Here is an 83,004-nt window from a genome sequence, read left to right as displayed (position 1 = left end):
GAAGGCTCTCCGGACCGTCAGCTCCGCACCGGACACCCCGGCCCCCGCGACAGCGCCCCCGCCTCCCTGGGCCCCGGCCGAGGACCCGCCGCCGCCCGCACGGCCGGAGGCTCCTCGCGGAGAAGCCGCCCGGGAGATGCCTGAACCCCCACACGCGGACGCCGGCCCGGAGCACGCGGGGCCCGCAGAGTCCTCGGCCGCCGTCTCCGTACCGGAACACCGCGCCGCCTCCGCGCCCGACTTGGACCAGGGCACGGCTCCGCCAGCACCCCACTCCCCCGCCTACCTCGCCCTGGCCCGACTCGGCCGCCGGGACCACCGCCTGGCGTTGTCCGCCGACGACTGCGCCGCGCTGGAGGCTCAGGCGGCCGAATGGTTCGCCCGGGGCGTCGACGCCGAGTACCTGATCTCTGCCCTCACCGCGGGGCTCCCCGCCCGCGTCGACATCCCGGTCCGCTTCGTCGGCCGCCGCCTCGCCGACAAGATCCCGCCCCGGCTGCCAGCCGAGCGGACTTCACGCGTGGCCCCCGCCCGCCGCGTCCTGGTGGAGTGCACCGAGTGCGGCGCCCCCGGCCGCCCCGAGGCCCTCCCCGACGGGCTCTGCCGCCCCTGCCGCGCCGACCACCGGCCCGGGACCGGGGGGACGACCCCGCCCCGCCCCACCGAGGCACCGGCCGACGCCGCCCCCGGCATCGGGGCGTACGTCGCCGCCCTCCGCGACATGCTCAAGGCCCCTTAGGCAGGTACATCGATCGCGCCGCGTTGTGCCGGTGGCAGGGCTGAACCGCAGTGCCTGATCCGGCCGGACCCCACGACGGGGCTGTTCGTGGTCGCGGCGGGGCCGGGGTGGCCGGGGTGCCGGAGAGAGCGTCGGCTCCGGCCGGTGACCTGCGCACAGGTGATCAACGCGTGGCGACAGGTCGGCGCTGATACCGCACCCCGGCGCGCCCGTCGGGGCCCGCCTTCTCCGCGGCGGTGAACCGACCTGCCCCGCCCCCCTTCGAAGCAGGGGAGCTCCGCGGAGAACCGGTATGACGGTGCTCCGCGGCTGTGGACCTTGCCCGGGCCTTCGTCGTGAACGGGCCCGCCGACGAGGGGGGGTAGCCCTACCGTGCATGGGCCCGCTGCCCGGATCGATGGATCGATCTTGAGCCCGCAGGCTGGACGCATCGGGATTTCCGAAGCATCCAGCGGTTGCACCAGGAGGGTTCTCCATGACCGATCGTCCGCATCAGGTCCGGCGTGTTCGTGCCGTGTCGCCGTCAGCAGGCAGAGGACGGCGGCGAGGCATCGCGATGGCGGCCGTGATGGCTGCCGCCCTGGCCGTGGCCGGCACGCTGCCCGCGTCCGCGGCGCCTCAGGGCCGCGGCCCGGGTGGCGTCGTACAGCGGGGGCTGGACCGCCTGGTCCACGACGACAGGTACCCCGCCGCTCTGGCCGCCACCGTCGGCCGTGACGGCCGTACCCGGCACTACACGTCCGGCGTCGCGGACCTGAGGACCGGAGCGAAGGTACCGGTCGACGGGCAGGTACGGGCCGGGAGCAACACCAAGACCTTCGTCGCCACGGTCGTCCTCCAGCTGGTCGGTGAAGGCAAGGTCGCTCTCGACGACCCGGTGGAGGACTACCTGCCGAACCTGGTGCGGGGCGAGGGCATCGACGGCCGCCACATCACCGTGCGCCAGTTGCTGCAGCACACCAGCGGACTGCCCAACTACACCGACCACATGACCGACGAGAACCTCGCCGGGGAGGGCCGCCACACCTACGTCCAGCCCCGCGCCCTGCTCGACGTGGCGTTCGCGCACAAGGCGGACTTCGCTCCCGGGACCAGCTGGATGTACAGCAACACCAACTACATACTGGCCGGCCTGATCATCGAGAAGGTCACCCGCCGCCCGCTGGCCGAGCAGATCACCCACCGGGTCATCGACCGCATCGGACTGCGCCACACCTACTTCCCCGGCGTGGGCGAGGAGCGCATACGGAAAGCCCACCCCAAGGGCTACTTCGCGGCGAAGCCCGGGGCGCCGCTGGAGGACGTCACGGAGCTCGACCCCTCCTGGGGATGGGCCGCCGGACAGCTGGTCTCCACCCCCGGCGACCTGAACCGCTTCCTCAACGCCCTGCTCGGCGGCAAGCTCCTCGCACCCGCACAGCTCGCCCAGATGCGCACCACCGTCGAGATAGCCGACAGTGACTTCGCGGATTCCGGCGTCCGGTTCGGGCTGGGGCTGACCAGTACGCCGCTGAGCTGCGGCGGCCTGATGTGGGGGCACGGCGGCGACATCCCCGGCTACGCCACGCGCCCCGCAGCCACCGATGACGGCCGCGCCGCTGCGATCGCCGTCACCGCCAACCGGGCGCCCACCGAGCAGGGCCCCGGCCATGCCGACGCGCTCCTCGATACCGCCCTGTGCACGTGACGGCGAGGCGGGCGTGCCAGGTCCGGGTGCGGCTGATGTGAACGCCATGAAGTGCTCGGCCCGGCGTTCGTACCGGCGGTGGCCCACGCCGCTCCGGCGCGGTGGATCGCCCACGGAGGGCACCGGTTCGTCGCCGTCGACCGAGAGCGTCCACCCGGCGGATCGCCGGCCTGCGGGCGGACGGCGGACCGCAGGCCGACGGGGGTACGGTCCCGCGCTCTAAGGACGGTCGCGCACGGGTGACACGGGGCTGCCCTGCTGCGGCACCGCGCCTCGTGGCGTCCCCGCGTCATCCAGCGCCCCGGAGACTTCCGGTGCCCCCGCCGGTTCGGGCTGCGCCTCTTCCGTACGTCCGAGAGCCCGCCGGGCCAGCCTCCCGGCCGCGACCCAGAAGCGGTCGGGCAGGAACACCGCGTCGGCGATGATCATCGCGCCGGAGAACAGCGGCAGACCCATGAGCACCGCGATGCCGATGTGCATCCCGAGCAGCATCGTCAGGACCGGGTACTTGAGCCTGCCGAACAGCACGAACGGGAAGGCGACCTGGAGGAGCACGGTCAGGTAGCCGACGACCGCGATGGCGAGTACCTGCTCGTCCGCCCAGTGCGAGAGCGCGGGCCACGGCTGGAAGAGGTCGAGGTTGAGGACGTAGTGCAGCGCGGTTCCGGCTCCCCAGGTGCCGCCCTGGACCTTGTAGAGGCCGGCGGCCCCGTAGAGGAAGCAGACCTGGACGCCGATCAAGAGGAGCCCGCAGTTGTGCACTGTCGTGACCAAGGTGGCGCGTGCTTCGCCGAGTTGGGGCGGAAGCGCGGGCAGGCGTCGTCGGCCGGCGGGGGTGCGGCGGGCCCTCCTGGCGTCCAGGGACCAGCGGCGGCCGGACGCCGTGAGGACGAGGTAGAGCGCCATCAGCAGGACGAGGTTGTCGCCGCCGTCCGTCATGAAGATCGACCTTGCGTGGAACGAGGCCACCACGACGGCGAAGAGCACGGAGACCGCGCGGGTCCGCCAGCCCAGCAGGAACAGGACGCTGACGACGAGCGCGGCCCCGTAACAGAGTTCGAAGTAGAGGCGGCTGTCGGAGAGGGTCAGCACGCTGACCCACCCGGTCTGGTCGAAGAGCTGCCGGGCCAGGTCCGGTGTCCACGGGGAGCCGGGGCCCCAGATCGCGTCGCGGTGGGGGAACTCGCGCAGCAGGAAGACCAGATAGAGCAGGCCGTATCCGATGCGCAGGACCGATACGGCGTAGAGGGAGAGGGGGCGGTCTGTCAGCAGCGCCCACGCGTGGCGTGCCGCGCCTGTGACCCGTACCAGTGGGCGGGTCGGGGTGATGGCCGACTCGGGCGGGCGGGTCGGGCCGGTGGTCGGCTCAGGCATCGGAGGTCACCTTCCACCAGGGCAGGAGCCGTGTCTCGGCGTTCTTCGCGGCGGCGGCACGGCGGTCACGGTCCGTGCTGCCCGGAGCGGCCACGGGCAGGGTGACGACGCGGAGCTGGATGTTCTCGAACGGCTTGCCGTCCCGTTCGGCCATGCGGTCGGCGGCGATGTTGCGCAGGTAGCGCTGCATCATCACGGCCCGGTCCGAGCGCGGAACGTCGTCGCCGCCGTGGAGTTCGACGTATGACGTCCAGGACCGGCGCAACATGTTCTGCGAGGTGTGGCTCGGGAAGGCGTTGTGCTCGATGGCGGAGGAGTCCACGGCGGTCAGGTCGGTCCAGCGGCTGACCTGGACGGATCCGTCCGGGGCCGTGTGCGCTGTCCGCGCGGAGATCTGCCGGTTGACGGAGTCCGGGTCGGGGGCGAACAGCCGCCAGTTCTGCTCGAAGAGCGGGTAGATCCAGGCGTCCACCTGGGAGTTGAAGCGCTGCGACACCGCATTCGACGGGGCCACGTGCAGGAAGACCAGACCGATGTGGGTCAGGGCCGTGGTCAGGCAGAGCGCCACGGCGGTGTTGAGGACTCCTCTGCGTACCCGATTGCCTGCCCGACTGCGCACCCGAGTGCGCTCATGTTCCGTTGCGGCTCCACCCAGCACCGTGCCCCGCCCTCTTCTTCTCGTCGTCCGTCTCGTGGAAGCGTGCGGCGGGGCAGGAAGGACATGCCCCGCCGCACGCCGGTCATCCGGCAGCGCGCGTTCCGCGCCCCCGGTCAGCCCTCGTGGTGGCCGGGGCCCTCGGGCTTGTCGCCGTAGCCGCCGTGCTCCTCGCCGGGGCCGGGGCCGTGGTCGCCGGGACGCCCGTGGCCGTAGCCGTAGCCGCCGCTGTCGTGGCCGCCCGAGTGGCCGCCGGTGCCGCCGCCCTTGCCGCCGCTGTGGCCGCCGGTGCCGCCGCCCTTTCCGCCACCGATGACGCCGCCCTTGCCGCCGCCCGTGGTGTTGCCGGCGATGTTCCCGGAGGTGTTGCCGACGGTGTTCCCCGTGGTGGTCCCGGTGGTGGTCCCGGTGGTGGTCGAGCCGCCCGGAGTGCCACCCGTGGTGCCGCCGGTCACGACGCCGCCGAGCACGCCCCCCAGCACCCCGCCGGTCCCGCCGGTGGTGCCGCCGGTCACGACGCCGCCGAGTACCCCGCCCAGCACGCCGCCCGTCGTGCCGGTGGTGGTGCCCGTGGTGGTCCCGGTCGTCGTGCCCGTCGTGGTTCCGGTGGTCGTGCCCGTAGTGGTGCCGGACGTGGTTCCGCCGGAGCAGGTGGACCGGGTGATGCGGTTGTTGTCCAGGGTGACCGAGCCGTTACGGGCCAGCGCCCGGCCCTCGATGGTCGCGCCGGTGGTCACACTGATCGAGGTCAGGGCCAGGATGTTGCCGATGAAGGTCGAGTCCGTACCGAGCGTGGCCGAACTTCCGATCTGCCAGAAGACGTTGCACGGCTGGGCGCCGTTGATGAGGTTGACGCGACTGGCGGACGCCGTGGTCAGACCCGAGCCGACCTGGAAGACCCACACGGCGTTGGGGTCGCCCTCGGCGTCGAGGGTGAGCGTGCCGGTGAGACCCAGCGTCGAGGAGGCCGTGTAGACGCCGGGCACCAGCGTCAGGCCCCCGGCGTCCGGCGGCAGCGCGGAATCCGTGGCCTGGCCCGCCGCGTTGTTGTACGCCACGACCAGGTCGGACTTGGCCTGGAGAGCGACGGCGTCCGCCGAGTGCTGGACGCCGTTCACGAGCCCCGGCGGAAATCCGCTGATAGCCGTTCCCGGGCTGACACCGACGTCACCGTTGATCACGGTGGGTCCGGTGTTGGTGACCGACTCCCCTGCCAGCACCGCGAAGCTGTCCGCCGTTCCGAGCGGCACGGGCGTGGCGATGGCTACCGCCGGGGATGTCGTCGCGGCCACCATGGCTGCGGCGACCGTCGCGGTGAGAGCGGCGGAGAGCCAGGACGAGAAAATGCGCCGTACTCCGAGATCAGGAGTTCTGAGCTTCATCAGAAACCGATTTTCTGTGCGAGGCGGCGACTTCCGAGCCGTTCACGGTTTCCCGGAAGCCCTCGTGTTGTCGGCAGCACATTACGCACAGCGGTGGCTATTAAACCTGGATGAATGGTGGCGAGCCGGGCCTTTTTTCGAGTACTTATTCAAGACTGTAGGAAATTCCGACAAGTCATACACGGCTATGCGCCGGCCCTGTACGGCGAAAAACGCTTTGCTGCACTGAAGAAGTGCTTATTCGGAAATTCGTGCCCCACACTCAAGAACCGATCAAACAATATTGCGTCATATGTTCCCCGCCGAGACGGGCGCAGCACGGGCCGACCCGTGTCGCGATCGAACGATCAAGTCCCTGGAGCGGCGGCCGGCCCCCACCCACTCCCGGGGGCTGCACCAGTGTGCCCGGCCGCGCTCCTGAGTCCGCGCGGCTCCGAACGAGTGGACTTGTCGGGGCGCGGCCGGGATGCGGTGCGGAGCCCCGGGGGGCGGATGGTGTCGTTGCCGTCCGTTCCGCTCCCCCGCCCCAGCCCGGAAGAGGCACCCCCACATGCGGCGCTCCCCCGCCCGACGTCCGTTCGCCGCGATGCTGCTCGCGGCGTCCGTCCTGGCCCCGATGGCCATGGCTCCCGCCCCGGCGGTCCACGCCGCAACCCTTGACCAGCACGATCAGCGCGGTCAGGACGGCAGACACGATCGCCACGGCCGCGACCGCTGTCCGCCCGGCGGTCTCGATCCCGCGCTGACCGCCGAACTGGACAGGACCATCGAGGACGTCCGCGAGCAGGCCGGCATTCCCGGTGCCGTCGTCGGGCTGTGGATGCCGGGGAAGGGCTGCTACGTCCACGCGAGCGGCGTCGGCAACACGGTCACCGGTGAGCCGATGTCCGCCGACACCCGTATCCGGATCGGCAGTGAGACCAAGACGTTCACCGTCACCGCGCTGCTCCAACTCGTCGACGACAAGCGCGTCAAGCTGGACGACCCGATCTCCGCCTACGTCCCCGGCGTGCGCAACGGCGACCGGATCACGCTCCGTCGGCTCGCCGGGATGCGCAGCGGCCTGTTCCCGTACACCGCCGACGCGGACTTCGTGCACGACCTGCTGAGCGACCCGTACCGCTCGTTCACCCCGCGCGGTCTGCTCGCGTACGGCATGAAGCACAAGAACACCTTCAAGCCGGGAGCGCAGTTCCAGTACTCCAACTCCAACCTCGTCCTGCTCGGCCTGGTGATCGAGAAGGTCACCGGCCAGAGCCTCGACCGCGTCATCCACGAGCGGGTGCTGCGCCCCGCCCACCTGCACAACACGCTCTTCCCGACCGGGGCGGAGTTCCCCGAGCCGCACGCCCACGGCTACACCGACCAGACGCTGAGCGGCGAGACCGAGGACTCCACGGACTGGAACCCCAGCTGGGCGTGGGCCGCCGGGGCGATGATCTCCGATCTGCACGACCTGCGCCGCTGGGCCAGGATCGTCGCCACCGGGGAGCTGCTGAGCCCCGAGACCCAGGCGCAGCGACTCAAGACCCTGCCGACCGGGTTCCCGGGGCTCAGCTACGGTCTGGGCATCTTCGATGCCAACGGGTGGATCGGGCACAACGGTTCCCTGCCGGGGTACGAGACCGTGACCGTCTACCTGCCCGCGCAGAAGGCCACCATGGTCCTCATGATCAACACGGACTCCCTCAGCGGGGGCCAGGAGCCGTCCACGCTGCTCGCCCGCGCGGTGACTCGGATCGCCACCCCGGACCACGTCTACGACGGCAGCGCCTCCCAGGGGCGCAACACTCCCTGAGTTCAGGGCCCCGTCAGCGGCGGCGCGGCCGACGCGTGCAGACCCAGGTGGTCACGCGGGTCGGTGAGGGCGGCCGGGTGGGCGGCCAGGAGGCGGGTGGCCGTCGGCAGCGGCATGCGGACGACCACCGGGCGGGGCAGCGTCAGTTCGCGCTCCGCCACCGCCGTACGGGATGCGCGCACCCGGTCGGTCACCCGGGCCACCACCCTGACGTCCAGGGTGAACTGCACCAGCACCGACGAGAACTTCGGCTTGTGCAGGGGCATCGAGCCCGCGCCGTGCGCAGCCGCGCCGCTCGCCGAGGCCGCGCCGCCCGCGTTGCCCATCAGCTGGTTCAGCCGGAACTCGTCGGCGTTCAGGACGCCCGCTCCCAGCAGGCCGCGTGCCGCTCTGCCCTGTTCGGCCGAGCTCTGGCCGTCGCTCTGGGTGGGACGGGGCGCCCCGAGGTGGCTCTGGGCGACCGTCTCGAACGTCATCTTGTCCCCGGCGCCCAGGACCCTCCCCGCCCGCAGTCGCGCGTGCACCGAGGCCTGGAGGTCCTGGCCCGCCGCCCCGCTCGCGTGCACCGGCGGCAGCTCCGCCCCGGCGTTGGTGAGCAGCGGCAGGGCCGCGATCAGCCACTCGGTGGAGACCGCCTCGCCCAGGGTGTAGGCGGCGGCCTGTCCCTTCTGGCGGAACCGGTCGCCGCCGCCCGCCGCACGCACCGCCGCGTTCACCAGCTCCCGTACGCGCGGCGCTCCCTGGAAGCCGTTCACCTGCGCCTCCATCGGCAGCGGAACCCCGTCAGACCGCCAGGAGCCCAGCCCGGCCGGGTCGCCGGCCGGGCTGGGCGGCCCGCCGCGTGCGGGGGCGCGGCGCGGGGCGGTCACCCGGCGCAGGGCGGTGAGGTCGCTCTCCAGGATGCGGTGGACCAGTGACGTACGGCCGGTGGCGGCGAACGCCAGCCGACGGTCTCCGCGGTGGAGTTCGAGGGTGGCGACGACCGGCACCCGCACCTTCGCCGACCGGGCCGTCTTCGCCTCCGCGACCGTCTTCATCCCCAGCTGGCCGCGTGCGGCTTCCCCCCTGCGGCGTCCGGAACCGGAGGAGACGCCGAGCCCGCCCGCCCCGCCGGCGCTCTTGACCGGGCCCGCCCCGCCGTCCGGTTTGCCGGAGGCCGCGAGGATGCCCTCCACTCCGGTGGTCACACCCTCGTCGTGCGACGTGGCCTGCTGGGCGACCGCCGAGGTGATGTACTCCATGTCCCGGCCGTCGTCCGCCTCCCCCTCCCGGGCCGCCTCGCCGACGCGGTCGACCTTGAACACCGCCCAGTACGGCGTCCTGCGGCCGTCCAGCAGCTCCACGGTGACCCCGCCGTCCATGGCGCTCCCCAGCAGTCCGGCGGAACCGTCCCGGTCCAGGACCCGCAGCAGGCGCTGCACGTTGTCGTTGCGGTCCCGCAGCTGCCGGCGCGGCAGCAGGTCGTCGGCCACGTCCTGCTGCCCGGTGCGAGCGAGGGTGCCGCGCAGCCGCTCCAGCAGGGGCACGAAGTCCGGCAGGTCCTCGATCATGCCGAAGCCGAGCGGCAGATCGCGGGCGAGGCCCGGTCGCGACCGGGTCCGACCGCCGCTCGTGGCAGCCGCGGCCGGCGTCATCTCCGGTGCCCGTGCCGCGCCCGACGCCGATGACTCCGCCTGCTCCCCGCCCCTCGTTGCTCCCGTCCCCGTCGCTGTCCCTGTCCCCGCCGCCGTCCGCCTCTCCCCCGTCTTCAGTGCCTTTCGCGCCGACTCCGGCAGTTCCACCCCCGCCGCCCGCAGCTGCTCCGCCGTCAGCCACACCGCCGCCGCGCCGGGCAGGGTCCGTGCCGCGTTCGCCACGTACGGGCCGCCACCCGTGACCTTGACCTCCGCGACCATCGTGACGAGCAGATCGCACCGGACGAGATACAGCGGGGCCTTCTTCGGTGTGTGGGCGTTGCGCTCCACGGTCCCCGACACGGTGGCGGCCTCGCTGTCGCCCGTGCTCGTCGTCCTGAACCCCGACAGGCCCTCGCCGACCCGCCACTCCGCGCCGTTCTGCACGCCCGTCGCCCCGGCCTGCACCGTGCTCGCCGTGCCGCTGCCCTGTTGTCCGCCGGCCTGGTGGCCGCCCATGACGAACGTCTCGGTGCCGGGGCCGGCCGCCTCGTGCACCAACTGCGGGGCCGCCAGCGCCAGCCGGGTGCCCACCGCGCCGTTCAGCGCGGCCAGTCGGCGCGGGTGGCGCAGGTTCTTCACCACCCAGCCGGAGGACGCGGCCTGCCGCAGCGCGGCCGTGATCGCCTGCGGGCTGAAGCGCTCCTCGACCGCCAGCCGGGGCGCCAGACCCTCCGTGGCCAGCGCCGGATCCTGACGGCCCGCCTCGCCGCGGGCGGCGGCCCGGGACAGCAGGGTCAGGGCGAGGTCGCGGACCGGCTGCCCGTCGCCGACGGTCTCCACCAGCTGCCAGTCCCGTACGAGCTGCCCGGTGGCCGGGGCCGGGGCGAGCGCGGCCAGGTCGCCGATGCCCGCCGCCGCCACGGGCCGCTCCGGGCCGGGGGCCTGTCCGCCGCCCGCGTCCAGCAGCTCCTTCTCCTCCGTGCCCACGGTGAACTCGGACGGCGTCAGCAGCCGTACGTCCTGCTCCTCCAGGCGCAGCCCGGACAGCAGCCTGGCCTCCGGCGCGTCCCGGCCGGGGCCGCCCGGGGTCACGGCGCGGGCCAGCTTGCGCTGCCGGGAGGTCATGGTGACGTCCACGTTCAGGCGCAGCGCCGCCCCGAACGCGCTGGCCTTCTCGGATCCGTTGGTGAGGACGTCGGTACGGGTGGTGGGGCCGCCCTGGTTGCGGCGGGCGCCGGAGCTGTTCCGCTCGTAGCGGGCCGAGCCGGTGAGGACGCCCGGCACCAGCCGGGCCTGGGCCAGCACCATGCCGCCGATCGACCGTGAACTGCTGCGCCCGCTCTGTACGTTCGCGGCGACACCGGCGTGGCTGCGTACCAGCCAGTCGTCGATGTCGCCGAGGTGGGTCGCCTCGCCCAGGTCGCCGTGGACCCGTATCTGAACGTCGTGGGAGTGCATCGCGGTCTTGCGGCGCAGCCGCACCCGGATGCCGGTGGACAGCAACTGGTCCTTGTTCACCCGTAGGTTGGTCTCGGAGAGGGCGGCCATCAGCTCCCGGTGGTTGGCGCGCCGCGCCTCGGCCTCCTCCCGGCTGCCGCCCGCCGTGGGCGCGGTGGCGCCGAAGGCGGGCAGATAGCCGGCCAGGCGGGGGTCGGTGGCGAACAGCTCCTGTACGGCCTTCAGCATGGGCGCGGTGTCGAGCCGGCCGAGCGTGACGCTCGACCCCATCGCACCGAACGGAAGGTGACGTTCGTCCGACGTCTCCGCCCGCGCTCCCGGCTCCGGTCTCCTGATGAACTCGCCCGCCGTCACCCCCGGCGGCAGCGGCAGCCCCAACTCCTGTGCCTCGTCCGCCCGCAGTCCGACCCAGACCTGCATCGTGTGGGTGGCGACCCGGGTCTCCGGGCGCAGGATCATCCCCGCCGACCGGGGACCGGTGCCCTCCACGGTCAGCTGGACGGTCCCTCGGTACAGCACCTTCTCTCCCCGCACCTCCGCGCCCTGCCGGCTGGAGACGGTCTGCTCGTTCACGCTGAACCGGGCCTTGCGTGCGGCGGCGACCGGCATCGCGGTGGCCCGCACCACGGCCGCGTTGGCCGCGGCCCCGACCCCGATCGCCGGGCCGGCACCGCCCGCGACGGCGCGCCCCTTGCCCGCCGCCTCGGACGTGGTGTGCTGGGCCTGCTGGTGGGTACGGAGCTGGGTCCTGCCGGTGGCCCAGGCGGGGGACAGCCCGGTGACGGCGGCGCGCATGCGGTAACTGCCCGCGCTGCTGCCGTCCTTGGAGTACAGATCGTCCCCGGTGACGCCGCTGCCCAGCAGCCGGGGCAGGTCCTCCAGCACGGTCGGGGTGGCCGTCGCCTCGTACAGCCGGGAGCGTCCGGGTGCGCCGGGTGCGGTCAGCGAGGGGTGCAGGACGGAGGCGACCGCGTCGAACAGCCCGCCGCCGCCCTGGTGCGGCGCGGCCGGGTCAAAGACGGCGACCGGGGCCAGCGAGTCCGCCAGCGCGACCCGCCGGGCGAGGCCGTCGTCCACCGGCCCGGGGCGGGCCGGTGCGCCGGTCCCGGCCGGGATGAGATGTTCGGTGGGGACGCGCTGGGTGAGCGTTCCCGACCCCCGGTAGACCTGTTCGTCGCCGCCCGTCTGCCGCCGGACCCGTACGACGTACACCACCCGGCGCGGCACCTCCACCGAGCCCTGGTCGCTGCGCAGGACCCGGGGTTCGGCCACGCCGCGCTGGGTGCGGGAGTCCCGCGAGGACTGCCAGGGCTGGACGCTCCCCGTCACCGCGCCGCCCAGCCACAGTCCCGGCGCGACGGGGGCGAGCGCGAACGCCGTACCGCCCACGCCCGTGCTGCTGGAGTTGCCCGCCGTCGTGCTCGCGGTGGCACCGCTGTTGTGCTGGACGTCGACCTTGGTGTCCTTGCCCTCGGCGTCGTCCACCGCGGCGAGCGGCGCGCCGCCCGGGTCCGGCGCGGCCGTGGACAGGGCGGCGGCCGGGTGGAACGTGGGCGGCCGGTCGTCGGTGGCGGGCGCGATGCCGACCGTGACGTCGAAGCCGTCACCGGCCCCCGCGCCCGCCACCGCGAACGCGCGGCCCCGGCCGAAGAACGACTCGGGCCGCCCGGCCAGTTCGGCGGCGATGCCGGCCACCGTGCCGTCGCCGTGGCCCACGACGGCCGCGACCGCGTTGCGCACGAACTCCTGCCCGGTCAGCCCGTACGCCGTGGACAGCCCGCCCGCTTCCAGGTCCATCAGGTACGGCGGCAGCACGAGCCCCTGCTCGGCGCGCTCGTCGATGACCGGGGGCGGGGCGAGGGGCCGCTTCCCGCGCCGCAGCGCCCGCGTGGTGGCCTCGTTCCCCAGCGTCCGCTGCATGGTCAGCAGCCCGCCGGGGCCACCGCCGGAGACACCCGGAGCGGCCGGACGCTGCGCCCGGCGGGCCTGCTCGGCCACCTCGAACCCGCCCCGTGCGCCCGCTCCCGCGCCGTCGCTCCCTGACCGCTCCTGCCTCCGCACAGCGTCAACGTAGCCAGCGGAACGGCGGCCCACGCCCGATCGGACGGCCGGGCGGCCGTTCGCCGCCGACTCCTCATCCCCGGGCCAACTCCCGTACACCGGAAGGTCCGCGCGGGCCCCGCCAGGCACGCCCGCCGGAAGCCCCTGCCCTTCGGCCGGAATGGCCGCATGAGCGGACGGACAACGGACGTGAACGCGGAGGCAGGCGCGACGACCGCCGGTGCAGTGCAGCTGATGGACCCCACCGCGCGGGGTCACGAGAAGGTGTTCGCCGCCCCCTACCTGGAGGGCAGGTACAGGGAAAGCCCGCGTCACGAGCCCTCCAGCGTGACCGGAGCGGTGCTGGCGCCCGGGCTGGTGCACCTCACGTACGAGAGCCTTGTCGACGATCGACGGGCACGTACTGCTACCAGGCCACGCCCGTCCCCGGCCCGTGCGGCTCAGCAGAAGCGCGGAAGCACAGACGTGTCGGCGGTCGGTCGCGTCCGGCCGGCCCGAGCGGTTCGAGCCGTCCGCCAGGAGCCTGCGGCTGCGGCTGCGAAAGGGGCGGGAGCAGACGCACGTTGTGCCGACCAAATTGCAGATGTGATGATGTGCGCCATGTCTGACTACGAGGCCCAGGACGGCGCGCAGCCGCAAGGTGGCGTTCGGAGGCCGAGGCTGGCGGATTATGCCGATATGCCTGCGGGTGGCAGGCGAGCCGACGCTTCGGGGGGCCGGCCGGTCAGCCCTCCCGCCGACTCGTCCGGTCCGCGGCCGGGGACTCCGACGCCACCGCGTACGGCGACCACGGCGAGAGACACCCCGGGCGAGGATCCACTGGTCACCAGCAGACGGCTTGAGTTCATGGCGCTTCTGGAGAATTTCCGCACCACACCTGTCCTGGTGCCTTTGGGAAGAAGTCAGTCACCCGACGCCGAAGGCGGCTTTCTGACTGCCGACATGAACGGCATTCGCTTCATCCTCGCCTTCTCTGATCAACAGGCACTCGCCCGTTACGCGCAGGCCCGCGGGATGTTCCGCAGCGAGTGGAGCTACCAGACCGTCCTCGGCGCACGGTTGCTGGACGTGGCGGTTCCAGCGGCCGGCATGCCGTGCGGGGTGGCGCTGGACTGCGCGGACGGGGCGGAGGGTCTGGTGCTCCCGCCGGTCAAGGGAATCGTGCCCGATGAGGCCACGATCGACGCCTACACAGAAGGGTAGAGGGATCACGTGAACGGGGGAGGCGACGACCTCAGGACCCAGGGCCTGAACCTGATAGCCAAGGGACTGACGGACGCGCTCGGCGAGTTGAAAGAGCTGGGCATGGTCGGCCAAGCCGGAAGAGGGCGCGGATTCGGCGAAATCGAGCTCTCCGGACTGGAATTGGGCAATGAAGGACTCACGCAGGAGTTCTCATCGTTCTGCGAGCGATGGGAGTGGGGCGTCCGCTCCCTGATTAGCGAAGGCAACGGCATCGCGGCCGCCACGGGCCTGTCCGCCGGCTCGTTCTACGAGAACGAGCAGTACATCGAGGGCACCTTCAAGGTCGTCACGAACGCGGCCATCGGCAACCCGTACGCCTCGGAGGACGAGGTCACCCAGCAGGGTTGGAAGGACATCGCCACCTCGGGCGCCTACGGTGGGGTCGACTACAGCCGGGAGTCGTGGGAGCGGGCCGGGGAGAGCATCGAGCAGGGCTGGAAGGATGCCGGGCGGGACGTGATGACCTCCCGGACCATCGGACCGATGGGGCTCAACCCCGAGAACCTGCGGAATGGGCTGGGTATCTCAGACGCCGAGTACGACCGCATGCTGGACAACACGTTCGGCCCCTCTGCCGAGGAACGCGCCGAGGCCGCACAGCAGCAGCGGGGCGTGGGCTGATGGGCGTCCTCGACGATATCGGCGGCGACCTCAAGGACCTCGGCGGCGGTGTCAAGGACGGAATCAACGACGGCCTCGGCGCACTTGAGGACGGCTTCGACGCGGGAAAGAAGATCGTCGGAGAAGGCGTCGACTGGGGGACGAACAAGGTCGGCGACGGCCTGGACCACGTGGGTTTGCACGGCGCCGCCGATGCCGTCCAGGACTGGGGGGACGGCGTCGCGTCCGACCTCGGGGCCACCCCCGGTGAGCAGCAGCTCGGCCAGACCGAGGACGCCAATGAGCTCGTCCACGGCAATTCCGGCAAGATCTCCGAAAGCGCCAAGCACCTCAAGGACTTCCAGGCCGCCTTCGACAAGGTCGGTCAGGGCATGCGCAGTCTCGACTCCGCGCACTGGAGAGGCGCGGCAGGTGACGCCTTCCGCAAGAAGTTCGAGATGCAGCCCAAGAAGTGGCTCTATGCGTCGGACGCTTGCGAGACCGCTGGAAACGCTCTGGCCGCGTACGCCGACACCGTCAAGTGGGCTCAGGAACAGGCCAAAGAGGCTGTCGTCCTCTACAAGGAGGGCAAGCTCGCCTCCGAGCAGGCAGTGGAGGCGTACAACCTGCGCATCGACGCGTACAACGCGAAAATCAAAGCCGACCAGGATCCCGGTCCGGTGCCGGAGCCCTTCAAGGATCCCGGCAGAGCCGACATCGAGGCGGCGCGGGAGAAGCTGGCCGAGGCACGTCGGCAGCGGAACTCGGCTGCCGCGGAGGCCCGGAGCAAGGTCAAGGAAGCACTGGCGCACGCTCCTGCCGAGCCCCCGCCGCTGGACCGGCTCGGCGACAACCTCACCGACGGCTACCACGCGGTGAACACCGAGCTGACCCACGTCGCCGGTGGCGCCCTCAAGGGCGCCGCCGGAATCGTCAACTTCGCCCGTGGGCTCAACCCGCTCGACCCCTACAACCTCACCCACCCCGCCGCATACGCCCAGAACGTCAGCATGACGCTGTCCGGGCTGGTGTCCACCGCTGCGCACCCGGAACGGGTCGTCCAGGCCGCGGTGGACGGGTTCAAGAAGGATCCATCCGAGTTCGTCGGCCGCCTCCTCCCCGAGCTCGTCGGCACGAAGGGGGCAGGCCTCGTCCGCGGCGGAACCCGCCTCGGGCTGAAGTACGCAGACAACGTTCCGGGCCCCGCACCGTCCAAGTGGAGCGATTTGGCGCGCGGCACCGAATCTGTGAAAGAGAAGGCGATTCACTACGATTCGGTCGATCCGAAGCGTGCTCAGGAGTTCCTGGATTCCGAGTATCCCTGGCTCAAGGATGTGAACAACACCGGGCACCACGGATACACGATGAACTGCAGTCACAATACGGTCACCGTAGATCGCCGCATGGACGGCATCGAGGTCGGTGCGGCCCCCAAGCTGGGCGGCGACCACATCCCTCCGGAACAGCTTGGCCTGAAGGACAGGCCTAAGGGACACTACGACTTCGTCAATAGTTATGATGACATCATCCGCGATCTCCAAGCCCGCGGGGAAGGCTCAAGAAGCGCTGTCTACATCAGCCGCCCCAACAACACCGCCCATATTTTTAACGCCGTGAACACACCGCACGGCGTCGTCTTCCTCGATGGCCAGAGCGGAACTCTGGGAATTCTGGAGAAAAACGTCTCGTCCATCGGACACATCCCTTATCGCAATGGAGTTCCCTAAATGGTATCCAAAGACGAAGCCGTGCTCAGCGCCGCCGAGTTCCTGCAAAAGGTCGCTTACCCGGACCGTGCGGATTCCATCGTGATGCGCCCGGATACAGCCATCGAGTTCACCTACGGCTGGACGGTTTGCTTCGACTTCAAGGAGCACATCGAAACAGGGGATTTCACTCAGGCCCCGTTCTCCGCCGTGATCGTCGTTCCGCACGACCGGTCCGCTGCCCACTTCGCCCCCACGTTCCCGCCAACAGAGGAATACATGACCCTCCAAGCCTCCGGCAACTGGCCGCCGAAGAAAGGGCAGTAGCATGCTCCGCCCCGACCAGCAGGCCGCTGCCTGGCTCGCCTCTACCTACGGCGGGCTCGCGGAACTGGCGGCACCGCACCCGGTGGCCGAGTCGGCCTCGGCCTGGCTCATGGCGTGCCGGACCGTGCAGCAGCCCGGGTTTCCGCGAACCCCGATGCTGGCGTCCTCCCTCGTCGTGCTCAAGGACGGCAGCTCCCCCTTCCATCCCGCGCCGAGCGCGCCCCTCGCGGACCTGGAGCCCGCCGCGTCGTACGAGGCGGGCGTCGCCCGGGTCCAGAACCAGGGGCGCAGGATCAACGCCCGCGGCGCTGTCGTGGCACTGCACTCGGCGATCAGCAAGGGTCCTTCCACAGCGCTCGCCTGGCAGCCCTCGGACGAGGCACCCGGCTGGTGGAGCAGGCTGACCCGCCGCTACTTCCCGGAGTTCGAGCGCGTGAGCGTGAACAGCTGGGACGAGATCGTGAAGGCGGTCGCGGAGCACGGGCCCGACAGCCGTGGCCTGGTGTGGGTGCGCCGCGAGATCGGCGGGCCGGAAGCGACGGGCAATCTGGTCTACGCGCACAACCACCAGGGGCAGGTCGTCATCTTCGACAGCCTGACGTCGTCCCTCGCCCGGTTGGACACCGACGGTGTGCGCGAGTTGGTTCTCCTCAGGGCCCTGCCGGAGGCGTTGAGGGTTCCCCGCCCGCCCTGGGAGCAGGAGGCTCACGACTTCGAGGCGGCGGTCACCAAGGCACGGCTGTGGTTGGAGAACACGTACGGAGGTAAGGCAGAACTGGTCGGTCCGACCACAGGCGACGAAACCCGGCGGGGCTGGGTCTTCTCCTGCGACACGCGACGTCATCAGGAGAGCGGGCGCTGGCAGGACACCATGCTCGACGCGACGCTGGTCGTCCCCAAGGACGCCGCCGAACCGTTCGGTCTGCCGAATGCGGACCCCTGGAACTGGCTGGCCCACTGGGACGCCGGCGGACGCCCCGGCACCGGGACGTTCCCTCCGCCGCCCCCACCCGGCCGTGCCGACTGGTTCGAGTCGACCCTCGCCCAGCTCGGGCCCGTCCTGTCGACGTCGGACCACAAGGTCTGGTCCTCGGCAGTCGACGAACTGTCGTCCTTCCCGACCGGCTCACGGGCCCTGATCTGGATCCGCCGCACGGACGGCCGGGGACGTGAGGCCGTGGGGTGGCTCGTCAACGGGCTCACCACGGCGGACGGCGTGCTGCTCCTCGACGGCTCCTCCGAGGAGCCCGTGTCCTTCGATCCCGCCGGAGTCCACACGCTGCACGTGATCCGGTACCGCTGAGGCTCACCCCAGTCCCTCCTCCACCAGCGCCGCCCACTGCGACACCACCCGCGCCCGCCGGGCGGTGTCGTCGGTGAGGAGGTTGGCGAGGCCCAGGCCGCGGGCCATGTCGAGAAGGCCCTGGACCGTTTCGCGGGCCCCGGGGCGGGACTCGTCCGCGCCCAGGAGTCCGACCGCGATGCGGTGGGTCTCACGGCCCACCCGCGCCTCCAGCTCCGTGACGCGCGGGCGGAGCTGGGGCTCGTTGGAGGCGGCCACCCAGAGCTGGAGCGCGGCCCGGAACAGGGGGCCGGTGTAGAGGTCGACGAGGGCCGCGACCACCTCGGCGCGGCCCTGGACGGGGAGCGTGCGCAGGGCGGCGGAGCGTTCCTCGGCGACGTACTCCACCGCGCCCGTGAACAGGTCCTCGCGGGTCGGGAAGTGGTGCTGGGCCGCGCCGCGCGAGACGCCGGCGCGCTCGGCGACGACGGAGACGGTGGAGCCCGCCCAGCCGTGTTCGGCCAGGCAGGCCACCGCCGCCTCCAGGAGCCGCTGCCGGGTCGCCCGGCTGCGGTCCTGCTTCGGCGCGTGAGCGGCCTTGGAGGTGGAAGAGGAGGTCACCGCACCCATGCCGGGTCCCGTCGTTCGAGGAAGGCCGTCATCCCCTCCCTCGCCTCGTCGGAGGCGAACAACGCGGCGGATCGGGCGATGAGGTCTTCGGCGTACTGGTCGAAGCTCCTCAGCACCGTAGCCGTGACCAGCTCCTTCGATGCGGCCAGCCCCTGCGGCGAGGCCCGGCGCAGACCGTCCAGGACCGGTTCGAGCGCCTTGTCCACGTCCTCGGCGGCCTCCGTCACCAGCGAGATCCTGGCCGCCTCCGCGGCGTCGAACCGCTCCCCCGTGAGGTAGTAGCGGTTCGCCGCCGTGCGGTCCAGGCGCGGCAGCAGGGTGAGGGAGATGACCGCGGGAGCCAGGCCCAGGCGGGACTCCGTGAGGGCGAAGGACGACGCCTCGCCGGCCACCGCGATGTCGCACGCCGCCAGCAGGCCCAGACCCCCCGCCCGGACATGGCCCGTCACCCGGGCCACCACCGGTTTCGGCAGCTCCACGATCTCCCGCATCAGGCCCACGAACGCCTCCGGGTCCGGCGGCGCCGTCAGGTCCGCCCCCGCGCAGAACGTCGACCCCGTGTGGGCCAGCACCACCGCCCGCACGGTGTCGTCCGCCGCGCACTCCGCCAGGGCTTCCCGCAGTTCGCCGACGAGCGCCGCCGAGAGCGCGTTGCGGTTGGCCGGGGAGTCCAGGGTCAGCGTCGCCACGCCCCGGTCCGTCGTTCGTCCGATCAGGGTCACTTCTCCTCCGAACAATCCATCAATCCATGAATCCGTCAGTCCGTCTTCTCGCGGTCGCGCAGCTCGCGCCGGAGGATCTTGCCCGATGCCGCCCGGGGCACCGCGTCGACGAACTCGGCCTGCCGCACCTTCTTGTACGGGGAGACCCGCTCGGCGACGTACGCCATCACGTCGTCCGTGGTCAGGCCGTCCGCCGCCGGGCCCCGGACCAGGAACGCCTTCGGGACCTCGTTGCCCTCGGCGTCGTACACCCCGATCACCGCCGCGTCCGCCACCTGCTCGTGGGTCAGGAGCAGGGCCTCCAGCTCGGCGGGGGCCACCTGGTAGCCCTTGTACTTGATCAGCTCCTTGACCCGGTCGACGACGAACAGCCAGCCGTCCGCGTCCGCCCGGCCGACGTCGCCCGTGTGCACCCAGCCGTCCGCGTCGATCATGTCGGCGGTGGCGTCGGGGCGGCCCAGGTAGCCCTTCATCACCTGCGGGCCCCGGATGAGGATCTCGCCGTCCGCTCCCGGCTCCGCGTCCTTCGCCGGGTCCTCCAGGGAGACGATCCGCATCTCGGTGTTCGGCAGCAGCTTGCCGACCGTGCCGGCCGGCGGCTGCTCGACGGAGAGCGGCACCACGTGCGTACCGGGCGACAGCTCCGTCATCCCGTACGCCTGCCGCACCGCCGGCAGCCCCAGGCGGGCCGAACAGGCGGCGGCCAGGTCGGCGTCCAGCGGGGCGGCGGCGCTGACGATGTACCGGAGCGAGGAGAGGTCGTACTCCCCCACCAGCGGGTGCTTCGCCAGGGCCAGCACGATCGGCGGGGCCACGTACAGGCCGGTGATGCGGTGCGTCTGGACGGCTTCCAGGAACTGCGCCAGGTCGAAGCGGGGCAGGACGACCACCGTCGAGCCGCAGCGCAGCGGCGCGTTCATCAGCGCCGTCAGGCCGTAGATGTGGAAGAAGGGGAGGACCGCCAGGATCCGGTCGCCCTCGCCCATGGGGATGAACGGTCTCAGCTGCTCCAGGTTGGTCGCGATCGAGCGGTGCGTGAGCATCACGCCCTTGGGCGTGCCCGTCGTGCCGGAGCTGTACGGGAGCGCCGCGACGTCCTCGCCGGGGTCGATGTCGATCTCCGGTTCGGGGGCGGCGGAGGACAGCATGTCCAGGATGGAGGTGTGGCCCTCCGCCTGGTCGCAGACGTAGATCTCCCTGACGCCGCCGGTGAGTTCGGCCGCCCGGCGGGCGGTCGCCAGCAGCGGGGAGACCGTCACGATCCACTTCGCCCCGCTGTCGGCGAGCTGCTTGGCGAACTCCTCGGGCGTGGCCAGCGGGTGGACCGTGGTGACGGCGGCCCCGGCGCGGGTGGCCCCGTAGAAGACCGCCGGGTAGGCGATGGTGTTCGGGCTGTGCAGGGCGAGGACGTCGCCCTTCCTGAGCCCCGCCTCGGCGAGCGCGGCGGCGATGCGCCGGTGGAAGCCGTCGAGCTGGGCGTACGTGAGGGAGGTGCCGTCCGTCCCGTCGATCAGGGCGACGGTGTCGGAGAACCCGGCGGCCTCGCCGAGGACCGCGTCGTGGATGGGCGTGTCGAGGGCCGGTACATCTGCGTACTCGCTGCGGAACACCATGGCGGTCCCCTGTCGTCGCGGCTTCCCGCGCCGCCTGGACGGAGACGCGGGACGCCGTGCGGGTGTGAAGGGTCAGGATCACCCCTGTGGGGGAGGGATGGGGAGAGGCCGGACGGAAGTGGATCCGGAAAGGCTCCGAACGGTTTCGGCAGGCTCCGAACGGCTCGGCACGCTCAGTACGGCGCAGCCGGCTCCGAACGGTTTCGGCACGCTCCGGAACGGTTTCGGCGGGCTCCCGTACGACTCGGCACGCTCCGAACGGTTTCGGCGGGCTCCGTCCGTACGGCTCCTCCGGCTCAGTACGACTTCGGCAGGCCCAGCGACTGGTGCGAGACGTAGTTCAGGATCATCTCCCGGCTGACCGGGGCTATGCGGGCCACCCGGGACGCGGTGATCAGGGACGCGAGTCCGTACTCACGGGTCAGGCCGTTGCCGCCAAGGGTGTGCACGGCCTGGTCGACCGCCTTCACGCACGCCTCGCCCGCCGCGTACTTCGCCATGTTCGCCGCCTCGCCCGCCCCGATGTCGTCGCCGTCGTCGTAGAGCCGGGCCGCTTTCTGCATCATCAGGCGCGACAGCTCCAGGTCGATGTGCGCGGCGGCCAGCGGGTGGGCGATGGCCTGGTGGGAGCCGATGGGGGCCTTCCACACCTGCCGGGTACGGGCGTACTCCACGGCCTTGCCGAGCGCGAACCGGCCCATCCCGATGCCGAACGCGGCCGTCATGATCCGCTCGGGGTTGAGTCCCGCGAAGAGCTGGAGGAGGCCCGCGTCCTCGTCGCCGACCAGCGCGTCGGCCGGGAGCCGCACATCGTCCAGGACGAGTTCGAACTGCTTCTCGGGGGAGTGGAGTTCCATGTCGATCTGGTTCCGGCCGAACCCTTCGGCGTCGCGCGGGACGATGAAGAGGCAGGGCTTCAGCTGCCCCGAGCGGGCGTCCTCGGTGCGGCCGACGATCAGTGTCGCGTCGGCTATGTCGACGCCGGAGACGAAGACCTTCCGGCCGGTGAGCAGCCAGTCCGCGTCCCGCCCCGTGCCGTCGCGGCGGGCGGTGGTGGTGATGCGGTGGGAGTTGGATCCGGCGTCCGGTTCGGTGATACCGAAGGCCATGGTGAGGCTTCCGTCGGCGAGGCCCGGCAGCCACCTCCGCTTCTGCTCGTCCGTGCCGAAGCGGGCGATGACCGTGCCGCAGATAGCGGGCGACACGATCAGCATGAGGAGCGGGGAACCTGCCGCGCCCAGTTCTTCGAGGATGATGGAGAGTTCGGCCATGCCGCCGCCTCCGCCGCCGTACTCCTCGGGGAGGTTCACCCCGAGGTAGCCGAGCTTGGCGGCCTCCGCCCACAGCTCGTGGGTGTGGGAGCCCTCGCGGATGACGGAGGTCATGTAGTCGCGCCCGTACCGTTTCCCGAGGGCGGCCACGGCGGCGCGCAGCGCCTGGTGCTCTTCGGTTTCGAGGACGGTGCCGACGGTGCGGGCGGTGCTCATGCGGTCTCCTCCGGTACGGGGATGGCGCCCAGGTCCTCCTGGACCACGGCGAGCAGCGCGCCGACCTCGACCTGGTGGCCGGGGGCGGCGTGCAGGGCGGTGAGGGTGCCGGTGGCGGGGGCGAGGATGCGGTGCTCCATCTTCATCGCCTCCAACCAGATCAGCGGCTGCCCGGCCTCGACGACGGCCCCGGCGGCCAGGCCCTCCGCGAGGCGGACGACGGTCCCGGGCATCGGGGCGAGCAGGGAACCCGGCGCGGTGTGGGCGGCGGGGTCGGTGAAGCGGGGCAGCGTGGTGAAGGTGTACGAGGCGGCGGCGGTGTCCACGTACACCCGGTCGCCGTCGCGGTCGGCGGTGACCGCGAAGTGCCGCCTCACGCCGTCGACTTCGAGGGTGACGTGGTCGGGGGCGGCGGCCAGGACCCGGATGCCGGGGGCGGCGTACGGTTCCGGGGTGCCGGTGCGCGCCGCGCGGTGGGCGACCTCGTGCTCGGTCCCGTCGGGTTCGCTGCGGTAGCGCTTGAGCTGCGGCCCCGAGGGCACGTTGCGCCAGGCCCCGAAGCGGGTCGGGGCGGGGCCGCCGGCGGTGGTGGCGCGTACGCATTCCGCCAGGGCGGCGGCGAGGGCGGCCCGGGCCGGGTCCCGGCCGGCCTCTGGGGCGGTCAGGTCCGCCAGGTGCCGGTCGTAGAACCCGGTGTCCAGGCGCGCCGCCGCGAAGTCCGGGTGGCGCAGGGACCGTACGAGCAGCTCGCGGTTGGTGACCGGGCCGTGGATCCGGGCCCGCTCCAGCGCGCGGGCCAGCAGCCGGACGGCCCCGGCGCGGGTCGGGGCGTGGGCGATGACCTTGGCGAGCATCGGGTCGTAGTGCACGCCGATGGTGTCGCCGCCGGTGTACCCGGTGTCCAGGCGCAGGCCCGGTGCGTCCGGGACCTCCAGTGCGTGCAGGGCCCCGGTCTGCGGCTGCCAGTCGCGCGCGGGGTCCTCGGCGTAGAGCCGGGCCTCGACCGCGTGGCCGGACGGCCGTGGGGGTGCGGGGTCCAGCGGCTCGCCCTCCGCCACGCGCAGTTGCAGGGCGACCAGGTCGAGGCCGAACACGGCTTCCGTCACCGGGTGTTCGACCTGGAGGCGGGTGTTCATCTCCAGGAAGTACGGCCGGTCCTCGGCGGAGACCAGGAACTCCACGGTCCCCGCACCCCGGTAGCCCACGGCACGGGCCGCCGCCACCGCCGCCTCGTGGAGCCGGGTGCGCAGGGCCTCGTCCAGGCCGGGGGCGGGGGCCTCCTCGATGACCTTCTGGTGGCGGCGCTGGAGCGAGCAGTCGCGGGTCCCGAGCGCCCACACGGTGTCGTGCTCGTCCGCCATGACCTGGACCTCGACGTGCCGGCCGCGCTCCACGTACGGCTCGGCGAAGACCTCACCGTCCCCGAAGGCTGACGCGGCCTCGGCGGCGGCTGCCAGCAACTCGGCCGGAAGCGCCTTGAGTTCGCGGACGATCCGCATCCCGCGCCCGCCGCCGCCGGACGCCGCCTTCAGCAGCAGCGGCAGGTCGTCGGGGGTCGCTGCGGCCGGGTCCACGGGGGCCAGCAGCGGGACCCCCGCCCCGGCCATCAGCTCCTTGGCCCGGGTCTTGGACGCCATCAGCTCGATGGCCTTCACCGGCGGGCCCACCCACACCAGACCCGCGTCCTGCACGGCGGCGGCGAAGGCGGCGTTCTCGGAGAGGAAGCCGTACCCGGGGTGCACGGCGTCCGCCCCGGCGGCCAGCGCGGCGGCCACGACGAGGTCGCCGCGCAGATAGGTGTCGGCGGGGGCCGCGCCCGGCAGGCGTACGGCGAGGTCCGCCTCCCGTACGTGCAGGGCGTCGGCGTCCGCGTCGGAGTACACGGCGACCGTGGTGATGCCCAGGTCACGGCAGGTGCGGAAGATCCGGCAGGCGATCTCGCCCCGGTTGGCGACGAGCAGGGAGTGGATCACGTCTCTCCTCATGTGCGGGTCACATCCGGAAGGTTCCTCTTGGGCCTCACGTGCGGGTCACATCCGGAAGACGCCGAAGCCGCCACGGGCTCCCTCGACCGGTGCGGTGTGGATCGCGGACAGGCACATCCCGAGGACGGTCCGGGTGTCGCGCGGGTCGATGACCCCGTCGTCGTACAGCCGCCCGGACAGGAACATCGGCAGCGACTCCGACTCGATCTGCTGCTCCACCATGGCGCGCAGCCCGGCGTCCGCCTCGTCGTCGTACGGCTGCCCCTTCGCGGCGGCGGAGGCGCGGGCGACGATGGAGAGGACCCCGGCGAGCTGCTGCGGGCCCATGACGGCGGACTTGCTGCTCGGCCAGGCGAAGAGGAAGCGCGGGTCGTAGGCGCGTCCGCACATGCCGTAGTGGCCGGCCCCGTAGGACGCGCCCATCAGGACCGACAGATGCGGGACCTTCGAGTTGGCGACCGCGTTGATCATCATCGCGCCGTGCTTGATGATGCCGCCCTGCTCGTACTCCTTGCCGACCATGTAGCCGGTGGTGTTGTGGAGGAAGAGCAGCGGGATGTCCCGCTGGTTGGCGAGCTGGATGAACTGGGCCGCCTTCTGCGACTCCTCGCTGAACAGCACGCCCTGCGCGTTGGCGAGGATCCCGACCGGGTAGCCGTGCAGCCGCGCCCACCCCGTGACCAGGCTCGCCCCGTACAGCGGCTTGAACGCGTCGAAGTCCGAGCCGTCGACCAGCCGGGCGATGACCTCGCGCGGGTCGAAGGGGACCTTCAGGTCGCCCGGCACGATGCCGAGCAGCTCGTCCTCGTCGTACTTCGGCGGCTGGGCGGGTCCCGGATCGGCGTGCGCCTTCCGCCAGTTGAGGCGGGCGACGATGCGCCGGGCCTGGCGGACCGCGTCCTGCTCGTCGACGGCGAAGTGGTCGGCGAGCCCGGAGGTGCGGGCGTGCATCTCGGCCCCGCCGAGGGACTCGTCGTCGCTCTCCTCGCCGGTGGCCATCTTCACCAGGGGCGGGCCGCCGAGGAAGACCTTGGACCGCTCCTTGATCATCACGGTGTGGTCGGACATGCCCGGGACGTACGCGCCTCCGGCGGTGGAGTTGCCGAACACGACGGCCACGGTGGGGATTCCGGCGGCGGAGAGCCGCGTGATGTCCCGGAAGAGGGCCCCGCCCGGGATGAAGATCTCCTTCTGGGACGGCAGATCGGCCCCGCCCGACTCCACCAGGCTGATGCAGGGCAGCCGGTTGGCGAAGGCGATCTCGTTGGCGCGCAGGGCCTTCTTCAGCGTCCACGGGTTCGAGGCCCCGCCGCGTACGGTCGGGTCGTTGGCGGTGATCAGGCACTCGACGCCCTCCACCACCCCGATCCCGGTGACGAGCGAGGCCCCCACGGCGTAGTCGCTGCCCCAGGCGGCCAGCGGCGACAGCTCCAGGAACGGGGTGTCGGGGTCGACGAGCAGCTCGATCCGCTCCCGCGCCGGGAGCTTGCCCCGCCCCCGGTGCCGGGCCACGTACTTCTCGCCGCCGCCCGCGAGCGCCTTGGCGTGTTCGGCCTCCAGTTCGGCGAGCTTGGCCAGCATGGTGGCCCGGTTCGCCTCGTAGTCGGGGCTGTTGGTGTCGAGCCCGGTGGGCAGGACGGTCATGCGGTCACCTCCGGGAGGGGGACGCCTTCCAGCAGCGGTACGGGGATGGGCAGCCACCGGGACCGCAGCCACTCCCCCAGCGCCTTGGCCTGCGGGTCGAACCGGGCCTGGGCGGCGACGCCCTCGCCCAGGAGGCCGTGGACGGTGAAGTTCAGGGCGCGGAGGCGGGGCAGGACATGGCGCACGACGGTCAACGAGGCGGCTTCCGGCAGGAGTTCCTTCAGGCGTTCGACGGTCAGCTCGTGCGCCAGCCATCGCCAGGCGTCGTCGCCGCGCACCCAGACGCCGACGTTGGCGTCGCCGCCCTTGTCGCCGCTGCGAGCACCCGCGATGAGGCCGAGCGGGGCGCGTCGGGTGGCGGCGGAGGGGTAGGGAACCGGCAGCGGCGGTTGCTCGACCTCGGCCAACTCCTGGGTGAGGGACGGCGGTTCGATGAGGGCGCGGCTTCCGTCCGGCAGCACGGCGGTGTGCTCGACATCGCCCGCCGGTACGTGGATCGCCTCGAACACCCCGTAGGGCGCGCCCTTTCCGGGCGGGGCGGTGACGTGGAAGCCGGGGTAGCTGCCGAGGGCCAGTTCCACGGCGGCCCCGGAGACGGTCCGGCCGACCGCGTCGGCGTCCCTGTCGCGGACGACGAGCCGGAGCAGGGCGCTGGCCCGCTCCTCGGTGTCGGCGTCCGGGTGCTCGGTGCGGGCCAGCTCCCAGCGCACCTCGGCGGGCGGCCGCCCGCCGCCCCGCTCCAGGGCGTCGGCGAGCTGGTCCTTCACCAGGTCCGCCTTGGCCTCGATGTCGAGGCCGGTGAGGACGAACACGACCTCGTTGCGCCAGCCGCCGAGCCGGGTGAGCCCGGCCTTGAGGGTGGGCGGCGGGGCCTCGCCGCGCACACCGGCGATCCGGACCCGGTCCGGTCCGTCCGGGGTCAGCGTCACGGTGTCGAGGCGGGCGGTGACGTCGGGGCCCGCGTACCGGGCTCCGCCGGTCTCGTAGAGGAGTTGGGCGGTGACGGTGCCGAGGTCGACGACGCCCCCCGTACCGTCGTGCTTGGTGATGACACAGGACCCGTCGGCGTGGATCTCGGCGAGCGGGAAGCCGGGGCGGCGGAGGCGGTCGGCGGCGTACTCGCCGAAGAACGCGTAGTTCCCGCCGGTCGCCTGCGTACCGCATTCCAGTACGTGCCCGGCGACGACGGCCCCCGCGAGCGCGTCCAGGTCGTCCGGGCCCCAGCCGAAGTGGGCGGCGGCCGGTCCGGTGACCAGGGCCGCGTCGGTGACCCGGCCGGTGACGACGACATCGGCGCCGGCCCGCAGACAGGCGGCGATCCCGGAGCCGCCGAGGTAGGCGTTGGCGGTGAGGAACCCGTCCGGGACGGGCAGGCTGTCGCCCTCGACGTGCGCGACGCGGACCGGGACACCGGCCTTGGCCGCCAACATCTTCACGGCATCGGCGAGTCCGGCCGGGTTGAGGCCGCCCGCGTTGGCGACGATCTTCACACCACGCTCGTGGGCGAGGCCGAGCCCCTCCTCCAACTGGCGCAGGAACGTGGTGGCGTAGCCCTTCCGCGGGTCCTTGAGGCGGCTGCGGCCGAGGATGAGCATGGTCAGCTCGGCGAGGTAGTCGCCGGTGAGGACGTCGAGGGGGCCGCCGGTGAGCATCTCGCGCAGGGCGTCGAAGCGGTCGCCGTAGAAGCCGGAGGCGTTGCCGATGCGGAGGGGCGCGGGCCCGGGGGCGGGTGCGCTCATCGGTGGTCGCCCTGCTCCGCACGGGGCGGGCGGCCCGGTCCGGGAGGCCCGGCGAAGGCCTGGGCGATGGAGAGCCACTCGTCGGCGGCGCGCCCCTCGGCGGTGACCGCGAGGTCCGACCGGTGGGCGCGCCGGGTGACCAGGAGGCAGAAGTCGAGGAGCGGCCCGGTGATCCGCTGGGCGGCTTCCTCCGGGCCGTACGCGGTCATCTCGCCGTCCGGGGTGTGGAGTTCGACGCGGAACTCCTCCTCGGGCGGGGTGATCCCGCGCACCGCGTAGGCGTAGTCCCGGGCCCGTACCCCGATCCGCGCCACGTGCCGGAGGCGGGTGGTGGGGGCCCGGGTCACCCCGAGGGCGTCGGCGATGTCCTGGCCGTGCGCCCAGGTCTCCATGAGCCGGGCGGTCGCCATGGACGCGACGCTCATCGGCGGCCCGTACCAGGGGATCCGGGTGCCGGCGGGGGCGTCCCGCAGGACCTTGTCGAGCCGTTGCCGCCCCTCCCGCCACCGGGCGAGCAGGGCGTCCGGGGCATGGGCGGCGACCAGGGCGTCGGCCGCCTCGTCGACGAAGGAGTCGGGGGCGGCCAGGGCCTTGGCCACCTCGTCCCCGAACCGGTCCGGCTCGGTGGCGGCGAGCAGCGCGACCTCGTCGGTCCAGCTGAGGTGGGCGATCTGGTGGGCGACGGTCCACCGCTCGGCGGGGGTCGGGCCACGCCAGGCCGGTCCGCCCAACGGCCCGACCAGGGCGTCGAGTTCTTCGCTCTCTTCGCGCAGATCGTCGATCACGGCTACGACAGCGGACACGTGCGCTCCCCTCGGGACCGGGTGTGGTGCCCAGGAGCATGGCAGCGCTCCATGAAACAATCAAGCACGCTTGCATGATTTTCTGCCCGGCAGGCGGGGCCGGGTGGCGCTCACAACACCACCCCACCCCCGCCGGTCACGCGCCGCCCATGGTCACTCGCCGCCCGTGGCCGCCCGCGCCATCCGCTCCGTCGTGCTGGCCCCGTCGAGAACGCGCCCGGCGACCGTCAGGTCCGACGCGGACCAGCTGGTCCTGGAGCTCCGCCACGACGCCGAAGGCGCGTGCCACGCCTTCCCCGACGACCGCTCCGCGGCCGCCGACGCACCGCACGTCGCCCTGCCCCTGGCGGAGGCCGTGCATGCGCGCATCTGGCAGTCCCCTGATAGTCCGGGCCTCCGCAGCACCACCCTGCCCTACGTAGGGCAGGGTGGTAAACTGGGCAGCATGATAAAGACGACCGTGTACCTTCCGGAAGAACTGGAAGTGCGACTGGATGCCGAGTCCTCCGCGACCGGCGTCAGCAAGGCCGAGCTCATCCGGCGGAGCATCGCCCTACTGCTGGACAGCGCGGAGCGGCCGAAGCGCACCCGGGAACTGCCCGTCTTCGACAGCGGACGCTCCCTCACACCTGACGAGATGGACGACTCGGTGTACGAGCACATCAAGGAACGGACCGCACGTCGTTGATCATCGTCGCGGACACCTCAGCCCTCTACGCCGCTTTCGACGCCGCACAGGCGGAGCACTCGAAGGCGGCCAGGATCCTGGAGGACGAGAGGCTCGCCATCTCCCCTCTGGTCGTCACCGAACTGGACCACCTGGTCCATCGCGACCTGGGTTTCCCGGCGGCCATGCAGGTGATGGAGGCGCTGAACTCCCGCATGGACGACGGGCAGTACCGCCTCGCCGAACTCAGGCTCGCGGACCTGCGTACCGCCCAGGAAGTCCGTCAGAAGTACGAAGGCCTGCGGCTCGACCTGGCCGACGCGGTCGGAGTGGTCCTCGCCGACCGCTACCGGACGGACCGCATCTTCACCTTGGACCAGCGCGACTTCCGGGCAATGTCACCCCTGACTCCCGGACTGGACGCCTTCCGGATCCTGCCCGCCGACGGCTGAGGTCCGGCCGCGTCGCCCCGCCGCGTCCCCTCGCCTCGGCTCACGTCTCACGGCGGCCCGACCGGCTGCGCACCGCGCCGATGCTGGCCCCGATGACGAGCGCGATGGCGAGGGCGTCCGTCGTGGAGAGGGCCTGGTCCAGGATCAGGAAGCCCGCGCCGGCGGCGATGGCCGGCTCCAGGCTCATCATCACGGCGAACGTGGGCGCGGGCATCCGACGCAGGGCCATCAGCTCCAGGGTGTACGGGAGGACCGAGCTCAGGAGGGCCACGGCCGCGCCGAGCGCCATGACGGACGGGACCGTGAGCCTCCCCCCGGACTCGATGACGCCCAGGGGCAGCGAGAGGACAGCGGCGACCACCATCGCCAGCGCCAGCCCGTCCGCCTGCGGGAAGCGGCGGCCGGTGCGGGCGCTGAACACGATGTACGCCGCCCACATCGCCCCGGCCCCCAGGGCGTACGCCGCGCCGACCGGGTCGAGGCGGTCGAAGCCGCCGCCGCCCAGCAGGACGACGCCGACGAGGGCGAGGCCCGCCCACACCACGTTGATCAGACGGCGGGAGGCGAACACCGAGAGGGTGAGCGGGCCGAGCACCTCCAGGGTCACGGCGATGCCGAGCGGGATCCGGTCCAGCGCCTGGTAGAAGAGCGTGTTCATGCCACCCATCGCGACGCCGAAGGCGAGCACCGTGCCCCAGTCGGCCCGCGAGTGGCCGCGCAGCTTCGGCCGGCAGATCAGCAGCAGGACCAGCGCGGCGGCCGTCAGCCGCAGGGTGACGACGCCCAGCGCGCCCGCCTTCGGCATCAGGAGCGCCGCGACGGCCGAGCCGAACTGGACCGACAGGCCGCCGGCGACCACCAGCACGATCGGCGTCAGCGCCGCCCGGCGCCCGGCCCCGGTCCGCCCGGCGCCTTCGAGTGCCGTCACCGCTTCGGGTACGGCGACGGCTGCGGCGGCCGGTTCGGCGGCGCTGCGCTGGTCGTTCACGGGGGACCTTCCGGGGAAACAGAGGCGGGACGGCTCAGTACACTGTAATGGACTGGACAGTACGAGAAGCCGCACTATTCGGCCAACGGTTTCCCTTCACCGTAGGGACGCCCGCGCGTTCCGTGAAATGCCGATCAAGCTCTCGTTATGCTTCCCACGCATGAACGAGGGACCCTCCACCGGCCGCCCCGTGGAACTCCGGCATCTACGGGCCTTCCTCGCCGTCGCCGACGAGCTCAACATCACGCGCGCCGCCGCCCGGCTCCGGCTGACCCAGCCCGCCGTTTCCCGCACCCTCGCGGCGCTGGAGCAGCACCTGGGGGTCCGGCTCGTCGACCGTTCCACCCACCACCTGGCCCTGACCCCCGACGGCGTCGCCTTCCGCGACAAGGCGGCCGCCGCCGTCGCCGCCTTCGACGAGGCCCTCGACTCCGGGCGGCTGCGCACCTGGCCGCTGCGGCTCGGGCACGCCTGGTCCGCGTTCGGGCCGTACACCACGCCGCTGCTGCGGACCTGGCAGGAGCGCCACCCGGGGACCCCGCTGGAACTGCTCCGGATCGACGACCGCACCGCCGGCCTGACCCGGGGCGAGGTCGACGCGGCGCTGCTGCGGGGGCCCGTGGACGCGCCGGGGCTCGTCGCCGAGGTGCTGTACACCGAGGTCCGGGTGGCGGCGGTGACCGCGGACGGGCCGCTCGCGGGGCGGGCGTCGCTCGCCCTCGCCGATCTCACGGACGGCCCCGTCGTCCTGAACACCGTGTCCGGCACCACCACCGTCGACCTGTGGCCGGCGCACGCCCGCCCGGCCGCCACCCTCACCGTCGGGAACACCGACGACTGGCTCACCGCCATCGCCGCCGGACGCGGCAGCGGGGTGTCCACCGCATCGACCGCGACCCTGCACCCGCACGCGGGGGTCGCCTACGTCCCGCTCGACGACGCCCCGGGCGTCCCGGTCCTCCTCGCCCGCCGCGACGCCCCCGGCCACCCCGCACTCCCCCAGCTGGCGGCCCTGGCCCGCGAGATCATCGCGCGGGGTCCGGTCCACTGAGGCCGCGACCGGCCGGATCCGGGGGCGACGCCTCCAGCCCTTCCGCGATCACCTCGGCGAGGTGCCGGGCCCGGCGTCCGGCGAGCTGGTCGAGCTGGGTGCGGCAGGAGAAGCCGTCCGCGAGGAGTTCCGTCCCGGGTGCCGCTCCCCGTACGGCGGGGAGCAGCCGCTCCTCCGCACAGGCGACGGACACCTCCCAGTGGCCCCTCTCGAAACCGAAGTTCCCGGCGAGCCCGCAGCAGCCGCCGCTGAGTTCGCCGGTCAGGCCCATGCGTGCGCGCAGTCGCCGTTCCGCCGCGTCGCCGAGCACCGCGTGCTGGTGGCAGTGGGTCTGGCCGGCGGCCGGGCGGTCCAGGCGGGGCGGGGTCCAGTCGGGGGCGTACTCCTCCAGGTACTGGGCGAACGTCCGCACGGACGAGGCCAGCTCGGCGGCGCGCGGGTCGTCGGGGAGGAGTTCGGGCAGGTCGGTGCGGAGCGTCGCGGCGCAGCTCGGTTCGAGGACGACGAGCGGCCGGCCGGGGAAGAGGCGGAGGCGGTCCAGGGTGCGGCGCATCACGCGGCGGGCCGCGTCGAGCTGGCCCGTCGATACGTACGTGAGGCCGCAGCACACCCCGCGCGGGGCCGGCAGCACCGTACGACCCGTCGCCTCCTCCAGGACCCGGACCGCCGCCCGTCCCACCTGCGGGGAGAGGTGCTCGGTGAAGGTGTCCGCCCAGAGGGCCACCACCCGGTCGGTGGAGAGGATGTGCGTCCCGCCGCCCTGCCTCCGGCGCAGCCACCGGCTGTAGGTCTGAGTCGCCAGTGCCGGGATCGTCCGCTCGGGCGCGATGCCCGCCAGCCGTTTCACGAGGGCGGCGAGGGGGCGCAGCCGGGCCAGGGCGTTGAGGGGGCGGGCGAAGGGCGCGGCCAGGCGCAGCCACCGCGGGAGGCGGCCCATCGCGTAGTGGGCGGCGGGGCGGAGGCGGCCCCGGTAGTGGTGGTGCAGGAACTCCGCCTTGTACGTGGCCATGTCGACGCCGACCGGGCAGTCGCCGCGGCACCCCTTGCAGGAGAGGCAGAGGTCGAGCGCGTCCCGTACCTCCGTACTCCGCCAGCCGTCGGTGACGACCTCGCCCGCGAGCATCTCGTGCAGCAGCCGGGCCCGCCCCCGGGTCGAGTGGGCCTCCTCGCCGGTCGCCCGGAAGGACGGGCACATGACGCCCGCGCCGCTCACCTCCGTCGTGCGGCACTTGGCGACGCCGACGCAGCGCCGGACCGCGCCCGCGAAGTCCCCGCCGTCCCGCGGGTAGCCGAACTCCACGTCGACCGGGCGTTTCGGGAGGACGGCGAAGCGGAGGTTCGTGTCGAGGCGGGCGGGGCGGGCGAGGATGCCCGGGTTCAGGCCGCCGTCCGGGTCCCACAGGTCCTTGAACCGGCCGAAGAGGGCCACGAGTTCGTCCCCGTACATCCGGGGCAGCAGCTCCGCGCGCGCCTGGCCGTCGCCGTGCTCGCCGCTGAGGGAGCCGCCGTGCGCGACGACGAGGTCGGCGGTCTCCTCGGAGAACCGGCGGAAGCGGGCCACGCCGTCCGCGCCGACCAGGTCGAAGTCGATGCGGACGTGGATGCAGCCGTCGCCGAAGTGGCCGTACGGGGTGCCGCGCAGTCCGTGTCCGGCGAGCAGGGCCCGGAAGTCGCGGAGGTAGGCGCCGAGCCGGGCGGGCGGCACCGCGCAGTCCTCCCAGCCGGGCCAGGCCTCACTGCCGTCCCGCATCCGGGTCGCGGTCCCGGCGGCGTCCTCGCGGATCCGCCACAGGGCCCGCTGCCCGGCCGGGTCGGTGACGACGGTGCCGTCGGTGGCGTCGGCCGCCCGCAGGATGCGTTCGGCGTGCGCGCGTGCCTCGGCCGGGGTGTCGCCGCCGGTCTCGACGAACAGCCAGGCGGCCCCGCGCGGCAGCCCGGCGGACTCCCGTACGAGGTCGGCGGCCATGCCCTCGACGGTGAGCGGGCGGTACGGGAGGAGGCCCGGGGCGGCGTCGGCGGCGGCGGTCTCGTCGGCGTACCCGAGGACGGCCAGGGCGCGGGCGCGCGGGGCCTCGACCAGCCGCACGGTGGCCTCGGTGACGACGCCGAGGGTGCCCTCGCTGCCGCAGAACGCGCGGACCGGGTCGGGGCCGCCGGGGTGTTCGGGGAGCAGGGCGTCGAGCGCGTACCCGGAGATGCGGCGCGGGAGGTCCGGGTAGCCGGTGCGGAGGAGGGCGAGGTGAGAGGCGATCAGCGCCGGGACGCCCTCGGGGCCTTCGGCCCCTCCCTGCTCCAGACGCAGCGCCTCGCCCCCGTACCGCACCACCGACAGCTTCCGCACGTTGTCCGCCGTCGTGCCCCAGGCCACCGAGTGCGCGCCGCAGGAGTTGTTGCCGATCATCCCGCCGAGGGTGCAGCGGCTGTGGGTGGAGGGGTCGGGGCCGAAGGTCAGGCCGTGGGGTGCGGCGGCGGCTCGCAGGTCGTCCAGGATCACACCGGGCTGGACGACGGCGGTGCGGGCGGCGGGGTCCAGGTCGAGGATCGTGCGCAGATGGCGGGTGAGATCGAGGACGAGGCCGGTGCCGGTGGCCTGCCCGGCGATGGACGTGCCGCCGCCGCGCGCCACCACCGGGACCCCGTGCTCCCGGCAGACGGCCAGGGCGGCGGCGATGTCGTCGGCGTCGCGCGGGGCGAGCACACCAAGCGGGACGCGGCGGTAGTTGGAGGCGTCCATGGTGGTCAGCGCCCGGGCGGCGGCCCCGAAGTCGCTCGCGCCGCGTACGGCGGAGCGGAGCGCCGCGACGAAAGCCGGGGGAGCCGCCGGGGGAGTCGCCGACGGGGTTTCGCTATGCGGTCGATGCTGTTCGGCCATGGCTTCAGCATGCCGTCGACACAGGGGAACACTTGGGATGCGGGCGGACCAAAGCACGCAAGCCTCACAAAAAAGCCCACAAGATCTTCCCAAACAGACCGTCAAGTCTCCTATAGTGACCAAGACTTGCGCAGGAATTATCAGCTCCAGTTGTGCACGATCGCCCATACCCGTGACGAACTGTCCTGAATTCGACTGGTCAGCTTCGCCCGGGTCGTACGCCCCATACCGTCCCGCACCGTCCGCCACCGAGGACTCCGATTGCGCCCCTCACACCGGCCCACCGCACTCGCCCTGCTGATCTCGGCAGCCGCAACCGGCACGCTGACCCTGTGGGGCGTCGCCGCGGCCCCCGATGCGGTACGGACCCCGCTGGCCTGGGGCGCGGGCGCAGCCGCCGTGCTGCTGAGCGTCTGCGTGGCCGTCACCGTCCACACCCTGGGGACCGCGCGGACACTGCGCGCCCTGCGGGCCGCCGACGCCCAGCGGTTCACCTCCGAGACCTCGCGCCTGGTCTCCGCCTCCGCCGTCGAGGCTCAGCGCTTCACCGCGGAGACGGCCAGGATCAAGGGCGCCGCCTCCGCCGAGACCGCCCGGGTCGCCGCCGAGGCCCGCGCCGAGAACGAGCGGATCGCCGCGGAGGCCGCCGCCGAGCAGGCCCGCCTCGGCATCACCGTCGACCGGCTGACCGCCCGCGCCACCCGTGCCGAGACCGAGCGCTCCGCGGCCGTCGCCGCCTGCGCCAACGCGGCCGGGCGGATGCAGGCCCTGGCCACCAGCATGCTGGCCGACCTCCGCGAGATGGAGCACCGGCACTCCGACGAGTCCGTGCTCGGGGACCTGCTCCACCTGGACCACCGCACCGCCCAGGCGGGCCGCCTCGCCGACTCCATCGCCGTGCTGACCGGGGCCCGCTCCGGCCGGCGCTGGGCCAAGCCGATCGTCATGGAGTCGATCCTGCGCGGCGCGATGGGCCGGATCGGCAGCTACCAGCGGGTCCGCCTGCACTCCACCAGCGATGTCGCCATCGCCGGTCACGCGGCCGAGGGCGTCATGCACGCACTCGCCGAGCTCCTCGACAACGCGGCCAACTTCTCGCCGCCCACCGCCGAGGTCCATGTGTACGTGGAGGAGGTCCCGGCGGGCATCGTCATCACCGTCGAGGACAGCGGGCTCGTCATGAGCGAGGTGCAGTTGCGCCGCGCCGAGAAGGCGGTCTCCGCCGAGAACCAGGACCTCACCAACCTCTCCGGCACCCGCCTCGGGCTCGCCGTCGTCGGCCGGCTGGCCCGCAAGCACGGGCTGACCGTCTCCTTCCGGCCGTCCGCCCGCGGTGGCACCGGCGCGCTGATGATGCTCCCCCAGGACCTCATCTCCCGGGCGACCGCACCGAGCCCGGTGACCCCGACGGCGACGGTCCCGGCCCAGGCCCACGCGCCGGCCGCCCCCGCCGAGCCGGAGCCCTCGCACGCCTCGGCCGCCGGAGCGGACACCGCCGACGCCGCCCCCGCGGCCCGGTCCCTCACCGCGGACGACGCCTCCACGCCCCCGACTCCGGTGGCGGAGTCGGAGTCCTCGGGCGCTTTCGTGGATTCGGAGTCCGAGTCCACCGGCGCCGTGCCCGCGTTCGGCGAGAGCGGCCTGCCCAAGCGCCGCCGCGGCCGCACGCTGGCCGCCGCCGAGTCCCGTACCGGCAACGCCACCCCCGGCGGAGCCGAAACCCCCCGGGCCCGTACCACCGACCCGAAGGTCCAGGCAGCGCGCTTCAGCACCTTCAGCAAGGCGGTACGGGCCAACTCCACGCACCCGGAAGGCAACACCCGATGACCGCGACCACCGACGAGAAGCTCAACTGGCTGCTGGAGGGGCTGCTCGACCGCACCCCCGGTACCCGCCACGCCCTCGTCCTGTCCCGCGACGGCCTCAAGCTGTGCCGGACCCCCGAGCTCTCCGTCGACCAGGCCGACCAGCTGGCCGCGATCTCCGCCGGGATCCAGAGCCTGTCGCACGGCGCGTCCATCGAGTTCGGGGACGGCACCGGCGGCGTACGGTCCGCGATGGCCGAGTTCTACGGCGGCGTGCTGTTCATCGTCGAGGCGGGGGCCGGGGCCCACCTGGCCGTCGTCGCCGACGAGGACTCCGACGTGGGCCTCGTCGGGCACAACATGAGCGAGCTCGTCGAGCAGCTCGGTGAACACCTCGTCGCACCGCCGCGCACCCCCGCGGAGGTTCCGGCCGTATGACGACGGCGCCCCGCCCCCGACCGGGCCGCGACGACGATCCGGACCGGCTGTACACCCTCACCGGAGGACGCAGCCGTTCCGACTCCGCCGCCTTCGACCTGGTGACGCTCGTCGTCGCCGAGTGCGACCCGGCCCCCGGGATGCAGTCCGAGCACGTCGCGATCCTGCGGATGTGCCAGGGCCCCACCGCCGTCGTCGAGATCGCCGCGACCCTGAACCTGCCGGTCAGCATCGTCCGCATCATGCTGTGCGACCTGCTCGACACCAGCCGGATCAGCGCTCGCCACCCCCGTACAGCCCGTGTCGCGGACCGGCTCCCCGACCCCGACATCCTGGAACAGGTGCTCGTTGGACTCCGCAACCTCTGACCGCGCCGCCCTGAGCTCGACGGCCGACAACGGACTCAAGATCGTTGTCGTCGGCGGCTTCGGGGTCGGCAAGACCACCATGGTCCGATCCGTGAGCGAGATCCGTCCGCTCAACACGGAGGAGACCATGACCCGCGCGGGCGAGGCCGTCGACCACCTCGACGGCGTCCAGGCCAAGACGTCCACCACGGTGGCGTTCGACTTCGGCCGGATCACGCTCGACGAACGCTCCGTGCTGTACCTCTTCGGCGCCCCCGGACAGGAGCGCTTCTGGTTCCTGTGGGACCGGCTGTTCTCCGGCACGCTCGGCGCGGTCGTCCTCGTCGACACCCGGCGGCTCGCCGACTCCTGGTACGCCATCGACCGCCTGGAGCACCACGGCACGCCGTTCATCGTGGCGTGCAACGACTTCGGCGGCCCGCTCCACAGCGAGCAGCAGATCCGGGAGGCCCTGGACCTCTCGGAGGACGTGCCGCTGGTGGAGTGCGACGCCCGCGACCGCTCCTCCAGCAAGTACGTGCTCATCACGCTCGTCGAGCACCTCGCCGCGCTCTCCGCCGCCCGCCTCCGCGCCCCCGAGGCGGCCCTGGCGGCGGCCGGCCCGACCCCGGAGCCCGCCCCGTGACCACTGCCTCCGGCTGTCCCGTGACCGGCGGGTCCGTCCCCCTGTCCGGGCCCCGCTTCCAGAGCGACCCCGTCCAGCTCTACCGGGACATGCGGCGCGACCACGGGGCGATCGCCCCGGTCGTGCTGGACGGCGACGTGCCCGCCTGGCTCGTCCTCGGCTACCGCGAACTGCACCAGGTCACCGGCGACCCGGCCCTCTTCAGCCGGGACTCCGACCTGTGGAACCAGTGGGACCGCATCCCCGACGACTGGCCGCTGCTGCCGATGATCGGGCGCAAGCAGCCCTCGATCCTCTACACGGTCGGCGAGCGCCACAGCGTCCGCGCCATGATGATCAGCAACGCGCTGGAGGGCGTCGACCCGTTCTCCCTGAAGCGGTACGCGGAGGAGTTCGCGGACGAGCTGATCGACCGGTTCTGCACCAAGGGCTCGGTCGACATCATCGCGGAGTACGCCAAACTGCTCCCCGCCCTCGTGCTGGCCAGGATCTACGGCTTCTCCGACGAGAAGGCCCACCCGCTGGTCGACGCGATCAACGACATGATCGACGGCCGGGAGCGGGCGCTCGCCGGACAGCAGCACCTGGGGATGTCGATGTTCCAGCTGCTGGCCGACAAGCACCGGGAGCCGGGCGACGACGTCGCCAGCCGGATGCTCGCGGACACCGGCGGCTTCACCGACGAGGAGGTCGCCCAGGACCTCATGGTGATGATGGCGGCCGGTCACCAGCCGACCGCCGACTGGATGGGCAACTCGCTGCGCCTGATGCTCACCGACGACCGGTTCGCCGCCTCGCTCTCGGGCGGCCGGCACAGCGTCGCCGAGGCGATGAACGAGGTCCTCTGGGAGGACACCCCGTCGCAGAACGTGGCCGGCCGCTGGGCCACCCGCGACACCCACATCGGCGGCCGCCACATCCGCGCCGGGGACCTGCTGATCCTGGGGATCGCCGCCGCCAACGGCGACCCGCAGGTACGGACCCACGCCTCGGCGCTGACCGGCGGCAACAACGCCTTCCTCTCCTTCGGCCACGGCGAGCACCGCTGCCCGTTCCCGGCCCAGGAGACCGCCGAGGTCATCGCCCGTACCGGCATCGAGGTCCTGCTCGACCGGCTGCCCGACGTGGACCTCGCCGTCCCCGCCGAGCAGCTCACCCGCCGCCCGTCACCGTGGCTGCGCGGTCTCACGGACCTGCCGGTGACCTTCACGCCCACGCCCGCGGTCGGAAGACCCGGACACTTCGGAGGCCCCGCATGACCCGCATCGCGCTCGACCCGTTCGTCACCGACCTCGACGGCGAGAGCGCCGCGCTGCGGGCCGCCGGTCCGCTGGCGGAGGTGGAACTGCCGGGCGGGGTGCACGTCTACGCGGTCACCCGCCACGCCGAGGCCCGCGCGCTGCTCACCGACAGCCGGGTGGTCAAGGACATCAACGTCTGGGGCGCCTGGCAGCGCGGCGAGATACCGATGGACTGGCCGCTGATCGGCCTGGCCAACCCGGGCCGCTCGATGCTGACGGTCGACGGGGCGGACCACCGCCGTCTCCGAACGCTGGTGGCGCAGGCGCTCACGGTGAAGCGGGTGGAGCGGCTGCGCGCCGGGATCGAGGCGCTGACGAACGCGAGCCTGGAGAAGCTGGCGGCCCTCCCGGCCGGGCAGCCGGTGGACCTGAAGGCCGAGTTCGCCTATCCGCTGCCCATGAACGTCATCAGCGAGCTGATGGGCGTGGACGCGGCGGACCACCCCCGGCTGAAGGAACTGTTCGAGAAGTTCTTCTCGACGCAGACGCCGCCGGAGGAGGTCCCGCAGATGATGGCGGACCTCGCGGCCCTCTTCACGAAGATCGTCGACTCCAAGCGGGCGAACCCGGGCGACGACCTCACCAGCGCGCTGATCGCGGCCTCCGAGAACGGTGACCACCTCACCGACGAGGAGATCGTCAACACGCTGCAGCTGATCATCGCCGCCGGACATGAGACCACCATCAGTCTGATCGTCAACGTGGTCGAGGCGCTCCAGACCCACCCCGAGCAGCGCGAGAAGGTGCTGAACGGGGAGATCGGGTGGGACGGCGTGATCGAGGAGACGCTGCGCTGGAACACCCCGACCTCGCACGTCCTCATCCGCTTCGCGACGGAGGACATCGAGGTCGGCGACAGGATCCTCCCGAAGGGCGAGGGCCTGATCATCTCGTTCGGTGCGCTGGGCCGGGACGAGGAGAGTCACGGCCCGACGGCAGGCGAGTTCGACGCCTCCCGCACCCCGAACCGCCACATCGCCTTCGGCCACGGCCCGCACGTCTGCCCCGGTGCGGCACTGTCCCGCCTGGAGGCGGGCATCGCACTCCCCGCCCTCTACGAGCGGTTCCCGGAACTGGAGCTGGCGGTCCCCGCCGCCGAGCTGCGCAACAAGCCGATCGTGACGCAGAACGACCTGTACGAGCTGCCGGTGGAACTGGGCTGCCCGTCCGGCCACGGCGCGTAGGAGTTCCCTGTCGCGGGGGTCCACGGGCCGGATCGGGCGTCTCATCGGACGGACACGGTTGCTGAGCCGTGCCACCGAGGGACTACGCTCCGTCCCGTGGCCGACATCCAGATTCCCGCTGACATCAAGCCCGCAGACGGACGCTTCGGCGCCGGTCCTTCCAAGGTGCGGACGGAGGCGCTCGACGCGCTGGCCGCCACCGGCACCTCTCTCCTCGGTACGTCCCACCGCCAGGCCCCGGTCAAGAACCTGGTCGGCGAGGTACGGGACGGCGTGCGCAGTCTCTTGTCCCTCCCCGAGGGTTACGAGGTCATCCTGGGCAACGGCGGATCCACCGCCTTCTGGGACATCGCGACGCACGGTCTGATCGAGTCGAAGTCCCAGCACCTGAGCTTCGGCGAGTTCTCCTCGAAGTTCGCCAAGGCCGCGAAGCTCGCGCCCTGGCTGTCCGACCCCACCGTCATCGCCTCCGACCCGGGCACCCACCCGGACCCGGAGGCCGAGGCGGGCGTCGACGTCTACGCCTTCACCCACAACGAGACCTCCACCGGTGTCGCGGCCCCGGTCAAGCGCGTCGCGGGCGCCGACGAGGGCGCCCTCGTCCTGGTGGACGCCACCTCCGGTGCGGGCGGCCTGCCGGTCGGCATCACCGAGAGCGACGTCTACTACTTCGCCCCGCAGAAGTCCTTCGCCTCCGACGGCGGCCTGTGGATCGGCGTGTTCTCCCCGGCCGCCCTGGAGCGCGCCGCCCGGATCCACGCCTCGGGCCGGCACGTCCCGGAGTTCTTCTCGCTGCCGACGGCGATCGACAACTCGCTGAAGAACCAGACGTACAACACCCCGGCGCTGTCCACGCTCTTCCTGCTGAACGAGCAGCTGAAGTGGATGAACACCCAGGGTGGCCTGGACTTCACGACGGGCCGCACCGCCGCGTCCTCCGGCCACCTCTACGGCTGGGCCGACGAGTCCAAGTACGCGACCCCGTTCGTCACGGACCCGGCGAAGCGCTCGCAGGTCATCGGCACGATCGACTTCGCGGACGAGATCGACGCGGCGGCCGTCGCCAAGGTGCTGCGCGCCAACGGCATCGTGGACACCGAGCCGTACCGCAAGCTCGGCCGCAACCAGCTGCGCGTGGCGATGTTCCCGGCGATCGACCCGGCGGACGTGCAGGCGCTGACGGCGTGCATCGACTACGTGATCGAGAAGCTGTAGCTTCCCGGATCCCGACCGTACGGAGACGGCCCGGCACCCACGCGGTGTGCCGGGCCGTCTCTGCTTCGCTCGACCGGGTGGCATATGCCAGAAGCGCGGTACCGGGCTGTCCCGCCCTACGATGATGGCCTCGACACCAGCGCCCATGCCGGGAGGCCCGCAATGTCTGCAGCAGCAGTCGAGCACCCCTGTGACGATGAGCCGGAAACGCTGCTCGAAACGGCCAACCGTCTCATGGAGCAGCTTCCGGGGCATCGCGTCGAGATCATCGGAGGCGTCATCACCGTGGCACCACCCCCGGACGGCCCGCACGCCGACGCCCTGACCACACTCATGGTCCCCTTCCTCGCCGCCGGCCTGCACGGCGAGGAGTCGAGAGTCCTCCAGGCCGTCGGCCTCTGGCTACCCAGCGGCCCCCAGGACTTCGCGATCCCCGACCTGGCGATCGTCGACGCCGACTTCGACGAGCACGTGGCCGAGAACAACTCCTACGACCCCGCCTGCTTCCGGCTGGTCCTGGAGGTCACCTCCGGGAACTACCAGAACGACCTCCGCAACAAGGTCACCGCCTACGCCCAGGCCAAGATCCCGGTGTACGTGATCGTCGACCGCAAGCACGGCCGCGTCCACGTCCTGACCGATCCGCTGCCCGGCGGCTACGACCGCCACGAGGTCTACGCCCCCGGTCAGGAGGCCCCCCTGCCCGCCTCGATCGGCGCCGAAGTCTCCCTGGACGTCGAGGAGATCGTGCGCGCGGGCAGCCCGAAGCGCTGAGGACGCGACGCTACTCCCCCGACGCCGCCACCAGCACCGTGCGCAGGGCCGCTATACCCGCCAGCCACTCCTGGTCCGCACCGGCCTCCGCCCACAGGTCCAGCGGCTCGGCGTTCTTCGCGGTGAGGCGGTCCAGGGCGCGGACGGCCAGCGGGCGCAGGTCGGCGGGGAGCGGCGGCAGGGGCTCCTTCGGGCCGTACGCGGTGGTGACGGGCTCACCGCCGGGGCACTGGGCGGCGACCAATGCGGCTGCGGCCACCGCCTCCTCGCCGCCGTCCACGTAGTCCTCCGGCCCGGTGTCCGCGACGGCGGTCAGGACGTCCCGGAGCACGTCCGCCTTCTTCCCCGGCTCCGCGTCGTCGACCCGTCCGCCGAAGTCGGCCGCGGTGTCGTTGTCGAAGTGGCCGATGTCCCAGGCGCCCATGGGGTCCCCCTCAGTCTCCGCGGTGTTCCGCGTTGGTCTCCCCATCCTCACAGCCACCACTGACAACCGGCCCTGTCGGGCTCACAGCACGCGGGAACGCCCTGTTCCGGAACCGCCGCCGTCCGAGCCGTCCTCTTCCTCGTCGTCCTCGTCCGGGACGTGCACGTCGAAGACGTTGATGTTGATCTCGACGACCTCCAGTCCGGTCATCGTCTCCACGGCCTCGACGACGTTCGTACGGATCCGGTCGGCCAGCTCACGGATCGGAACGCCGTACTCCACCTCGACGTCGACGTCGATCGCCGTCTGCTTCTCGCCCACCTCGACCTTCACGGTCCGTCCGCTGCCCGAGGACCCGGGCATCCTGCCCGTCACGGCGCCCAGCGCCTTCGACGCGCCCTTGCCCACCGAATGAACGCCGCCGGTCTCGCGGATGGCGATGGCCGCGATGGTGGCCACGACACCGTCGGCAATGGTGGTCCTGCCGCGCACGCCGCTCTTCTGACTCCCGCCGCTCGTCGCCGGGCTTCCGTTCCGAGGTTCGATGTCGACCATGTCCGCCTCACAGAGAGTGGTTGGTTGCCACGGGTGCTCCTCCCAACCCGTGCGGGCCCCCTCATCCACTCTCCGCCCCCTCGCGGCCATCTGCCATTCGGGGTACCGGGCCTCAGTCGCGGGGCAGCAGCGTCCCCAGCGGTCCGAGGTCCAGATTGAGATCCTCGGGCCGCACACCGTGCTGGTCGCAGAGCTCCTTCATCCGCTGGTCGAGCAGCATGAGCGTGGTCCCGATCTCCTCGACCTGCTCGTCGCTGAGGTCACCCTGCTCGACCCGGCGGATGGCCTGACGCTCCATCAACTGCCTTAGCAGCTCCACCACGGTGAGGACCAGGGCCACCAGGTCCCGCCCCATCTGCTCGGAGTCCAGATCGACCCGTGTACCCGGGGTGGGAACCGATCCCGTCACAACGGCCCCCCGTCGGCCCAGGGCGCCGGAACCCGCTCGCTGACCGACGACAGCAGCGCGTGCAGCGACACCCGCACCAGAGGCACGTCGGCGATGGCGATCACCAGGTCCCCGCTGACGACGACACCGGTCGCCAGAACACGGTCCAGCAGGTCCACCAGCGGCACCCCGATGGGCCCGCTCAAGGGCTCCGCGCTGTCCCAGGGCACCACCGCGCGATCCGCCGCCACGGCTACACCTCCCCGACGAAGGAGTACGGCACCCAGGGGCCGGTCAGCTCGATCCGCGCGCCGGTCCGCTCGCCCAATCTCCTCACCAGCACGTCCAGTTCTTCCGACCGGTGCTCGGCCACGAGGTACGTCGCGTTGAGCACGTGCACCCGGCCGTCACCTCCCGGTACGGCTCCGTGCGTACGGAGGCGGCGCGACGCGGCAGCCAGCTCACGGAGTTCGGCGTCCACGGATTCCGCGACGGACAGGGCCCGTTCGCGGCGCCGCTCGCGGCGCTCCTGGACCCCGCGTCTGCGGTTCAGGTAGGCGAGCCCGGCGCCGGCGGCGGGAGCCTCGCGCCCGCCACCTCCGGCGGTGACGGGTTCCCTTTCCTCGGGGACGGTCGCGGGCTCGTACACCTTCACACCCCACTCGGCGTGGTGCGCGATGCGCTTCAGCACCCTGTGGAAGCGGTGCGCCTCCTCATCGAGAGCGCGACGGGCCCGGTCGTCGTCGTGGTAGAGCGTGGCGAGAGGCAGCGGTACGGCGGGCCCGTGAGCGGCCGCGGCGGACACGACCTCGTGGTGGGCCCGCGCGTACCGCTCGATCTCACGCGGGACGGAGAGTCGCGACTGCCAGACCTCGTCCGTGAAGTCGGCGGCCGGGACGGTCTGGACCACAGCGGTCAGCGGCCCGGAGGGCAGCAGCCGGACGGCCGCACCGCCGGGCATGCCGACCAGGCCGCTGACATCGGCCGTGCGCGTGGCACGGGTGCCCCGACAGACGGCGAACACGTACGTGACACCGGTGTCAGGAGCCTGGTCCCGGTGGGCGCGATGCGTCATCTCTGCCCGGTCTCCTTCCTGTCGTTCCTGTCGTTTCTCTCGGCGCTTCGGTCCGGGCCCGGGTCGCGGTCCTCGTCCGTCGCCGGTTCGAGGGCCTGGAGGCGATCCCGCAGTCGGCGGTTCTCGTCCTCCAGGGCGTTGCGCGAGGCTCGGGAGCTGAGGGCCGGATCGGTCTCCCACCAGTCGATGCCCGCCTTCTTCGCGGTGTCGACGGATGCCACGAAGAGGCGGAGCCGGATGGTGAGGAGTTCGATGTCGAGGAGGTCGATCTTGATGTCCCCGGCGATGACGATGCCCTTGTCCAGGACGCGTTCGAGGATGTCGGCCAGGTTGGTGGTCTGGGGGCCGTTGGCCGGCGGCCCTCCCTGGCGGAAGTCGAGGTCGGTCACCGCGAGGCCTCCGACCGACGCCTGCGGCTCGCGCGCTTCGGAGCGGGCGGCTCCTCCGGCTCCTCGTCTTCCTCGTCGTCCTCGTCTTCCTCGTCTTCCTCCTCGTCCTCGTCTTCCTCCGGCTCTTCTTCCTCGTCCTCCTCCGGCTCCTCTTCCTCGTCCTCCTCCAGCTCTTCTCCCTCGTCCTCCTCCGGCTCCTCTTCCTCGTCGTCGTAGTCCTCTTCTTCGCCTTCCTCGTCTTCCTCCTCGGGCTCCTCTTCGCCGTTCTCCTGGTCCTCGTCCTCCCCGTCCTCGGCCTCTTCCTCCTCCTCGCGCTCGACGGCCTCCTCGTGGCTGACCACGACCTCGCCGTCGCGGATCTCGCCGCGCCATCCCTCGGGCTCTTCTTCGGTGAGGGACACGTGCCGCTGGAAGTGCTTGAAGTCCAGCCGTACGCGGCGGCCCTGGGCGCGCCAGAGGTTGCCCGTCTTCTCGAAGAACCCGGACGGGTAGTACTCCATCACCAGCACGATCCGGGTCAGGTTCGAGGCCAGCTCGTGGAAGCTGATAGCTCCGCGCGTGCTGCCTTTGGCGCCTTCGGAGGTCCAGACGATCCGGTCGTCCGGCACCTGTTCCTGCACCGTGGCCTTGAAGCTGCGGGAGGAGGGGCCGACCTTGACCTTCCAGTCACTCTCTTCGTCCTCGCCCTTGGAGACGCTCTGGACGCCCTTCATGAAGCCGCTGAACTCGTCGTACTGCGTCCAGGCGTCGTAGGCGGTACGCAGCGGCACGCCGACGTCGATCACCTCGATGATGTTCATGAACTTGCCGCCGCCGGCCTTGCGCTTGCCCTTGCCACCACCGCCGCCGAACGCGCTCTTCGCCTTGTCCATCACCGCGTCCTTGGCCCCCTTGGCCTTCTCCGAGACGAACGCCTTCACCGGGGATTCGCCCTGGAGCACACGAGAACCGATGGCGGGCAGCGAGCCGCTCTCGGCAGAGTCGGTCAACTGGCCTGTGAGGTCCTTGAGTTTGTCGCCCGCCTTCTCGGCGAGCGTCTGGACCTGAGCGCTGGCGAATTTCGACAGTTCTTCTTTGATGCGGTCGACACCCGACTCCGCCGGAGCCTCGGATTCGTCCTTGTCCGTCTTTGCCATGGCTGACTACCTCCGGCGGTCGGCGCGCTTGGATGCTGACTGCTTCGACGTCGCTGTCTTCTTCGCGGCAGACTTCTTGGCGGCAGACTTCTTGGGCGGGGCGGACTTCTTCGCTGCCGACTTCTTCGCTGCCGACTTCTTGGCCGGGGCGGACTTCTTCGCTGCCGACTTCTTCGCTGCCGACTTCTTGGCCGGGGCGGACTTCTTCGCAGGAGCGGCCTTCTTGGCCGGGGCCTTCTTCGCGGGAGCGGACTTCTTCGCGGGAGCGGACTTCTTCGCCGGGGCCTTCTTGGCCGGAGCGGCCTTATTCTCGGCCCGCTTCCTGGCGGGGGCCGCCTTCCTGGCGCGGGACTTCCTCGCCTTGGACGGTTGCGGCGGGGCCTCCTCCTCTTCTTCCTCAGGCTCTTCCTCGTCCTCCTCAGGCTCCTCCTCGTCCTCCTCAGGCTCCTCCTCAGGCTCCTCCTCGTCCTCCTCAGGCTCCTCCTCGTCCTCCTCAGGCTCCTCCTCAGGCTCCTCCTCGTCCTCGTACTCCTCTTCCTCTTCCTCGCCTTCCGGTTCTTCCTCTTCCTCTTCCTCGCCTTCCGGCTCTTCCTCTTCCTCTTCCTCGCCTTCCGGCTCTTCCTCGCCCTCTTCCTCGCCCTCGCCCTCTTCGTCCGCCTCGTCGTCCGGTGCCGCCGTGAGCCGGGCCGTCCGGTCGCCGATGGCGTCCGCCAGGGAGGCAAGGGAGCGGTTGGCTGCGGCCGTCACCGCTTGGCGCCCCGCTTCGAGGACCTCGCCCCGCAACTGTTCCTGCAACTCGGCGACTTGCGGTACCTCACCGAGCCTGCGCATCCCTTCGGCCGCCAGCTGGCGGGGTTCGAGTCCGAACCGGCGCCCCGCCACATAGGTCGCGACGCTCAGCGCCAGCCGGCCCTTCTTCGTCCGGCCCAGCACGTATCCACCCACTACGGCGGCTGCGAGCGCCACCTTTGCCTGGTCATCCATGTCTGTCACCTTCTGTCGTCGGTGTCCGGCAGGTCTGCACGGCGTACAGCCGGTCGAGCAGCCTCTCCTCCTGCGCCTCGAACTCATCCAGCCCGATGTGCCCCTCGTCGAGCTCCTGGTTGAGTGCCGCCAGCTGCGCGCGGATCACCCCGGGGTCGTAGAGTTCGCGCTCGGCGGCGTCCTGCAACCGCTCCGCGACCCACACCACGCCCCGGGCGGGCGCGAGGGGGAGCAGCAGCGCTCCTGAGATCAACCCCATCGTCAGCCTCCGCCGACCGGTGCGCGCGGGCTCTCGTTGGCGGCGCCGACGAAGCTGTAGCAGGGCAGCGGGCCCGCGACGCGGAGCTCGACGTGGTCGCGGTGGGCCGCCGCGAAACGCTCGGCGGTCGCACGGAACCGGTCGCTGTCGGCCTGCGCCACGAGGAAGGACACGTTGAGCGCGCAGCCGGGAACCTCGGGGCCCCCGGCCGTCGCCCGGGCCATCGGGGCCAGATCGCGCAGCACCCGCCGTCCCGCCTCGCCCGCCCGGCGCGCCAGGGCGGACGCGACGGCTTCACCCAGGCGCACATTGGCCTCGTACCCGGGCCGCCTGCGGGTTTCGTCGCGCAGCCGCCGTACGGTTGCGTCCCCCGCCACCAGTGCGGCCAGGGAGTCGGGGGCCGGCAAGGCCTTGACGTTCATCTCGATGTGCCCGGCGACCCGGTCCAGGGCGGCGAGGTGGCCCGGCTCCGCCGCGGCCAGCTGGGCGCGCAGCGCGTCCTCGTCCGGTGCGACCATGCCGAAACGCATCGGCAGCACGGGCCCGCTCCCCGCCAGGCGCGTCAGGAGCTCCTGGTGGGCCAGCAGATCGCGCCGCCGGGCCCGCAACTGTGCGGGGGCGGCGCTGACGACCGCGGCCGCCGGGCCCACGGCGACCGTCCGCAGCGGGGCGGGCGGGCTGCCGACGCCCCCGGACTTCCGGGGCAGCGGCGTTCCGGCCCGGACGACCGCGTACACGTACAGCCCCGGTCCGTCGGCCGTGCCCGTGTCCGGGCCGTCCGCGCGCACCTCAGGCCTCAGCCTTGCGGCGACGGCTCGTGCCACCGCTGCCACTGCTGCGGGCGGGGGCGCGGCGCTTCTTCGGGCGCGCCGGCCGTTCCTCCGCCTCTTCCTCCTCGTACTCGTCGTCGTCGGACCCGCCGGCCCCGACCGCCTTGCGTACGGTGTCGCCGACCGATTCCACCGTCTTGCGCACCTTCCGCTTGCCCATGGACCGGGCGGCGGAGCCGCCGAGCAGCTCGGGGACGGTGGTGCTGCCGGAGTCACGTTCGAGGTCAAGACGGTTGCACGCCTCGGCGAAGCGCAGGTAGGTGTCGACGCTCGCCACGACGATGCGCGCGTCGATCTTGAGGATCTCGATGCCGACCAGGGAGACACGGACGAACACGTCGATCACCATGCCCCGGTCGAGAATGAGCTCCAGCACGTCGTAGAGCGTGCCGGCGCGGGGCGGGCATGGAGCGGCGCCGTCGACGTAGGTCGTGGTCGTCATGGGGGGTCCTTCCAGCTGTCGGACGAAGTCGGGTCACTCGTCGGCGGCACCGCGCCGGTAGCGGCGGACCCGCGTGTACTCCACGAGTTCGCAGGACCCGTCGAGCCGCACCTCGTACGAGGCGAGGAGACTGGTCGTGTCCGGGATGCGCGGCACTTCGAGGACGTCCACGACGACGCACCAGCCGTCGTCGTCGGAGCGTCGGATCGCGGAGACGCCCTCGGCCGGGTGACTGATCAGCGCTACCAGGCTCTGACAGGCGGCGCGGGCTGCGTGCTCGGGCCCCTTCCTGGCCGGGGACTTCTTCCGGGTCCCCGGGGAGGAGCGTTCGGCGGGCGCTGAACGTTGGTCTGCCATAGTGACCAGTCTGGTCACTATGGGGCGTTCCGCATCCTGGGTGAGCCGGTGGTGCGACACCCCGCCCGGGCCGGACAGCGGGCAGGGCCGGGCGGGACAAGCGGCGGGCGGGACAGGCGTCGGGCGGGACCGGCGGCGGGCGGGATCGGGCGACAGCCGGGGTCAGCCCGAGATGGGACGACAGCCGGGGCGGTCAGACCGCGGACGGCCTCCGCGCGAGGACGAACCCCTGTGGCGCCCGCTCCGGGAACGGCCCGTCCGTCTCCCGCTCCCGCCACACCACGGACCGGACGTCCAGGCCCGCCTCCCGCAGCAGCCCGGCGATCTTCTCCGGCTGCCGTCGGTGGAAGTCGAGCGAGATCTCCATGCCCCACGCCTCCGTCAGCCGCTGCGCCTCGTCCCCGACCTGGAAGCCCAGCTGCACGTGGGCCCCCGGGGCCAGTACGCGGTGGAACTCCGCGAAGGCACGCGGCAGTTCCTCGTCCGGGACGTGGATCGTCGAGTACCAGGCGAGCAGGCCGCCCAACGAGGCGTCCGGGAGCCCGAGGCCGAGCATGGACCCCTCCTCGAAGCGCAGACCCGGGTGTTCCTCCCGCGCCACGGCGACCATCTGCAGGGCGAGGTCGATCCCGAACACGTCGAGCCCCAGGCCCAGTTCGTGCAGATGTGCGGTCACCCGGCCCGTTCCACAGCCGACATCGGCCACCGGGAGGCCGCCGCCGCCCGCCGCCGCCAGTTCCGCGAACGTGCTCAACAGGGCACGCTCCAGCGGCTTGGCCGCCAACTCACCGCGGACGAACTCGACGTAGGCGGGGGCCATGGCGTCGTACGAGGCCCGGGTGGTGTTCAGGAAGTCGGGCGACGGGTCGGGAGTGGTCATTGCCACCACCCTAGGCGGCGCGGGTCAGGACGTCGGTGACGGCGCATAGTGGTGGGCGAGATCGGTGGCGAGGTCGCGGAGGTGAGCCCTGGCTTCGGCGGGGCCGTGCACAGTGACGGCGTTCCCGAACGGCAGTAGTGCTCGCACGTCCTCCAGATGCAGGAAGCGGATCGTCACCTTGTGGCCGGTGGCGGATTCTTCATGGTCGTCCCGGACGAGTCGTAGGCCGAAGATCCGTTGCGCTCGCTCGATCTGGGTCCGGTCGATGGTGGCGCTGACCTCTGTCGCGTGGTTGTGTTCCCACCGATCGATGAGCGCGGCAGCGACGGTGGCCAGGGTCTGGCTCTCGCGGATCCGTCGTGGCTGGTCGACTTCCTTCCACGTCGTGATCCGTTCGAGTCGGTACATCCGTGGCACCCGGGCACAGTCGGCGATGAGGTACCAGATGCCGGCCTTGGCGAACAGCCCGTAGGGATCCACGACCAGGTCGCGTGGGCACGACTCGCGTGGGCTGCCGTACTCGATCCGTAGCCGGCGGCCTCGCCGCACCGCGCCGATCAGCAAGGCCGGAGTCGCACCGGAAGCCAGTGCCTGACGCCAGGGACGGCTGTCCACGTGCACTACGTCGGTGAGCGGCAGGAGCTCATGAACTCGACGTGGCTGTGCAGCGACGATCTTGGAGAGCGCGCGGCGGCTTTCGGCCGATGCGTCGAGTTCCGCACGTTGCTTCTCATCCAGCCCGGTGAGCGACAGATGATCACGCTCGCCCGGTGTGAGTCGCGTGAGGTCGAGCCCGGACCCGGGCAGCATGGTCACGCCTCCGAGGCGGCCCCGGTGCGCGGTCACCGGCAGACCGGCGTCGCGGAGCCAGTTCAGGTCTCGGGTGATGGTTCGAAGGGACACCCCGAGCGCTGAGGCAAGTTCCTGTGTGGTCACGGCATCCCTCGATTCGAGGAGCATCATCAGGGCGAAGAAGCGATCTGGGGTCACCCACCAATTTTTTCAGGAATTGCGACACGATGCGGCGCATATCCCGGTCATGCTGGCGGATGCACACCTACGACCTGTGAGAAGGAAAACCATGAGCACATCCGTCGTGTCCATCGTCTACGTGAACGACGCTTCCGCCGCAGCTCGTTTCTACGGCGACCTCCTCGGCATGAGCCCCTCGTTCGAGACTCCGGGATACATCGCCTTCGACCTCGGGCCGGGCGCTGACCTCGCTCTGTGGTCCGGCCAGTTCGAGGATCTGTCACCGGACGTCCCGCGCACCGGTGAGGTCTGCCTGGCCATCGACGGTGGCCCCGACGAGCTCAACGCAATCTTTGATCAGTGGAAGTCCAAGGGGATCACGATCCTGCGCGAGCCTCATGATGCGGGGTTCGGGCTGACCTTCCTCGCAGCCGATCCTGACGGGAACCGTATCCGCGTCGCACCGCAGGACTGAGGGACCGCAGTGCGGCAGGCGCGCACGAGAGGTGTCGCGCCTGCCGTCGTCCGACTTCGAGAGGACGACGAGCGCCCCACTCGAACGCGCCCCTGAGCGTCGAGGGCGCGTAGGACTTCTTCCCCGTTCCGTTGCTCAGACCTGACTCCGTCAAGGCCATGCCCGGCCGTTCAGTCGCTGACCTTGCTGCGCGACTGGTACAGCAGGTCCTGGTATGCCGCACCGGGCATCGCGAACCCGGCACGATCGGCTGGACATCTCGTAGGCCTCACGTTTCTGGCGCCTTACGGCATCGGGGGGAACGTCGCGCTCGCGGCCCATCGCCTCTCGCCGTCCTCCCACTCCCCGGTCGGCCGGAGGCCCGCCGCCGCGGCCACCGCCTCGGACGCGGCGTGGTCGGGGTGGACGTGGGCGACGAGCTCCCGGACGCCTCCGGCTGCGACCAGGTGCGCCGCGAGGCCCTTCGCCGCCTCGCTCGCGTAGCCCCGGCCCTGCCACGGCGTCCCGACCACCCAGGCGATCTCCGCCCGGGGCCCCCGTACGGTCGCCTGGACGTATCCGGCGAGGCTCCCGTCCGCGCGGATCCGGAGCACCCAGTTCCACCACAGCTCTCCCGGGTCCGGCGAGCCGGTGCACTGGCGCTCGTACCGGGACCGCAGCGCGGCCGGGTCCGGCGGGCCGCCCCCGGTGAACACGTACAGCGCCGGGTCCGCGAGGACGGCCGCCATCTCCTCGGCGTACGCCGGATCGAGAGGGAGTGCGTCGAGGCGGGCGGTGGTGAAGGACAGGGGCGCGACGGTGGACACGGCCCGACCCTACGCGCCCCTTTCCGCCCCGTCCCCCGCCCTTCTCAGGCCCTCACCGGCTCAGACGCTGGAACCGCCGGACCGCCAGCGGCAGGAACACCAGCGTGATCACGAGCGGCCACACCACCGCCATCAGCAGGGCGTGCTCCTCCACCCAGGTACCGCCGCCCGCCACCGGGTTGCCGAACAGTTCGCGGGTGGCCGTCGCGGTCGAGGAGATCGGGTTCCAGGCCGCGACCGTGCCCAGCCAGCCGGGCATCAGGGACGGGGCCACGAAGGTGCTGGAGATCATCGTGACGGGGAAGGCCACCGCGTACAGCCCGCCCGCCGCCTCCGGGGTGGGGACCAGCATGCCGAGCCAGACGCCCACCCAGATCAGGCTGAACCGCAGCAGCAGGAGCAGCCCGAACGCCCCGAGGGCCGCTACCGCCCCGCCGTCCGCGCGCCAGCCGATCAGCAGCGCCGTGACGGCCAGGATGGTCAGCTCGGCGGCGGCCACCACCAGGTCGGCCGCCCCGCGCCCGGAGGCGAAGGCGGAGGGGGCCATCGGCATGGACCGGAAGCGGTCGACGACCCCCTTGGCAGCGTCGGTGACGACGGCCACGGCGGTGTTCATGAAGCCCATGGCCATGGTCATGGCGAACATGCCGGGCATAAGGAACTCCCGGTAGTCCCCGCCCCCGGGCACCTTCATCGCGCTGCCGAAGACGTATCCGTACAGCAGGACGGAGAGGATCGGGAAGCCGAGCTGCCAGACGACGGCGGAGGGGTGGCGCTGGTAGTGGGTGAGGGTGCGACGGGTGATGTTCCAGCAGTCGGAGACCGCCCAGTAGGTGAGGCCGTGTTCGCGGCCCCCGCCGGTCACCCCGGGCTTCTGTTCGAGCGTGGTCATGCCGCCGCCACCTCTCGTGCGTCGCGGTTCCCGGTGCCGTGGGCCGTGCCGTGTTCCGCGCCGTGTCCCGTCAGGCGCAGGAACACGTCGTCCAGGCTCGGCCGGCGCAGCCCGATGTCCTCGACCGCGATCCCGTCGTCCTGGAGGCTCCGGGCCACCTCGGTGAGCGCGGCCACCCGGTCGGCGACCTGGGCGTGCACCCGGCGGGCGGAGGCGTCGGTGACGACGAGCCCGCCGCCGGCCACCCGGTCGACGGTCCTCGCGACCGCCGCGAGGTCCTCCGTGTCGGCGGCGACGACCTCGATCCGGTCGCCGCCGACCCGGTTCTTCAGCGCGTCCGGGGTGTCGTCGGCGATGGCCCGCCCCCGGTCGATGACGGTGATGTGCGAGGCCAGCCTGTCCGCCTCGTCGAGGTACTGCGTGGTCAGCAGCACCGTCGTACCGCCTGCCACCAGGGCCCGGACCGCGTCCCAGACCTCGCCCCGGCCGCGCGGGTCGAGCCCGGTCGTCGGCTCGTCCAGGAAGAGCACGTCGGGGAAAAGGATCATCGAGGAGGCGAGGTCGAGCCGCCGCCGCATGCCGCCGCTGTACTCCTTGGCGCCCTTGTCGGCCGCCTCGACCAGGTCGAACCGTTCCAGCAGCTCCCCGGCGCGCTGCCGGGCCCGGCGGTTGCCGAGGTGGAAGAGCCGACCGAACATCTCCAGGTTCTGCCGCCCGGTGAGGCCCTCGTCGACGGCCGCGTACTGGCCGGTGAGCCCGATCCGGCTCCGTACCCGGCGGGGTTCGCGGGCCACGTCGAGCCCGGCGACCTCGGCCCGGCCCGCGTCGTACCGCAGGAGTGTGGCGAGGACCCGCACGGCGGTGGTCTTGCCCGCTCCGTTCGGGCCGAGCAGGCCGTGGACGGTGCCGGGGCGGACGGCGAGGTCGAATCCGTCGAGCGCCCGCTTCTCCGTCGCGCCCTTCCCCCGCCCCCGGTAGCGCTTCACGACCCCCTCGGCGAGCACCGCGTACCCGGACGCGGTTTTAGGCGTGCCCATGGCACAACCCCCTGTTCTCTGCGACTGCCCGGACGTTGACTGAGTACACCGTACCCCACACTGGGTACACCGTACTCTCATGCGGGTACGGTGTACCCAAGCCTGTTCCGGCGCACTACGCTGACCTCATGGCGAAAGACGGATCGACAGCGGCGACGGACGGCACGGCCACCGGGAGCGGCGACATCGCGCGCAGCCTGGAGCTCCTGTGGGGCACCGGGGAGCGCCCCAGCCGCGGCCCCAAACCGGGCCTGACGCTGGAACGGATCGTCACGGCCGCCATCGATGTCGCGGACGCGGAAGGGCTGGCCGCCCTCTCCATGCGCCGGCTCTCCACCGAGCTCGGCACGGGCACGATGTCGCTCTACCGGTACGTCCCCGGCAAGGCCGAACTTTTGGACCTGATGCTCGACCGGGTGCTGGGCGAGCCGCTGTCCGCCGAGCCCGAACACCCCGCCGCCTCCGCCCACGACGTACCCGACGACTGGCGGATGGCGGTCAGCACCATGGCCCGGACCTACCGGGACAACCTGCGCCGCCACCCCTGGCTGCTGAAGATCAACCAGGCCCGTACGGTGCTCGGCCCCAGCGCCCTGCGCGGTCTGGAGCTCTCCCTCACCGCGCTGCGGTCCATGGGGCTGCGCGACGCCGAGCTGATCGGCGTGATCATCACGGTCAACAGCTTCGTGGAGGGTCTCGCCCGTACCCAGGGGGACGCGGCGGAGGCGGTGGCGCAGACCGGGCTGAGCAACGAGGAGTTCTGGGACAGCCAGCGCCCCTACCTGGAGCGGGCCATGCTCAGCGGCGCGTACCCGATGATGGCGGGCATGTCGGAGGACACCTTCAGCGCCGACTTCGACCACTTCGAGTTCGGGCTGCAACGGCTGATCGCCGGCTTCGAGGCCCTGGTCGCGGAGCGGACGGCCGACCGAGCGGCAGGCTGAACGCCAGGCAGGGCGACGGCGCGGACAGCGGCGCGGACAGCGGCGCGGACAGCGGCGCGGAAATGACAGCGCCCCCGGCCCGTGCCCCAATGGATATATGGACGCCAGCCCGGAGCTCGCTCCTTTCGTGAAGCAGTACACCGTCCTGCTGAGCACCCACCGGCAGGACGGGACCCCCGTCGGCACACCGGTCAACATCGCCGTCGAGGGCGATCACGCGTTCATCCGCACGTTCTCCTCCGCCTGGAAGGTCGAGCGGATGCGCAACCACCCGCAGGTGGAGATCGCCCCCTGCACGGTCCGGGGCAGACCCACCGGACCGCAGATCAGGGCGTACGCACGGCTGCTGCGGCCGGGCACGAAGGAGAACACGCACGCGGCACGGATGATGTCGCGGAAGTACCCGGCCGTGCAGGGCGTGCTCGTCCCGCTGGTGCACCGGCTGAAGCGGGACAAGACGCTGCACTACGAGGTGTGGCCGGTGACGGAGGACACCTGAGCGCGGAGCGCCGGATCCCCTGCCCCTACCCCTGCCCGCGCCGCCGCTTCAGCGCGAGCCAGAGGGCCGCCGCCCCGACGAGGACGGCGGCCCCGAGGGCCACGTTGCCGTCACCGCCCCCGGCCTCGTCGCCGCCCTTCGCGGGAGCCCCGGACCCATCGCCGGACCCGGACCCGGACCCGGAATCCGCACCGGACCCCGAACCGCTCCCCGGCCCGCCCGCCACCTCCACCCGGACGACATCGCTGCGCGCCCCCTCCGAGCCGAACATCAGTGCCGAGCCGTCCGCCGTGTACGTCACGGACTCCGCCTGCCGCTGGAACGGGGCGCCGACCGACCGGTCCGCACCGAGGCGGCCCTTCTCGAAGGCGTACTCGCGGGCGCTGAAGTACGAGCGCAGCACCAGCCGGGTCCCGTCGGGTGAGAAGGCCCCGTCCGTCACCCACGGCACCTCGTCCACCCGCCGGAACACGTTCGCGGAGCCGGCGGTCAGCTTCGCGGGGCCCTCGTAGAGACCGCCGCCGTCCTCGTTCTTGGAGGCGATGTAGACGCGGCCGGTCTTCGGGTGGACCATCAGCGCCTCGGCGTTGCGGGCCCCGTCGGCGTACTTCACGTCGTACTGGACGGCCGTGACCGTGGCGTCGCGCAGCGTCTTCGGCTCGGGGAAGCGGTAGATCCAGACATGACTCCAGGTGCCGTCCAGGTTGTCCCCGATGTCACCGACGTAGATGTCGCCGTCCGGCCCGATGGAGATGCCCTCGACGTCCCGCGGCTCCCCCACCCCGCTCATGGTGATGGTCGCGAGGGTCTTCCCGGTACGGGAGTCGACGGCGAAGACGTAGGGGCCGTCGTCGCTGTCGTTGTGCGTCCAGTAGACGCCGGGGTGGGCGCGGCTGGCGGCCAGGCCGCTGGACTCGGTGATGCGGGGGTCCTCGATCGTGAAGTCACGGTCGGGCCGCCCGTCGTCGGCCACGGCCGGACCGGACCCGGCGAACATCGGCAGGGCGACGGCGAGGGCGGCGGCGAGTGTGGCGGCGGCGCGGCCTGCCGGGCCGGTCGGATACGAACGCATGGCCCAAGTGTCCATCGTCACGTCGCAGGCCGGAGCCGTGATCGGCCATGATGACGCCATGCGTTTCCTCTTCGTCGGCGATTCCATGACCATCGGCCGCGCCGGCGACTTCACCTGGCGCTACCGGATGTGGCAGCACCTGGAGGCGTTCCCCGGCCTCCCGTACGAGATCGTCGGCCCACGCTCGACGCTGTACGACACCGAGGCGAACGCCCCGCTCTCCCACACGTACGCCGACCCGTCCTTCCCGCCCGCCGCCCGCCGGCACCTGTCCGGCTGGGGCGAGGGCTATCTGCACATGGCCCCGGTGATCGCGGACACGGTGCGCGAGACGGAGGCGGACGTCCTGCTGGTGTCGCTCGGCCTGATAGACCTCGGGTTCTACACGGACGCCGAACAGACAGCGGCCAACGCCCGCGCGTTCGTCATGGCGGCGCGCACGGCGAACCCGCACGTCCGCATGGTGCTGCTCCCGGTGATACCGAACATCCGGGCCGAGACGGACGCCCCCTTCGCCGCCTCCTGCGCACACTTCAACGAACTCCTCGCCAAGGCCGTCGCTGGCCTCGACACCGCGTCCTCCCCGCTCCTGCTGGCCTCGCGCCCCACGGCGTACGACATCCACACGGACACGTACGACGGCACGCACCCCGGCCCGACCGGCGAACACCTCCTCGCCGCGGCCTTCGCCGACACGATGCACCAGGCGTGGGGGCTGGGCGGTCCGTACGCCGGGCGGCCGGTTCCGGCGGGCGGACCGGTCACCGCGGCGGCGTCGGGCTGACCAGCTCCGAAGGCGGCTCCCCCACCACATGCGGCCGGCCTGTCAGCCGGTGGAAGCGTTCCGCATCCTCACTCCTGCGACCGCGACCCCAGCATCGACAGCGCCAGCTGGGTCAGCTCGCCCGAGACCTCGCCGGGGCGGGCCCGGCGGCAGCGGCGGGCGTGGTGGGCCATCAGTTCGTGGACGGTGCCGACCATCACCATCACGTCGACCCGGTGGTCCCGGTCCTCCGCCTCGCCGCGCTCCACCGCCCGCTCGGCCTCGCCCGTCAGGAACTCCGTCCACAGCGCCCGCCAGAGCTTGCAGTGCTCGTCCACCACGGCGCTCACCCCCAGCACTTCGACGAACGTCACACGGGCCTCGCGCGGATCGCGGGTGACGGCCTCCACATAGGCGTCGAAGAGCAGCCGGACCCGCTCCGCGATCGAGCACTCCTCGATGCCCTCGCTCAGCAGGGCGCTCTCCGCCGCCCGCAGTCCGGTCGTCGTGACCCGGTTGTGGAGGGCGATGAGCAGCCCCTCCCGGGAGCCGTACTCCTGACGCAGCACCTCGACCGGCACGCCGGCCGCCTCGCACACATCGTGCTCGGCGGTGGCCCGGTATCCGTTGACGCCGTACAACTCCCTCGCAGCTTCCAGAAGTTGTTCCCGCGCCTGCGTGCGCGCAACATCCCCCGGCCCCGTTCGCTGAACCGTCCAGCTCTCCGCCACCGGTCCTCCTTGAGCGCAAGGTGCGGGAGAGGGGCCTGCGCGCCTCTGCACGAACCGCGGCCCCATTGTGCTCGCCCCACCGCCGTCCGGACGGCCGCGCCACACCCGTACGGGCGAATACCCGCACGCGGAAACGCTTCTTCTCAGCGCGCCCCGGATGCGCCCCGTTCACCGGGCGCGGGGTGTGGTGGGTTCCGCCGGTGGGGGCGGGCGTCGCCCTCCTGCCCACCGGCGGCGGAGCCGTCACGGTCCCGGGCTCACCCCTTGACCGTGAACTCCCCCCGCAGCAGCGCCTCGTCCCGGGACGACGGGCCGACCAGCAGTTCGAAGCGGCCCGGCTCCACGACACGGCGGCCTTCCGCGTCCACGAGCGTGCAGGCGGCCGCCGGAAGCCCGACGAGGACCTCGCGCGACTGCCCGGGGGCCAGCTCCACCTGGCGGTAGGCCTTGAGCTCCTTCTCCGCCCAGGTCACCGACGTCACCGTGTCGCTCACGTACACCTGGACCGTCTCCAGCGCGGACCGCGCCCCCGTGTTGGTCACCGTGACCCGAGCCCGTACGGTCTCCGACTCGTCGACCACCGCCGTCAGCACCTCCAGGTCCGTGTAGGTGACCGTCGAGTAGCTCAGCCCCTCGCCGAACACGAACGCCGGGCGCTGGGTGAGGTCCGCGTAGCGCGAGCCGTGCTGGCCGCGCACCTGGTTGTAGTACGTCGGCTGCTGGCCCGCGTGCCGGGCGAAGGACAGCGGCAGCCGGCCGGTCGGCTCGATCAGCCCGAGGAGCAGCTCCGCGATGGCCCGGCCGCCGAGCATGCCCGGGTTGGCGGCGTACACGATCGCCGCCGCGCCCAGTGCGGACGGCGGCAGCACCAGCGGCTTGGAGCTGATGACCACGACGACGAGCGGCTTGCCCGTGGCCGCGAGGGCGTCCAGCAACGCGACCTGGCCGCCGACGAGTTCGAGCGTCGCGGTGGACCTGCCCTCGCCGACCAGTTCGATCCGGTCGCCGACGACGGCCACCACGTGGTCGGCGGCCTCGGCCGCCGCGACCGCGTCCGCGATCAGCCGTGCGTCGGGGGCCGCCGGGACGACGGCCTCCGGGCGGGGCTGACCGTCCGGGAAGAACGCCCCTTCCGGGTCCGGGCCCACGTCGAGGATCCGCGCTCCCGGCGCGTACGCGACGGTCCAGTCGGCGGGCACGTGGTCGCGGAAGCCGTCGAGAACCGTACGGATCATGGCGCGCGGCTGGCCCTCCGGCAGCCAGTCGGCCTGCCCGGAGGAGCCCGCCCAGTCGCCCAACTGGGTCTGGGCGTCATCGGCGTTGGGGCCGACGACGGCCACCGTACGGGGGCGGTCGGCGGCGGCGGACCGGCCCCGGCCCTCGTCGTCGGCCGTCAGGCCGCCCGCGAACGGCAGCGTGCCGTCGTTCGTCAGGAGGACCAGTGAGCGGCGGGCCGCCTCCAGGTTCAGCGCGGCGTGCGCCCCACTGCCGATGACCTCGGCCTGCCGGTCGGCGTCGGGGTGGCGCGGGTTCTCGAAGAGGCCCAGCTCGAACTTGAGCGTCAGGATGCGGCGTACGGCGGCGTCGATCTCCGCCTCCGTCACCTCACCCTGGGCGACGGCCTCCTGGGCCCCCTGGAAGAAGTCCGGCGTGGCCATCACCACGTCGTTGCCCGCACGGACCGCCGCCGCCGACGCCTGCGCGTAGTCGGCGTGGACCTTCTGCTCCCACACCATGCGGCCGACGTTGTCCCAGTCGGTGACCAGGGTCCCGGTGTAGCCCCACTCGCCGCGCAGCACCTCGTCGAGCAGCCAGCCGTTCACGGTGACCGGCACGCCGTCCATCGACTGGTAGCCGAGCATGAAGGTCCGGCAGCCCTCCTTGGCGACCCGCTCGAACGGCGGCAGGAACCAGGAGCGCAGCTTGCGCCGTGAGATGTCGGCCTCGCTGGCGTCCCGGCCGCCCTGGGTCTCCGAATACCCGGCGAAGTGCTTGGCACAGGCCAGGATCGCGGTCGGGTCGTCGAGGCCGTCGCCCTGATAGCCGCGCACCATCGCGGACGCCAGCTCGCCGATCAGGTGCGGGTCTTCGCCGAACGTCTCGCTCACCCGGCCCCAGCGCAGGTCCCGGGTGATGCAGAGGACCGGCGAGAACGTCCAGTGCACCCCGGTCGCCGCGACCTCGACCGCCGTCGCCCGCGCGATCCGCTCCACCAGCTCCGGGTCCCAGGTGGCGGCCATCCCGAGCTGCGTCGGGTAGATCGTGGCCCCCTCCCAGAAGGAGTGCCCGTGGATGCAGTCCTCCGCGACGAGCAGCGGGATGCGCAGCCGGGTCCTGCCGGTGAGCACGGCGGCCTCGCGCACCCGCTCCGGTGAGGCGTGCAGGATCGAGCCGGCGTGCAGGTCCTCGACGAGGTGCCGCACCCCCTCCTTGGCGTTGAGCTGGAGCATCTGGCCGACCTTCTCGGGCAGCGTCATGCGACCCAGGAGGTCGGCGACCCGCTCCGCCACGGGCAGCTCGGGGTCGAGGTACGGCGGTCTGGGGCCCACAGGAGTTCCTTTCGCCACGGCCACGACGGCACTCGCAGTACCGTACGCTCAATCCCGACCGCTTGGTAAGTATTGAGGGATCCGGGATGCGGTCCGTGAGAATCCGGGCCGTGGCAGTGGAGCGAGAGAGGTGTCCGATGCGGACGACAGCGGGTGACGGCGCGTGATCTCCGGGCCGGGGCGCGGTTACGCCAAGGGCCGGGCCAAGCGGACCGAGATCCTCGACCAGGCGATGACCCTGTTCGGCGAGGCCGGCTACCGGGGCGCGTCGCTCCGGGTGATCGCCACCCGCTGCGGCATCTCCCATCCGGGCCTCCTGCACCACTTCCCGACGAAGGAGGCACTGCTCCTCGCCGTGCTCCAGCGGCGCGACGACGTGGACGACGAGTGGCTGTCCCTGGGCGCGACGCGGGGCGTCGGCCATCTGCGCCGGCTGACCGACCTCGCGGAGCTGAACGCGAAGCGGCGCGGGATCGTCGAGCTGTTCTCGGTGGTCGCGGCGGAGGCCACATCGCCCGGCCATCCCGCGCACGGGTACTTCGAGGACCGCTACCGCACCTCGGTCGCCAACACCGAACGGGCCTACCGCCAGGCCCGGGAGGCGGGCGAACTCCGGGAGGACGTCGATCCGTCGGCCGCCGCGCAGCAGCTCATCGCGCTGATGGACGGGCTCCAGATCCAGTGGCTGATCAGCGACTGCGGGACGGACATGGCGGGGGTGCTGCGGGCGCACGTCCGGGCGCAGCTGACCGTGCCGTTCTGACCCCCGGGCAGTGTGCCGTCCTGGCCTCCGGAGGAACTCCGCGCACGGTGGCGCTGAACGCGGCGTGAAGCGAAGGCCGCCGCGGGGGCAGGGGTCAGGGGCTCACCCGCTCGACCCCGCGGCGGTCCGCGATCCGGGCCATGGTCAGGCAGTACAGCGGGGCGAAGACGAGCTCGATCGCCATGGCCTGCCAGGGCGCGTCGGCCGCGGTCTCCGTGCTGGCCAGTTCACCGAAGCCGGCCGCCAGGCCGAAGGCCAGCAGGTTGTTCGCGACGTGCATGACGATCACGGCTTCGAGACCGCCGGTACGGATCACGAGCCAGCCCCACCACAGCGCCGAGTACAGCAGCAGGAGGAACCCGGAGAGTTCACCGAACCCGTGGGCCAGGGCGAACAGCAGGGAAGCGATCACGATCGCGGGCCAGGGCGAACGTACGACCCGGCCGATCACCTGGACCAGCCAGCCCCGGAAGACGTACTCCTCGGCGGCGGCCTGGAACGGGACGAGCGCCAGCACCACGGCCAGGCTCAGCAGGAAGACGGGCCACCCCGGGAAGCCGCTCCCCGACTCCCCGAGCGGCTCGTCGTTCCACGTCCACGCGATCAGCAGGCCGATCTGCACGACCATGAGCGGGAACCCCACGGCGGCGCACCGCCAGAGCCAGCCCCACCGCAGCCGCCCGACGACGGAGGAGACGGTCCCGGCGGGCCGCCGGCCCAGCAGCCGGGCGCCCCCCAGGACGATGGGTATGCCGATCGCGATGCCGAGGAGCTGTACGACGAGGTCCGCGACCGGGTCCTCGAAGAAGAGGTCGCTGTCCGCCGAGGCGGGCCCCGCGTCCAGCAGTTCCGCGACGACGAACCCGACGATGCTGACGACCAGTACGCCCACCACGACCAGCGCCACGACGGCGGACAGCTCGCCCAGCCAGCCGAACCGGCCGCCCTGGCCGTTGCACCCCTGCTCGTCGTAGCGGGAGCCCGAGGGCGCCCGCACCGGCCCGGTCGGCGGACGGCTCCACTCCTGGGGTCTGTCCCAGCCCTGCTGCCAGGACTGCTGCCCTGGTTCGGGCGGGCGTGGCGGTTGGGCCGAGGACTGCGGCGGGGCCCAGGGCGAGGGCGGCCCGTCCGTACGAGGCGGTTCGCCTGAGGGTGAGGGCGAAGACGAGGGCGGAGGCAGGTCAGGAGGGCGGTTCACACCAGCGATCTTCGGATGCCGCACGCGTACGGGTCAACGCCAGCCGTCCTCACGGACCCGGGTCGCCAGGTCGATCTTGGTGTAGGTGGGCCGGCCCGCCTCCTGGTACTTGGCCTTCACCCGGTCCAGGTAGTACTTCGCCGTGTTCACCGTGATCCCGGCCCTGCGGGCGGTCGCCTTCAGCGTGAGCCCGGAGGCGTACCCCACCAGCACCTCGCGTTCCTGGGGGGAGAGCCGGGGGCGGGTGGAGCCACGGTCATAGGCGAGCGCGAAGGCCAGCTCCGGGGAGTGGGCGGTGCGCCCGGCCGCGATCTCAACGACGGCTTCGACGAGTACGGACAGCTCGTGGTCCTTCGTGAGGAAGCCGTCGGCCCCGTCCGAGATGGCCGAGACGATCCGGTCGCGGTCCGCCACCACGCTGATCATCAACACCCGGCTGCCGGCCGCCCGCAGGCGGCGGATGTTGTCGGCGGGCGGCCGGTCGTCCCGCAGCATGAGGTCCAGCAGGACGACGTCCGGCGGCTCCCAGGGGCCTGCGAGCAGTTCGTCGACGGTCGCGGCGCACGCGACGAGGCGTAACTCCTCGACTCCCGCGAACCACGACCGGATGCCGTCGCGCAGCATCCGGTCGTCGTCGACCACGGCGACGGTGATCACCCCGGCCATCTCAGCTCCACGCGCACGCCCTCGCCGGGGGCGCTGTCCACGAACGCCCGGCCGCCCACGCCGCGCATCCGGGCGTACACGCAACGGTCGAGCCCGATCCCGCCGGTGACCGGCCGGGCGGAACCGCCCGACCCCTCCGATCCGCCCGACCCCTCCGGTGCGGCAGATCTCCTTGGTCCGGCGGATCCGGTGCCGAAGCCCCGGCCTCGGTCGACCACGGTGACGATCAGCCGACCGGAGTCGCCGGCGGCGGTCAGGTAGGCGTGCCCCGTACCGGCGTGGCACCGGACGTTGTTGAGGGCCTCGGTCGCCGCCCGCGCCATGGCCAGCGCTATCTCGCCGGGGACGGCGGGCGGCTCGTGGTAGCGGGCGGTCACCCGCAGCCCGAGCGCTTCGGCAGCGCGTACGGATTCCTCCAGCGCGGCCCGTACCCCGGAGGCGGACTCACGGTCGTCCGCCTGCTCCACGAGCCTCCTGAGGTACGCGGCCTCCCGCGCACAACGCTCCCGCATCACTGAGGTGTTGGCGTCGACACCACCGCGGGCGATGGCCGTCAGCGTGGCGAGGACGGTGTCGTGCAGGGCGTTGTGATGGGCGACGCGCTCCGCGAACCTCGCCCGCTGCGCCTCCGCGGCCAGCGTCCGCCGGTTGGCCTCGTCGACCTGCTCGCCCTGTCGGCAGAGGTACCAGGTGAGCACCCAGGAGACGACGGCGGAGAAGACCAGGGCGTTGAGATGGGCGCCGGTCACGGCGGCGTCCGCCTCGACCATGAGGTACCCGGCGAGATGCGTGGCCACCAGGAGCGCCACGGCGACGACGAGGAGCCGCGCTCCGAAGGCGACGGCGGCCATGGCCGACGCCGAACCGCCCAGGAGCATGACCCAGGCGATCGACTCCTGGGCGCGGGCCCCTCCCCACGCGTACGCGCCGAAGGGCAGCAGGCAGCCGGTCACCAGGACGTCGAGCCCCACGGCCCACGGAACGAGCCGCCGGTGCCGGGCCGCCATGAACCAGATCAGAGCGGTGAACGCGATCGCGGCGACCAGCGCCAGCCACGGGAACAGGCGGTCGCGCTGGTGCTGGGCGACCACGGCGCCTCCCGCGACCAGGTGGCTGCCGCGATAGAGCGCGGTGGCGATGACCATCGTCTTCCGGGCCCGGTGAAGCCCGGTTTCCGTTCTGTCGATCCGACGGCCCCCCTTGATCGCAACCCCCCAGAACGGGTGGTGCACCGGCCCCTCGGCACACCGCTAACGTCACCCGTGGCGATCAGGGGATCGCTCGCGGCCACGATAGGCACAGCTGGCCGAGGACGGTCCGCGATTCCCGGACAACTCGGCAGATCTTTCGATTCGCCGTGGCTGAAAGTCATATGACGGTCCTTCACTCCCCGTCGGCACCGCTCTCCCGCCCACGAGCGCCGGCGCCGCCCGGACAGTCCCGATCCACACCGCACCGCACGGCCCCGCACCGCCCCGCACTGCCCCGCCCCGCATCGCACTGCACCGCATCGCTCTGCACCGCGCCGGCACGGAAGGATCGCCCGTGAGCACTGATCGCGACGAACACGACAACGGCAGCTTCTTCGCGCTGGACACCGGCCTGCTGCCCGGCATCGTCGAGGGGGTGCTGCACCGGCGCGGCGCGACGCGATGGGCGGTCGAGCAGGGGGAGTTCTGGTGCTCGGTCCGGCCGCGCGGCCACCGGAGCGGCGAGCAGGGCTGGAAGCTGCACCTGTCGGCCACACCGCTGTCCGCGGCCCTGGTCCTGGCGGTGGCGGCCGACGTGCTGGTCGAGGAACGGGCCTCGTTCAAGTTCGCCGGAGCCCTGGACCGGGTCGCTCTGCTGACGGGCGGGCGCGCCGACCGCGGGGGCGGCGGCAAGTTCATCACGGTCTACCCCGACGACCCGGAGCTGTTCCGCCGACTGGCCCGACGGCTGCACGCGGCCACGCTGGGACTGGCCGGACCGCGCATCCTGTCGGACCAGCCGTACGCCCGGGGCAGCCTCGTCCACTACCGCTACGGGGTCTTCGGCGGGGTGCGGACGACGACGAACGACGGGGACACGGACGTACGGCTGCGGAACCCCGGCGGGGGCCTGGAGAAGGACCGGCGTGAGGCCTGGGTGACCACCCCCTCGTGGGCGCCGCCGGCCTTCCCGGAGAGGACGCCTTCCCCGGGGACCGCGCCGAGCCCGTCGCAGGAGCCGGGCGAGGCGAAGAAGACGACGAGGGAACCGGCGAAGGAACCCGCGAGAAGACCTGCGAGGAAGTCCGTTCGCCTCAACGGCCGTTACGTGGTCGCCAAGGCGATCCGGCACGCCTACAAGGGCGGGGTGTATCTCGCGACCGACGAGACCACCGGCCGGCAGGTCGTGGTGAAGGAGGCGCGGGCGCACGTGGGCGTGCGCATGGACGGCACCGACCTCCAGGACACCCTGCGCCATGAGGCCGAGATGCTGGAGAGGCTGGCCCCGCTGGGCTTCACCCCGGCCGGGATCGAGTTGTTCGCCCAGGGCGGCAACCTGTTCCTGGCCCAGGAGTTCGTGCCGGGGCGGACGCTGCGCGACCGGCTGGTGGAGCGCCCGGTGCGGGACCTCGCGGAGTTCCTGGCCCTGAGCCGGCAGATCGTCGACATCGTGGCGGCCGTCCACGGCACCGGCCATGTGCTGCGCGACCTCTCGCCGAACAACCTCATGGTCGGCCCGGAAGGCCGGGTGCGACTGATCGACGTCGAGTACGTGGCCCCCGAGGGCGTCCCGGTCCGCCGCGGGTACACCCCCGGCTACGTCGGCCCCGAGGTGTCCTCGCTGCGGGACTACGACTTCACGGCCCCCAGGTACGCGGGCGATCTCTACGGCCTCGGTGCGGTCCTGCTGCACCTGGCGACGGGTGTCGACATGCTCCTGGTACCCGACGACCGCCCGGTCGGTGACCGCACGGACGCGCTGATCACTCTGGCGGTCGCCGACCACTCCTGGGCGGCGCCGCTCCTGCCCCTGCTCCTCGCCCTCTGCGCCCCTCTCCCTGAGGGACGTTGGGAGCTGCCCCGGGTGCGGAAGGCTCTCGCGGGCCTGTCCGGAACCGGCCGCCGGTCCGCCGGCGAAGAGACCGGAGGGGCACGCGGCACGGTCGTGGACGCCACCGGCATGAGCGGCGTTCCGGGCCTCTTGGACGAGGAGCGCGAGCGGCTGATCGCCGACGGCATCGCGTACCTGCTCCGCACCCGTCCCGGCAGCGGCGGGCACCTCTGGGACGTCAGCGCGTTCGGCGCGACCACCGACCCGCTGAACGTCCAGTACGGCTCGGCCGGGGTCCTCGCCGTGCTCACCCGGGCCGCGGCGGCGGGCGCGGGCCCCGACGTCCGGCAGGGGGTGGCGGAGCTGACGGAGTGGACGCGGCGGCGTCTCGCCGATCTCTCCGCCGGCCGGACGGCCGACGGAACGCTCCTGCCCGGGCTGTACTTCGGCCGCTCCGGCACCGCCTGGGCGCTGCTCGACGCGGCGCTGCTGCTGGGCGACGACAGCGTCGCCGCCGAAGCGTCCGCGCTGGCGCGCGCGGTCCCCGTCGACTGGCCCAACCGGGACATCTGCCACGGGGCGGCCGGAGCCGGAATGGCCCAACTGCACTTCTGGCACCGGACCGGTGACCCGGTCTTCCGCGACCGGGCGGTCGAGTGCGCCGAGGCGATCCTCGCGGCCGCCGAGGAGCACTCCGCCGGCGTGATCTGGCCCGTTCCGGCCGCCTTCGACTCGAACCTCGCCGGGGCCCGCCACTACGGGTTCGCCCACGGCATCGCGGGCATCGGCGCGTTCCTGCTGGCCGCCGGAGTGGCCGTGGATCGCGCGGACCTCGTCCGGGCGGCCCGCGCGGCGGGCGACACCCTGGTGAAGCTGGCCCGGGTGGGGAACGGCCGGGCGGTCTGGCCGGCCGGGGACCGGGACGCCGACGGGCCGGTGGGGCAGACGCACTGGTGCAGCGGCTCCTCGGGCATCGGCACGTTCCTGATCCGGCTCTGGGCGGAGTCCGGCGACGAACGCCACCGGGAGGCGGCCGTGCTCGCGGCGGCCGGGGTACGGGAGGCCATGTGGCTCTCCTCCCCCGCGGCCTGTCACGGGCTCGCCGGGAACGCGGAGTTCCTGCTCGACATGTCCGCCGCGCTCGACGACCCCCGATACCGCCACCAGGCGGGGGAGTTGGCCGCGTGCATCCGCACCCGTGCCGTACGGCGCGACGGCCTCCTGGTGGTGCCCGACGAGTCGCTCGAGGCGGTCACCGGCGGGTACCAGACGGGCCTCGCCGGAACGGTGGGCATGCTGCTGCGCCTGCGCGACGGCGGCGCCCGGCTCTGGATGCCGGACGCCCCGGAGCTGTTCGCACCCGCCGGACAACACCCGGGCACCGCGGTGGGTGTGCGATGAACCGGCGGCCGGAACGCATCAGCTTCCGCTTTTCGGCTCGGTCCCGGTTCGCCGCCTGTCTGGTGGGCTCGGCGGACGGCGGCTTGGCCCCGGGGTGGTGGGACCTCGACGGCACGAAACCCCCGTACGCCGGTGACGCGCCCCATTACCGGGAGGGCCTCCCGGCGGAGACCACCGCCACCCAGGTGCTGCCGACCGAGGACGGCGGACTGCTGTGGCTGCGCGGCGCGGCGGGCTCCGGCCGTCATCTGCTCCTGCTGTCCCACCACGCGACCGCCGGGCCTCTGCCCGCCGAGTCCCTGGCCGTCGAGGCGCGGGGCCTGCGCCTGGTGTCCGGCGGCCCGCGCGGCACGCTCGCGCTGGCGGTGGAGACCGCTCACGACGGCCGCACCCGGGTCTGGCGGGTCCGGCCCGCACCCCTGCGGCTGGGCGACCCCGTGACCCTGCCGGGCCGGGTCACCGCCCTCCTGCCGCTGGACGGGACGGGCTGCCGCTATGCCACGGACCTCGAAGGGCCGGAAGGCTGCCGCCCCGTCTCCCTCGATCTGCGGGACGGGAGGTGGCACGCGCTGGCGTCGCCGGCGGGCGGCCGCATCCACCGGCTGCTGCTCTCGGCGCCCGCCTCGGGGCTGCTGCTGACGGCGAGCGACCCCGGCGACGGGCGGCTGCGGATCGCCACCCTCGGCGACCGGGCCCGGCTCGACTTCCCGGACCGGCTCAACTCCCTGGACGGCGCGGTCCTTCCGCTGGCCGCCGACCCGGCGGGCGAGCGGGTGGCGCTGCGGGTCTCCCGGGGCGCGCGGGCCCGCCTCTTCCTGTACGACGTGGCGGCGGACCGGCCCCGGCCCGCCGCGCTGCCGCCGGGCGCGTTCCATCCGGTCGCCGGCTGGAGCGCGGGCGGGCTGCGCGTCGTGTACGCGGCCCCGGACCGGCCCGCCGACCTGGTCACCGTCCCGGACACGGCCACGCACCGCCCCTCGTCCGACGCCGCGTCCCCTACCCCTGGCACCCCTGACGTCCCTGACGTCCCTGGGACCTCGCATGCCGCGACCGAATGGTTCGCCACCCCGTCGGGGCGGTTCGAGGCCATCCACCTGGGCGAATGGCGCACCGCACCCACCGTCGTCGTCGCGCTGCACGGAGGCCCGGAGGACCACTGGACGCTCGGCTTCGACCCGGTGCTCGCACGCCTGTCGGAAGCCGGGGCGGCGGTGGTCGCCCCCAACCAGCGCGGCAGCACCGGCTACGGCCGGGCCCACGCGGAGGCGATCCACGGTGCGTGGGGCGTGCCCGACCTCGCGGACATCCGCTTCCTGGTCCGTACGCTCACGGAGCAGCGCCCGCCGGACGCCGAACCACCCGTTCTTCTCGGCACCAGTTACGGGGGCTTCCTCGCCCTGCTGGCCGTGTGCGCCGACCCGTACGCCTGGGCGCGCTGCGCGGTGATCGCCCCGTTCCTGTCCGCGCGCGGACTGCGCGAGCGGTCGTCGCCCGCGGTGCACGCGCTGATCGACCGGCACGGCCTGGGCGAACCGCCAAAGGACGACCTCGGTCCCCGGGACGTCGAGCGGCTGGCCCACCGCATCCGCGTACCGCTGCTCGCCCTGCACGGCTGCGACGACCCCGTCGTGCCGGTGGACGAGACGCGTCGGCTGCACCGGTCGCTGGCCGGAGCGGACGGCCCGGAGCGCGCACCCCACGACTGCCTCGTCATCGCGGGAGCAGGCCACCACCCGCTCCAGGAGCGGGGCGGCGCGGAACTCACCGACCGGCTGGTGAGCTTCCTGACGGCCGGATTCCCGGGCCGCCGCCGCACCCTCGCACCCTCTGAGCTCACGGTCGCCGACGCGGCCGTGCGACATCGCCGGCCCTCGGCGGTGTTCGGGCACATCAGTCACGACGAAAGGACAACACCATGATCGACAACGCCATGACCGTCGACGTCGACGAGCTGCAGACCCTGGAGGGCGAGGAGTCCGTCGCCCTGGCCGGCTGCACCCGGACGTGTACCTGGACCTGCAGCATCACCAGCATCGAGCAGCAGTAGCAGCCGTGCGCCGGGCGGGCCCGTCCTGGGCCCGCCCGGCGCACGCCGTGTCTCCCGTACGCACCCCATCCACTCCCCGTACGCCCCACTCACCGCAACCCGTGCCCGTCCGACCCGGCGGATGCCACGGAGGGCCGGAAGGAGCGCGATGACGTCTCCGCAGCGACTGGTGTGGGACGCGACCGCCCGGACGCGTGGCTGGTTCGTCCTCGCCTCCGCCACCGCGGTCCTGGGGTCGGCCGGCACGCTGGCGTTCCCCTGGGCCATGGCGCGGGCCCTGGACGCGGTCGTCGCCCGGCGGCCCGCCGCCGGTCCCGTACTCGTCTGCGCGTCGCTCCTCGCCCTCGTCGTGGCCACCGGGGCCCTCCAGACCCTGGCCAACGGGGGGTACGGCTCCGGCACGGTGGCCACCCTCCGCGGGTCCCTGGCCCGACGCGCGCTGGACGCGGGGGTCCCGGGTACGGCGGACTTCCCCGCCGGGGACCTCGCGGGACGTCTCTCCGCGGGGTGCGCGCAGGCGGGCGCGGCCGGGGTCACCCTGGTCACGGCCTCGGCGGCGGTGCTGACCTCGCTCGGCGGCGTGGTCGCGCTGTGGCTGCTGGACTGGCGGATCGGGCTCTGCTTCTCGCTGGGCGTGCCGCCCTTGGTGCTCATCGCGCGGATGTTCATGAACCGCGGCTCGGGGCTCTTCCTCCAGTACCAGGAGACCCAGGGCAGGATCTCCGCCCTGCTGCTGGAAGCGCTCGGCGGGGCCCGGACCATCGGCGCGAGCGGCACGGCGGCGGCCGAGACGCGCCGGGTCCTGGAACCCCTCCCGGAACTGTCCCGCACCGGTCACCGCGTCTGGGCGCTGCAGCGGGACGCCGGTTGGCAGGTGGGCCTGCTGATCCCGGCCGTGGAGGTGCTGGTGCTCTGCGCCGGAGGCCTCGCCCTGCTCAACGGCGACATCAGCGCGGGCCAGCTCGCCGCGGTCGTCGGGTACACGGCGCTCGCGATGGCCGCGCTGGACCAGCTCGACGCCCTCTTCGCGCTCGGCATGTCGGCCGCCGGTGCGCGTCGGGTCGCCGAGGTCGTCGACCAGTCGGCCCCGGCCCCCGGAACGCGGCCCCGCCCGGTGGCCGCCCAGGGCACGGTGACCCTGTCGGGGGTGACCGTACGCTCGGGCTCCCGGCTCGTCCTCGACGCCGTGGACCTCACCGTCCCGGCGGGCACGGCGCTCGCGGTGGTCGGCCGGTCCGGGGCGGGCAAGAGCACCCTGGCGGCGCTGATCGGGCGGTTGCGGGAACCCGAGACGGGCACGGTCGCCATCGACGGCGTACCGCTGCGGGAGCTGACTCCGCAGGCCCTGCGCGGCGCCGTCGGCTACGCCTTCGAGCGGCCCGCGCTGCTGGGGACGACGGTGGCCGGGATGATCGCCTTCGCCCGCCCGGACGCCTCGCACGAGGATGTGGTGGCGGCCGCCTTGGCCGCCAGGGCGGACGACTTCATCACCCGCCTGCCGCGCGGCTACGACACTCCGCTGCCGGACGCCCCGCTCTCCGGCGGGGAGGTCCAACGCCTCGGACTGGCTCGGGCGCTGGTCCACGACCCGGCGGTGATCGTGCTCGACGACGCGCTGTCGAGCCTGGACACCGCCACGGAGGCGCGGGTCGACTCCGCGCTCGCCGCGGCCTGGTCGGACCGCACCCGGGTGCTGATCGCCCACCGGGTGTCGACCGCCGCTCGGGCCGACCTGGTGGCCTGGCTGGAGGACGGCAGGATCCGAGCCGTGGGCTCGCACGCCGAGCTGTGGCAACTCGACGACTATCGAGCCCTGTTCGCGGTCGACACCGGCCCGGGAACCGCCCCGGACCGCGACACGCGCTCCGGCCCCGGCGCCGAGGCGGACCCGGACGCGCGGGGCACGGCCGAGGCCGAGGCGGACCACGGCACGCACCCGCACGCGAACCCGCACGCCCAGGAGTCGGTATGAGCGATGCAGCCCCACGCCCCATCGACCGGCGGATGTTCGCCGGGTTCCTGCGGCAGCACCGCGGGGCGGCGGTGGCGGTGACGGGATGGTCGCTGCTGGAGGCGGTTCCGGCGCTCGCCTCCGGGCTGCTGGTGGCCGCCGCCCTGGACCGGGGCTTCCTCGCGGGACGACCCGCCGAAGGCTTCTTCTGGATCGGTCTGCTCGGGGCCGCGATGGTCTTCCGCGCCCTGATGACGCGCACGTTGACGCCGTGGCTGGGGCGGCTCGTGGAACCGCTGCGGGACGACCTGGTGACGGCGGTGGCCGCCGGAGCCGTACACCGGGCGGCGGCGGGGGCGCGGGACACGGCGGGCTCGGGCGTGGCCCGGCTGACGGTCCAGGTCGAGACCGTACGGGCGCTGGTGTCCGCTCTGCTGCGCTCGGCCCGCCAGTTGGGCGTCTCCTTGGTGATGGCGTTCGTGGGCCTGGCCGCGCTGTCCGCCCCGGTTGCGGCCCTCACTCTGCCCCCGGTCCTGCTCACCCTGCTCCTCTGCGTCCCCCGGCTCCGCGTCCTCGCCCGCCGCCAGCGCCGCCAACTGCGTTCGGAGGAGGCCCTGACGGCGGCGGCGGGCGAGGCGTTCGACGGCATCCGGGACGTCGTCGCGTGCGGCGCCCGGGACCGGGTGGCCGGCGATCTGTCCGCCCGGATCACCGAACACCGGGACGCGTGCAGGGCGGTCGCCCGGACCGCGTCGGCCAACACCTTGCTGGTGGCACTGGGCAGCCATCTCCCACTGCTGGTACTGCTGTTGACAGCCCCGCGGCTCCTGGACCGCGGAGCGCTGTCGGTGGGCGAACTGCTGGGCGCGACCAGCTACCTGGTGAGCGGAGTGGCCCCGGCCCTGCGTTCACTCGTCGCCGTACTCGGATCGTGGGGAGTGCAGTTGGCGACCGTCCTGCGCCGGTTGAGCCGGTCGACGCCCACCACGGAGCACCGGACGCCCGGGAGTTCCGGCCAGGATCTTCCCGCGCGGACCCCGCGCTCGCCGGACCTGTCCCTGGTGGACGTCGGCTACGCGTACGGGCTGGGGGCGGTGCCCGTGATCGACGGGCTCTCCCTCGACATCCCGGCCGGATCGCATCTGACGGTCGTCGGGCCGAGCGGTGCGGGGAAGTCGACCCTGACCACGCTGCTGGCGGGCATGGCCCGGCCGGACAGCGGACGGCTGACCCTGGGCGGCGTACCGGCGGCGGACGTCGACCGCGCCTGGCTCCACCGGGCGGTGACGCTGATCCCCCAGGAGGCGTACGTGTTCACCGGGACCGTGCGGGACAACCTGCGCTATCTGCACCCGGAGGCGCGGGACGCCGATCTCCTCGCGTCGGCGACGGCCGTCGGCGCGCGGGCCCTGGTGGACCGGCTCGGCGGCCTGGACGCGTCCGTCGGGCTGGACGGGCCGCCGCTGTCCTCCGGTGAACGGCAGCTCGTGGCCCTGACCCGCGCCTATGCGTCTCAGGCGTCGATCGTGCTGCTGGACGAGGCGTGCTGCCACCTCGACCCGTCGGCCGAGGAACGGGCCGAGCGGGCGTTCGCGGAGCGGGGCACCACCCTTGTCGTGGTGGCGCACCGCATCAGCTCCGCGCTGCGCGCCCCGCGCGTCCTGGTGCTCGACGGCGACCGCACGGCCGTCGGCACACACGGCCAACTCCTGCGCGAGAGCCCGCTCTACGCCGACCTGGTGGGGCACTGGGTATCCGCCGGAACCTCGTAGGCGTTGTGGCAGACTGCGTCGACTGACTGGTCCACACCACGTGTATCTGGAGTTCGGTATGACGGCACAGGCTCCGCACCCCCCGATCGACACCAGCAAGCCCCACTCGGCCCGGGTCTACGACGCGCTGCTCGGCGGCAAGGACAACTACCCGGTGGACCAGGAGATGGCCGAACTCCTGCCCGCCGATGCGAAGATCGGCGCACGCCAGCAGCGGGCGTTCATGAACCGCGCGACGGCCTGGCTGGCGGGCGAGGGCGTGACGCAGTTCCTGGACATCGGAACGGGCATCCCCACCGAGCCGAACCTGCACCAGGTGGCCCAGGAGATCCGCCCCTCCGCCCGGGTCGTCTACTGCGACAACGACCCCATCGTCCTGCGCCACGCGGAGGCGCTGCTGATCAGCCGGCCGGAGGGCGTGACGGACTACGTGCACGCCGACGTCCGCGAGCCCGCGATCATCCTCGACGCGGCCCGCGAGACCCTCGACTTCGACCGCCCGATCGCCCTGTCGCTCCTCGGCCTCCTCCACTTCCTCCCCGACTCCGAGGACCCGATCGGCATCATCCGTACGTTCACGGACGCCATGGCCCCCGGCAGTTACGTCGTGCTGTCCCACGGCGCGGCCGACGTGAACGAGGAGGTCGGGCAGCGGAGCGAGGACGAGTACAGGAAGGGCGGCATCCAACTGGCCCTGCGCAGCCGCGAGGAGTTCGCGCGGTTCTTCGAGGGTCTGGAGATCGCCGCCCCCGGCCTGGTGATGGCCCCGGAGTGGTTCAACGGCACCCCCGCGCCCACGCAGGAGCACAGCGGCATCTACGTGGCCGTGGCCCGGGTCCCGTAACCGGAAGCGACCTCGTTCGCGTGGGCCTCGGCGGCAAAGCTCACCCGCCAGGGTGGCCGCGGAGGCACGGGGTCGGCCTCGGCGCGGGCCAACAGGTCCGCTGCTTCAGCGCGTTGCCGCTCACGGTGACACGGCCCGCACGTGGTGTACCACGACTCGCGGGGCCCACAGCCAGCCGCGAGGACCGAACCTCACAGGGCAATACAGCTAGTGCGGTGTGCTGTTCGAGCGCCACATGGTGAGACGAGGGTGTCCCGGCAGTTCGGCTCGGCCGGTGGCCCACAAGAGGGTGAGCCAGGGATCCGCGCCGCCCGGAGCCTCGGGAAACAGACGGGCGAGCACCCGCGAGCAGAGGTCGGAGGGCGGGGTCCAGGCGAGCCCGAAGCCTTCCGCCACATCGTGCATGTGTACCAGCGTCTCCTGCAACGCCAACGCCGCGAAGCCTTCGGGGTCCGACACCCCGGCGGTGTGGTGGGCGCGGACCCCGGACGGCGTCGTACGCACCATGGCGACCAGCAGCGCGCCGCACGTCTCCAGCACCTGCAGCAGGCCGGCCGGACCCGCATCACGGTCCGCGAAGAGGAAGTACGCGGGTCCGTCCGGCCTCTTGTGTCGCAACGCGAAAGGCACATGGGTGTCCAGCGGCGGGCTCTGCGGACCCAGCTGCCCGGCGTAGTAGAACAGGTCGTTGGCGATGTGCTCGACGGTCTCCCAGCAGTCCCACTCCAGCGAACCGGCCTTACCGTCCCACCCCTCCGCGGGCGCGTCCCGAAGGACGCCCACGGCGAGCCGCACGGCCAGGCCGACGTCGTCCGCGGTGACGGGAGACAGGACTGATCCGGTTTCGACTGATCGAGACATGTCAGCACCGTACCGCGAAGGAAGAGGGCCGCCCTTCCAGCCGGATGCCGGATGAGTGGGCTACGAAGCGACGGTACTGGTCGAAGCCGTGAACGAGTGCCACGACCAGGACCGTCGCAACGGCCCTCAGATGACGTCGAATTCGTTGCCCTCGGGATCCTGCATGGCGGCGGCGTAGAGCTCCATGTCCGGCTCATCCTTGATCCGCAGCACGGTGGCACCAGCAGCGACCAGCCGTTCCACCGTAGCCGTGACCCGCTGTGTGCGGACGTCCAGTGGGACGCCACGGCCCCCACCGACCTTCAGGTCGAAATGCCACCGGTTCTTGGCGGCCTTCGGCTCCGGAACCTCCTGGAACCACACCCTCGGCCCTCGTCCCGCAGGATCGATGATCGACTCCGCGACATCCCCCGCCCCGGCCGGCAACTCTTCCTCGGGCACCCCCATCGACGCCCAGTGAGCACGCCACGTGGCGTGCCCGCCCGGCGGGGGCTCGGGCACGTACCCCAGGGCCTCGGCCCAGAAGGCCACCATCTTCTGCGGATCGGAGCAGTCAATCGTCAGTTGCAGTGTCATCTCCACACCCGGAGCCTCCCAGACAGGTCTGACAGTCGCCCCGCTCACAACAGGTATGCCGGGCTGGGGGTTCGGGTTTCGGTACACCGAGCGGTGACCGCTCACTCCCTCACGGCGCACCCCGCCCGCAGCCAGGCCATCTCGTGCAGCAACCGGCCGTCCACGAACGGATCCTGGGGCGTGGGCCGCGACCGCCAGTCCAGCGGCCAGGTCCCCCCGTTCAATGCCGGTACCCCGACGAACGCGTCCCCCCGCGCGGTCCGGCTCATCGCCTCCACCCCGGGAGGCCACCGGTGCCCGGCGGCGGTCCCGGGCGCGAGCAGGAAGTACATGCTGCGCTCGCCGATGCCGGAGCGGACGATGGGCCCGGCCCGGAAGTCGGTGAACTGCATGACCTCGTAGGCGATTTCCTCACCGAGCAGCCCGATGGCGCGGACGGCGTCGAAGTGAATGCCGACGTGACGGAGGGCGTGGCCGGCGGCGGGGATCCAGGACGGCACCGGATCCGGTGAATTTCGAAGTTCCATGCGCTCAGCGTTGCGGCAGACACGTACCGTGACCAGGGTCACAGGCAAGCTGTGGACAGCGGTGTACATACGAGGTGAGCCCGTGCACTCCAGTGATCAGCCCGAAAGCACCGCCGAGATGTTCGGGCTGCTGCTCAGGCACTTCCGTGAGCGAACCGGACTGTCCCAGGAGCAGTTGGGCAAGCGGATCGGTTACTCCAAGTCCCAGGTGGCGATGGTGGAACGGGGTGCTCGGCCACCGAAGGGCGTGTTCGTACAGCGGGCGGACGAGGTGCTGGGTGCACAGGGTGCACTGATCGTCGCCGCGCCGAAACCGAGGAAGGGCAGCCCGCTGCCGGACTGGTTCACGCCCTTCGCGGAGGAGGAAACAGGGGCCTTCGCCCGTCACGAATACGAAACCCACGTGACGCCGGGGCTGCTCCAGACCGAGGCCTATGCGCGGGCAGTGTTCGCCAGCGCCCACCCGACCTACGACGACGATGAGATCGAGGAAAAGGTAGCCGCGCGGCTGGCTCGCCAGACGCTGCTGGGCCGCAAGCCACTCCCCGATATCAGCTTCGTACTGGAGTTGAGCGCACTCACACGTCCGATCGGTAGCCGACGCATCCTCAAGGCTCAGCTGCACCACCTGGCCGAAGTAGCCAGGCTGCGACACGTAAGAATTCAGCTGATGTCGCCTGACCGGGAGGACCACGCAGGCCTCAACGGTCCCTTCGTCTTGCTGGAGACCGCCGAGCGACGGCAGTTGGCATACATCGAAGGTCAAGGCGGAAGCTTCTTCATCACCGAACAGCCGGACCTTGGCAACCTGTTCGGGAGGTACGGCGTTCTGCGGGCCCAGGCATACACTCCGGAGAGGACCCTGGAAACGATCGAGAAGATGGCAGAGGAACTATGAGCACCGATCTCCACTGGTTCAAGTCCAGCTACAGCGGCAGCCAGGGCGGCGACTGCGTAGAGGTCGCACTCACCTGGTCCAAGTCCACCTACAGCGGCGACCAGGGCGGCAACTGCGTAGAGGTCGCCACCTGCCCCCACACCGTCCACATCCGCGACTCCAAGGACCTCAGCGTCCCGCCACTCGCCGTCTCCCCCACCACCTGGACATCCTTCGTAGACTTCGCCGCAGCCTGAGCAACGCCGGGGCGCCCGACGGTCGATCCCGTGCAGCCGGGGGCCCATCAGCCCACTCTCGGTCAGGGTGAGGGTGAGGGGCCCTGTACCGCAGTCTCGGCAGACCAGAAGTCGGAGCGGACGTTAGGTGTAGGGATCTCGCCCTCGTACGTGCGGCCGTTGGCCACCTTCGTGGGCGGGGCCACCTTCGACTCGTCCACACAGGGGCTCGTGACTTCGAAGAACGCCTGCCCCTTGTAGCCGAACTTGACTCTGATGCCGAAGCCGTCCGGGGACGTAGCGATGATCGTAGGCATCTCTTTGCTCGGATTCACCATCTTGATCCGGTAGTCGCTCGCTTTCCAGAAACGCTCGACCACGCCGAGGAAGTTGCCGCGGCGCTGTTCGGAGATGACCGTCATAACGGTCCAGTAGCGCGATACGTCGCAGCTGCCGGTCGTCGTCGCGCGGTGGACCCACTCGACCTCCGGCTTGATTACCCCGACCGTCGCGTAAAGCATCGCGTCGGCGCGCTCTGCCGCTCCCTGCATGTCCATGCCCGCCACTGTCTCTCTTCCGTTCCCGGCACCGCCCAACAGCCCGCACCCGGCGACCATCACGCCGGCCACAACCACCGCACAGGTCAGGCGAATGGTCCGCGTGATGCGCCTCATCGATGCTTCTCCCTCACGATGTTCTCAGGACGTCCGCCGACGATGTTGGCGATGTTTTCCGCCGACTCCTGATCCTTCTCCGGATCGAAGTACTGGGAGTGGGCCTCGAACCGACCGGCCTCAAGCACCATCCTGGGCCCGTCGTCGACCGACTTCCTCACGACAAGCGCTCCGCATGACGCGGTCGCCATCGCCGGACCGGCCCTGGTCCGCGCCGGCGCCTTCCTGCTGGTGCCTGTCCCGTTCGCCTTCGGCCTGGGCGAACTCGTCGCATCGGCGGAGTACGGCTCCTGGCTGTGGGGCGCCTGAGGCACCCGGCAGCCGCACGTTCCGCCAGTCGGGGGCGGACCGTCCCCGTCCGCGATTCCAAGGACCTCACCGCCCCGTACTCGCCGACTTCCCCGAGACCTGGACGTCCTTCCTGGAGCTGGCCACCCCCTGAGCACGACCAGAGCTCCCGACTGTCGATCCTGTGCAGCCGTGGGCCCATCGGCCCACTCTCGGTCAGGGTGAGGGTGCGGGGCCCTGTACCGGAGTCTCGGCAGACCAGAAGTCGGAGCGGACGTTGGGGGCGGGGGGCCTACCTTCGTACGTGCGGCCGGTGGCCACCTTCGTGGGCGGGGCCACCTTCGACTCGCCCACACAAGGGCTGGTGACCTCGAAGGACGCCTGCCCCTTGTAGCCGAAGCTGACCATGATGCCGAAGCCGTCCGGGGACGTAGCGATGATTTCAGGCATGTCCTTGCTCGGATTCACCATCTTGATCCGATAGCCGCTCGCCTTCCAGAAACGCTCGACCACACCGAGGAAGTTGCCGCGGCGCTGTTCGGAGATGACCGTCATCACGGTCCAGTAGCGCGTCACATCGCAGCTGCCGGTCGTCGTCGTGTAGTGGACCCATTCGATCTCCGGCTTGATCTCTCCGACGGTCGCGTAGAGCATCGCGTCGGCGCGCTCCGCCGCCCCCTGCATGTCCATGCCCGCCACTGCTCCTCGTCCGTCCTTGGTGTCGCCCGACAGCCCGCACCCGGCGAACAGCGCGCCGGCCACGGTCACCGCACAGGTCAGGCGAATGGTCCGCGTGATACGCCTCATCGATGCTTCTCCCTCACGATGAGCTCCGGACTTCCCCCGACGATCTTGGCGATGTTGCGCGCGGATTCCTGATCCTTCGTGGGAGTGAAGTACTGGGAGTGGGCGTCGAACAACCCGATATCGCGGACCATCCTGGGCCCGTCGTCGACTTGGAAGCGCTGTGCCCCGAATGCCTCACTCGCCGGGTCCTTGCCGAAGTACACATCGTCGTTGCCGATGTCGAAGAGGTCACGTCCCACCCTGATCCCCTCCGGGCCTCCCATCACCCAGCCGAGCGCCGACTCGTCCTTCGAGGGCAGGTGGGTGACCGGGTCGTTGTCGGCGGCACCGACGAACACATGCTCCTTGCCCACGCCGAGTTCCGTCGCCTTCTGCGCGTCCACGCCGGGGCTGCCGAGCAGGATCACGTCATCGACGCCCGGAATCCCACCGGACACCTTGGCAGCCGTGCCCACGGTGAGTGAGCCGTAGGAATGCCCGATCGCCGTCACGTGCGGGTCCTCGTCCGCGTTCGTGGCCGAAAGGCCTGCCATGAACTCGTTGTACGCCGGGGCGCCCCGTTGCGCATCGCCCTTCGACATCACGTCCGCGCTCTGCGGGGCGTCGTAGCCCAGCCAGATGATCGAGGCACTGGACGGATCCACACCCTGGGCACCGATGGCCGTGTCCTGGGCCCGCCCCATCGTTTCCTTGACGAACTCGTCGTCGAGCTTGGTGCCGAATCCGGGGACGTACGCCGCAACGTGCTTGGAGGCGTCGGGGTTGCCGTACGAGACGATCGCGCGTCCGTTGCCCTCGTCCCCGATGCCCAGAAGGAACATGGGCGGGTGAGTCGACTCGTTCAGCTTCCCCTGGATCATGCGGAGGGCGTCGAGCTTGGTCTTCGCCTCGTCGCCGCCCTGCCGCGCCACCTCGTCGATGAGGACCGGCAGGTAGTTCCGGTTCGCCTCGTCGCGGACTACTGCCGGAATGCCGTCAAGGACTCCGATCAGGTCCGGTGCGACCTTCAGGTACTCCTGCCGCTGTTCGTCGGTCAGGCCGTCCCACCACTTCTTGCGCTCGGCGGGATCCTTGTCCTGCGGGATGCCATCAGCGAGGTGCATGCCCGCGGTGGAGCGGACGTCGGCGGTGTCCCGGGCGACGTCCTTCAGCGTGGCCGCGGTGACATCGAGGCCTTTCTCCGCCCTCAGACCGTTGAGGGTCTTCGCATACCGGGCGTCGATCTCCCGCGCGGACCGTACGGCCCGGGCAATACGGTCGGCCACGTCCTGCGCCTTCTCCACGTTCGGGTTCATCGGCTTGAAGCGCGAGTAGCCGGGGTGGAGCGGCTGCTGCCCTGGTGAGCCGAGGCCCGGCGGATCCAGCGGGAGGTGGGAACCGCCCTGGGCCTTGCCGCCTAACGCATCCCGCTTCGCCCCGGTGGCATCCTCGACCTCGGCGGCCGGGTAGCTGACGGAACCGTCCTCGTGGACGGTGAAGTTCAGGGAGGCGGCGTCCTCGAGTGCCTGCTTCAACTGGCGCTGCGGATCGGCGAGATCACCGGCAAGCCCGTTGAGCGCCGTACGGACGAGCCCGCACTCGGTGTGAACGTACTGGAAGTTGCGGCTGAGGCGCCGAAGCCTACCGAGGGCCGCTTCCGCTGTATCGCTCTCCTCGGTCTCCCGGAGCTTCGCGGACATCGCGCGGTCCACTCGTGCCCGGTCGGAGGCCGAACGGCCGGAGACCTCGTGCCACTTGTCGCCGGCCTGCGTGAACTCGGAGGTCTTGAGGTCGCGCAGCTGCTGCCAAGTGAGAGTTCCGGTCATCGCTTCTCATCCTCCTTGCCAGGGACACGGACCCCCTTGAAGGACGTCTTGATCGCGGTCTCCGTCTCCCCCATCTCGCCGGCGACTGTCCGCAGGGTGCCCTTGAGCTGCTCGCACTCGTCCCGCACCGCCTGAAGGCGTTCCTCCCAGGACTTCAGCACGCCCTTGAGGGCGGTGACGGAGCTGAGGCCGGCGGCTCCCGCCTCGATGCCCTCGTGGCCGCGTCCGAGCACCGAGCGGCTCGTCTCCGTCCTGGTCCGCAGATCGCCGGCGGTGCCGGAAGCGCTGGTCCAAGGACCCTTGCTGTGCTTGAGGTTCCCTGTTCCGCCAGGACCGGCCCCGGGGTCGCTGGACGCCGAGGCGAGCCTCATCACGGGCTCATCACCGGTCGGTCCGAACAGCTCCTGCCAGCGCTCCGAATAGGACACGGCACTTCCCCCGTCTGCCTGCATTCCGTTTCTGCGCCTCGTGAGACTAACGCAGGTCATGCATACGTACGCGATCGGGAACAGGTTCCAGCCAAGGAAATGGCTGGACAACCATGCTGGTCTGGCATTTGTGTTTGCATGCGCAGGGCCCGCATGAGCAGATGCGCGGACGGGCTCCTCGAACCGCGTCTGCGACTGGGTGGCGTCATGAAGCACATCCTCCGGGACTGCCGACAGCGACACCGGTACGGCAGCGCGAAGGGCTCCACCCGAGGCGCGGGTGGAGCCCTTCCCTGTGCGTGCGTTCCGCCTGCCCGTCCGTCCGGCTACTCCTGGACGGTCCTACGGCGTCGGCGCATCCACCACATCAGCGTTCCGCCGGCCACCGCGAGTGCGGCGGCGATGCCCGCGATGAGGCCGACGGGGGCGCTGCTGCCGGTGTCTGCGAGGTCGCCGCCGGGGTCCGGCTTGTTGCCGGGCGGGGTCGGGGTGCCGTTGTCACCGGGGGTGGTGGGGTCCGGGGCCGGGGAGGACGGCGGGTCGGTCGGCTTGCCGGTGTCCGACGGGGTCGGCCTGGGGGTCGGGGTGGGGTCGCCGCCCGGGTCCTCGCCGCTCCCCTCGTCCGCGGGGCCCGCTCCGAGGTACACCGTGTCGAGGTCACGGTAGGAAGCGTCGTCGGACTTGCGGGAGTTGGCGACGGTGTTGTCGAGGTCCCGGTTCTGCGCGTGGAACTGGGCCTCGGGGATGTTCCGCTTCGGCTGCTTGGAGAAGTCGACGCCGCCGACTCCCTGGTTGTAGACCTTGCCGCCGTACTTCAGCTCGAACCACTCGATCCCCTTCTTGATCGAGTCCATGTAACGGTTCCAGACCTGCTCGCGGGTCCAGTCCTGGTTGGGGTCGCGCAGCGGCCACGCGGTCACGTCGTTGCTGTTGATGATGGAGCGGAAGTCCGTGGGCTTCTTGGCGTCCTGCTGGCGGATGTACTCGGCGGCGACGCGGGCGGTGTACACGGCCCGCAGGTCGGCGTAGTCGCGGTCGGTGTTGACGCGCTCCTCGACGAGCGGCATCACGTTCGTGGCGATGGACTGCTCGATCGCCTTCTTCTCCGCGTCGGAGAGGTCCGTGCACTCGGTGGAGCCGGGGACGGTGTAGTCCACGTCGAGCCACTGGGTGCTGACCTTGAGTGGCGCGTCGAGGATGTAGATCCCGCCGTCCTCCTCACGGACCTGGGCGGGCTTCGGCTCGATCCACATCCGTACGCCCGGGAAGCACGGCATGCCGTTCCGGCGCGGCGCGGTGTCCCAGTACCGCTTGGCCCCGGGGTGCTTGTCGGGGTTCACGGCCTCGCTGAAGTCGTGCTTCATCTCCAGGTCGGCCTCCAGGAGTACGCGGCCGGCGTCGGTCTTGCCGAACTTCGCGTCCATGACCTTGTCGGGCTGGTCCGGGTTCAGGTTCACCCAGAACTTCTCCGGGGTGAGCGCCAGCCAGGTGAACAGGGCGTCGGAGGAGA

79 protein-coding genes (1 of these 79 cut by a window edge) are annotated in these 83,004 nt (G+C 72.0%); 33 read left to right on the top strand and 46 right to left on the bottom strand.

The window, feature by feature from the left end:
* Positions 1-136 precede the first annotated feature (136 nt).
* A complete protein-coding gene (locus IG90_RS0117230) occupies positions 137-739 on the top strand; it encodes a hypothetical protein (protein ID WP_051860108.1) in 603 nt (200 codons plus the stop codon).
* A gap of 568 nt (positions 740-1,307) precedes the next feature.
* Positions 1,308-2,426, top strand: coding sequence for a serine hydrolase domain-containing protein (locus IG90_RS0117225; RefSeq protein ID WP_233435994.1), 1,119 nt, complete (start codon positions 1,308-1,310; stop codon positions 2,424-2,426).
* A gap of 219 nt (positions 2,427-2,645) precedes the next feature.
* Here IG90_RS0117225 and IG90_RS39495 read toward each other — a convergent pair whose 3' ends face one another.
* The 3 genes from IG90_RS39495 to IG90_RS0117210 all read right to left on the bottom strand — a co-directional run bounded on the left by IG90_RS39495 (position 2,646) and on the right by IG90_RS0117210 (position 5,837).
* Positions 2,646-3,800 (bottom strand): HTTM domain-containing protein, encoded by a 1,155-nt coding sequence (locus tag IG90_RS39495; RefSeq protein ID WP_030584687.1) that lies wholly within the window; start codon positions 3,798-3,800, stop codon positions 2,646-2,648.
* On the bottom strand, positions 3,793-4,368 hold the full coding sequence (locus IG90_RS0117215) for a DUF5819 family protein (RefSeq protein WP_033894295.1): 576 nt from the start codon (positions 4,366-4,368) through the stop codon (positions 3,793-3,795). Before IG90_RS0117215 ends, IG90_RS39495 begins: the two co-directional genes overlap by 8 nt.
* A gap of 203 nt (positions 4,369-4,571) precedes the next feature.
* Positions 4,572-5,837 carry an ice-binding family protein gene (locus IG90_RS0117210; RefSeq protein WP_030584682.1) on the bottom strand — a complete coding sequence of 422 codons (1,266 nt, stop codon included), beginning with the start codon at positions 5,835-5,837 and terminating at the stop codon, positions 4,572-4,574.
* Between the two features lie 550 nt (positions 5,838-6,387).
* Here IG90_RS0117210 and IG90_RS0117205 point away from each other — a divergent pair.
* On the top strand, positions 6,388-7,635 hold the full coding sequence (locus IG90_RS0117205; protein WP_030584680.1) for a serine hydrolase domain-containing protein: 1,248 nt from the start codon (positions 6,388-6,390) through the stop codon (positions 7,633-7,635).
* A 2-nt stretch (positions 7,636-7,637) separates the two neighbouring features.
* On the opposite strand, the gene IG90_RS0117200 is transcribed toward IG90_RS0117205, so the two are convergent.
* On the bottom strand, positions 7,638-12,770 hold the full coding sequence (locus IG90_RS0117200) for a hypothetical protein (RefSeq protein ID WP_233435993.1): 5,133 nt from the start codon (positions 12,768-12,770) through the stop codon (positions 7,638-7,640).
* 846 nt (positions 12,771-13,616) lie between these two features.
* Between IG90_RS0117200 and IG90_RS0117195 the strand changes: the two genes are divergently transcribed.
* The 5 genes from IG90_RS0117195 to IG90_RS41135 are packed head-to-tail and all read left to right on the top strand — an operon-like array spanning position 13,617 to position 17,951.
* Positions 13,617-13,973, top strand: coding sequence for an SseB family protein (locus IG90_RS0117195; protein WP_233435992.1), 357 nt, complete (start codon positions 13,617-13,619; stop codon positions 13,971-13,973).
* Between the two features lie 9 nt (positions 13,974-13,982).
* Positions 13,983-14,636: a hypothetical protein gene (locus IG90_RS0117190; protein WP_030584670.1), complete on the top strand. Its 654-nt coding sequence runs from the start codon at positions 13,983-13,985 to the stop codon at positions 14,634-14,636.
* On the top strand, positions 14,636-16,342 hold the full coding sequence (locus tag IG90_RS0117185) for a putative T7SS-secreted protein (RefSeq protein WP_030584667.1): 1,707 nt from the start codon (positions 14,636-14,638) through the stop codon (positions 16,340-16,342). The genes IG90_RS0117190 and IG90_RS0117185 overlap by 1 nt, the downstream gene beginning before the upstream one ends.
* Positions 16,343-16,648 (top strand): YrhB domain-containing protein, encoded by a 306-nt coding sequence (locus IG90_RS0117180; protein WP_030584664.1) that lies wholly within the window; start codon positions 16,343-16,345, stop codon positions 16,646-16,648.
* A gap of 1 nt (position 16,649) precedes the next feature.
* Positions 16,650-17,951 carry a YrhB domain-containing protein gene (locus tag IG90_RS41135; RefSeq protein WP_030584661.1) on the top strand — a complete coding sequence of 434 codons (1,302 nt, stop codon included), beginning with the start codon at positions 16,650-16,652 and terminating at the stop codon, positions 17,949-17,951.
* Positions 17,952-17,954: 3 nt separating this feature from the next.
* On the opposite strand, the gene IG90_RS0117170 is transcribed toward IG90_RS41135, so the two are convergent.
* The 8 genes from IG90_RS0117170 to IG90_RS0117135 all read right to left on the bottom strand — a co-directional run bounded on the left by IG90_RS0117170 (position 17,955) and on the right by IG90_RS0117135 (position 28,553).
* Entirely contained in the window at positions 17,955-18,560 is a 606-nt protein-coding gene (locus IG90_RS0117170) for a TetR/AcrR family transcriptional regulator (protein ID WP_030584657.1), read from the bottom strand.
* Complete coding sequence (locus tag IG90_RS0117165; RefSeq protein ID WP_030584654.1) at positions 18,548-19,282, bottom strand: enoyl-CoA hydratase family protein; 735 nt, start codon at positions 19,280-19,282, stop codon at positions 18,548-18,550. The genes IG90_RS0117170 and IG90_RS0117165 overlap by 13 nt, the downstream gene beginning before the upstream one ends.
* Positions 19,283-19,317: 35 nt before the next feature.
* Positions 19,318-20,895: a 4-coumarate--CoA ligase family protein gene (locus tag IG90_RS0117160; RefSeq protein WP_030584651.1), complete on the bottom strand. Its 1,578-nt coding sequence runs from the start codon at positions 20,893-20,895 to the stop codon at positions 19,318-19,320.
* Positions 20,896-21,191: 296 nt separating this feature from the next.
* Complete coding sequence (locus IG90_RS0117155) at positions 21,192-22,382, bottom strand: acyl-CoA dehydrogenase family protein (protein ID WP_030584647.1); 1,191 nt, start codon at positions 22,380-22,382, stop codon at positions 21,192-21,194.
* Positions 22,379-24,367: an ATP-binding protein gene (locus IG90_RS0117150; protein ID WP_030584644.1), complete on the bottom strand. Its 1,989-nt coding sequence runs from the start codon at positions 24,365-24,367 to the stop codon at positions 22,379-22,381. The genes IG90_RS0117155 and IG90_RS0117150 overlap by 4 nt, the downstream gene beginning before the upstream one ends.
* 45 nt (positions 24,368-24,412) lie before the next feature.
* Positions 24,413-26,011, bottom strand: a complete 1,599-nt coding sequence (locus IG90_RS0117145) for an acyl-CoA carboxylase subunit beta (protein ID WP_030584642.1) — start codon at positions 26,009-26,011, stop codon at positions 24,413-24,415.
* Entirely contained in the window at positions 26,008-27,750 is a 1,743-nt protein-coding gene (locus tag IG90_RS0117140) for an acyclic terpene utilization AtuA family protein (protein WP_030584639.1), read from the bottom strand. The genes IG90_RS0117145 and IG90_RS0117140 overlap by 4 nt, the downstream gene beginning before the upstream one ends.
* On the bottom strand, positions 27,747-28,553 hold the full coding sequence (locus tag IG90_RS0117135; RefSeq protein WP_030584636.1) for a TIGR03084 family metal-binding protein: 807 nt from the start codon (positions 28,551-28,553) through the stop codon (positions 27,747-27,749). Before IG90_RS0117135 ends, IG90_RS0117140 begins: the two co-directional genes overlap by 4 nt.
* A gap of 445 nt (positions 28,554-28,998) precedes the next feature.
* Between IG90_RS0117135 and IG90_RS0117130 the strand changes: the two genes are divergently transcribed.
* Positions 28,999-29,241 carry a ribbon-helix-helix domain-containing protein gene (locus IG90_RS0117130; protein WP_078585283.1) on the top strand — a complete coding sequence of 81 codons (243 nt, stop codon included), beginning with the start codon at positions 28,999-29,001 and terminating at the stop codon, positions 29,239-29,241.
* Positions 29,238-29,672 carry a type II toxin-antitoxin system VapC family toxin gene (locus IG90_RS0117125; protein ID WP_030584631.1) on the top strand — a complete coding sequence of 145 codons (435 nt, stop codon included), beginning with the start codon at positions 29,238-29,240 and terminating at the stop codon, positions 29,670-29,672. The genes IG90_RS0117130 and IG90_RS0117125 overlap by 4 nt, the downstream gene beginning before the upstream one ends.
* A 40-nt stretch (positions 29,673-29,712) precedes the next feature.
* Here the strand turns inward: IG90_RS0117125 and IG90_RS0117120 are convergent, their stop codons facing one another.
* Positions 29,713-30,660 (bottom strand): EamA family transporter, encoded by a 948-nt coding sequence (locus IG90_RS0117120; protein WP_030584628.1) that lies wholly within the window; start codon positions 30,658-30,660, stop codon positions 29,713-29,715.
* 160 nt (positions 30,661-30,820) lie between these two features.
* On the opposite strand from IG90_RS0117120, the gene IG90_RS0117115 reads away from it, so the two are divergent.
* The gene (locus tag IG90_RS0117115; RefSeq protein WP_030584625.1) at positions 30,821-31,711 is read left to right on the top strand and encodes a LysR family transcriptional regulator; all 891 of its coding nucleotides are present in this window, start codon (positions 30,821-30,823) and stop codon (positions 31,709-31,711) included.
* On the opposite strand, the gene IG90_RS0117110 is transcribed toward IG90_RS0117115, so the two are convergent.
* Complete coding sequence (locus IG90_RS0117110; RefSeq protein WP_030584622.1) at positions 31,686-34,583, bottom strand: FAD-binding and (Fe-S)-binding domain-containing protein; 2,898 nt, start codon at positions 34,581-34,583, stop codon at positions 31,686-31,688. The two genes, IG90_RS0117115 and IG90_RS0117110, sit on opposite strands and share 26 nt — an antisense overlap.
* A gap of 261 nt (positions 34,584-34,844) precedes the next feature.
* On the opposite strand from IG90_RS0117110, the gene IG90_RS0117105 reads away from it, so the two are divergent.
* The 8 genes from IG90_RS0117105 (at position 34,845) to IG90_RS0117070 (ending at position 42,293) form a co-directional block, all read left to right on the top strand.
* Entirely contained in the window at positions 34,845-36,410 is a 1,566-nt protein-coding gene (locus tag IG90_RS0117105; RefSeq protein WP_030584620.1) for a sensor histidine kinase, read from the top strand.
* On the top strand, positions 36,407-36,826 hold the full coding sequence (locus IG90_RS0117100) for a roadblock/LC7 domain-containing protein (RefSeq protein WP_030584616.1): 420 nt from the start codon (positions 36,407-36,409) through the stop codon (positions 36,824-36,826). The genes IG90_RS0117105 and IG90_RS0117100 overlap by 4 nt, the downstream gene beginning before the upstream one ends.
* The gene (locus tag IG90_RS0117095) at positions 36,823-37,194 is read left to right on the top strand and encodes a DUF742 domain-containing protein (protein ID WP_030584613.1); all 372 of its coding nucleotides are present in this window, start codon (positions 36,823-36,825) and stop codon (positions 37,192-37,194) included. Before IG90_RS0117100 ends, IG90_RS0117095 begins: the two co-directional genes overlap by 4 nt.
* Positions 37,175-37,819 carry a GTP-binding protein gene (locus IG90_RS0117090; protein WP_030584610.1) on the top strand — a complete coding sequence of 215 codons (645 nt, stop codon included), beginning with the start codon at positions 37,175-37,177 and terminating at the stop codon, positions 37,817-37,819. Before IG90_RS0117095 ends, IG90_RS0117090 begins: the two co-directional genes overlap by 20 nt.
* A complete protein-coding gene (locus IG90_RS0117085) occupies positions 37,816-39,078 on the top strand; it encodes a cytochrome P450 (protein ID WP_030584607.1) in 1,263 nt (420 codons plus the stop codon). The genes IG90_RS0117090 and IG90_RS0117085 overlap by 4 nt, the downstream gene beginning before the upstream one ends.
* On the top strand, positions 39,075-40,304 hold the full coding sequence (locus IG90_RS0117080; protein ID WP_030584604.1) for a cytochrome P450 family protein: 1,230 nt from the start codon (positions 39,075-39,077) through the stop codon (positions 40,302-40,304). The genes IG90_RS0117085 and IG90_RS0117080 overlap by 4 nt, the downstream gene beginning before the upstream one ends.
* Positions 40,305-40,400: 96 nt before the next feature.
* Positions 40,401-41,519, top strand: coding sequence for a phosphoserine transaminase (gene serC / locus IG90_RS0117075; protein ID WP_030584602.1), 1,119 nt, complete (start codon positions 40,401-40,403; stop codon positions 41,517-41,519).
* A 162-nt stretch (positions 41,520-41,681) separates the two neighbouring features.
* On the top strand, positions 41,682-42,293 hold the full coding sequence (locus IG90_RS0117070; protein WP_030584599.1) for a Uma2 family endonuclease: 612 nt from the start codon (positions 41,682-41,684) through the stop codon (positions 42,291-42,293).
* 10 nt (positions 42,294-42,303) lie between these two features.
* Here IG90_RS0117070 and IG90_RS0117065 read toward each other — a convergent pair whose 3' ends face one another.
* The 14 genes from IG90_RS0117065 to IG90_RS0117000 form a co-directional block, all read right to left on the bottom strand.
* A complete protein-coding gene (locus IG90_RS0117065) occupies positions 42,304-42,717 on the bottom strand; it encodes a DUF4259 domain-containing protein (RefSeq protein WP_030584596.1) in 414 nt (137 codons plus the stop codon).
* An 81-nt stretch (positions 42,718-42,798) separates the two neighbouring features.
* Positions 42,799-43,272, bottom strand: coding sequence for an Asp23/Gls24 family envelope stress response protein (locus tag IG90_RS0117060; RefSeq protein ID WP_030584593.1), 474 nt, complete (start codon positions 43,270-43,272; stop codon positions 42,799-42,801).
* Positions 43,273-43,384: 112 nt separating this feature from the next.
* A complete protein-coding gene (locus IG90_RS0117055; protein ID WP_030584590.1) occupies positions 43,385-43,681 on the bottom strand; it encodes a gas vesicle protein K in 297 nt (98 codons plus the stop codon).
* Entirely contained in the window at positions 43,678-43,911 is a 234-nt protein-coding gene (locus tag IG90_RS0117050; protein ID WP_030584587.1) for a gas vesicle protein, read from the bottom strand. Before IG90_RS0117050 ends, IG90_RS0117055 begins: the two co-directional genes overlap by 4 nt.
* A 2-nt stretch (positions 43,912-43,913) precedes the next feature.
* A complete protein-coding gene (locus IG90_RS0117045) occupies positions 43,914-44,735 on the bottom strand; it encodes a GvpL/GvpF family gas vesicle protein (protein ID WP_030584584.1) in 822 nt (273 codons plus the stop codon).
* Positions 44,732-45,124, bottom strand: coding sequence for a gas vesicle protein (locus tag IG90_RS0117040; protein ID WP_030584581.1), 393 nt, complete (start codon positions 45,122-45,124; stop codon positions 44,732-44,734). Before IG90_RS0117040 ends, IG90_RS0117045 begins: the two co-directional genes overlap by 4 nt.
* Positions 45,121-46,260, bottom strand: coding sequence for an SRPBCC family protein (locus tag IG90_RS0117035; RefSeq protein WP_030584578.1), 1,140 nt, complete (start codon positions 46,258-46,260; stop codon positions 45,121-45,123). The genes IG90_RS0117040 and IG90_RS0117035 overlap by 4 nt, the downstream gene beginning before the upstream one ends.
* 6 nt (positions 46,261-46,266) lie before the next feature.
* Positions 46,267-47,244 (bottom strand): hypothetical protein, encoded by a 978-nt coding sequence (locus tag IG90_RS44325; RefSeq protein ID WP_030584575.1) that lies wholly within the window; start codon positions 47,242-47,244, stop codon positions 46,267-46,269.
* A complete protein-coding gene (locus IG90_RS0117025; RefSeq protein ID WP_030584572.1) occupies positions 47,237-47,503 on the bottom strand; it encodes a gas vesicle protein GvpG in 267 nt (88 codons plus the stop codon). Before IG90_RS0117025 ends, IG90_RS44325 begins: the two co-directional genes overlap by 8 nt.
* 2 nt (positions 47,504-47,505) lie before the next feature.
* Positions 47,506-48,291 (bottom strand): GvpL/GvpF family gas vesicle protein, encoded by a 786-nt coding sequence (locus IG90_RS0117020; RefSeq protein ID WP_030584569.1) that lies wholly within the window; start codon positions 48,289-48,291, stop codon positions 47,506-47,508.
* 1 nt (position 48,292) lies between these two features.
* Entirely contained in the window at positions 48,293-48,775 is a 483-nt protein-coding gene (gene gvpJ, locus IG90_RS0117015) for a gas vesicle protein GvpJ (RefSeq protein WP_030584566.1), read from the bottom strand.
* A gap of 33 nt (positions 48,776-48,808) precedes the next feature.
* On the bottom strand, positions 48,809-49,132 hold the full coding sequence (locus IG90_RS0117010) for a gas vesicle protein GvpO (protein ID WP_030584563.1): 324 nt from the start codon (positions 49,130-49,132) through the stop codon (positions 48,809-48,811).
* Positions 49,133-49,325: 193 nt separating this feature from the next.
* The gene (locus IG90_RS0117005; protein WP_030584548.1) at positions 49,326-50,012 is read right to left on the bottom strand and encodes a class I SAM-dependent methyltransferase; all 687 of its coding nucleotides are present in this window, start codon (positions 50,010-50,012) and stop codon (positions 49,326-49,328) included.
* A 24-nt stretch (positions 50,013-50,036) separates the two neighbouring features.
* Entirely contained in the window at positions 50,037-51,002 is a 966-nt protein-coding gene (locus IG90_RS0117000) for a helix-turn-helix transcriptional regulator (RefSeq protein ID WP_030584545.1), read from the bottom strand.
* A gap of 91 nt (positions 51,003-51,093) precedes the next feature.
* Here IG90_RS0117000 and IG90_RS0116995 point away from each other — a divergent pair, with 91 nt between their 5' ends.
* A complete protein-coding gene (locus tag IG90_RS0116995) occupies positions 51,094-51,459 on the top strand; it encodes a VOC family protein (RefSeq protein WP_030584541.1) in 366 nt (121 codons plus the stop codon).
* Positions 51,460-51,743: 284 nt separating this feature from the next.
* Here IG90_RS0116995 and IG90_RS0116990 read toward each other — a convergent pair whose 3' ends face one another.
* From IG90_RS0116990 to IG90_RS0116980, 3 genes are read right to left on the bottom strand one after another with little or no spacing between them, the layout of a single operon-like run.
* Positions 51,744-52,265: a GNAT family N-acetyltransferase gene (locus tag IG90_RS0116990; RefSeq protein ID WP_030584540.1), complete on the bottom strand. Its 522-nt coding sequence runs from the start codon at positions 52,263-52,265 to the stop codon at positions 51,744-51,746.
* Positions 52,266-52,317: 52 nt separating this feature from the next.
* Positions 52,318-53,157, bottom strand: a complete 840-nt coding sequence (locus tag IG90_RS0116985; RefSeq protein WP_030584539.1) for an ABC transporter permease — start codon at positions 53,155-53,157, stop codon at positions 52,318-52,320.
* A complete protein-coding gene (locus IG90_RS0116980; protein WP_030584538.1) occupies positions 53,154-54,194 on the bottom strand; it encodes a daunorubicin resistance protein DrrA family ABC transporter ATP-binding protein in 1,041 nt (346 codons plus the stop codon). The genes IG90_RS0116985 and IG90_RS0116980 overlap by 4 nt, the downstream gene beginning before the upstream one ends.
* Before the next feature lie 128 nt (positions 54,195-54,322).
* On the opposite strand from IG90_RS0116980, the gene IG90_RS0116975 reads away from it, so the two are divergent.
* Together IG90_RS0116975 and IG90_RS0116970 are read left to right on the top strand one after the other, a co-directional pair.
* A complete protein-coding gene (locus IG90_RS0116975) occupies positions 54,323-55,138 on the top strand; it encodes a TetR/AcrR family transcriptional regulator (protein WP_030584537.1) in 816 nt (271 codons plus the stop codon).
* A gap of 97 nt (positions 55,139-55,235) precedes the next feature.
* A complete protein-coding gene (locus IG90_RS0116970) occupies positions 55,236-55,637 on the top strand; it encodes a PPOX class F420-dependent oxidoreductase (protein ID WP_030584536.1) in 402 nt (133 codons plus the stop codon).
* A gap of 25 nt (positions 55,638-55,662) precedes the next feature.
* Here the strand turns inward: IG90_RS0116970 and IG90_RS0116965 are convergent, their stop codons facing one another.
* A complete protein-coding gene (locus IG90_RS0116965; RefSeq protein ID WP_030584535.1) occupies positions 55,663-56,709 on the bottom strand; it encodes an SdiA-regulated/phytase-like domain-containing protein in 1,047 nt (348 codons plus the stop codon).
* On the opposite strand from IG90_RS0116965, the gene IG90_RS0116960 reads away from it, so the two are divergent.
* Positions 56,708-57,493, top strand: a complete 786-nt coding sequence (locus IG90_RS0116960) for a GDSL-type esterase/lipase family protein (RefSeq protein ID WP_209443557.1) — start codon at positions 56,708-56,710, stop codon at positions 57,491-57,493. The genes IG90_RS0116965 and IG90_RS0116960 overlap by 2 nt on opposite strands.
* A gap of 68 nt (positions 57,494-57,561) precedes the next feature.
* Here the strand turns inward: IG90_RS0116960 and IG90_RS0116955 are convergent, their stop codons facing one another.
* Together IG90_RS0116955 and IG90_RS0116950 are read right to left on the bottom strand one after the other, a co-directional pair.
* Positions 57,562-58,203, bottom strand: a complete 642-nt coding sequence (locus IG90_RS0116955; RefSeq protein ID WP_030584533.1) for a TetR/AcrR family transcriptional regulator — start codon at positions 58,201-58,203, stop codon at positions 57,562-57,564.
* Between the two features lie 257 nt (positions 58,204-58,460).
* A complete protein-coding gene (locus tag IG90_RS0116950) occupies positions 58,461-60,752 on the bottom strand; it encodes an exo-beta-d-1,3/1,6-glucosidase (RefSeq protein WP_030584529.1) in 2,292 nt (763 codons plus the stop codon).
* 163 nt (positions 60,753-60,915) lie between these two features.
* Here IG90_RS0116950 and IG90_RS0116945 point away from each other — a divergent pair, with 163 nt between their 5' ends.
* Positions 60,916-61,515 (top strand): TetR/AcrR family transcriptional regulator, encoded by a 600-nt coding sequence (locus tag IG90_RS0116945; RefSeq protein ID WP_030584525.1) that lies wholly within the window; start codon positions 60,916-60,918, stop codon positions 61,513-61,515.
* A 94-nt stretch (positions 61,516-61,609) separates the two neighbouring features.
* Here the strand turns inward: IG90_RS0116945 and IG90_RS0116940 are convergent, their stop codons facing one another.
* The 3 genes from IG90_RS0116940 to IG90_RS0116930 all read right to left on the bottom strand — a co-directional run bounded on the left by IG90_RS0116940 (position 61,610) and on the right by IG90_RS0116930 (position 64,524).
* Complete coding sequence (locus tag IG90_RS0116940; RefSeq protein ID WP_030584522.1) at positions 61,610-62,512, bottom strand: CPBP family intramembrane glutamic endopeptidase; 903 nt, start codon at positions 62,510-62,512, stop codon at positions 61,610-61,612.
* 234 nt (positions 62,513-62,746) lie between these two features.
* Positions 62,747-63,379, bottom strand: a complete 633-nt coding sequence (locus tag IG90_RS0116935) for a response regulator (protein WP_030584519.1) — start codon at positions 63,377-63,379, stop codon at positions 62,747-62,749.
* On the bottom strand, positions 63,367-64,524 hold the full coding sequence (locus IG90_RS0116930) for a sensor histidine kinase (protein WP_030584515.1): 1,158 nt from the start codon (positions 64,522-64,524) through the stop codon (positions 63,367-63,369). Before IG90_RS0116930 ends, IG90_RS0116935 begins: the two co-directional genes overlap by 13 nt.
* Positions 64,525-64,924: 400 nt before the next feature.
* On the opposite strand from IG90_RS0116930, the gene lanL reads away from it, so the two are divergent.
* The 6 genes from lanL (at position 64,925) to IG90_RS0116900 (ending at position 74,415) form a co-directional block, all read left to right on the top strand.
* The gene (lanL, locus tag IG90_RS0116925) at positions 64,925-67,801 is read left to right on the top strand and encodes a class IV lanthionine synthetase LanL (protein WP_051860106.1); all 2,877 of its coding nucleotides are present in this window, start codon (positions 64,925-64,927) and stop codon (positions 67,799-67,801) included.
* Positions 67,798-69,720, top strand: a complete 1,923-nt coding sequence (locus tag IG90_RS0116920; RefSeq protein WP_030584511.1) for an alpha/beta hydrolase family protein — start codon at positions 67,798-67,800, stop codon at positions 69,718-69,720. The genes lanL and IG90_RS0116920 overlap by 4 nt, the downstream gene beginning before the upstream one ends.
* Positions 69,717-69,848 carry an ALQxL family class IV lanthipeptide gene (locus IG90_RS45240; RefSeq protein WP_206433852.1) on the top strand — a complete coding sequence of 44 codons (132 nt, stop codon included), beginning with the start codon at positions 69,717-69,719 and terminating at the stop codon, positions 69,846-69,848. The genes IG90_RS0116920 and IG90_RS45240 overlap by 4 nt, the downstream gene beginning before the upstream one ends.
* Positions 69,849-69,996: 148 nt before the next feature.
* Positions 69,997-71,820 carry an ABC transporter ATP-binding protein gene (locus IG90_RS0116910; protein ID WP_167344997.1) on the top strand — a complete coding sequence of 608 codons (1,824 nt, stop codon included), beginning with the start codon at positions 69,997-69,999 and terminating at the stop codon, positions 71,818-71,820.
* Entirely contained in the window at positions 71,817-73,571 is a 1,755-nt protein-coding gene (locus tag IG90_RS0116905; RefSeq protein WP_051860104.1) for an ABC transporter ATP-binding protein, read from the top strand. Before IG90_RS0116910 ends, IG90_RS0116905 begins: the two co-directional genes overlap by 4 nt.
* A gap of 58 nt (positions 73,572-73,629) precedes the next feature.
* The gene (locus tag IG90_RS0116900; protein WP_030584505.1) at positions 73,630-74,415 is read left to right on the top strand and encodes an SAM-dependent methyltransferase; all 786 of its coding nucleotides are present in this window, start codon (positions 73,630-73,632) and stop codon (positions 74,413-74,415) included.
* Between the two features lie 207 nt (positions 74,416-74,622).
* Here the strand turns inward: IG90_RS0116900 and IG90_RS0116895 are convergent, their stop codons facing one another.
* The 3 genes from IG90_RS0116895 to IG90_RS0116885 form a co-directional block, all read right to left on the bottom strand.
* Positions 74,623-75,276 (bottom strand): hypothetical protein, encoded by a 654-nt coding sequence (locus tag IG90_RS0116895; protein ID WP_030584503.1) that lies wholly within the window; start codon positions 75,274-75,276, stop codon positions 74,623-74,625.
* 126 nt (positions 75,277-75,402) lie between these two features.
* On the bottom strand, positions 75,403-75,858 hold the full coding sequence (locus tag IG90_RS0116890; protein WP_030584500.1) for a VOC family protein: 456 nt from the start codon (positions 75,856-75,858) through the stop codon (positions 75,403-75,405).
* A 95-nt stretch (positions 75,859-75,953) separates the two neighbouring features.
* Positions 75,954-76,379 (bottom strand): hypothetical protein, encoded by a 426-nt coding sequence (locus IG90_RS0116885; RefSeq protein WP_030584497.1) that lies wholly within the window; start codon positions 76,377-76,379, stop codon positions 75,954-75,956.
* An 82-nt stretch (positions 76,380-76,461) separates the two neighbouring features.
* Here IG90_RS0116885 and IG90_RS0116880 point away from each other — a divergent pair, with 82 nt between their 5' ends.
* Both IG90_RS0116880 and IG90_RS0116875 read left to right on the top strand, forming a co-directional pair.
* Positions 76,462-77,277: a helix-turn-helix domain-containing protein gene (locus IG90_RS0116880; protein ID WP_078585280.1), complete on the top strand. Its 816-nt coding sequence runs from the start codon at positions 76,462-76,464 to the stop codon at positions 77,275-77,277.
* A complete protein-coding gene (locus IG90_RS0116875) occupies positions 77,274-77,513 on the top strand; it encodes a DUF397 domain-containing protein (RefSeq protein WP_030584491.1) in 240 nt (79 codons plus the stop codon). Before IG90_RS0116880 ends, IG90_RS0116875 begins: the two co-directional genes overlap by 4 nt.
* A 62-nt stretch (positions 77,514-77,575) precedes the next feature.
* Here IG90_RS0116875 and IG90_RS39490 read toward each other — a convergent pair whose 3' ends face one another.
* Positions 77,576-78,166 carry a hypothetical protein gene (locus IG90_RS39490; RefSeq protein WP_030584487.1) on the bottom strand — a complete coding sequence of 197 codons (591 nt, stop codon included), beginning with the start codon at positions 78,164-78,166 and terminating at the stop codon, positions 77,576-77,578.
* Positions 78,163-78,327 (bottom strand): hypothetical protein, encoded by a 165-nt coding sequence (locus IG90_RS0116865; protein WP_157846316.1) that lies wholly within the window; start codon positions 78,325-78,327, stop codon positions 78,163-78,165. The genes IG90_RS39490 and IG90_RS0116865 overlap by 4 nt, the downstream gene beginning before the upstream one ends.
* Between IG90_RS0116865 and IG90_RS46905 the strand changes: the two genes are divergently transcribed.
* On the top strand, positions 78,296-78,475 hold the full coding sequence (locus IG90_RS46905) for a DUF6336 family protein (RefSeq protein ID WP_324604283.1): 180 nt from the start codon (positions 78,296-78,298) through the stop codon (positions 78,473-78,475). The genes IG90_RS0116865 and IG90_RS46905 overlap by 32 nt on opposite strands.
* A gap of 195 nt (positions 78,476-78,670) precedes the next feature.
* Here the strand turns inward: IG90_RS46905 and IG90_RS0116860 are convergent, their stop codons facing one another.
* From IG90_RS0116860 to IG90_RS0116845, 4 genes are all read right to left on the bottom strand, one after another.
* The gene (locus IG90_RS0116860) at positions 78,671-79,261 is read right to left on the bottom strand and encodes a hypothetical protein (protein WP_030584481.1); all 591 of its coding nucleotides are present in this window, start codon (positions 79,259-79,261) and stop codon (positions 78,671-78,673) included.
* Positions 79,258-81,066 carry an alpha/beta hydrolase gene (locus tag IG90_RS0116855; protein WP_030584478.1) on the bottom strand — a complete coding sequence of 603 codons (1,809 nt, stop codon included), beginning with the start codon at positions 81,064-81,066 and terminating at the stop codon, positions 79,258-79,260. The genes IG90_RS0116860 and IG90_RS0116855 overlap by 4 nt, the downstream gene beginning before the upstream one ends.
* Positions 81,063-81,494, bottom strand: a complete 432-nt coding sequence (locus IG90_RS0116850; RefSeq protein ID WP_030584476.1) for a hypothetical protein — start codon at positions 81,492-81,494, stop codon at positions 81,063-81,065. The genes IG90_RS0116855 and IG90_RS0116850 overlap by 4 nt, the downstream gene beginning before the upstream one ends.
* Before the next feature lie 326 nt (positions 81,495-81,820).
* A protein-coding gene (locus IG90_RS0116845) for a hypothetical protein (protein WP_051860103.1) crosses the window boundary here: on the bottom strand, positions 81,821-83,004 show its 3' portion. Its footprint extends 1,270 nt past the window's final position; the window shows 1,184 of its 2,454 coding nt (coding positions 1,271-2,454); its start codon lies beyond the right edge, outside the window; it ends in the stop codon at positions 81,821-81,823.

It is taken from the genome of Streptomyces anulatus (assembly GCF_000721175.1).
Taxonomy (GTDB): Bacteria; Actinomycetota; Actinomycetes; order Streptomycetales; family Streptomycetaceae; genus Streptomyces; species Streptomyces anulatus_C.
The sequence above is the reverse complement of the archived record's forward strand: the minus strand, read 5'-3'. Positions and strand labels throughout refer to the sequence as shown.

Coding starts and splice junctions, on each gene's coding strand:
- IG90_RS39495 (WP_030584687.1), bottom strand. CDS start 3,800: ATGCCTGAGCCGACCACCGGCCCGACCCGCCCGCCCGAGTCGGCCATC.
- gvpJ (WP_030584566.1), bottom strand. CDS start 48,775: ATGACGACCACGACCTACGTCGACGGCGCCGCTCCATGCCCGCCCCGC.
- IG90_RS0117065 (WP_030584596.1), bottom strand. CDS start 42,717: ATGGGCGCCTGGGACATCGGCCACTTCGACAACGACACCGCGGCCGAC.
- IG90_RS0116900 (WP_030584505.1), top strand. CDS start 73,630: ATGACGGCACAGGCTCCGCACCCCCCGATCGACACCAGCAAGCCCCAC.
- IG90_RS0117035 (WP_030584578.1), bottom strand. CDS start 46,260: ATGGCAAAGACGGACAAGGACGAATCCGAGGCTCCGGCGGAGTCGGGT.
- IG90_RS0117195 (WP_233435992.1), top strand. CDS start 13,617: ATGGCGCTTCTGGAGAATTTCCGCACCACACCTGTCCTGGTGCCTTTG.
- IG90_RS0117150 (WP_030584644.1), bottom strand. CDS start 24,367: ATGAGGAGAGACGTGATCCACTCCCTGCTCGTCGCCAACCGGGGCGAG.
- IG90_RS0116895 (WP_030584503.1), bottom strand. CDS start 75,276: ATGTCTCGATCAGTCGAAACCGGATCAGTCCTGTCTCCCGTCACCGCG.
- IG90_RS0116930 (WP_030584515.1), bottom strand. CDS start 64,524: ATGGTCATCGCCACCGCGCTCTATCGCGGCAGCCACCTGGTCGCGGGA.
- IG90_RS0117130 (WP_078585283.1), top strand. CDS start 28,999: ATGATAAAGACGACCGTGTACCTTCCGGAAGAACTGGAAGTGCGACTG.
- IG90_RS0117010 (WP_030584563.1), bottom strand. CDS start 49,132: ATGGCAGACCAACGTTCAGCGCCCGCCGAACGCTCCTCCCCGGGGACC.
- IG90_RS0117180 (WP_030584664.1), top strand. CDS start 16,343: ATGGTATCCAAAGACGAAGCCGTGCTCAGCGCCGCCGAGTTCCTGCAA.
- IG90_RS0117230 (WP_051860108.1), top strand. CDS start 137: ATGCCTGAACCCCCACACGCGGACGCCGGCCCGGAGCACGCGGGGCCC.
- IG90_RS0117115 (WP_030584625.1), top strand. CDS start 30,821: ATGAACGAGGGACCCTCCACCGGCCGCCCCGTGGAACTCCGGCATCTA.
- IG90_RS0117145 (WP_030584642.1), bottom strand. CDS start 26,011: ATGACCGTCCTGCCCACCGGGCTCGACACCAACAGCCCCGACTACGAG.
- IG90_RS0116995 (WP_030584541.1), top strand. CDS start 51,094: ATGAGCACATCCGTCGTGTCCATCGTCTACGTGAACGACGCTTCCGCC.
- IG90_RS45240 (WP_206433852.1), top strand. CDS start 69,717: ATGATCGACAACGCCATGACCGTCGACGTCGACGAGCTGCAGACCCTG.
- IG90_RS0116965 (WP_030584535.1), bottom strand. CDS start 56,709: ATGCGTTCGTATCCGACCGGCCCGGCAGGCCGCGCCGCCGCCACACTC.
- IG90_RS0117110 (WP_030584622.1), bottom strand. CDS start 34,583: ATGGCCGAACAGCATCGACCGCATAGCGAAACCCCGTCGGCGACTCCC.
- IG90_RS0117080 (WP_030584604.1), top strand. CDS start 39,075: ATGACCCGCATCGCGCTCGACCCGTTCGTCACCGACCTCGACGGCGAG.
- IG90_RS0116905 (WP_051860104.1), top strand. CDS start 71,817: ATGAGCGATGCAGCCCCACGCCCCATCGACCGGCGGATGTTCGCCGGG.
- IG90_RS0117210 (WP_030584682.1), bottom strand. CDS start 5,837: ATGAAGCTCAGAACTCCTGATCTCGGAGTACGGCGCATTTTCTCGTCC.
- IG90_RS41135 (WP_030584661.1), top strand. CDS start 16,650: ATGCTCCGCCCCGACCAGCAGGCCGCTGCCTGGCTCGCCTCTACCTAC.
- IG90_RS0116855 (WP_030584478.1), bottom strand. CDS start 81,066: ATGACCGGAACTCTCACTTGGCAGCAGCTGCGCGACCTCAAGACCTCC.
- IG90_RS0116875 (WP_030584491.1), top strand. CDS start 77,274: ATGAGCACCGATCTCCACTGGTTCAAGTCCAGCTACAGCGGCAGCCAG.
- IG90_RS0116885 (WP_030584497.1), bottom strand. CDS start 76,379: ATGGAACTTCGAAATTCACCGGATCCGGTGCCGTCCTGGATCCCCGCC.
- IG90_RS0116910 (WP_167344997.1), top strand. CDS start 69,997: ATGACGTCTCCGCAGCGACTGGTGTGGGACGCGACCGCCCGGACGCGT.
- IG90_RS0117060 (WP_030584593.1), bottom strand. CDS start 43,272: ATGGTCGACATCGAACCTCGGAACGGAAGCCCGGCGACGAGCGGCGGG.
- IG90_RS0117170 (WP_030584657.1), bottom strand. CDS start 18,560: ATGGGTGCGGTGACCTCCTCTTCCACCTCCAAGGCCGCTCACGCGCCG.
- IG90_RS39490 (WP_030584487.1), bottom strand. CDS start 78,166: ATGAGGCGCATCACGCGGACCATTCGCCTGACCTGTGCGGTGGTTGTG.
- IG90_RS0116970 (WP_030584536.1), top strand. CDS start 55,236: ATGGACGCCAGCCCGGAGCTCGCTCCTTTCGTGAAGCAGTACACCGTC.
- IG90_RS0117205 (WP_030584680.1), top strand. CDS start 6,388: ATGCGGCGCTCCCCCGCCCGACGTCCGTTCGCCGCGATGCTGCTCGCG.
- IG90_RS0116935 (WP_030584519.1), bottom strand. CDS start 63,379: ATGGCCGGGGTGATCACCGTCGCCGTGGTCGACGACGACCGGATGCTG.
- IG90_RS0117155 (WP_030584647.1), bottom strand. CDS start 22,382: ATGAGCACCGCCCGCACCGTCGGCACCGTCCTCGAAACCGAAGAGCAC.
- IG90_RS0116960 (WP_209443557.1), top strand. CDS start 56,708: ATGGCCCAAGTGTCCATCGTCACGTCGCAGGCCGGAGCCGTGATCGGC.
- IG90_RS0116860 (WP_030584481.1), bottom strand. CDS start 79,261: ATGAGGCGTATCACGCGGACCATTCGCCTGACCTGTGCGGTGACCGTG.
- IG90_RS0117005 (WP_030584548.1), bottom strand. CDS start 50,012: ATGACCACTCCCGACCCGTCGCCCGACTTCCTGAACACCACCCGGGCC.
- IG90_RS0117140 (WP_030584639.1), bottom strand. CDS start 27,750: ATGAGCGCACCCGCCCCCGGGCCCGCGCCCCTCCGCATCGGCAACGCC.
- IG90_RS0117045 (WP_030584584.1), bottom strand. CDS start 44,735: ATGACGCATCGCGCCCACCGGGACCAGGCTCCTGACACCGGTGTCACG.
- IG90_RS44325 (WP_030584575.1), bottom strand. CDS start 47,244: ATGGATGACCAGGCAAAGGTGGCGCTCGCAGCCGCCGTAGTGGGTGGA.
- IG90_RS0116985 (WP_030584539.1), bottom strand. CDS start 53,157: ATGACCACGCTCGAACAGAAGCCCGGGGTGACCGGCGGGGGCCGCGAA.
- IG90_RS0117100 (WP_030584616.1), top strand. CDS start 36,407: ATGACCGCGACCACCGACGAGAAGCTCAACTGGCTGCTGGAGGGGCTG.
- IG90_RS0117070 (WP_030584599.1), top strand. CDS start 41,682: ATGTCTGCAGCAGCAGTCGAGCACCCCTGTGACGATGAGCCGGAAACG.
- IG90_RS0117095 (WP_030584613.1), top strand. CDS start 36,823: ATGACGACGGCGCCCCGCCCCCGACCGGGCCGCGACGACGATCCGGAC.
- IG90_RS0116975 (WP_030584537.1), top strand. CDS start 54,323: ATGGCGAAAGACGGATCGACAGCGGCGACGGACGGCACGGCCACCGGG.
- IG90_RS0116920 (WP_030584511.1), top strand. CDS start 67,798: ATGAACCGGCGGCCGGAACGCATCAGCTTCCGCTTTTCGGCTCGGTCC.
- IG90_RS0117025 (WP_030584572.1), bottom strand. CDS start 47,503: ATGGGGTTGATCTCAGGAGCGCTGCTGCTCCCCCTCGCGCCCGCCCGG.
- IG90_RS0117225 (WP_233435994.1), top strand. CDS start 1,308: ATGGCTGCCGCCCTGGCCGTGGCCGGCACGCTGCCCGCGTCCGCGGCG.
- IG90_RS0117160 (WP_030584651.1), bottom strand. CDS start 20,895: ATGGTGTTCCGCAGCGAGTACGCAGATGTACCGGCCCTCGACACGCCC.
- IG90_RS0117185 (WP_030584667.1), top strand. CDS start 14,636: ATGGGCGTCCTCGACGATATCGGCGGCGACCTCAAGGACCTCGGCGGC.
- IG90_RS0116980 (WP_030584538.1), bottom strand. CDS start 54,194: ATGGGCACGCCTAAAACCGCGTCCGGGTACGCGGTGCTCGCCGAGGGG.